Here is a 110,813-nt window from a genome sequence, read left to right on the forward strand (position 1 = left end):
TGCGCAGCCCATGAATACCGCACCTTTGCCGGCGGGCATGTGCATTACCTGATGTACAACAAGCTGATGCCTTGGGACCATCTGGCCGGAACGCTGATCAGCCAGGAGGCCGGCGGCTATGCAGCCCGCTTCGACGGCTCGGCCTATCTGCCGCATCATGTCACCGGCGGACTGCTGATCACGCCCGACAAGGAAAGCTGGGACATCCTGCGCCGTGAGGTCGTCACCGTCTGAGCCGTCAGGCGAGAATCTGCTTCAGCGCGTCCAGAAGCTTGTTGCATTCGGCGTCAGTGCCGATGGTGATGCGCAGGAAATTCTCGGTGCGCTCCCCGCGGAAATGCCGCACGAGGATCGCGCGTTTGCGCAGCTCGGCGGCAAGCTCCACAGCACCGCGTTCGCCATGCTCGGCGAAGACGAAATTGGCGGAGGAGGGCAGGACCTCGAAGCCGAGTTCCCTAAGAGCGGCAATCAGGCGCTCGCGGCTTGCGACGATCAAGTCGCAATGTTTCCGGAACCAGTCCTGATCCTCCCAGGCAGCGACGGCGCCGGCTTGAGTCAGTCTGTCCAGCGGGTAGGAATTGAAGCTGTCCTTGACCCTTTCCAGTGCGTCGATCAGCGGCCGCTGACCGACGGCGAAACCGACACGCAGACCGGCAAGGCCGCGCGATTTCGAGAAAGTCTGGACGACCAGCAGGTTCGGATACTTCTGCACCAACGGGATGGCGCTCTCGCCGCCGAAATCTACATAGGCTTCATCGATGACGACAACCTGATCCGGATGCTCTTGTAACAGCGCCTCGATTGCCGCTAAAGGCAAAGCGGAGCCGGTCGGCGCATTCGGGTTGGGCAGGATAATCGCGCCGCAGGGCTGCCGGTAGTCTTCGATCCTGACCTGCATCTTCTCGTCCAGAAGTACCTCGCGGAAATCGATGCCGTAGAGGCCGCAATAGGTCGGATAGAAGCTGTAGGTGATATCAGGGAAGAGCAGGGGCAGCTCGTGCTTCAGCAGCGCCTGGAAGGTGTGAGCCAGGACCTCGTCCGAGCCATTGCCGACGAAGACTTCGCCGGGATCGAGATCGTGGCTTGCGGCAATCGCCTCGCGCAGCTTCAGGCCCGTTGGCTCGGGATAGAGCCGCAGCGTGTCGTTGACGGCTTCCGAGATCGCGGCCAGCGCACGGGGCGATGGGCCGTAGGGGTTCTCATTGGTGTTCAGCTTGACCAGGCCGTCAATGACGGGCTGTTCGCCCGCCACATAGGGCGTCAAGGATTGGACAACGGGGCTCCAGAAACGGCTCACGGCGATCTTCCAGTTTATGCCAGCAGCAGCATTACATGTGAACGGCGCCGGGGTCGATCTGCAGGCTGTCGCCGGGATGGGTGAAAAGCTTGCCCTTTTCCGCCCAGAGGACCATGAGAACGGTCACGGCGCCGAAGACCGCGAAGCCGCCGAAGAGCGGCTGGACGGTGCCGTTGAAGAGCTGCCCGACGCCGCCGCCGAGGAGGGCGCCGAACGTCGTGGATACGAAACCGGTGATGGCGGTTGCCGTGCCGGCAAGATTGCCCATCGGCTCAAGGCTGATCGCCGTGAAGTTGGTGGCGATGACGGCAAACATAATCAGGAGGATCGAGAAGAGCGCATAGGAGAAGGCGAAGGACGGCGTGCCCCCGAGCGCCGCTACGAAGCCGATCGCAGAGATGATGGTGAAGAGCAGCATGGCGGCATGCGAGATGCGGCGCATGCCGAAAGTGCGCACCAGCATACCATTGGCGAAGTTGGCGACGGCGATGCCGCCCGCCGTCGCCGCAAAGGCTATCGGCAGCCAGTCACCGAGCCCGTAGACCTCCCCGAAAACCTGCTGCACCGAGATCACATAGGCACTGATGACGCCGGTGAACATGGTGAGCCCGATCATATAGCCGCAGGTGATGCGGTTGGTGAGAACCGTCTTGAAGCCGTCAGCGACGGCGCCGAAGGACAGTGGAATGCGCTCTTCCGGCGGCAGCGATTCCTTCAAGCGCAGCAGCGCCCAGACGAAGAGAATCGAAGCGATGATGCCGAGCAGGATGAAAATCCAGTGCCAGTTGGCGTAGGTGATGATGAACTGACCGACCGAAGGTGCGACGATCGGCACGATCATGAAGACGATCATGACATAGGACATGACGCGCGCCATCTCGCGGCCGCCGAAGCAATCGCGGACGATCGCCATTGTGGTGATGCGAACAGCTGCACCGCCGATACCTTGAACGAAACGCATGATCAGCAGCATTTCGAAGCTGCCGGTGGCCGCGGCGGCAAACATGCCGAACACATAGCAGACCAAGCCGCCGAGTAGGATGTTGCGGCGGCCGAAGGCGTCCGACAGGCTGCCGAAGATGATCTGCGAGGCGCCGAACCCTAAGAAAAAGACGCCGATGACGAGCTGCGCGTCATTGTTGCTGGTTACCGCCAACGAATGGCCGATATTGGGCAGCGCCGGCAGCATGCTGTCGATCGCCATGGCGATGCTGGCTGTCATGATGGCGATGGTCACCACGAACTCGACAAAACCCATGCCGATGCGAGCCGAACCCTGGTTTTCCGTGTGTGGTTTGTGTGTCGGAGTCATTCGAATCCCCCTGAATGACAGAAGAGCAGCCGCAAACGCAGCCGCATTTGATGTGGAAGGGCGGCGGAGTCCCTACCATGGTGTCCCCGCCACTCGATGTGTCTGAAAGCTTCAGTGCCCGGTATCGGTGAAGTCCGAAATTGATGCGTCCTTCGAGAGCGGTGCGTGCTGCGGCCTGAACAGCCGCCCCTTTTCGGCGATCAGCACGAAAACGATCCCAACAAGCGAAACAATGAAGTAACCCGCAATCATCGGCGTTGCCGTCCCGTCGAAGGCCTGTCCGATGATGGCACCGATCGATGCGCCGCCGATCGTGCTCATGAAGCCGATCACTGAGGAGGCTGTGCCGGCAAGATGGCCGAGCGGCTCCATGGCAAGCGAGTTGAAGTTGGAGCCGATCCAGCCGAACTGGAACATGACCAGCGCGAAGAAGATGATGAAGATCACGAAGGGCATCGGCTGCGGCCCCGATATCTGCACCATCAGCCAAATGAAGCTCAATGCGCAGAAACCGAGGATCGACGCATGCGACAGGCGACGCATGCCGAAGCGGCCAACCAGCTGCGAATTGATGAAGGACGAGAAGGCCATGAACAGCGCCACAGCGGCAAAGGCGACCGGCATATAGACGCCGAGCCCGTAGATGCCGACATAGATCTGCTGGGCGGAGTTGATGAAGCCGAACAACGCGCCAAAGAGGATCGTGCTGGCAATGGTGTAACAGAGGGCGCTGCGGTTGGAAAAGAAGATCGCAAAACCTTGTGCCACCGAGCGGACCGTGAACGGACGGACATTGGCGGGGTCGAGTGTTTCCGGCAGGCGCAGATACATCCACGTGCCGACGGCCGTCCCCATGGCGCCGATGAAGACGAAGATCATATGCCAGGTGCTGATGAGCATGATGATCTGACCGCTCCCGGGCGCAATGACCGGCACGATCATGAAGACCATCATGATCAGAGACATGACCTCCGCCATCTGCCGGCCGCCGTAGACGTCGCGGACGATGGAAATCGTAATGACACGGGTGGCGGCGGAGCCCAGCCCCTGGACGAAGCGCAACGCCAGAAGCCCGGCAAAGGTCGGCACGACGGCGATGCCGAAGGCAGAAACGACATAGATGGCAAGGCCGATCAGCAGTGGAACGCGGCGACCGAAGCGATCGGAAAGCGGCCCGTAGAAAAGCTGGGCGAGGCCGAAACCGAAAAGATAGGCGGAAACGACATACTGCCGATGATTCTCGTTCTCGACACCGAGGCTGGAGCCAATCTGCTGCAATGCGGGCAGCATTATATCGATTGCCAGCGAGTTGACGGCCATCAGGAGAGCCGCAAGCGCGATAAATTCCAGCTTGCCCATGGGCAGCCGACCCGCGGACATGGCTTGTGATGAATCGGTCACGATGAAATTCCCATAAACAGGTCAAGGCGCTGCTTGGCGCAGCGCCTCAAACTCAAAATACGGATTTGGAAACCGGACGGACGCCCGGTGACCGATCAGGCGACGGCGGTCTTAATGGTGACGCCGTTTTCCTGGAGATGCTGCTGGAGCTCACCTGCCTGGAACATTTCCCGGACGATGTCGCAGCCGCCGATGAACTCGCCCTTGACGTAGAGCTGGGGAATCGTCGGCCAATTGGAGTAATCCTTGATGCCCTGGCGGATTTCCGAATCGGCGAGCACGTTGATGCCCTTATAGTCGACACCGATGTAATCGAGGATCTGCACGACCTGGCCGGAGAAACCGCACTGCGGAAACTGCGGCGTGCCCTTCATAAAAAGGACGACGTCGTTGCTCTTGATCTCGTTTTCGATGAATTCGTTGATACCGCTCATGGGACCTAATCCTTTCAACAGGCGGGGTAAAGGCCCGCCGTTTCAATCGTTTTCTTTAGATAGCATGTGAAAGCCGGAATTCCAGCCGGCAAAACCAAAAAAGAACAATCCGGGAGATTTCGCGACGCGCATTGTTGCTTATGCGTTACGGCTCCCTCGGCGAGGCGGACACGGAGAAGCTCTAAGCGCGGCGCTGCCTGCTGCGGCCTGCTGCCGTGCGGCGCTTGCTGACCTGCTTGCGGGCGGGCTTGCGACTCGTCGATGTTGCCTTGCGGGTGGTGCGACTCGCCGTTGCAGACGCGGCCTTGCGGCGCTTGCGCTTGGTGGTGGTACGGCCCGTGGTCTTCTTCAGGATTTCCTTCAGCACGCTACTGACGACGCCTGACACCAGTTCATTCACGAGATTGGACACAAAATTCCCCTTAATCCTATCGAAACGCACCTTACCCCATTGAATTCCGGGAGAGTTCGCTTAGCAAGACCGCTCAAAGGTTTTATCCGGTTTTTCGCCGTATTTTCAGGCGAACCCGTCAGTCGAGCAACGGCGATTGCAACACGCCGGAAAGAAGAAAAAGACTTATGAAACTCGTCGAGAAGCGGGCCGTTCTGCATTTCCCGGGATTTGAGCCGTTGGACGGAAAAGCGCATCGGGCGCGGTATGAGCGTACCGCCAGGCAGAGTGCATCCGTGTGGGGATACCAGGTTTCAACGGGCACGGCTAGCGAGGGGGATCATGTTTCCTTCGATGTCGGCACCGGCGCCGACGGCTGGCAGACGCAGACGCGTATGCATATCTTCGACCATAACGATCTGGTGCAGCAGCTGCGCAAGGGCAATACGGCAAGCCGGATCGCCTTGGGCTTCAAGAGCTTCTGCGAGGTGGTGCGCGAGGGCGGCATGGCCGGCTATTTCCGCCATGCCTGGCGTTTTGGCCTCTTCTTCATCTTTCCCTTCCTCCTGACGGCACTCGCAATCGTCATCACGCTGCAGATCCTGACGCTGCATTACTGGCTGGGGCTTCCCGGCTGGCACGTCGGCTGGAGTGCGCCGCTGGCGGCCATCTTCTTCATCTTCGGTTTCCTGCCGTTCTCGGAGCGCTTCCACACGCTGCATCTTTTTGCCGACTGGGAAATGGCCGTGGCGCTGGCCCGCATGGACAGGCCTGTTTTCAACGACTGGCTGGACCAATGCGCGACATCGATGCGCGCGGCGCTCAACGAGGAGGTCGACGAGTATGTCATCTCTTCGCACAGCATGGGCTCCAGCGTCGCGGCGCATGTCGTCGGCATTCTGTTGGAGCGGGAGCCGGATGTCTTCAAGGGCAAGCGCGTGGTCTTTGCGACGCTCGGCTGTGCAATCCTGCAATGCGCGCTTATGTCGTCTGCGACGCTCCTGCGCTCGCGCGTCGGGCTGATTGCCCGCTGTCCTGACATTTTCTGGCTCGACGTGCAGTGCCTGACGGACTCGATCAACTTCTACAAAGTGCCCGTCGTCAAGGTTTCCGGCCATCCGGATGCGCCGCAGGCCAGCATGATCCATATCCGCGTGCGGCATATGCTGACGCCTAAACATTACAAGAAGATCCGTGGGGATCAGTTGCGTGTGCACCGCCAATATGTGCTGGGGCCGGACCTGAAATCAGCCTTCGATTTTACGCTGCTGACGGCTGGCCCGATGCCGGCATCGGTCTTTGCCGATCCCGAGCAGGACAAGCTGCCGGCCTGAGAGCTCGGCAGTAATGATACGAGGTAGCGTCGATCGCTTCCGTTTCAAAACAAAAGACCCGGCGGAAGAAGCCTTCCAGCCGGGCCTGTTCAGATCTTCAGTCGGCTGAAGCCAGCATTTCAATCCGGCGCCGAGGTCTGCAGGGCAAGCGCGTGCAGGATGCCACCCATATTGCCCTTCAGCGCCTCATAGACCATCTGGTGCTGCTGCACGCGGCTCTTGCCGCGGAAGGCTTCCGCGACGACTTCGGCGGCGTAGTGATCGCCGTCGCCTGCCAGATCGCGGATCGTTACCTTGGCACCGGGAATCCCGGCCTTGATCATGTCTTCGATATCGCCGGGTTTCATTGCCATGATCGTTACTCCTTGCGCATCATTCCGCAGCGACAAGCTCGCCGCTGTTATCCATGAAATCAGGGAACCACGATTCATGGGCATCGCGCAATTGCTGAATCGGCAGCGCAATCAGATCGTCGATGACGAGGGCATCGCCCTTCGTAGTGCCGAGACGGCGGAAGGGCACGCCTGCGCCTTCTGCGTTGGCGCAGACGAAATCGGCGACGTCAGCAGGAACCGTCAGCACGTAGCGCGCCTGATCTTCGCCGAAGAGCTGGGCATGGGCCGCACCCTTGCCTTCGCTGAGGCTGATGTCGAGGCCCTTGCCTGATGCCATCGCCATTTCGGCAAGCGCCAGCACGAGGCCGCCGGAGGAAATGTCGTGGCAGGCGGTCGCCTGGCCGTTGCGGATAACCGAACGGACGAAATCGCCGTTGCGACGCTCAGCGAAAAGATCGACCTGCGGAGCCGGACCTTCGGTGCTGCCGACGATGTCGCGCAGGTAGACGGACTGGCCGAGATGGCTGCCGTCAGTGCCAATGAGCAGAACCTTGTCGCCTTCGGCAGCGCCGCCGATGCGGGCCATCTTGCGCCAGTCGGGCATCAGGCCGACGCCGGCAATGGTGGGCGTCGGCAGAATCGCGACGCCATTGGTCTCGTTATAGAGCGAAACGTTGCCGGAGACGATCGGGAAGTCGAGCGCGCGGCAGGCTTCTCCGATGCCCTTCACGGCCTCGACGAACTGCCCCATGATTTCAGGCTTTTCCGGATTGCCGAAGTTCAGGTTGTCGGTTGCGGCCAGCGGCTCCGCACCGGTCGCGGTAATGTTGCGCCAGCATTCGGCCACGGCTTGCTTGCCGCCTTCGAAAGGATCGGCCTCGACATAACGCGGGGTGACGTCGGAGGAGAAGGCAAGCGCCTTCAGCGGATGGCCCTCGACGCGCACGACGCCGGCGTCACCGCCTGGCAACTGCAGGGAATTGCCCTGGATCAGCGTGTCATACTGTTCGTAAACCCAGCGGCGGCTCGACTGGTTGGCGGAGCCGACGAGCTTGAGCAGCGCTTCGTTGTAATCTTCCGGTGCCGCAACGAGGTTGGCGGGCAGGGGTGCGCGCTTGTCGGATTCGCGCCAGGGGCGGTCATATTCCGGCGCCTGGTCGCCGAGATCCTTGATCGGGAGGTTCGCAACTTCCTCGCCCTGGTGCATGACCCGGAAGCGAAGGTCGTCGGTGGTCTTGCCGACGATGGCGAAATCGAGGCCCCACTTGACGAAGATCGCCTTGGCTTCCTCTTCCTTTTCCGGCTGCAGCACCATGAGCATGCGCTCCTGGCTTTCCGACAGCATCATCTCGTAGGCCGTCATCTGCTCTTCGCGCACCGGCACCTTGTCGAGTTCCAACAGGATACCCAGGTCGCCCTTGGCGCCCATCTCGACGGCCGAGCAGGTGAGGCCGGCCGCACCCATATCCTGGATGGCGATGACCGCACCGGTCTGCATCAGTTCCAGACAGGCTTCCAGCAGGCATTTTTCGGTGAAGGGGTCACCGACCTGAACCGTCGGGCGCTTTTCCTCGATCGACTCGTCGAATTCGGCCGATGCCATGGTGGCGCCACCGACACCGTCGCGGCCAGTCTTGGCGCCGAGATAGACGACCGGGAGGCCGACACCCTTGGCTTCCGACAGGAAGATGGCATTCGACTTGGCGAGGCCGGCCGCAAAGGCGTTGACGAGGATGTTGCCGTTATAGCGGGCGTCGAATTCCACTTCGCCGCCGACGGTCGGCACGCCGAACGAGTTGCCGTAACCGCCCACACCGGCGACGACGCCGGCAACGAGGTGACGGGTATTCGGATGATCCGGCTCGCCGAAGCGCAGCGCGTTCATGGCAGCGATCGGGCGCGCGCCCATGGTGAAAACGTCGCGCAGGATGCCGCCGACACCGGTCGCCGCACCCTGATAAGGCTCGATATAGGAGGGATGGTTGTGGCTCTCCATCTTGAAGACGACGCAGTCGCCATCATCGATATCGACCACGCCAGCATTTTCGCCCGGTCCCTGAATGACGCGCGGCCCCTTGGTCGGCAGCGTGCGCAGCCACTTCTTAGAAGATTTGTATGAGCAGTGCTCGTTCCACATCGCCGAGAAGATGCCGAGTTCGGTAAAGGTCGGTTCGCGGCCGATCAGATCCAGAATGCGCTGGTATTCATCCGGCTTGAGGCCGTGTGAGGCGATGAGTTCCGGCGTGATCTTGATAGTGTTGGGAATGGTCATGAGCTCTCGAAAATCCCTGCCTAGGCGCGTTTGCCGTGTCTTTAGCCTATGTAAGAACTGCGCGCGACAGGAAAATGCCTGCCGTCAACAGAGGGCAGGCATCATAGGTTCCGTACGGGTAACTTGGAGGTCGCAGATCGAGAGACTCTGCTACCGGACATTGGCTGAGACCCTGCCAGCCCCCTCGACGTCGACCGACCTTTGAACTCGCTGGTATCCGAGCTTCTCCGAAATCTCATTGGCCGCACCAACCAAGCTCTCCAGATACTTCGTCCTATTCCGTACGCCGTCCTCGCGTGGAGTTACGAGACACAGGGTGGCGATGCAGGCACCATCGGCCTGATAAACCGGTACGGCGAAACAATGCGTGAAATTCTCCACCTCGCTATTGAAGGTGAAAAACCCGTCGCGAGCCGCCTGTCGCACCTGGGCGATAAATTCGGCCGGCTTCATCTGCCGGCCGTTCGGGAGAACGAAGTCCTCCGGCGGAATCAGATCGACAATCTCCTGATCGCTCAGATGCGAAACCAGCAAACGGCCCGACGCCGTCCAGGGGATGGAAACGAGCTCTCCGACATTCGAGGATATCCGGAACGGCCGGATGCCCTCGCGCATCATGGCGACGGTGTATTTGCGTCCTTCGAGCAGGCACATCTGTGCCGTCTCGCGGGTTTCTTCGGCCAGCCGCACCAGCATGCGGTCGCACTCCCGCATCAGGTCGAACTGTTCGGCGTAGGCCGTTCCAAGGAAATAGAGGCGACGACCGAGATTAACGCGGCCATCTCCTCCATGGTAGTCAAGCATGCCGTGGCTGAGCAGGAGATTGACCAGCTCGTAGACCGAAGATCGAGGCGCGCCAATTTCGGCCGCGATCTCGTTCGGCCGCATCGGCTGTCGCTTCACTCGAAGGAACTCGAGGATCTCGAAGGCACGATCCAGTCCTCGGGTGCGCCGCGATACTGTGTCGATACCAGCTTCAGCCATGACTTTCTCCAATATCAGGTGCGATCCGCGCGGTATGCCACGCAGTCGACTTCGACCTTGCAGTCGACCATCATGCTGGATTGGACACAAGCGCGGGCCGGAGCGTTCTCTCCGAAATATTCAGCATACACGCCGTTAAAGCTCCAGAAATCGCGCGGATCGTCAAGCCACACACCCACACGCACGACGTCTTCAAGGCTGTAGCCCGCCTCATTGAGAATGGCAATTAGGTTTTCGATCGCCTTTCGGCTCTGGGCAACGATTCCGCCAGCAACGATTTCGCCGTTTTCCATAGGCACCTGGCCGGAAACATAGAGCCAGCCGCCTGCTTCGGTGGCTCGTGCGAAGGGAAGCGGTTGCCCGCCTGCGCCTGTCTCGCCAGCCCCATAACGCTTGATAGTCATTCTTGTCATTTTCCTTTTTAGTTGAAGCTGGATGTCTTCAGGAATTCAGCCAGGCGCTCGGTCCTCGGATTCACGAACATTTCCTTTGGATTGCCTTCCTCGCAGATCACCCCCTGATTCATGAAGATGACCCGTGATGACACTTCGTAGGCAAAGCGCATCTCGTGGGTGACCAGCAGCATGGTCATGCCATCCGCCGCAAGCCCCTTGATGACCTGCAGCACTTCACCCACCAGTTCGGGATCGAGAGCCGAGGTCACTTCATCAAACAGCATAAGACGCGGCGACATCGCGATCGCACGGGCGATCGCCACACGCTGCTGCTGACCGCCGGAAAGCTGGCCTGGGTAATGATCGGCCCGTGCCGACAGCCCGACACGGTCGAGCCAACGCTCCGCGATCGATCGCGCTTCGCTTTTCGGCATCTTCTTGACCTTGATGAGGCCGAGCATGACATTCTGGGCTGCGGTCATGTGCGGGAACAGGTTGAACTGCTGAAAAGCCATCCCTGTGAGCGCGCGCTGACGGGCGATCTCCTTCTCGCTCTTGCGCCGACGCGTCGAACCCTCAACGTGGTAGCCGATCTCTTCCCCATCCAGGCTGATCGTGCCGCCCTGGAATTCCTCCAGCATGTTCACACAGCGCAGCATCGTGGTCTTGCCCGAGCCGGACGAGCCGATAATCGAAATAACCTCGCCTTCCTGGACGGAGCAGTCGACCCCTTTGAGCACTTCCTGCTGGCCGTAGCTTTTGCGTAGGCTCTTGATTTCAAGCATTGTTTTGGCCATCGATCGGCCTCCTCAGGATGGAAGGGCAGTCTTGCGCTCGATGAATCTGCCGAAGCGCTCGATGCCGAAGTTGACGACGAAATAGAGAGCCCCGGCCAGGAAATAGAATTGCAGGCTCATGAAGTTGCGGGAGATGATCTCCTGCGTGCGCAGCAGCAGTTCCGCCACCCCGATCACCGACAGCAGCGTCGACGCTTTCACCATTTCCGCCGCCGTATTGACCCAGGCCGGCAGGCACTGGCGCAGCGCCTGCGGCCAGAGGACGGAGGTGAATGTCTGCGTGAAAGTCAGGCCGATCGCTTTTGCGGCCTCGGTTTGCCCCTTCGGGATGGCTTGAAGAGCGCCGCGAACGATCTCACCGACGTGGGACGAACAAAATACCGCCAGCGCCAGAACACCCGCCGCGAATGCTCCCAATTCCAGGCCCACGGCACTGGAGACGTAGTAGCTCGCGAGGACGAGCACTAAAACTGGCGTACCTCGGATCACATCCGTATAGGCCCGCACGATCAGGCGCAGCACACTGTTTCCGTAGACCAGCGCCAGGCCTGCGAAGAGGCCGAGCACGGAGCCTGCGAGAATGGCCAGAAGGGAGATCGATACGGTCATGGCCATGCCATTCAGAATGACATGACGGGCGATCCAAAGTTGATCGAGAAAGGTCTGAGACATCGGCTTACCTCGGCAATGCCAGACGCCGCTCGATGAAGCGCATCAGAGCGGCAATGAGGAAACAGGTGGCGACATAAAGAGCCGACGTCACGATCCAGGTCTCCACGATACGGAAGCTCTCGACATTGATCTTGCGTGCTGCAAACGTCAGTTCGGGCACGGCGATCGTTGCCGCAAGCGATGTGTCCTTGAAGAGAGAGATGATCGTCGAGGACAGCGAAGGTAAAACGTTGCGGAACATCAGCGGCGCTATGATCGACGTGCGTATCTGCATCGACGTCAAGCCAATCGCCATTCCGGCCTCGGTCAATCCCTTCGGAATAGAGAGAAGTCCGGCGCGGAAAACTTCCGCGAGGTATGCTCCCGAGTAGAGCGAGAGAACCAAGACGAAGCTTTTGATCTTGTCCAGCCGGAAGCCCATCTGAGGCAGCGCGAAGAACGCGAACAGGACGAGCACGAGGATAGGAAGATTTCGAATAACGGTGACGTAGGTTCTTGCCGGCGCAACCACTGCACGGCTCTTCGAGAGCAGCGCGAATGCGACGAACAGACCGATGACGGCCCCGATCAAGATCGAAACGACCGCCAAGCCAAGGCTCAACATCAAGCCGCTAAGAAGAAAATCGAAGTTGCGCCAGACAGCGGCAAAATTCAGCGTATAACCCATGGCAGACCGCCCTTTTAGGGGAGGGAGCGGAAAGGACCCGCTCCCTCGGGCCAGTTACTTGTATTCGACCGGGAAGCCGATTTGCGGAGGCGTCAGTTCCTTGCCGAACCATGTCTTGTACGACTTGGCGTAAGCATCGAACTCAACGCCGGTCATGGCCTCGTGGAGTGCGGTGTTGACGAAGTTCAACCAATCCTGATCGCCGCGCTTGACGCCGCAGGCGTAAGTCTGCGGATTCCAGCCGTAACCGGCATCCCGATATTTTCCGGGGTTCTGGGCCATGTACCAGGCGAGTGACGACTGGTCGGTTGCGACCGCGTCCGCGCGACCGGATTCCAGCGCCTGGTAGATGAGATCGACGGAGTCGTACTGGTCGACGGTAGCTTCCGGCAGCGCCGCGTGAACCATCGACTCCGCGTAGACGTTCTGCAGGACCGAAATTGTGACAGATGAGCCGGCAGCTTTGAGCGCTGCGTAGTCGGCATATTTGCCATCGGCCTTCAGCATCAGGCCGACGCCTTCCCGATAATAGGGGATCGTGAAGGCGATCTGCTGGGCGCGCTCGCCGGTGACCGTCATGAACTGGCAGGTGATGTCGACCTTGTCCGTCGTGATGTTCGGAATACGAGCGTCGGACGACTGGTTGACATATTCGATCTTGTCAGGATCGCCAAAGAGAGCCTTGGCGATGATATGGCCCATATCGACATCGAAACCCTGAAGTTTGTCGTCGGCGCTCTTGAAGTGCCAGGGCGCATTCGTGCTGCCGGTGCCCATAACGAGATGGCCCCGAGCAAGAACCTCATCGAGCTTACTTCCGGCGGCGAAAACCGGGCTTGAAAGAACTGCAGTTGCGGCCAGCGCAATCAGGCCGGCGCGGAAGGATATGGTCATGATTGTTCCCCTGAGAACGGTGCGTTTCTGATTAATCCAATATAGCGGACAGGTGTCCATATTATCGGATTGACATATCAAGTCCCCTGGTTGATGAATTGTCAATAGCGATGGTTCATATTTGATGCGGCGCCAAAGAGCGGCACATTTGTCCGCACCGCAGGTTCGTTCCATGCGAGGTTTGCCATGACTTTTTCGCCCGCGGATATCGCAGCCATTCAAACTCCTGCCGTTCTGATCGATCTCGATATCGCCATCGCCAATATCGGCCGTTTTCAACGTTACGCGGATGCTCACGGCTTGCGTGTTCGCCCGCACGTCAAGACGCACAAGCTGCCGGAGATCGTCAATTTGCAGATTGCGGCCGGCGCGGTCGGTATCACCTGTCAGAAGGTGTCGGAGGCCGAAGCGATGGTTGCTGCCGACAGTGCAGTCACCGATGTGCTGATTACCTACAACATCGTCGGTGCCGAGAAGCTTGAACGTCTGAAGGCGCTGGCGAAGAAGGTGAAATTGTCGGTCGTTGCCGATAGTGCGGCTATCGTGAAGGGCCTCTCGGACGCCTTTCGAAATGAAGTTCAGCCGCTGACGGTCCTGGTGGAATGCGACACCGGCGCCAACCGTTGCGGTGTACTCACTCCCGAAGCGGCAGAGGCTCTCGCGGTCCTTATCCACACGCTGCCTGGTGTCGTTTTCGGTGGTCTTATGACCTATCCTCCTGCTGGCGGGGAGGCTGCCGTCGAGGCTTTCATGATGACGGCCAAGACTCGCATCGAAGCGCTCGGCATCGCGGTGCCCGTCATCACGTCAGGCGGAACGCCCTCGATGATGCACGCAGCAGACGCGCCGGTTACGACTGAATATCGGCCCGGAACCTACGTCTACAACGACCGGTCTCTCGTATCGCGCGGCGCCTGCGGCTGGGAGGATTGCGCACTCAGAGTGCTGACAACCGTCGTCTCTGTGCCCGCTGCCAACCGCGCGATCGTCGACGCAGGCTCCAAAATCCTGACATCGGATCTTTTGGGCCTCACGGGTTACGGCCATGTGCGCGGGCGCGACGATATCGTCATCGACCAACTATCCGAGGAGCATGGCCGGCTGATCAGCAGCGGGCCGATAGGGCTCTCGGTGGGAGATAAACTGCAGATCGTGCCGAACCACGCGTGCGTGGTCACCAACATGGTCGACGCGGTTTACGTTGCAGGAAACGGTTTGGCGTCAGTCGAGTCTTGGCCGGTCGTGGCCCGCGGAAAGATTGTTTGACATGCCGGCTCGATGCTTTTGCATCGGCAAAGTTCAAGATCGGACTGAACTGGATTGAACAAGTTCCGCTGCGAAAATCCTGAGGGCGACACGTTTCATGCCGCCTCTATGCTGTTTGACACTCGTCTGCGCCGATCCCGTGGCGCGAGGACCGGCTCTGCAAGACTAGAATTTATAGCCGACCATCAGCCCGGCGCGGGTCATGCCGTCGTTCGGACCGTCGCACAGGTTGGCATTCGAGGAATGGGCAAGCTGCGCCATGACATTCCAGTTGCTGTTAAAGCGATAGCCGGCGCCGAGATATTCATGAAACAGCACCCGACAGCCGAGGTCGGGGCCATCATCATTGTCGCGAAGTTCACCGGTGTGGATGACACCGCCGAAACCTGCTTCGGCAAAGATTTTGTCGCTGAGGTCGACCGTCCAGGTGAAACCGGCAAAAAACTGCGTCGCTTCGCCGGCCGTACCGATGGAGGTGCCGACATGAACACGCGGATGCATGAGCTGCTGCTTCCAGTCGGTCGCCTGCTCGAAGCCGAAAGGGTCGAAAAGGGCTGTTATTTCAGGAAAGATGCCGTCTTCGCCCGAATGGCCGCCCTGGATGGACGCGGAGGCGCCAAAGCGCAATTCGTCGAAAATCTTGTCTCCGGCTTGCGCCGCTGATGACATTCCCAGACTGCTGGCAATTACTGCGACCGACGCGATACTCGAGAGGCGCAACAGGAGTGAACGGAAATCGGATTTCATCTGCTGTCCCTTGATTCCCGCCCGACCAGCGGAATGAGAAAGAGGTAACATGCAGGTTTCAGCGGTAAAGCACTTGTATTTCGCTTACGGCCTTTTCCACAATCCTGACGCTATTTTGCAACAGTTCAGATTTCCCCGTCGTAGGCAGACCCGCCATTTTCCAACAGACGTCTCAATATCATAAGGCCTGCAGCCAGCTGGTTCCTATCCTTCGGTGAGGAGAATCCGATGCGCACCCGGTGATAGACTTTCTCGCCACGGGCCGCCTTGAACTCATCCTCGTCGTCCACCAGCACGCCATCCCTGTAGGCGGCATTCTTGAAAGTGCCTGACATCCAGGGTTCCGGCAGTTTCAGCCACAGGAAGGGCGCGTGCAGGTGGGACTCGAATTCGAAGCCCTGCAACCGCTCGCGGGCAAGCCTGACACGGGCCGACAATTCCACCACGCTTGCATCGCGGATCTCGTGCGCCTTGCCGCTCTGGACCAGCCGCGCACAGGTTTCGGCCAGGATGAAGGGCAGCCCCCCCGTGACCATCTTGTGCGTGACCCTGATGCGCTGGGCGAAATGCGGCGGGCAGGCGACCCAGCCGCCGCGCACGCCGGCGGCAACCGATTTCGACAGCCCGTTTACCAGGAAGGTGCGATCGGGTGCGATCGAGGCGAGCAGCGGCGTTGCGTCGTTCGCCATGCCGCCATAGAGATCGTCCTCGATGATCCACACACCATGCCGTCTGGCAATGTCGGCAATTGCGACGCGACGCTCATAAGGCATGATTGTCAATGTAGGATTGTGGACAGTCGGCATCAGGAAGATCAACTTCGGATGCTGCTGCTGGCAGAGCCGCTCGAAATCTTCGGGAATGACGCCGTTCTCATCCGACTCGACCGTCAGCGTGCGCCGGCCAAGCAACCGGACGCTGCGGCTGACCTGTGTATAGGTGAGGTTTTCGAAGACGATCTTGTCACCGGGCGCCGACACGGCGGTAATGACGGCAATTGCCGCAGCATGTGCACCGAGCGTCGGAACGACATTTTCGACTTCCGGCGACCAGCCGTTGCGCGCCAGCCAGAGACGGCCTGCCTCGAACCAGCTCAACGGAAAACTACGCGAATATGACGAGATTTCGGCCAGATGCTGCTCGCCAATCTCAGCCATGATGCCGGCGATGATCTTGCCTTGACCGAGATCAGGGGCGGCGGTCGTGTCGAAACGAAGCTTGTTTGCCGGGGCGTCTGCAACGCGGGTGCCGCTCAGCGAAAGGGTGATGGGATCTGTCTGGTCGCTCGGGGCCGTATCGGCACGGTCGAGTACATAGGTACCGCGACCGACTTCGCCCGCGACGAGACCGCGCTCATGCACGAGTGCGTAGGCGCGACCGATTGTTCCGATTGTCACCCCAATGTCATAGGCGAGATTTCGTTGCGGCGGCAGCTTTGTGCCGGCCGGCAAAGCACCGGAAGCAATGGCGGATTCGATATTATCCGCAAGCCGCATATAGACAGGGCCGGAGCCCTGCGAGAGATCGGGGAGCCAATTTGTCATGGTGACAATGAATAGATTGTCACCCTAATGCTGTCAAGACTATGAGACAATCCCGTTAGCGGAAACTACAGGAGTCGAATATGTCCGCTGTACCTCACATCAAAGGTCAGATTGTATCGATTGTCTCTATTGATGGGCCGCATGAGATTGTCATGCCGACGCAGTCACCGGCAACAACCCGGCTCGGACGGCTATGGGCAGCCTTCCTTCTGTGGCAACAGAAGCGGGAAGGACGCCAGGCGCTGCGCGGACTGACCGCAGATCAACTCAAGGATATCGGCCTGTCGCAGTCCGATGCCGCACGCGAAGTCAGCAAGTCGTTTTTCTGGGATTGAGACTGAGACTAGCTGCAGGCGCGATTGCCGCCCGACCAGCGGGTGACATCTGCGGCGATGCGGCCGGCAACCGGCTCGGACATCATCGGACCGAAAGCCTGCATCTTCGCCGGGCTGCCTTCGGCCTGCACCACGAGCAGCGGGCGGGCTTCCGGGCTTGCCTTGTGGACGACGAGAATGCGCGGTCGGCCGGAGAAGGAATTGAGTTCCGGCGCGAGCCTGTAGGCGGCGAAAGCCGGATCGCCCGACTTGAACCAGCAGCTATTGGCGCCGAGGGCTACGCGTTCCATCGTCGACAGCGCACTGCGGTCCGGCCCCTTTGCGGGTGCCGGGGACTGGCAGGCGGCGACGAGCGCGGCAAGGCCGGCAACGGCAGCAGCGTTAGCGAAGGCGACAAAAAGGCGAGGGGGCATCTATCGTGCTCTTCTGCCAGAATCAGGCGGCGATGACGTCGAGTGCCGAGGCGAAGAGGCCGCGGCCATCCGAACCGCCGTGGGCGGCTTCGATCAGGTTTTCCGGATGCGGCATCATGCCGAGAACGTTGCCCTTGGCGTTCATGACGCCGGCAATGTCGTTGACCGAGCCGTTGGGATTGGTGCCTTCGGCATAGCGGAAGACGACCTGGCCGTTGCCTTCGATGGCAGCCAGCGTTTCCGTGTCGGCAAAATAGTTGCCATCGTGATGGGCGACCGGGCAGCGGATGATCTGGCCTTTTGCATAGGCGCGCGAGAAATCCGTTTCGGCATTGACGACTTCGAGCTTGATCTCACGGCAGACGAATTTCAACGAGGCATTGCGCATCAGCGCGCCCGGCAGCAGGCCGGCTTCGACGAGGATCTGGAAGCCGTTGCAGACGCCGAGGACCTTCACGCCCTTGTTCGCCTTCTCGATGATTGCCTGCATGACCGGCATGCGGGCAGCAATTGCGCCGCAACGCAGATAATCACCGTAGGAGAAGCCGCCGGGAATGACGATCAGGTCGACGTCAGGGATTTCCGTCTCCGTCTGCCAGATCGTCACCGGCTGATGACCGGAGATCTTGGTGAGAGCGGCGATCATGTCGCGATCGCGGTTGAGGCCTGGAAGTTGAACGACGGCTGATTTCATGGGTTCGGTTCAAACCTTGCTTGTGCTTCTGCCAATTCTCGAAGTTCGAGACGATTTTCAATACGATCGAGGCGCTGCTCATGACGCGACAGGACACCATAGATATTATGGATGTCTTGCTGCATCGAAATCATTGTGCCGCGCATTGCGTTGAGTTCGGCTTTGATCTCGTTCCGGCCATCTTTAATGCCCGAAATATCCGTATGCATGCGCTTCAGCAACTCATGCATCAGCTCTTGGGGTATCTCAGTCATCGGTCACTGGCCACAACCGCTAGTCGAGAGAAATAGTATAATTCTCGATGACCGTATTGGCGAGCAGCTTTTCGCACATGGCCTTGAGATCGGCCTCGGCCTTGGCCTTATCGGTGCCGTCGAGCTCCAGGTCGAAGACCTTGCCCTGGCGGACATGGCCGACGCCGCCGAAGCCGAGGGCGCCGAGCGCGCCTTCGATGGCCTTTCCCTGAGGATCGAGAACGCCGTTTTTCAGCGTGACGGTGACGCGAGCCTTGATCACTTGTTTTTCCCTGCTTTTACTTGACCAGAACGGGACCCGTACCGCGCACGGGCTCGTTTTCATTGATGATGCCGAGACGGCGCGCAACTTCGGAATAGGCTTCCAGCAGACCGCCCATGTCGCGGCGGAAGAGGTCCTTGTCCATCTTCTTGTGGGTCTCGATATCCCAGAGGCGGCAGCTGTCCGGCGAAATTTCGTCAGCCAGGATGATGCGCATCATGTCGCCTTCGAAGAGACGGCCGCATTCGATCTTGAAATCGACAAGCTGTATGCCGACGCCGAGGAAGAGGCCGGTCATGAAGTCGTTGACGCGGATGGCAAGCGCCATGATGTCGTCGAGCTCAGCCGGATTGGCCCAGCCGAAAGCGGTGATGTGCTCTTCGGAGACCATCGGGTCTTCGAGCGCGTCTGACTTGTAATAGAATTCGATGATCGAACGCGGCAGAACCACGCCTTCCTCGATACCGAGGCGCTTGGCGAGCGAGCCGGCGGCGACGTTGCGCACCACGATCTCGAGCGGGATCATCTCCACTTCCTTGATCAGCTGCTCACGCATGTTGAGCCGGCGGATGAAGTGGGTGGGAATGCCGATCTTATTCAGATGGCTGAAGATGTATTCAGAAATACGGTTGTTGAGGACGCCCTTGCCATCAATGACTTCGTGTTTCTTCTTGTTGAAAGCAGTGGCATCGTCCTTGAAGAACTGGATCAGTGTGCCCGGTTCAGGTCCTTCATACAGAATCTTTGCCTTGCCCTCGTAGATACGGCGGCGACGGTTCATTGTGGTTATTCTCTAGTTGTTGGCGCCCTTGGGATGGCGCGCGTGGATCGATCTCGTGGCGTCCCCTTAAAGGAAAAGAGAGAGTTTCACAATCCGCCTGTCACTCCTTCCCCGGTTTCCGGCCTTGGGCGGGAAAACCGCAAAGAGAATCGGAATCTTGCCAAGAGAAGACTACCGCCTTTTTCTTTAGGGTGGAATGAAGGCAAAATCTCGGAAGGGTTATGCAGGTCCTTACCCGGAGGCTGTTTGGAGACCGGATGGCCCATCGAGCGGCGCATATTCGCCTGCAGCGCGCGCGCCTCGCCCTCCGGCTGCCCCCAGCTTTCGCCACGGATGATAGCCGGGAGCTGCAAGGCCGGACATCGGCCGGGCGAGCGCATAGCCCTGCTGCATGTCAAAGCCGAGCTCCTGCAGGATGCCGACGCGATCGGCCGTCTCGGCACCTTCTGCGGTAACGAGAATGCTCAACGAGCGGCCGATCTCGATGATGGAGCGCACGAGCTTGCGCTGCTCGGCCGACTGCGGCAGGTGCCTGATGAGCTCGCGATCGATCCTCAGCGTCTTCGGGCTCAGCTGCAGCAGGCTGACGATCGAAGCATGACCGGTGCCAAAATCCTCGATCTCAGTATCGATGCCAAGCTTCTTCAGCTTCTTGAGATTGGCGGTGGGTTTGCTTCACAGGGCGCGCGCGCTTTTCTGGCGTCAGCGGATTCCGCGGTCTTTCCATTAAGAAATGCTTAGAAAGCGATCGCTTAATCCACTGGAAATGCCGGATTTTTTGGCTTCCTCAACCGGGGAGACGGCTGAGAAACTGGGCAAAGACCATCGTTCCTTCAGGCCAGGGGCCATGACCGGATTCGGCATTGATGTGACCGGACTCGCCGGCATCCACGAGAAAGGAGCCCCAGCTGCTGGCAATGTCGTCGGCATGCTCATAAGTCCCGAAGGGATCGTTACGGCTGGCGACCGTAATCGACGGGAAGGGCAGGGGATCGCGCGGGTAGGGGCCGAAAGTCATGAGATGTTTCGGGCGGATATCCGGATTGGCAACATCGGGCGGCGCCACGAAGAAGGCGCCGGCAACGCGCTTTTGAAACAGCGGGATTGCATGGATTACCGAAGGCACCCCTAGGGAATGGGCGATGAGCACGACGGGGCGCGTGGAGGCGTTTACCGCTTCGGCGATGCGGGCGGTCCAATCCTCGCGCACAGGCTTGGACCATTCCGCCTGCTCGACGCGGCGCGCAGTGCTGAGTTTTGCTTCCCAACGGCTCTGCCAATGGTCGGGACCGGAATTGGTATAGCCGGGAATGATAAGGATATCTGCGTCTGAAGCTTTCATGGTGCCGCCGATGTGAGAAAGCTTGACCGTGATGTCAAGGGAAAGAGCGACTTAGCCCGAAAAATTTGCTAGAGTGGCGTTATGCCGGTTGCGTTCTCGTGTCGGCCCCTTGTTGCCGACACATTCGCCTCCGGCTCATCTTGGCTGAGGAGGAGAAAGCCATGACGACATTTCATGTCATGACGGGCGCAGGCGAGAGCTTCGCACGGCCCGTGGTCAACAGGATCAGCATAGCCGACGTCTTCGACGCGCTCAGGCTCGGTTTCGAGGATTTCCGCGAGAAGCCTTCGCATTACGTCTTCCTGTGTCTCATGTATCCGATCGCCGGCATCTTCCTGACAATGCTGACCTCGGGCGCCAATCTCGCACCGATGGTCTTTCCGCTGATGTCGGGTTTCGTGCTGATCGGCCCGATCGCCGCGATCGGTCTTTATGAAATCAGCCGCCGGCGCGAGGCCGGGCTCGATACCTCCTGGAAACATGCGCTCGACGTTCGCCACTCGCCGGCTTTGCCGTCGATCATCGCCGTCGGCCTCCTGCTGTTCGGGATCTTCACCGTCTGGCTGGTCACGGCGCAGACCATCTATACGAATATTCTCGGCGAAGTTTTCCCGCGCTCCACGTCGCTCTTTCTGCAGCAAGTGTTTGGCACGGCCGAAGGCATGCAGCTCATCCTTTGGGGCAATCTGGTCGGCCTCGGCTTTGCGCTCGTCGTTCTCGCGATCACTGTGGTAACCTTCCCGATACTCCTTGACAGGGATTGCGGGGCGGTGGCCGCGATGGTGGCCTCGATCCGGGCGACCTTCGTAAATCCAGTGCCGGTGCTGCTCTGGGGCCTGATCGTTGCCGCGTTACTCGTCATCGGCACAGTCCCGCTCTTTATCGGCCTTGCGCTCGTCATCCCGATCCTCGGCCATGCGACATGGCATCTTTACCGGAAGCTGATTTCTCGCGAGGCCATATGACGGCGGCGTTCCCGGTATCGCAAATTCCCGCGATACCGGGAATTTCAACAGAGACTGGAACCTCTGAACTGTCCGCGGAGTTTGTCTTAAGCGGATTTCGAAGGAGGAATTCCAGGTGAAGATACGTCACGTGTTTGCCCGCTTCGCAACGAAGATATCGGAGTGGGCGGGCAAGCCCGTGACATTCATTCTGGCGCTTATCATTGTGATCATCTGGGCTGCTCTGGGGCCCGTCTTCGATTACTCGGAAACGTGGCAGCTTATAATCAACACCGGCACGACGATCATCACCTTCCTGATGGTCTTCGTGCTGCAGAATGCGCAGACACGGGATACACGAGCCATCCAGGCGAAGCTCAACGAAATCATCCTGACGAGCCATGCCGAGAACCGCTTCATCGGGATCGAAAACCTCGACGAGGAAGAACTGAAGCACCTCGACCGCCTAGTGGCCAAGGCGGCAAAAGGCCGGGGTGAGACCGAGGCCTGCAGGATAGCGGACGAGAGTGCCGAAAAATCGCCTACAAAACCCGAACCGAGAAAACGCAAGGCACGTGTCGGTTCCGCATCGCGCAAGCAGAAATGAAAACGGCGCCTCCCGGGCGCCGTTTCGTGACATGTTTCGTGCCGATCAAGCTTCGCCGAAGACGCGGCGGAAGATCGTGTCGACGTGCTTCGTATGATAACCGAGATCGAATTTTTCGCGGAGATCCGCCTCCGACAGTGCAGCACGCACTTCGGCGTCGGCCAGCAGCTCTTCGAGAAAGTCCTTGCCCTGTTCCCAGACCTTCATGGCGTTGCGCTGCACGAGGCGATAGGCATCCTCGCGGGAGGTGCCTGCCTGCGTCAGCGCCAGAAGAACGCGCTGCGAATGGACAAGGCCGCGGAACTTGTCGAGGTTCTTCATCATGTTCTCGGGGTAGACCACAAGCTTTTCGATGACGCCGGCCAGACGGTTCAGCGCGAAGTCGAGCGTGATGGTCGTATCCGGGCCGATGGCCCGCTCGACACTCGAATGGCTGATGTCGCGCTCATGCCAGAGCGCCACGTTTTCCATGGCAGGGGTGACCGACATGCGCACGAGACGCGCAAGGCCGGTCAGGTTTTCGGTCAGGACCGGGTTGCGCTTGTGCGGCATCGCGGATGAGCCCTTCTGACCCGGCGAGAAGAATTCTTCCGCCTCCAGCACTTCGGTGCGCTGCATGTGGCGGATTTCGATGGCGACGTTTTCGATCGACGAGCCGATGACGCCGAGCGTGGCGAAGAACATGGCATGGCGGTCGCGCGGGATGACCTGTGTGGAGACGGGCTCGGGAACGAGACCGAGTGCTGCGCAGACGTGTTCTTCAACAACAGGATCGATATTGGCGAAGGTACCGACAGCGCCGGAAATGGCGCCCGTTGCGATTTCGGCGCGAGCGGCAACGAGGCGGGCGCGGTTGCGGCTCATCTCGGCATAGAAGCGGGCGAAGGTCAGGCCCATCGTCGTCGGCTCGGCATGGATGCCGTGGCTGCGGCCGATGCGGATCGTATCCTTGTGCTCGAAGGCCCGCGTCTTCAGTGCTGTCAGAACACGGTCGATGTCGGCAAGCAGGATATCGGCGGCGCGCACGAGTTGGATGTTGAAGGTGGTGTCGAGCACGTCGGAGGAGGTCATGCCCTGATGGACGAAGCGGGCATCGGGGCCGACGATTTCGGCAAGATGCGTCAGGAAGGCTATGACGTCATGCTTGGTGACGGCCTCGATTTCGTCGATGCGGGCAACATCGAAAGTCGCTTTGCCGCCCTTTTCCCAAATAGTGGCGGCCGCCGACTTCGGGATCACGCCGAGGTCTGCCAGCGCGTCGCAGGCATGGGCCTCGATCTCGAACCAGATGCGGAACTTGGTTTCGGGAGACCAGATGGCGACCATCTCGGGCCGGGAATAACGAGGGATCATGGGCGAGCGCCTTCATTTCGTGACAGTAGCTGCGGCCCCTGTAGCAAAGACGGCCGGCAATCTCAACGCATGCGTTTGGCAAGAGCCAGGCTGGTGGCAAAAAGACAGACCAGTCCGAGAGGTAAAAACAGCCCCAAGCCAAGGACGAGGAACTGATAAATGGCGCTGGCGCCGGTAAAGGCAAACTGGAACATCCAGATGACCGAGCCGAACGGCGAATGCCAGCGGGAATAGAAAATCCGGTAGTCCATGGCGAAGAGAAAGGCCGTCATTAAGACCGTGCCTGTCGTCAACACCAGGAAGAATGCGGCAAAACGCGCCTCTACCTGATGGCCGAACGCGAGATAGCGCCCGGCAAGCAAGTTGAAGGGCCAGGAGAGCAGTCCGCCGCTGAAATAGAGGATAGCGAGATCGAGCACATGGCTCGTCTCCCATCCGTTGCGCAGATAGAGGCCCACGATGGCCGAGAGCAGCATCTGGACGCCCCAGAGCGGGGCGCCGATGAAAAGCTCTGATAAGGACGGCCATGCCGCCCGAAGACGGTTCATTCTCAGGGGTGAACCGGAACGGCGATCCAGCGGCCGTTGCGACCGTCCGGAGAGGCGCTCAACGCCAGGATGAGGGCGATATGGACAGGCTTGCCGGATTCCGGCTGATAGACGAGGGCGCCGCCCATACGATATTCTACCGGACATCCGCGGTCATCAGGGATTGTCTTGTCTTCGTGGACGAGCTGGCGGTTCGGTGCACCGTCCTTCTCGATGAGCTGCAGCGTAAAGCCAACAACGTGGTTCAGGCCCTTGCAGGCATCTGGCGTCGCGACCGGGGCATCGCCCAGCAGCAGCGTGTAGGCTCCGCGCGCCGGCCCGTCGGTTGCAAGCGTCGTATAGCGGATCGTTTTCATCGGTGAGCCGAGCTCGGTCGGCGGGTTGAAGGCGGCGATAAGGCCGGGATTGGTCAAAAGGTTGTACTTGTCCATCTGCTGGCGGGCTGCCGTCAGATTCTGGCGGCGTGCCTTGGACAGATCGGCATCCTTGTCGGTCAATTCCAGATGAAAGGGCGTGCCCTCGAGGTCGGCGCCGGTGTCGGTATCGATGAAATAGGTATCCGAATAGGGGACCTTGCCATCCTTCATGCCGAATTCCTGGAAGGCAAAGACCTTGCCGTCGGCGGAAAAGCCGACAGGCTGCATATTGGCGATATCGCCGGCAAAGGCCGTGGCGGCCATGCCGGTCAGCAAGGCAGCGAAAAACCCGCCTATGAACATGCGCTTCGTCATCAGCGCGCTCCCTCAGCCGCGTTGCGAAGGGCTGATATCGCCTGGCGATAGGCCTCGGCCGAGCCGCCCTTGAAAATTGCCGATCCGGCGACGAGCACATTGCCGCCGCCCTTAGCCACGGCAGGCGCGGTATCGACCGTCACGCCGCCGTCCACTTCAAGCTCGATCGGGCGGTCACCGATCAGTGACTTTGCCGCTGCGATCTTGTCTACCATTGCCGGAATGAATTTCTGGCCGCCGAAACCGGGGTTGACTGACATAATGAGAATGAGGTCGACATCGTCAAGCACGTTCTCGACGGCCGAGAGCGGCGTTGCCGGATTTAAGGTGACGCCGACCTTCTTGCCGAGATGGCGGATCGTCTGCAGCGAACGGTGCAGGTGCGGTCCGGCCTCTGCATGCACGGTGATGCGGTCACAGCCAGCCTTCGCAAAAGCCTCGAGATAGGGATCGGCAGGCGAGATCATCAGGTGGCAGTCGAAGGTCGCGTCCGTATAGGAGCGCAGCGACTTGATGACATCGGGGCCGAACGAAATGTTCGGCACGAAATGGCCGTCCATCACGTCAAGATGGATCCAGTCAGCGCCGGCCTCGGTGACGTTGCGCACTTCCTCGCCGAGCTTTGCAAAATCTGCCGCCAGGATCGATGGGGCGATGCGAATGGGCAGTGTCGTCATGATCTCCGTCTCCATCTCAACCGGAAGCGGCGGACGCCTCGCGGCAAATTTCAATAGGTCAGTCTGTCCCATCGGCCGGCGGGACGAATGCATCGCCGCGCCATTCGAGAAGACGGTAGGGATTTTGCGACAGTTCATGGGCCGGCGCGAAGGTGACTGGGCCGATCGGCGTATTGAACTGCGTTCCGATGAGCTTTTCTGCCACTGGCTTGCCTTCGGCCAGCGCCGCCTGCACGGCCTGATTGGCAATCAGCGCGGCCGCGGCTGCCGGCAGGACATAACCTTCCGGCTCGGCTCCGGCTCCGCGCAGGGCCTCGACGGTCGCAGCCGCATCCGGCAGAAGCGCATATTCGGGAATGGCAACGGCGCGTACGCCATCCGCCAGCGCGAGCGGCTGGTTTGCAGCGCGCATCGCATCGCCGCTCAGAATGCTGAGCGGAATGTTTTCCGCCTTGGCGTCACGGGCGATGATGGCGACATCGTTCCTGTCGCCGCCGATGAAGACCTTGGCGGCACCAGCCCGCTTCAGGCGGCGTACGAGGCCGACCTGCTGTTCCTGTCCCGGCCGGTAGGTGTCGGTGAAAACGGGCTTCAAGCCATTTTCTTCCAACGCGTTGCGCACGGCTTCCGTCAGTTCGCGGCCGTGGATTGTGCCGTCCTCGATGAGAGCGATCGGAGACCCCGTCCATTGCTGCAGAATGATACTGATGATCTTTGCGGCTTCATCACCATCTTTCGGGCCGAGGCGAAAGAGGGGCCAGCCGTTCTTCAGCGAATCTTCCATGAGGATGCGTGAGCGCACCGACACGGTAACGACGGGAATATTGGCGTCCTTCAGCTTCGGCAGGGCACCCTCCAGCGTCTCGCTGCAGAGGAATCCGATGGCGATCTGGACCTTGGCAGCGATCAGCGCATCGGCGATCACCTGGCCGCTATTGTCCTGGCAGGTCTCATTGACAGGAACGACCGTATCGCCCGCCTGCTTGATCTCAAAATTTGCGCCGGCGAAGATTTGAGCGCCGAGCGAGGCGAAACTGCCCTCCTGCGGCGCTACGACGCCGATCGTCACGCCTGCCGCGCGGCTCTCGACCGTCAACGCCATGAGCGACAGAAGGGCGGCTATGACACGCAGGGTCATCATGAAAGGTGCAGGTCTCTCGTCTTGTCCATGCCCTTTTATCCGCAAGGCGGCAATCGTCAAAGAAAAACAAGCGTGTTCTGCAGCTTTTAGCGGGTGCCATTGTAGAAAAGGTAACCGATGCCCGCCATATTGGTGAAATAACAAAAACAAGACACCGATTGCGGAGAAGCATGTGTTGAACAGGCAGCATATCGATCCCGGCCTCTATCGCGATGCCATGAGCCGCTACGCCGGCCATGTGCAACTCGTGACGACGGCGCTTGGTGAAGCCCGCCGTGGCGTCACCATCACGGCTGCCTGCTCGGTATCCGACAATCCGGCTTCCGTTCTCTTCTGCCTCAACAACACCAACGAGAAGAACGAGATCTTCTGGCGCAGCGGCATCTTCGCGCTGAACTCGCTCGGCGCCCACCATCAGGGCGTTGCCGATGCCTTTTCGGGCCGCACGCATCTGGAAAACGAGGAGCGTTTTTCGAGCGCCCGTTTCGAAACATTGGCGACGGGCGCACCGGTCCTTGCAGATGCGCTTGCCGTTTTCGACTGCCGAGTGACCGATATCAAGGAAATGCCGACCCATAACGTCATTTTCGGCGAGGTCGCTGCCGTTCGTTTCACCGAGATCCACCCGGCGCTTCTCTATCTGAACCGCGGCTATCACACGATATAGGCCCAGCAACATGGACAATGCCGGCATCGAGGAAATGTTTCAGTCGCTTGGCCCCGTCACCATCAAGCGCATGTTCGGCGGCAAGGGCATCTACCATCTCGGCCGTATCCTGGCACTCGAAGTGCGCGACGAAATCCTGCTGAAGGCCGATGAGGAGAGCGCGCCGGAATTTGCCGCGGCAGGCGCCAGCCAATGGTTCTACGAGGGCAAAAAGGGCGCTCCGGTGAAGATGCCCTACTGGAGCATTCCCGACGAAGCCTATGACGACCCCGATGTCATGGCGCGCTGGGTGCGGCTTGCCTACGAAGCCGCACTGCGGGCTGAATAATCAGCGCAACTCGCCGACCGGAAGAGACGATATCGCCACCTTGGTGAAAGCCGACAGCGGCTTCGGCAGATCGGCAAGACCGAACCAGCCGAAATCAGAGAGCTTGTCCGGTTCCGTCAGTTGCGGCTCACCCGTGACTTCACGGGCGACAAAGAGAAAAGAAATCCAGTGCTGGCGGTCGGCTTCGATGATCTGCTCGGTAGAGCCGATGCGTTCGATGCGGCCGATGGTCAGGCCCGTTTCTTCTTCGGCTTCGCGGCGCGCGGCCTCCTCGGCCGGCTCCATATGGTCGACCTTGCCGCCGACGATATTCCAATAGCCGGCTTCTGGCGGACGCATGCGCTTGTAGAGAAGGATCTTGCCGTCGCGCAAAATCACCAGGCCTACACCGAGGCCTGGGAAATCAATGCCGGGCTTGCCCATTGAGGGTCTCAGATCTTGGCGTTGGCCGCGATCAGCATGAAGGCAGGGATATCGTCGCCGAATCCGACCGGTGTCGGGCCATCGTCGTGATCACGGTGACGGCGACGCTCGCGATTGTCGTCGTTTGCCGGATAGGGCCGATTGCCGCGCGCATTGTTCTGCGGCTTCTGTTCTGCTTTGCGCTCGTTCTTCACGCTGTCGGCCTTTGCTGCTGCTTCCACGACTTCGCCACCATTATCTTCGGCGTTGATATCAGATTTATGACTCGAAGACCGGCGGTCGCGGCCACGATCCTTATCCCGCTCACGACCCTTTCCGCGGCGGGGAGACCGCTCGCTGTCGCGGCTTTCTTCAGCCGGCGGCAGGGCGGAGAGATCGCCGTTCAGCCATTCGACCTTTTCGCCGATCAGCTTTTCGATCGCGTCGGCATGTTTCTGGTCGTGGCGGGTGACGATGGTGAAGGAAGCGCCGGAACGACCGGCGCGGCCAGTACGGCCGATGCGGTGAACATAGTCTTCCGAATGGATTGGCACGTCGAAATTGAAGACGTGGCTGACATCGGGAATATCGAGGCCGCGAGCGGCGACGTCGGAGGCGACGAGCAGCTTGATGTTGCCGTCCTTGAAATTGGCAAGCATGGTCATGCGCGAGCGCTGGTCCATGTCGCCGTGGAGCGCGCCGACCGAGAAGCCGTGGCGGTCGAGCGAACGGAAGAGATCGGCGACATCCTTCTTGCGATTGCAGAAGATGATCGCGTTCTTGAGGTCTTCCTGGGCGCGGATGAGATCGCGCAGGACAGCGCGCTTCTCGTAATCCTTGCCATGCGAGGCGACGAAACGCTGCGTGATGGTCTTGGAAGCCGATGCGGGCTTGGCAACTTCGATACGCTCAGGGTTCTGCAGGAAACGATCCGCGAGCTTCTGGATTTCCGGCGGCATGGTGGCCGAGAAGAACAGCGTCTGACGGGTGAAGGGGATCAGCTTGGCGATGCGTTCGATATCGGGGATGAAGCCCATGTCGAGCATGCGGTCGGCTTCGTCGATAACGAGGATTTCGACACCGCTCATCAGGAGCTTGCCACGCTCGAAATGATCGAGAAGGCGGCCGGGCGTGCAGATCAGCACGTCTGCGCCACGCTCAAGCTTGCGGTCCTGATCTTCAAAGGAAACGCCGCCGATGAGGAGGGCGACGTTGAGGCGATGGTTCTTACCGTATTTTTCGAAGTTTTCGGCGACCTGGGCGGCCAGTTCCCGGGTCGGCTCCAGGATCAGCGTGCGGGGCATGCGGGCGCGGGCGCGGCCCTTTTCCAGAAGCGACAGCATGGGAAGAACGAAGGATGCCGTCTTGCCGGTGCCGGTCTGCGCGATGCCGCAGATGTCGCGGCGCTCAAGCGCGAAGGGAATTGCCCCAGCCTGAATGGGAGTAGGGATCGTGTAGCCCGCATCGGTAACAGCGGAGAGCACTTTGGGGCTCAAACCAAGTTCAGCAAATGTCGTCAAAGGGAAAACTGTTTCCGTTTCGTTCGGCCGGTCTCTGGCGAGTCGGCAGGATTGCATGCCGCAATGGTGGGCGACATATTCCGAAACGGCCGGCAAGTCAAGGAATAGCGTCTCCACCCCAGGTAGCGAGGTGAAGCGTTCGTTACCGCGACCGGCTATTTTATATAAGTGGCAAGTTTAAGGCCGGCATTCATGAAATAGATCGGATCGACCGCATGTCCATCCTGCCGCACCTCATAATGCAGGTGCGTGCCCGTTGACCGACCTGTGCTGCCGGCAAGCCCGATGACATCGTTGCGGCCAATCGTATCGCCGACTTTGACCAGAATTTCTGACATATGGCCGTAGCGGGTCGAAATGCCGTTGCCATGATCGACTTCGACCATGTTGCCGTAGCCGCCGGTCCAACCGGCCGCAATCACCTTGCCGGGGGCGGTGGGCCGGATCCTCTCGCCGGACGAGAAACGGAAGTCGATGCCGGAATGCAGAGCAAGCCGGCCGAGGAAGGGATCGCGCCGGTTGCCGAAGGGGCTGGTGACTTCCTTACCGATGGCCGGATTGCGGAAGGGCAGGGATTCAGCGGTGCTGCGCACCGCTTCCAGACGCGTCAGCGCACCATCGAGCTGGACGAGCGAATTGTTGAAATCGTCGTCGCTTTCTGGCTCCACGTAAGGACCGCCGACGGCACTGTCCTCTTTTTCCTTTGCGGCGATCGTCTCAGCCGGAACAGCGATGTCGAAGCGGTGGAGCACGCCCTCGATCGTATCGGCGGCGTCGCCGGCGTCGCTCGTGAGCTGATCGATGCGGTTCTTCTGGTCCTGCTCGACGGTCTTCAGCGAGAGCGTAACCTTGGAAAAAATGCGGTCGGCACGGTCGCCGACGGTTTCCTCTGATGGAATATAGGCGAGCGTGGAGTTGTCGGGGGCGACAGCATCGGCCGGCTCGTTATCGGCTAACATCAGCTTTTCGATCGCCTGCGCACCACCGGAAAGCGATGCGCGCTTGTCCTTGATGTCAGGCGCATAAGCTTGCGCCGGTACATCGGTTACAGGAGCATCCTTGCCTGTCAGGCCAGAGCTTTCGGCGCGGTTGAGGAGGTTGTCGAGCTTTCCGTGGCGCGAGGTCAGCGCCATCTGCTGCTCCATCAGCTTGTCGACCTTGTCCTCGACCACCTGCTGATCGAGAAGCTGGCGGGAGGTGATGCGATCGACCTGGGCACGCAGTGCCGCGATGCGATCCTCATAGTCATGCTGCATACGGGCCTGACGGGCCATGGTCGCGCCGATCAGGTCATCGCGCAGCACGAGGTATGAGGTGGCGAGCAGATAGCCGATGGAAAAGACACCGACGAAGCAGAAGGCCACCGCCGCCATCCAAGGCTTCACCGTCATGTGACGCACCTTGTCGCCACTGGCAAGAATGAGGACGTGTTCCTGTGCCCTCTTGCCGAATACCCGACTGTGATGTCCGTTCGTCACCCGAGGGTCCCCCGAAGATTCGCGCTTAGCGCCTGCCCCATTGGGAGATGATTACATACTTTTATGGTTAACGGCCGGTTTACATCAGCAAGCCAGAGCTCACCAATCAGCTCTGGCTGGTCGAGGTCAACGCCCTGTAGAAGGAGGGCGTCAGTCCGGCTTCGGCGCGGGCCACATCATTGAACGGTGCCTTTAGCGGACCGCGGAAATTGGCCCGCACCAATTCCTGGAATGTCCTTGCCGGATCGCGCTTTTCACGGGCGCAAAGGAAGCGGAACCATTTGGCGCCGACGGCGACATGGCCCTTCTCGTCATTGTAGATGACGTCGAGAACGGCAGCACTTTCGAGGTCGCCGGTTTCGCGCATCTTGGCCTGCAGGGCAGGCGTAACATCCAGTCCGCGCGCTTCGAGAATGAGCGGCACGACGGCGAGGCGGGCCGTGAGATCGTTGCGGGTCGAGTGCGCAGCCTGCCAGAGGCCATCGTGGGCGGGCAGGTCGCCATAGTCGGCGCCGAGATCGTTGAGGCGCTTGCGCACCATGCGGAAGTGCTTGGCCTCTTCGAAGGCCACCTGCATCCAGCCGTCAAAGAAGGAATTCGGCACATGCGCCGAGGCAAATCGGGCCACAATGTCGAGCGCCAGATCGACAGCGTTGAGCTCGATATGGGCAATCGCATGCAGCAGCGCGATGCGGCCCGGCACGGTATGCAGCGAGCGCTTCTCCACCTGGGTCGGCGGCACCAACAGAGGCTTTTCCGGTCTCCCGGGACGCTCGGGCAGCGGCGCGTCGAGCGGCGAGCGCAGCGAGATGCGACGTGCGAACCACCTGGTAGCGCTTTCCTGCGCGAGCTCCGTCTTGCGGTCAAGATCTGCCGAACGGATTGCATCGATCGCGCCGCCGCGCAGCGAAGTGATCGCCGTCACGCGGCAAGATTCCGGACGGCTTCGAGCACCGTTGCGGCATGCCCCGGCACCCTGACCTTCTGCCATATGGTGGCGATAGTGCCGTCCTTGCGGATCAGGAAGGTGGTGCGCTCGACGCCCATGAAGGTACGGCCATACATCCTCTTTTCCTTCCACACGCCGTAGGCCTGCAGCACCGTCTTCTCCTCGTCCGAGGCGAGTGCCACCGTCAGCTTGTGCTTCTTGATGAAGCGGTCATGGCAGGCAGCCGAATCGGGTGACATGCCGACGATGGCGGCGCCGGCGGCTGCGAACTCATCGGCAAGTGCGGTAAAATCCAGAGATTCGGTCGTGCAGCCCGTCGTGTCATCCTTGGGATAGAAGAACAGAACCACCGGCTTGCCGTGATAATCAGACAGCGAAATACGCCCGCCGCCGTCGCGCGGGAGGCTGAAATCAGGAGCACGGGAGCCAATACCGGGTGCAGACATCTCAAAACTTTCTTTTGCCGGGTTTAGGAGAGATACTATATCAGGCAGGTTATATAGTGGATGAAACGGCGTCCCGCCCAGAGCCATTCAAATCAGATTCAGGAGTTTCCCAAGGCGCATGTCAGCCATTCGCGGCGAAAAGGTCACGTTCCGCAAGAAGGACATCGTCGCCTTGCACAACCTGCCTTCAGCGCAGGTGGAGGACCCGCTTATCGTGCATTGCCCGCCGCCGCGCTCCCGCGTGCGCGGCACGGCTAAGGTCACGGGCGGATTCTGCGCAGTCATCCTGTTCATCTTGGCGGCAATCGTCTTCACCATCGAAAGCGGGGTCGTTGACGCGCCGCTATCGCAGCAGGCGCAGTCGGCGTTGAACATCGCACTCGGGCCGCGCTACCGTGCCGAAGTCGGTTCCACCGTCATCCGCTTCACATCCGGCCTGCGGCTGGCGCTCGAAGCGCGTGACGTCAACATGATCGACCAGCAGAGCGGCCAGCATCTCTCTACCACATCCTCCATGCGGATGGCGCTCGATCCGCTTCAGCTCTTTCGCGGCCGCATCGCCATATCATCGGTCGAAGCCGACGATATCGCCCTCGACACGGCGCTGCTTCCATCAACCGCACCCATCAAGCTTGACGATCTGCGCGTCGATGCCATTCCGGCGGCAATGGAGACGATCTTCTCGCATCTCGACTTGTTCGAAACCTTCGTCGAACGCGGCGGTACCGGCTCCGTGCGCATCTCCGGCATCGACATCAAGCTCGCAGATACGGCAAATGGGCCTCTTTCCCTCGTCGTCGACAATCTCGCCTTCGAACATGCCGGGCCAAACTCGCTGCGGCTCAGCGGCCAGATTTCCATCAACGGTGAAGCGGCAGACCTCAATGTGATCACCGAGCAAGCGGGCGGGCGGGCAACCCGAATGGTCGCCACACTGTCGCACGCCGACCTGACTCCCTTTGCGCTGAAGCGCAACGAACAGGGCGAGATCCGCCAGGGCCTCAAGACCTTTGGCGATCTCACCATTTCCGCGGTCAGGGCAGCCAACGGCGTCAAGCCGTCGCTCAATGCGGCTCTCAAACTCGATCCGGGCCTTATCTATGTCGACGGCGATTCTCAGGAACTGACGAACGGGCAACTCAATCTGGCCTATGATTTCGATAAGCAGACGCTGGAGATTTCCAGATCGCAGCTGCATCTCGGCGCGACCATTCTGCCGTTCAACGGCGCGGTCATCGATCTCGATAAGCTCGATCCGAGTGCGGGTAAGGGGTTCGGCATCGACGCGCTGATCAGCGGCGGCACCGCGGCACCCAATTCCGGCGAGCAGCCGCTATCTTTCGATCTGCAGGCGACCGGACGCTACCTCGTCGCCGGACGTGAATTCCAGTTTCCGAATATGGTGGCTTCCTCGCCGCTCGGCTCCCTCTATGGGGCGCTGCACGTTCGGCTGAACGACAAATCACCGGAGATCAGTTTTGCCGGCCAGTCGCAGCAGATGCAGACGACGGCAGTTAAGCAGCTATGGCCTTTCTGGATGGCGTCCAAAGCGCGGGTCTGGGTGCTGGCAAACCTCTTCGGCGGCGTGGTGACCGATGCGTCCATTTCCGTCTACATCCCGCCAGGGCGTCTGGATGAGGCAGCGGGAGGACGCGGTCTGCGGCTCGATGAAAACCAGCTCCGCATCTCCTTCGACATCGACGGGACGCGCCTGAATGTCGCCGGCGATATCCCGCCGGTGCGCGATACGGCAGCGCATTTCGACCTGACGGGCGGAAGGGCGACGATCTCACTCAAGAGCGGCACCTCCTATTTCCCCTCCGGGCGTTCAGTAGCGGTGCAGCCGGGCACCTTCGTGATGCCGGCAGTTTATGACAGGCCACTGATGGCCGATGCCGACATTTCCGTTTCGGGCGCAGCCGATGCGGTGGGCGAGCTTCTGACCTACAAGCCGATCAAGGTGCTGCAGCGCGCAGGCTTCGTGCCAGACGACCTCAAGGGCACTATCGACGCGCATGTGCAGGCGCATTTCGGACTTCTGTCCTCGCAGAACCCGCCGTCACCCGAATGGGAGGCGCAGATGAAGCTTACCGATGTTGCGCTTGCCAAGCCGTTCTCAGGGCGCGTCATCACCAATCTCGACGGCATGCTCGATGCCGATCCGCAGCAGGTGAAAGTCAAGGGCAAGGCCGACATCGACGGCGTCTCCGCCGATATCGATATGCTGGAACCCGTCGACAAATCTTCCGGGATCGAGCCACAGCGTGTGATCACGGCAACGTTGAACGGCGATCAGCGCGATAAGTTGCTGCCCGGCCTGTCCGGCATCCTCGGCGGCAGCGTCAAGCTGGTGCTGACGCGTATCGACGAAGACCGGCAGGGCGTTCAGCTCGACCTCGGCAAGGCATCGCTCGATCTGCCTTGGATCGGCTGGTCGAAGGGTGTCGGAATTCCCGCCAATGCCGAATTCGAGGTTTCCGGCCCGCCTGACAATACCCAGGTCAAGAATTTCCGTCTGAAGGGGGATGGCTTCGGGGCGACCGGGGCGCTCGTGATCGGCAAGAGCGGATTGATATCGGCGGATTTCGATAGCGTGAAGCTGTCTTCCGTCGACGATTTCGGGCTGTCGCTGAAGCGCAGCAAGGGCGGCTTCGATATTTCCGTATCGGGCGCCAGCGCCGATGCGCGGCCGATCATCGCCCGCCTGAAATCGGATTCGGACAGCGATGGCGATGGCAGTGACAACAGCAGCGTAAGCGTGCGGGCGAAGCTGCAGAACATTATCGGCTTCAATGACGAGAAGATCGGGAATTTCCAGGCGCAGATCGCCATGAGCGGCAGCCGGCTGCAATCGCTGAATTTCTCCGGCATCACCGATAGCGGCGAGGCGATCGTCAGCCAGATGCAGAGCGGCGGCGTCATCAACATCACCAGCGGCGATGCCGGCTCCGTCTCACGCTTTGCCGATCTCTACCAGCATATGCAGGGCGGGCTTCTCAATCTGGCTATCCGTCTCAATGCGGGCGGCGGCTGGGATGGCTCGCTCGACGTGCGCCGCTTCTCGATCGTCAACGAGCAACGTCTGCGCTCGATCGTCTCCACGCCCGTCGGATCGGACCAGCGTACGCTGAACGAAGCCGTCAAACGCGATATCGATACTTCCTCGCAGCGTTTCCAGCGCGGCTTTGCCCGTATCGTTTCGCGCGGCGGTGCGGTCTCCATCGAAAATGGCGTGCTGCGCGGCGATCAGATCGGCGCGACGTTCCAGGGCATCGTGCGCGACAGGAAAGGCAATATGGACATGACCGGCACCTTCATGCCGGCCTATGGCCTCAATCGGCTGTTTGCCGAACTCCCGCTGATCGGCGTCATCCTCGGCAACGGCTCGGACCGCGGCCTCATCGGCATCACCTTCAAGCTGACAGGCAAGTTCGACCAGCCGAACCTGCAGATCAATCCGCTTTCGGTCATCGCTCCCGGCGTGTTCCGCCAGATCTTCGAATTCCAGTGATCGCTGGGAGTTGTCGGTGAAGAATTCCATTCTGATCCGGCCTTATACGCCTGATGATAGCGATGCGACCATCGAGATCTTCCTCCGTGCTATCCGTGAAGTCTCGTCGCGCGATTATTCGCCTGCGCAGATCAATGCCTGGGCGCAGGTGGAAGACCCTGCCAAGTGGGCCGAACGCCGGATAAGCCGCCCGGCTTGGATCGCTGACATTGACGGCAAGCCGGCCGGCTTCTCCGATCTAGTCGCCGATGGCTGCCTGGACATGATGTTCGTGCATCCCGAATTTCAGGGGTTCGGTGTGGCGAGCCGGCTGCTGGCGCGCGTCGAACTGGAAGCACTGGCATCAGGCATGGATCGGATCTACACGCATGCGAGCCTGACGGCGCGACCAATCTTCGAGCGCAAGGGGTTCGTTGTGGTCATGCGACAGACCGTCGAAAAGCGCGGGCAGAAGCTCGACAATTTCGTGATGAAAAAGCGTTACCGGCCGCTATCCTGAGCCTTCAGCTCAACGCAAAAAGCCGGCGCGACGGCCGGCTTTTCTTTTGGTGCGTCCGTTGCGCGGCTTACGCTGCGCGGCGGATCAGGATGTGCTTCTTCTTGCCGAGCGATAGCTTGATGACGCCATCGGCGGTAATTTCACCGCTGCCGATCATCTTGCGCTCGTCGCTGACGGCCTTGTCGTTGATGCGCACGGCGCCGCCCTGGACGTGACGGCGGGCTTCGCCGTTCGAGGCGGCAAGTCCGGCGCGCACGATCAGCGACAGAAGGCCGATGCCGGCGTCGAGTTCGGAGGCGGGAACGTCAACGGAGGGCAGGTTCTCAGAGAGGCCGCCTTCTTCAAAGGTCTTGCGGGCCGTCTCGGCTGCCTGTTCAGCGGCCTCGCGGCCGTGCAGGATCGCAGTGACCTCGGTCGCGAGAATCTTCTTGACCTCGTTGATCTCGGAACCCGCGAGCGCGGAGAGGCGGGCGATCTCGTCCATCGGCAGCGTGGTGTAGAGCTTCAGGAAGCGCGAGACGTCGGCATCCTCGGTATTGCGCCAGTACTGCCAGAAATCATAGGCCGAGAGCATGTCCGCGTTCAGCCATACCGCACCGGTCGCGGACTTGCCCATCTTGGCGCCGGACGAAGTCGTCAGCAGTGGTGAGGTCAGCGCGTAGAGCTGCTTGGTCCCCATGCGGTGACCGAGGTCGATGCCATTGACGATATTGCCCCACTGGTCCGAACCGCCCATCTGCAACCGGCAGTCGTAGCGCTTGGCGAGCTCGACGAAGTCATAGGCCTGGAGGATCATGTAGTTGAATTCCAGGAAGGACAGCGACTGTTCGCGATCGAGGCGCGTCTTGACGCTGTCGAAGGACAGCATGCGGTTGACCGAGAAATGCTTGCCGACATCGCGCAGGAACTCAAGGTAGTTCAGCGAGCGCAGCCATTCGGCATTGTTGATCATCAGCGCGTCCTTCGGACCGTCGCCATAGTTCAGGTAGTTCGAGAAGACGCGCTTGATCGAGGCAATGTTGCCTTCGATCGTATCGACGGTCATCAACTGGCGGGCTTCTTCCTTGAAGGAGGGGTCGCCGACCATGCCGGTGCCGCCGCCCATCAGCGAGATGGCGCGATGGCCGGTCTTCTGCATCCAGTGCAGCATCATGATCTGGATCAGCGATCCGGCATGCAGGCTGGGTGCGGTCGGATCGAAGCCGATGTAGGCCGTCACGGTTTCCTTGGCGAAGAGATCGTCGAGGCCGCTTTCATCGGAAATCTGATGAATGAAGCCGCGCTCTTGCAGCGTGCGGAGGAAATCGGACTTGAACTCGGGCATGGGTTTCGTCTCTTGAACGTCGACAGGATTTGGGATTGACGCTTGTTGAACCGTCGCGGCGCGTTTAGCACTGTTTTTCCAAAAGTGCATCCGGGAATCGCATGAAAGGCTCGCGGCGCAATGGATATCGTCAGGACTGCGATCGGTTTGATGAGCGGCACCTCGATGGACGGCATCGATGTGGCGCTTCTCAGGACAGACGGGCGAGGCTTCATCGAGCGCGGACCGTTCCTGGGCATTGCCTATGATGGCGGCTTTCGGGAGCGGCTGAAGCGTGCGCTGGATCTGGCCCGGCCGTTGACGGATCGTGCTGCGCGGCCGGATGAACTTAGGCAAATTGAGATCGAGCTTACCCAACGTCATGCAGATGCCGTTACGGCATTTCTCGAAAAATTCGGACTCAGAAGCGGCGACGTCGATGTGCTCGGTTTTCACGGCCAGACCGTATTGCACCGGCCTGACGATGGGCTGACGATCCAAATCGGCGACGGCGCGCTCCTTGCAGAACGATCCGGCATTCCGGTTGTCTATGACATGCGTGCCAATGACATGGCGCACGGCGGGCAGGGTGCGCCGCTGGTGCCGGCCTACCACGCAGCGCTTGCCGGCCGCTTCCAGAAGGACGGGCAACGTGTCTGCTTCGTCAACATCGGGGGTATTTCGAACCTTACCTATATCGGCGCGGAAGGGCGCATCGCCGCCTTCGACAGCGGCCCCGGCAACACGCTGATCGACCAGTGGGTGGAGATGCAAACCGGCAAGACCTACGATCCCGGCGGCGAGATCGCCGGGCGTGGGCAGGTGGTGGCCGAAATTGCCGCCCGCTATCTCGGCAGCCCGTTCTTCCAGGGCAATATCCGGCGCTCGCTCGACCGTGGCGATTTCAAACCGCTGGCAGATGGTGAGGCGAGCCTGGAGGATGGTGCGCGCACGCTTGCGCATGTGGCTGCTGCTTCGATCGTCAAATCGGCCTCCTATCTGCCGGAAAGGCCCTCCGTCTTCATCGTCTGCGGCGGCGGACGGCTGAATGGTACGATCATGGCTGAGTTTGCCGATATGGCCGGGAAGAACGGTTCTCGTGTGATGAGCGCCGAAGAAGCCGGTTTCGACGGGGATGCGATGGAGGCGGAAGCCTGGGCCTATCTGGCCGTACGCTCGCTGGAGGGACTGCCGCTCACCTATCCCGGCACGACGGGCGTCAGCCAGCCGGTAAGCGGTGGCGTGCTGGTGGAGCCAGCCAAATGAGCGGGGAAGTCATTTTCGAAACGCCGCGCCTCGTCGCTCTGATGTGGGAAGACGGCGATGCCGACCTGATCCAAGATCTGCATTCGACGATCGAGACGACACGCTACATGTCTGGCGGAGCGCCCTGGTCACGCGAAAAATGCGAAGAGCGACTGCGAACATATTTTGCCGAGCAGGCGCGGGACCGCACGACGAAATACAAGATCGTTGGCCGCGAGGACGCCCGCTTCATCGGACGTGCCGGAATCTCGCTCTTTCATGCCGGCGAGTATGAGATGGGCTATGCTTTCTACGCCCGGGAATGGGGCAAAGGCTATGCAACGGAAATCGCGGCAAGCTTTACCGACTGGTTCTTCGCGAGAGACTTTGCGCCGCATTTCATCGCCTTCGCGCACCCGGACAATCTGGCCTCGCAGCACGTAATGAAAAAGATCGGCATGCGGGAGCGCGGGCCGATCTTTATCGAAGGTATCAAGGGCGTAGAATTCGAGATGACCGCCGCTATGCGGCAGGCCGTCACCTGATCCGCTTGGCTGCAGGTTCCGGCACGAGTTCGCCGTTGAGGCGGCGGTCGAGGTAATCCTCGCATTCGGCCATCAGCGTGTCTACCTGGCCGTTGAAGAAATGGTTGGCGCCAGGTACTGTGCGGTGGGTGATGAGAATGCCCTTCTGGGTCTTCAGCTTCTCGACGAGGCCGTTAATGTCCTTTTCGGGTGCCACCTTATCCGCCTCGCCATTGATGATCAGGCCGGAGGAGGGGCATGGCGCCAGGAACGAGAAGTCATAGGTATTCGGTTGCGGCGCAATCGACATGAAACCTTCGATTTCCGGACGGCGCATGAGAAGCTGCATGCCGATCCAGGCGCCGAAGGAATAGCCGGCAACCCAACAGGTTTTCGAATCAGGATGCAGGCTCTGCACCCAGTCGAGGGCGGAGGCGGCATCCGAAAGCTCACCCGCGCCGTGGTCGAAGTCGCCCTGGCTGCGGCCGATGCCCCGGAAATTGAAGCGCAATGTCGTAAAACCGCGCTTCTGGAACATGTAGAAGAGCTGGTAGACGATCTGGTTGTTCATCGTGCCACCAAACTGCGGATGCGGGTGCAGGATGACGGCGATCGGTGCGCTTTTTTCCTTGGAGGGCTGGTAGCGGCCTTCAAGACGGCCGGCTGGGCCGTTGAAAATAACTTCGGGCATCGGTACTCCGGGTTTTATTTCGCGTCCACGCTACGTTTGGGCGACAACATGACTTGACGACGGTTGTCAGCTTTTCTAAAACGCAGTTTAGAACAATTCGAAACTTGCATGGCGATCCACGCAGCGTGGAACGTGTCATACGGCAAGCCCGGCGGAAATTTCAAGAAAAATGCACCGCCGCGCTCAAGCAAGCTCGTCAAGCGCAGGACCGAAGACAATGGCGCCGCCACGCCTTTATCTCGATTGGAACGCAACATCGCCGCTGCACCCTGCGGCGCGTGAAGCGATCATGCGCGCCGTGGACATCTTCGGCAATCCCAACTCCGTGCATGGCGAGGGTCGCGCTGCGCGCGCCGCCATCGAAGGCGCGCGCCGCAAAGTGGCATCGCTGGCGGGCGCCGACCCCGCCAACGTGGTCTTCACCAGTGGAGCCACGGAAGCGGCCAATATGGTACTGACGCCTGATTTCAGCATGGGCCGCACGCCGCTGAAGCTCGGCCGCCTCTATCATTCCGCCGTCGAGCATCTGGCAGTCCGCGAAGGCGGCCGTTTCCCGAAGGACAAGACGACCGAGATCCCGGTCACCGATGCCGGCGTTGTCGATCTGACGGCGCTCTCCGCGCTTCTCGACTCCCATGACAAGTCAACGGGCTTGCCGATGGTGGCGATCATGTTCGTCAACAACGAGACGGGCATCGTCCAGCCGGTTGAAGAGGCGGGCAGGATCGTGCGTGCTCATGGCGGGCTTTTCGTGGTCGATGCCGTGCAGGCGGCCGGCCGGCTGCCAATCGAGATCGGGCGGATCGGCGCGGATTTCATGATCATTTCCTCCCATAAGATTGGCGGCCCGAAGGGCGCCGGCGCGCTGATAGCCCGCGGCGAAGCGCTGATGCCGAAGGCGCTGATCCGCGGTGGCGGACAGGAAAAGGGTCATCGCTCGGGGACACAGAATTCTCTTGCACTGATCGGCTTTGGGGCGGCGGCAGAAGCCGTGCTGCAGAACCTTGAAGAGCGCAACGCCGCGATTGCCGCACTCCGCGACCGGCTTGAAGCCGGCATGCGCGCTGCAGCACCCGATGTCATCATTCACGGCGCCGGCGGCCCGCGCGTTGCCAATACCATCTTCTTCACACTTTCCTGCCTGAAGGCGGAGACCGGGCAGATCGCCTTCGATCTCGAAGGCGTGGCGCTTTCGGCAGGTTCGGCCTGCTCCTCCGGCAGGGTCGGAGAAAGCCATGTGCTGACGGCGATGGGCCGCGATCCGAAGCTCGGGGCCTTGCGCATGTCGCTTGGCTTTTCGACGACGGAAGAAGACGTTGACCGCGCAATTGCCGCCTTTGCGAAAATTGCCTCCCGGCGAAAGCTGGCGGAAGAGGCGGCCTGATCGCCTCACAAACTTGCGGAAACGCAATTTTCTGCTTGCCATCAGGGCTGAAAAGTCCCTTTTGGCCACTTATATCTGGGGCAAGTCAATTGCCCCACTGACAAGCTGCCGGACCTTTTCTCCGGCGAGATTGGAGAGTGACATGCCTGCTGTCCAGGAAACGGTCGATCGCGTCCGTCAGATCGACGTGGACCAGTATAAATACGGCTTTGAAACCGTCATCGAAATGGACAAGGCGCCCAGGGGCCTTTCCGAAGACATCATCCGCCTGATCTCCTCCAAGAAACAGGAGCCGGAATGGATGCTCGAATGGCGCCTGGAAGCCTACAAGCGCTGGCTGACGATGGAAGAGCCCACCTGGGCGCGCGTCGACTATCCGAAGATCGATTTCAACGCGATCCATTATTACGCAGCGCCGAAGAGCACGCCGGGTCCGAAGTCACTTGATGAGGTCGACCCCGAAATCCTCAAGGTCTACGAGAAGCTCGGCATTCCGCTGAAGGAACAGGAGATTCTCGCCGGCGTGGAGAAGCCGAAGATCGCCGTCGATGCAGTGTTCGATTCGGTTTCCGTCGTGACGACCTTCAAGGAAGAGCTGAAGAAGGCCGGCGTGATTTTCATGTCGATCTCGGAAGCCATCCGCGAACATCCTGAACTCGTCCAGAAGTATCTCGGCTCCGTCGTTCCGACGACCGACAACTATTATGCGACGCTGAACTCGGCGGTCTTCACCGACGGCTCCTTCGTCTTCGTGCCGAAGGGCGTGCGTTGCCCGATGGAGCTTTCCACCTACTTCCGCATCAACGAGAAGAACACCGGTCAGTTCGAGCGCACGCTGATCATCGCGGAGGAAGGCGCTTATGTGTCTTACCTCGAGGGTTGCACGGCACCGCAGCGCGATGAAAACCAGCTGCATGCCGCCGTGGTCGAACTCGTCGCCCTCGATGATGCCGAGATCAAGTATTCGACGGTCCAGAACTGGTATCCGGGCGACAAGGACGGCAAGGGCGGCATCTACAACTTCGTCACCAAGCGTGGCGATTGCCGCGGCGATCGTTCAAAGATTTCCTGGACGCAGGTCGAAACCGGTTCGGCGATCACCTGGAAATATCCGTCCTGCATTCTGCGCGGCGATGACTCCAGAGGCGAGTTCTACTCGATCGCTGTTTCCAACGGCCATCAGCAGATCGACAGCGGCACCAAGATGATTCATCTCGGCAAGAACACGTCGAGCCGCATCATCTCCAAGGGTATCGCCGCCGGCGTGTCGCAGAATACCTATCGCGGCCAGGTCTCGGCCCACCGCAAGGCGACCAACGCCCGCAACTTCACGCAGTGCGACTCGCTGCTGATCGGCGACAAGTGCGGCGCCCATACGGTGCCCTACATTGAGGCGAAGAATTCGACGGCACAGTTCGAGCACGAGGCGACCACCTCGAAGATCTCTGAAGATCAGCTGTTCTACTGCCTGCAGCGCGGCATTCCCGAGGAAGCGGCGATCGCGTTGATCGTCAACGGCTTCGTCAAGGAAGTGCTCCAGGAACTGCCGATGGAATTCGCCGTCGAGGCTCAGAAGCTGATCAGCATCTCGCTGGAAGGCTCTGTCGGCTGATTACGGCTCCGTCATCCTCGGGCCTGTCCCGAGGATTTGCGCACCTGCGCGGAAAGTCGCATCGGTGCAGCAGGACGATTACATTTTAAGGCTTAGATCCTCGGGACAAGCTCGAGGATGACGATCGAGACCGGTGCGACGGTCAATTGGGTGGGTCTTTGAAACCTGCCGGATAACAGGAAAGAACACAGATGCTTGAAATCAAGAACCTTCATGCCCGCATCGCCGAAGACGGCACCGAGATCATCCGTGGCCTGAACCTGACCGTGAAGGCCGGCGAAGTTGCCGCCATCATGGGGCCGAACGGCTCCGGCAAGTCGACGCTCTCTTACATCCTTTCCGGCCGCGAAGATTACGAAGTGACCGAGGGCGATATCCTCTATAACGGCGAGAGCATTCTCGAACTCGACGCTGCCGAGCGCGCCGCCAAGGGCATCTTCCTTGCCTTCCAGTATCCGGTCGAAATTCCGGGCGTTGCCACCATGCAGTTCCTGAAGGTTGCCATGAACGAGCAGCGCAAGGCGCGCGGCGAAGACGAGCTGACGACGCCGGATTTCATGCGCCGGGTCAAGGATGCAGCGGCCAAGCTGCAGATCAATACCGACATGCTGAAGCGCCCGCTGAACGTCGGCTTCTCCGGCGGTGAGAAGAAGCGCGCCGAGATCCTGCAGATGGCGCTGCTTGAGCCGAAGCTTTGCGTGCTCGACGAAACCGACTCCGGCCTCGATATCGATGCGCTGAAGATCGTTGCCGATGGCGTCAATGCGCTACGTTCGCCTGACCGTGCCGTCGTCGTCATCACCCATTACCAGCGCCTGCTCGACTACATCGTGCCGGATACCGTCCATGTTCTCTACAAGGGCCAGGTCATCAAGTCCGGCGACAAGACGCTGGCTCATGAGCTGGAAGCCAACGGTTACGCCGACATCATCGGCGCCGCGGCCTGAGCATGGCGGAAAGGACGACGTCCATGAATATGCAAACGACGAGCCGCCTGACCGCGGCAGAATCGGCGCTGGTCGAAGCCTTCAACGAAAAGCTCGGCGAATTGCCGGGCAACGGCGCGGTCACTGCACTGCGCGACCGGCTGCTCGATGACCTGAAGAAGCAGGGTTTTCCCACCCGCCGTATCGAGGCCTGGCACTATACGGACCTCAAGAACCTCTTGCGCAATGTTCCGGTCCAGGCGGGTGACGCCGGTTCGGAAGCGCTGGCGCCGCTGGTCGAAGGATCCCCGGTTCTGTCCGTCATCCAGGGCAAGGCCGCCAACAAGGCTTTGGCTGGCGATCTCCAGGTTTCTCCCTATTCCGAAAAACTGATCGACGGTTCTGCCGCTGCCGGCCTCGACGCGCTTGGCAATGACGATGCCGTCGGCCGTATCAATGGCAGCTTCGTCAGGGACGGCTATGCGATTGAAGTACCTGATGGTACCGAGCTGGAAAAGCCGCTGGAAATCCAGTTCATCCATGCGGGCGGTGACATCCATGCCCGGCTGCCGGTCGCCTTCGGCGCCAATGTGAAGGGTGTCGCCATCGAGCGTCACCAGTCGGTGACCGACAATGCCGCGCTCGTGTCGCATGTCAGCGAGATCACGGTCGGGCAGGGCACGGAGCTGACCTGGATCATTCTGCAGCAGCAGGGTGCCGAGGATACACATCTTGGCCAGATCCGCGTCGATCTTGGTGCCAACGCCAGGCTGAAGCTCTTCGTCATCAATGCCGGCGGCAAGCTGGTCCGCCAGGAGCTGAATATCAAAGTGACGGGCGAGGGCGCCGATCTTACGCTGCGCGGCATCAATCTGCTTGGCGGCGACACGCACACAGACGTGACAATGGTCCTCGGCCACAACGTGCCGCATACCAGCTCGACGGAAGTCATCCGCAATGTCGTCTTCGACCGCGCCAAGGGTGTCTTCCAGGGCATGATCCGGGTTGCACCCGATGCCCAGAAGACCGACGCCAAGATGGCCTGCAACACGCTGCTAATGTCCGACGATGCCGAGTTTTCGGTTAAGCCCGAGCTCGAAATCTTCGCCGACGACGTGCAGTGCGGCCATGGTGCGACGGTTGCCGATATCGACGACAACCATCTTTACTACCTGATGGCTCGCGGCATTCCGGAGAACAAGGCGCGCGCCATGCTCGTCAACGCCTTCGTTGCCGAGATCGTCGAGGAACTGGAAGACGAAGCCCTGGTCGAGGCGCTGGAAGGCGTCATCTCGGCCTGGCTGGAAAAGCACGCCTGATCGGATAGCGCCATGGACAAGATCGTACCGGCAACCGCCTATGATGTCGAAGCCATCCGCAGGGATTTTCCGATCCTTGCGGAGAAGGTGCATGGCAAGCCGCTGGTCTATCTGGACAATGGCGCTTCCGCCCAGAAGCCGCAGGCGGTGATCGATGCGATCTCGCATGCTTACAGCCACGAATATGCCAACGTGCATCGCGGCCTGCATTACCTCTCCAATGCGGCAACGGAAGCCTATGAGGCGTCGCGCGAAAAGGTTCGCCGCTTCCTGAACGCGCCTTCGGTAAACGATATCGTCTTCACCAAGAACTCGACCGAGGCAATCAATACCGTCGCCTACGGCTGGGGCATGCCCAAGATCGGCGAGGGTGACGAGATCGTGCTGACGATCATGGAGCACCACTCCAATATCGTGCCGTGGCATTTCATACGTGAGAGGCAGGGCGCCAAGCTCGTCTGGGTACCTGTCGACGATGAAGGCGCCTTCCATATCGAAGAGTTCGAAAAGAGCCTGACCGACAGGACCAAGCTCGTCGCGATCACCCATATGTCGAATGCGCTCGGCACCATCGTTCCGGTCAAGGAAGTCTGCCGCATCGCCCATGAGCGTGGCGTTCCGGTGCTGATCGACGGCTCACAGGGTGCCGTGCATCTGCCGGTCGACGTGCAGGATATCGATTGCGACTGGTATGTCATGACCGGCCACAAGCTCTATGGCCCCTCCGGCATTGGCGTGCTCTACGGCAAGAAGGACCGGCTGAAGGAGATGCGGCCGTTCCAGGGTGGTGGCGAGATGATCTTCGAGGTGAGCGAGGACGTCGTTTCCTATAATGATCCGCCGCACCGTTTCGAAGCCGGCACGCCGCCGATCGTGCAAGCGATCGGGCTCGGCTATGCGCTCGACTATATGGACAAGATCGGCCGCGGGAATATCGCAGCCCATGAGGCCAATTTGACGGCCTATGCGGAAGAACGGTTGAAAGCGGTCAATTCACTGCGTGTCTTTGGCAATGCGCCGGGCAAGGGCGCGATCTTCTCCTTCGAGCTTGCGGGCATCCACGCCCATGACGTCTCGATGGTGATCGACCGCCAGGGTGTCGCTGTCCGCGCCGGCACGCATTGCGCCATGCCGCTCTTGAAACGCTTCGGCGTCACCTCCACATGCCGGGCATCCTTCGGCATGTATAATACCCGCGCCGAGGTGGATGCGCTGGCCGATGCGCTCGACTATGCGCGCAAGTTCTTTGCTTGAGGAAGAAGCCATGAGCCTGGATGAAGAAAAGATCGACGTGCGCGAAGGCATCGTGCACTCCAGCATACCTGAGGCGGAACTGGCGCGACTTAGCGACGACGTGATCGGCGCTCTCAAGACCGTCTACGACCCGGAAATTCCGGCCGATATCTTCGAACTCGGCCTCGTCTACAAGATCGATATCGAAGACGACCGCATGGTCAAGATCGTTATGACGCTGACGGCTCCGGGCTGCCCGGTTGCCGGCGAAATGCCGGGCTGGGTGGAAAATGCTGTCGGCGCCGTCGAAGGGGTTTCGGGCGTCGAAGTCGAAATGACCTTCGATCCGCCGTGGACACCGGACCGCATGTCCGAAGAGGCGCAGGTCGCGGTTGGCTGGTACTGATACAGTACCGTGGTATTGATCGGTTAAGGTCATAGCCTTACATTTGAATCACGAAGCACCGGATCTTGAACCCGGTTGTGGAAGGAGAAAGGGCCCATGGGCTTTGCAGTGATGAGCATGACGGAAGCCGCCGCAGAGCGCGTGAAGGCGATCGTCGAAAATGGCGGACCGGATGCCAAGGGCATTCGCGTCGGCATCAAGAAGGGTGGCTGCGCCGGGATGGAATATACCATCGACATGGTGACGGAACCCAATGCCAAGGACGACCTGATCGAGCGCGACGGCGCGAAAGTCTGGATCGAGCCGTCGGCCGTTCTCTATCTGCTCGGTACCGAACTCGGCTTCGAAACCACCACGTTGCGCTCCGGCTTTACCTTCACCAATCCGAACCAGACATCGGCTTGCGGCTGCGGCGAATCCGTCGAACTGAAGCCGGCTGACCTTGCAGCGCTTGCCGCACGTGGCGAGGCAGTGGTTCCTGCGCAGCATTAAGCATTTTCTCGTTGAATTTGCCTGATGGCCGCCATAATTGGCGGCCTTTTGATTTCGACGAGCCTGTCCGAAAACCGACAAGCGACAATGAAGAAAAGCGGACAATGCTCTTTCTATTCCTGAAAGGAGCCCTGCTGGGTGTCATCATCACAGCGCCGCTCGGACCGATTGGAACGCTCTGCATCAATCGCAGTCTCGAGAAGGGATTCTGGTTCGGCTTTTCCGGCGGGCTCGGAACGGCCCTGGGTGACGCGAGCTACGCGCTGGTCGCAGTGGCCGGCCTTGCCGTCTTCTCCGAAACGATCTCGATGGCCACTATTCCGCTGGCGCTCGGAGGCGGGCTGATGCTGCTCTGGCTCGGCTGGCGAGGACTGAAGAACAAGGGAAAGATAAAGGCGGCGAAGATCGATGCGGCCGACTTCCTGCATACGACCATCTCGACCTTCCTGCTGACCATTTCTAACCCGGCGACAATCCTCTCCTTCGGGGCGCTGTTTGCCGGGCTGGGCCTCACCGAGGAGACACGGCGCTTCAGCTCGGCTGCCATCGTGTCAGGCGTTTTTATGGGATCGCTGCTCTGGTGGTTCTGCTTGAGCGGTGCCGTCAGCCTTGCAAGAGACCGGCTCTCTGCCGATTTCACGGCCAAGGTCGGCCGAGCGACGAGTTATATGCTGATCGCCTTCGGCGCCGTAGCGCTCGGTTCGGTGGCTTATTCGATCGTCTGAAGAAGAGCTTAATCGCGCTTGATGCTCATCAGCACGTCCCAGAGGTCGGCGCCGGTCTCGAAGACAGAAGCATTCGCCTTGTAACTTAGTTCAGTATCGATGAGCTCGGTGAGCTCAGCCGCAAAATCCACGCTCTGATCCGTCTCCCCGACGCTTGTCTGGACGCCCGAAGGTTCCACGGACCGAAAGCTGGTTTTCAGCCGGCCATAACCTGGCGTGCCTGCATTGGCGACATTATTGGCGATCGCGCCTGCCCGCGCCGACTGTGCCAGCATTCCCGAAAGAGCCGTATGCGTGATTGCAGAAATGCTCATCGACCGTTTCCCTGGTTTCGGACATTAGCGTTGTACCGGCAAGGGTTTAGGGAAAGCTGAATGGCTTCGGTTAGCGAAAGGCGAGGGGATCTGCGACGTTTGTGCCGAAATAGCACGCGAGCTTCAGCGGCCGGCTCTCCTAGCCGTAATCAGGAACGCATAGCCGCGCACCAGCACCTTGCCAACGGCCGCCGTTCACGCCTTGATATCGAGGCCCGCTTCGACTGCGGCGGCGATGAATGCCTTGCGCGCATCTTCACCGGTACGCTTGCCCTTGATAACATCGGCGCAGACCAGCAGCGCCTGGTCGAGAGCGGCGCCATCTTCCGTCGGCCAGTCTTCGATCATCGCCCAGGAAGCCGCCTGGGTGTTGTCGATGGTCTCATACTGGCCGGGCTCTTCGAGAGCGACAAGCACGGGCTTCGTCCACGGCGCCTGCATTCTTGCTTCGCTTTGATCCTGAGACATGGTGTGATCTTCCTTCGCGCATTCCATCAGAATTAGGAAAGCCCCTCCCGTGAAGGAAGGGGCTTTGATTGTCCGGCTCTTGCTTTCGCGTCGGGCGTTGGGCTTGAACTTTACTCAGCGGCTTCTGCGTAAGCCTCGACGGGCGGGCAGGTGCAGATCAGGTTGCGGTCGCCGTAGACGTTGTCGACGCGGTTGACAGGGGACCAGTACTTGTCCACGCGGAAGGCGCCGGGCGGGAAGCAGGCCTGTTCGCGCGAATAGGGGCGATCCCATTCGCCGACCAGATCTTCGACCGTATGCGGGGCGTTCTTCAGCGGGTTGTTCAGCTTGTCCGAACGGCCTTCCTCGATATCGCGGGCCTCCTGACGGATCGCCAGCATGGCTTCGCAGAAGCGGTCGAGTTCGGCTTTGGTTTCGGATTCGGTCGGCTCGATCATCAGCGTGCCGGCAACCGGCCAACTCATGGTCGGCGCATGGAATCCGCAGTCGATCAGTCGCTTGGCGACGTCATCGACGGTGACGCCGGCGCTGTCGACGAGCGGACGGGTGTCGATGATGCATTCATGCGCCACACGGCCGGCAGCCGACTTGTAAAGCACATCATAGGCGCCCTTGAGGCGGGCAGCGATGTAGTTGGCGTTGAGGATCGCCACCTTCGTCGCCTGCGTCAGGCCTTCGCCGCCCATCATCAGGCAGTAGCTCCAGGAGATCGGCAGGATGGAGGCCGAGCCGAAGGCTGCTGCAGAGACCGCACCCGAACGACCGTCCGTTTCCGGATGACCGGGCAGGTAGGGAGCCAGATGCGACTTGACGCCGATCGGGCCCATGCCCGGGCCGCCGCCGCCATGCGGGATGCAGAAGGTCTTGTGCAGATTAAGGTGCGAGACATCAGAGCCGATGTCACCGGGGCGCGCGAGGCCGACCATGGCGTTCATATTGGCGCCGTCGAGATAGACCTGGCCGCCATGCTTGTGCACGAGGTCGCAGATTTCCCTGACAGTTTCCTCGAAGACGCCGTGCGTCGACGGATAGGTGATCATGCAGCAGGAGAGGTTGTCCGCATGTTGCTCCGCCTTGGCACGGAAATCGTCGAGGTCGATATCGCCGTTTTCACGGACCTTGACGACCACGACCTTCATGCCAACCATCTGGGCTGAAGCCGGGTTGGTGCCGTGCGCCGAGGTCGGGATGAGGCAGACGTCGCGGTGACCCTGGCCGTTGGCAATGTGGTAATTGCGGATGGTCAGAAGGCCCGCATATTCGCCCTGCGCGCCGGAATTCGGCTGCATGGAGAAAGCATCGTAGCCGGTGACGGCGCAAAGCTTTTCCGTGAGGTCATCGATCATTTCGCGGTAGCCGAGCGCCTGGTCGGCCGGCACGAAGGGATGGATGTCGGAAAACTCCGGCCAGGTGATCGGCAACATTTCGGCCGTCGCGTTCAGCTTCATCGTGCAGGAGCCGAGCGGGATCATGGAGCGGTCAAGCGCCAGATCCCGGTCGGAAAGCCGGCGGATGTAGCGGGTCATTTCGCTTTCGGCGCGGTTCATGTGGAAGATCGGATGCGTCAGGTAGTCGCTGGTGCGCAAGAGATCTTTCGGCAGGCGATAGGAGGGTTCGAAATCGGCGATGTGGAAATTGCCACCGAAGGCACGCCAGACAGCTTCGAGCGTTGCCGGCCGCGTACGCTCGTCGAGCGACATACCGATCTTTGTTTCGCCCACCTTGCGCAGATTGACGCCCTCGGCGACGGCCGCGCGCAGGATGAGGCCCTGCATGTGGCCGACATCGACGGTGATCGTGTCGAAGAAGGTTTCCGGCTCGACCTTGTAGCCAAGCTTTTCCAGGCCCTTGGCCATCAGCACGGCCTTCTGGTGAACCTGCTGGGCAATCGCCTTGATGCCCTTGGGACCGTGGAAGACGGCGTACATGGAGGCCATGACGGCGAGCAGGACCTGCGCGGTGCAGATGTTCGAAGTCGCCTTTTCGCGGCGGATATGCTGTTCGCGCGTCTGCAGCGACAGGCGGTAGGCGCGGTTGCCGCGGGCATCGACGGAAACGCCGACAAGGCGACCAGGCATGGAGCGCTTGATGGCATCCTTGACCGACATGTAGGCAGCATGCGGACCGCCATAACCGACAGGAACGCCAAAACGCTGCGAGGAACCGACGGCGATATCGGCACCCATTTCGCCCGGCGACTTCAGAAGCGTCAGCGACAGGATATCGGCAGCAACGACGGCGATCGCGCCCGTCTGGTGCAGGCGGGAGATTAGGCCGGTATAGTCATGCACATGGCCGTGCGTGCCCGGATACTGGAAGATCGCGCCGAAGACGTCCACCGGATCGAGATCGGTGAAGGGGTTGCCGACGATGACGGTCCAGCCGAGCGGCTCGGCGCGGGTGCGGATCAGCGCAATCGTCTGCGGGTGGCAATCGGCATCGACGAAGAAAGCCTTGGCCTTCGATTTGGCGACGCGCTCTGCCATGGCCATGGCTTCAGCAGCAGCCGTCGCCTCATCGAGCAGCGAGGCATTGGCGACATCGAGGCCGGTAAGGTCGCAGATCATCGTCTGATAGTTCAGGAGCGCTTCGAGGCGGCCCTGCGAGATTTCCGGCTGGTAAGGCGTATAGGCCGTGTACCAGGCCGGGTTTTCCAGGATATTGCGCTGGATGACCGGCGGCGTGATCGTGCCGTAATAGCCCTGGCCGATCAGCGAGGTCAGAACCTTGTTCTTGTTGGCTGTCTCGCGCAGCTTGTCGAGCGCCTCGCGTTCCGTCATCGGCGCGCCCCAGAGGAGCGGCGCCTTCTGGCGGATGGCGGGCGGCACGGTCGCGTCGATCAGCGCATCGAGGCTCTTGTAGCCGATGACGCCGAGCATGTCCGACATTTCCGACGGGGAGGGGCCGATATGACGACGATTGGCGAAGTCATAAGGCTGATAGTCGGTGAACTGGAATTCGGTAGGCGTCGTCATTACGCAGTCAGCTCCTTATAGGCCGCTTCGTCGAGCAGGCCGTCGACATCGCCAAGATTCTTGAGCTTGAGCTTGAAGAACCAGCCGGCGCCCTGAGGATCCGAATTGACGAGCGAGGGATCGGCGACGATAGCCGGATTGACTTCGACGATCTCGCCATCGAGCGGGCAGTAGACTTCCGAGGCGGCCTTGACGGATTCGACGGTGGCCGCATCGTCATTCTTGGAGAAGGTGGCGCCGACTTCAGGCAGTTCCACGAAAACGAGGTCGCCGAGCTGCTCGACAGCGTAAGTGGTGATGCCAACGGTCGCGACATCGCCTTCGAGCTTCAGCCATTCATGTTCCTGGGTAAATTTCAGCATGGAAAAATCCTCTCGCAATGGGGGTCAGCGTTTGTAGGTCGGCGTGATGAAGGGAAGGGCGGAAACGGTGACAGGCAGGTACTTGCCGCGCACTTCCGCGTAAATCTGCGTACCCGGTGCCGCGTGAGAAACCGGCACATAGCCCATGGCGACGGGGCCCTCGACGGAAGGGCCGAAACCGCCCGAGGTGACTTCGCCGATCTCGGCCTTCCCCTCGGCATCGGCATAAAGCTTGGCATGACCGCGCACAGGCGCCTTGCCTTCCGGCTTCAGGCCGACGCGCTTGCGGGAAACACCCTTATCGAGTTCGCCGAGAATGCGCGCGGCACCCGGGAAACCGCCAGCGCGGGCGCCACCGGTGCGGCGGGCCTTCTGTATGCCCCATTCGATAGCGGCTTCGACCGGCGAGGTCGTCGTGTCGATATCGTTGCCATAGAGGCAGAGGCCAGCTTCGAGGCGCAGCGAGTCACGGGCGCCGAGGCCGATCGGCTCGACATCGGGATGCTCCAGCAACCGGTTGGTGACATCCACGGCCTTGTCGGCGGGAATGGAGATTTCAAAACCGTCTTCGCCGGAATAGCCCGAGCGGGAAACGAGACAGGAAACGTCGTGCAGGCGGCAATGGCGCACGTCCATGAACTTCATGGCAGCAACATCGGCCCAGAGCTCGGCGAGCACATCGACGGCACGCGGGCCCTGAAGCGCGATCAGCGCGCGATCGAGGACGGTGATCTGACAGGTGTCGGAAAGATGCTTCTGCAGGTGAGCAACGTCCTGCTCCTTGCAGGCGGCGTTGACGACGACGAAAAGATGATCGTCGAGATGGGTGATCATCAGGTCGTCGAGGATACCGCCATTCTCGTCGGTGAAGAAACCGTAGCGCTGGCGCCCTTCGGCAAGCCCGAGGATATCGACCGGCACGAGGCTTTCGAGCGCGAGCGCCGCATCCTCATACTTGCCAGACTTCGCCTTGATGATGACCTGGCCCATATGGGAGACATCGAAGAGGCCGGCTGCAGCGCGGGTCTGCAGATGCTCCTTCATGACTCCGGCCGGATATTGCACCGGCATGTCGTAGCCTGCAAAGGGCACCATGCGGGCGCCGAGCGACAGGTGAAGCGCGTGAAGCGGGGTTTTCTTGAGGGCAGCAGTATCGTCCAAACGACGCCTCCGGTGTTTGCGCCTGATATCCGGGCGCGGGCTCAAAACTGAAGGCGCGGCTGCGCCTTATCTCCTTGAGCCCCCTCTGTCCCTGCGCCTGAGATTGTTATCCCTTCGGCGGGCGTTTCGAGAACGCCTCTCTCCAGAGTTCCGTCTGCCCCTTGTGGTCCTTTTGCCTGAGAGTTTCCGGGGCGGTTGCTCCTTCGGCACCGGCATCGTGTGCCGGATTCTCCCAACAAGGTTGCCGCAATTATCCGGGGGCTGCAGGCCTTGGCAAGCAAAATGTCGCGAGCGCACTAATTTTTGTCGCGGCTCCCAAAACCCGGTTGCGGTCCGCGGCAAATGGGTTTTTGCATTTGCGGGCGATATTGGCTAACGCGATGCAAAGTGGAGATACTCGATGAAGATTGTCAGGACGTTTGGTTTTACAATTCTCCTTTGCGCTTGCGGCTTTGCCGGATCCGCTATCGGCCAGGACCATCAGCACATGCAGGGCATGGATATGGGCAGCATGGGCTCCATGAGCATGGCCGCTGACGGCAACGCGGTAAAAGTCGGCGACCTGGAAATCTCCGGCGGCTTCGCTAAAGCGATGCTGCCCGGCCAGCCCGTCGGCGGCGGCTTCTTCACAGTGAAGAACAACGGCTCGACGGATGACCGCCTGGTCTTGGTCACGTCGCCCAATGCCGGCGCTGTGCAGCTTCACGAGATGGCCATGAAGGACAATGTCATGAAGATGCGCGAGCTGAAGGATGGTATTACGGTTGCCGCGGGCCAGACCGTGGAGCTCTCGCCCGGCAACCTGCATCTGATGTTCCAGAAGGTGAAGAAGCCCTTCAAGGAGGGCGACAAGATACCCGTTACGCTGACCTTCGAAAAGGCCGGAAAGGTTGATCTGATGCTGAGCGTGCTGTCGGCGCAGGGCAAATAGCGCTGAAAAACAAAGGCCCGCGACCAAGGTCGCGGGCCTTGCGCCTCCCAGAAATATTTTAAATCTCAGACATCCTCATAAGATTGCAGGGCCTGCTGCAGGCCCGCCTGCGGCTGACGATAACCCTTGGTCATCAGATCGAGCGCGACTTCTGTATTCTGGATGATGTTGGTCGTTTCCTCGATATCTTCGCCGCTCTGATTGAGCTGGCGTTCCGCAATCTTGCGAGCCTCGCGCGCGGCCGTGCCCGTCGCGACGCGCTGCGGGATGCGCAGGGACTCGAAAGCAAGGGCAGCGGTGTTCGCGGATATGGAAACGAGCTGTGTCATTAGCCCGTCATACCGGCAGGATCTTCGCGTTCGGCTTAAGAAAATCATTCGCATTTTACCGGATGGTAAGAATTCTGCAGATGCGATTGGAATCAGGGCAGAATCGCAATAAACCGGAATCATGTTCCAGGCTCTGCTCGTCGCGGTCGGCGGCGCAATCGGTTCGCTTCTGAGATATTATGTCGGCCTGGGCTCTCTGCGGCTCATGGGGCCTGGCTTTCCCTGGGGAACGCTCATCGTCAATGTCGTCGGCAGCTTCATCATCGGTGTCTTTGCCGAGATGATCATGCGCCGCTTCAATGCATCGGCGGAGCTTCGGCTGCTGCTGATTACAGGTTTTCTCGGCGGCTTCACCACCTTCTCCGCCTTCTCTCTGGACACGATATTGCTGTTCGAGCGTGGCGAGATTTTTGCCGGCGGCATCTATATCGCTGCAAGCGTCGGGCTTTCGATGCTGGCCGCCATGGCCGGCCTCGGCCTGATGCGCGTGCTGATCTGATTTCGATTCCGATTTCCGTTTTAAGAAAAATGCTCTAAAGGCAGCGGCAAGAGAGGCGCCGCCTTTGATCGCGCCAGTATTTTCCGAAAGAACTCCATGGCAGGCATAGAACACATCAAGGTGGAGCCCGATGAAGCGGGCATGCGGCTCGACCGCTGGTTCAAGATCCATTATCCGGGGCTGGGCTTCGGTCCGTTGCAGAAGCTCTTGCGCTCCGGCCAGGTCCGCGTCGATGGCGGCCGTGTCAAATCGGATGCGCGCGTGCAGCCGGGCCAGATGGTGCGCGTGCCACCGCTCGATGTCGATGCCAAGGTCAAGTCCGGGCCGATCGCCGGCAAGGATCTGAAGCATTCCGGTGACTTCGAACTCCTGTCGCGCATGGTGCTGCATGAGGACGAGAAGGTGATCGTGCTCAACAAGCCGGCCGGCCTTGCCGTGCAGGGCGGCTCCGGTGTGGCGCGCCATATCGACCAGATGCTCGAAGCCTGGACGAGCCCGAAAGGCGAGAAACCCCGCCTTGTCCACCGCCTCGACCGCGATACGTCTGGTGTGCTCGTCATTGCCCGCACGCGCGGCGCCGCACAGAAGCTGACGGCCGCTTTCCGCGAGCGCGACACCAAGAAGACCTACTGGTCGCTGGTCAAGGGCGTGCCGCGCAAGCGCGAAGACAAGATCTCGACCTGGCTCGTCAAAGAACAGACCATCGATGGCGACCGCATGCGGATTGCCAAACACGGCGAGGATGGCGCCGATCATGCGGTGTCTTATTACCGCATCGTCGAGACGACAGCGCAGCGTCTCGCCTGGCTGGAGATGGAGCCCTATACGGGGCGCACGCACCAGCTTCGTGTCCACGCGCTCCATATCGGCCATCCGATCATCGGCGATCCCAAATATTTCGATGACGATCCGAACTGGGATTTCCCCGGCGGTATCCAGAAGCGGCTGCATCTGCATGCCCGCCATATTGATATTCCGCACCCCTCCGGCGGGCGCCTGCGCGTAACAGCCCCTCTGCCGCCGCACATGGTGCAAAGCTGGAACCTGCTCGGTTTCGACGAGAACTCAGCCCCGATCCTGGATGACAAAGAATGAAGCTTGCGCTTTTTGATTGCGACGGCACGCTGGTCGACAGCGCCGGGCTGATCCACGAAACCATGCGCCGGACCTTCGAAAAGTTTGGCAAGCCGGAACCTCGGTTCGATGACACAAAGGCAATCATTGGCCTGTCGCTCGATATCGCCATTGCCCGCATGCAGGGCAAGCCGCATGTCGAGCAGGAGGATATCGACATGACCGCGCATTACAAATCGCTGTTTTCGGTCGTGCGTCAGGATCTCGATTATCGTGAGCCGCTCTTTCCCGGCATTCGGGAGATGATCGATGCGCTCACTGGGCGTGAGGATCTGATGATCGGTGCGGTGACCGGCAAGTCGCGGCGCGGGCTGAAGCTGGTGATGGAGACGCACGGCTTCGACAGACATTTCGTCGTCGCACGTACCGCGGATGATTGTCCCTCCAAGCCGCATCCGGCCATGGTGAGCGAATGCTGCGACGAAACCGGCATGAATGCGGCCGATGCCATTGTCATCGGTGACGCGATTTACGATATGCAGATGGCAAAGGCCGCCGGCGCCAAGGCGATCGGCGTTGCCTGGGGATATGCCAGCGTGGATGAGCTGATCGCCAACGGCGCCGATGCGATCGCCTATCATCCTGACGAGATATTGCGCCATTTTTCCTGAGGTGAGCCATGCGCGACCTGCTGAACGACCTTTCCGAAGGCCTGAGCCATCCCGATCCGATCCGCCGCGCGCAGATCCAGATGAAGAAGCCGCTGCCGAAACGCTTCTATAAGGCGGTTGCCGTTGCCCCCCACGAGGATCGTTTTGCGATCGAACTCGACGGCAAAATGATGCGCACGCCGGCACGTCAGATCCTGGCAGTCCCGAGCGAGGCGCTGGCAAAGCTCGTTGCCGCGGAATGGGATGCGCAGGCCGAGGTGATCGATCCGTCGCTGATGCCGGTGACGCGCCTCGTCAACACGGCAATCGATGGTGTCGCGACGGACACGCAGGCCGTCTTCGAGGATATCCTGCGCTTCTCATCGAGCGATCTGCTCTGCTACCGCGCCGATGGCCCGGAAAAGCTGGTCGAGCGACAGACGGAGCGCTGGGATCCGGTGCTCGACTGGGCGGCCGCCGATCTCGGCGCGCGTTTCATCCTGGTCGAAGGCGTGATGCACCACGAGCAGCCGCGCGAGGCGATCGCCGCCTTCGGCTCGGCACTGCGTCGGCACGACAGCGCGCTCGAGCTTGCAGCTCTCCATACGGTGACGACGATCACCGGTTCGGCGCTGCTCGCGCTTGCCATTGCCGAAGGCGAGATCACGCCTGACGAAGCCTGGTCGCTTGCCCATCTCGACGAGGACTGGACCATTGAACATTGGGGAAGCGACGAAGAAGCCGAGCTGCGCCGGGCCAAGCGTTTTGAGGATTTCAAAGCCGCAACGGATGTTTTTTTCGCGCTAAGGGCCTGAATCATATTGCCTTGATGGGCTTTATGACCAAATCTGCGAATCCAGACGGGGATATGCGGGACTTTGGAATGCACTGGCTGAGGTCGAAATCTTGCCTGATAGCGCTTGTGTGCATGGCGCTGACGGCCTGCGCCAGCCTCATGCCGAAGAAGCAGGAAAAGCCCGTTTATGACGTGCGTAGCGCCGTCGTGCTCTCAAGCGCGACCATGTCTGCAGAGCTGCTGTCCGGTATCAGCGATCGCGTCAACGCCGCCATCCGGGCGACAGTCCGCACGAGCGAACTGCCGCGTGTGGTGCTGACGATCCGGATCGTTTCCGTCACGAAGGGCCTTGGCTTCCAAAAAGACCGCAACGTCGCGAAGGTCAGCATCGATGCCGCCTCCGTCGAGGATGGATCTGTCATCGCCGTGACCTCCTTCGAAGTCACAAGCTTGACCGCCGACCCTGACCTGGCCGACGACATTCTGGCAGAAGATATCGCCGCGCGTGTGCGCTCCGCCTTCGCACTCAGCGGACGCTAGAGTATTTCCGCTTTCGCGAGAGTGCTCTATCTCATTGTTTTCATGCAATTCCAGCAAAGCCGCTGCACGCTTTTGCTGAAATTGCTCTAGCTGTAAAATCGGCCGTCAGTGGCGGTGAGGGGAGATCATGAAGGATATTCTGGAAGAGCTCGAACGTCGCCGCGAAATTGCCCGTCTCGGCGGCGGACAGGCGCGCATCGACGCGCAGCACCAGCGCGGCAAGCTGACGGCGCGCGAACGCATCGATCTCTTTCTCGACGAAGGTTCCTTCGAAGAGTTCGACATGTTCGTCGAGCACCGCTCCACCGATTTCGGCATGGATAAGAGCCGCATTGCCGGCGACGGCGTGGTGACCGGCTGGGGCACGGTCAACGGCCGCGCCGTCTTCGTCTTCGCCAAAGACTTCACCGTCTTCGGCGGCTCGTTGTCAGAGGCCCATGCGGAGAAGATCATCAAGGTGCAGGATATGGCGCTGAAGAACCGCGCGCCGATCATCGGCATTTATGATGCGGGCGGCGCGCGCATTCAGGAAGGTGTGGCGGCCCTTGGCGGTTATGCCGAAGTCTTCCAGCGCAATGTGCTGGCCTCCGGCGTCATTCCGCAAATCTCCATCATCATGGGACCGTGTGCGGGCGGCGACGTCTATTCGCCTGCTATGACCGATTTCATCTTCATGGTGCGCGATACGTCCTACATGTTCGTGACGGGCCCCGATGTGGTCAAGACCGTTACAAACGAGACGGTGACATCGGAGGAGCTCGGCGGCGCGACCGTGCATACGACGCGCTCCTCGATTGCCGATGGCGCCTATGACAATGATGTCGATACGCTCCTGCAGGTGCGCCGGCTGATCGATTTCCTACCGCAATCGAACACGTCGCCGGTGCCGGAGATCGAATGTTACCAGTCGGTGACCGATGCCGACAACTCTCTGGATACGATGATCCCCGCCAATGCCAACAAACCCTACGACATCAAGGAGTTGATCCAGAAAGTGGCGGACGAAGGAGATTTCTTCGAGATCCAGGCGAGCTTCGCGAAGAACATCGTCTGCGGTTTCGGGCGCATCGAGGGTGCGACTGTCGGCTTCGTCGCCAACCAGCCGATGGTGCTTGCCGGCGTGCTCGACAGCGACGCCTCGCGCAAGGCGGCGCGCTTCGTGCGTTTCTGCGACTGCTTCAATATTCCGATCGTTACCTTCGTCGATGTGCCGGGCTTCCTGCCGGGCACGGCACAGGAATATGGCGGGCTCATCAAGCACGGCGCCAAGCTGCTTTTCGCCTATGCGGAAGCGACGGTGCCGAAGCTGACAGTCATTACCCGCAAGGCCTTCGGCGGCGCTTATGACGTGATGGCGTCGAAGCATCTGCGGGGCGATCTCAATTATGCCTGGCCGACGGCGCAGATTGCCGTCATGGGCGCCAAGGGCGCCGTCGAGATCATCTTCCGCAAGGATATCGCCGATCCCGAAAAGATCGCTGCACATACGAAGATGTATGAGGATCGCTTCCTGTCACCCTTTGTGGCGGCTGAACGTGGCTATGTCGATGAGGTGATCATGCCGCATTCGACGCGGCGCCGGCTGGCGCGGGGGCTGAAGATGCTGAGGAACAAGGATCTCAGCAATCCCTGGAAGAAGCACGACAACATTCCGCTATGATCGAATAAGGGAGCCTCTTCAGGTGTTTATCCACTATCGAAGTTGTGAACGCCTGTCAGCAAACTGTGTCTTCAATCCCGGTTAGAGACGCGGTAACGCTCGGCAGCACATCCTTAGGAGAGTCTGTATGTCAACTTTCGAGCGTCTATCCGCCTACCGCCCCTATGGTCTGGCCGCTCTCAGAATCATGACCGCGCTTCTGTTCATCGAGCACGGCACGATGAAGCTTTTCGGCTTCCCGGCCGCGCAGGGCGACGGCCCGCTTTCCACACTGTTCCTGATTGCGGGATTGCTGGAGCTCGTCGGCGGAATCCTGGTGCTGATCGGTTTCGCGACGCGGCCGGTGGCCTTCGTGCTGGCCGGTGAAATGGCGATTGCCTATTTCATGGCGCATATACCGCACAGCTTCTTCCCGGCTCTCAACCAGGGCGATGCCGCCATCCTGTTCTGCTTCGTCTTCCTCTACCTGTTCTTTGCCGGCGCAGGCGCGTGGTCCGTCGATAGCCGGAACGCGACAGCCTAGAGCATTCCAGACGCAAGAGGCTGCGGGTTTGACGCCGCAGCCTCTTCTTCATTTCGATATTTCCTTCTCAGGCCGTCAGTTTGAGGCCGGCAATACCGGCAACGATCAGCATAATGCAGATCAGGCGAGATGCGTTTGCCGCATCCCCCAGAAACCAGACGCCGAGCAGCACCGTCCCAACCGTACCGATACCGGTCCAGATCGCATAAGCGGTGCCGATCGGCAAGGTTTTAACGGCCAGGCCAAGCAGCACAACGCTCACCACCATGGAAATGACCGTGAGGACCGTCGGTATCGGACGGGTGAAACCATCGGTATATTTCAGACCGATTGCCCAACCGCATTCAAAAAGGCCAGCAAGAAAAAGCAGGAACCAGGCCATCATACTCTCCTTGTTAAGAGCGAGGCCGTCCCCGCGACTTTTGCGACCCGGACAAGCCCGAGCGCCGCAGTCGTCTGCGTCACAGCTCATATGGACGAGGGAACGGCTCACTTCAAGCTAGGAATTGGTATGGCTGCCATGCCACCCGATTCCCGCTTGAGGCTCAGGCGTTTTTCGCCCTGCGGCAGAGACGATCGAAGGTTTCGAGAAAACGCGAGCGATCCTTCGGGCTAAAGGCGGCATTGTAGCCCTTGCTTTCACCGGTTTCGCGCAGATGCGCGCCGAGATCGCGCATGGCACTTGCCATGCCGATATTGGTCTCATCAAAGACGCGGCCCGTCGGGCCTGTGACAAAGGAGCCTTTAGCGACGCAACGGACAGCAAGCGGTACGTCGGCGGTGACGACCACGTCTGTCGGGCCGGTATGTTCGGCAATCCAGTTGTCGGCAGCGTCGAAAGCGTTGGAGACGATGACGTTGCGCACCATCGGATCACGCGAGGGGCGGAGGCCCGAATTGGCGACGAAGGTCACTTCCATGCCGAGGCGTTCGGCCACTTTCAGGATTTCGGGTTTGACGGGGCAGGCGTCCGCATCGACATAGATCATGGCGATATCCTTACGCCGGCTGGGCGGCCGGTTGGCGGACCATGTCGAGATGGGGAATGCCGTCTTCAAGATATTCCTCCGAGGTTTCTACGAAACCGAAGGATTCGTAGAAACGGCGCAGATGCGCCTGTGCCGAAAGGGCAATGGGATTGGCTGGAAAGAGTTTTTCGCAAGCTGCGATCGATTCCTTCATCAGTGCATCGCCGAGCCGCTTGCCGCGATGGGCGGGCGAGACGACGACGCGGCCGATCTTCACCGGATCATGCGCGCTTTGCGGCTTCAGGAGCCGTGTCGAGGCTATGAGTTCCCCGCCATCCAGCAGCCGCAGATGCAGGGCGTCGATGTCCTTGCCATCGAGTTCCGGATAAGGGCAGTTCTGCTCGACGACGAAGACGTCGACGCGCATCCTCAGGAGATCATAGAGCTCCCGCGCGGGGAGCTCGTCGAGACCCTTGAGGTCAACCTTATAGGCAACAGCAGCCATCAATAGAGAACCACGCTGCGGATGCTCTTGCCGGAATGCATGAGCTCGAAGCCTTCGTTGATCTTCTCGAGCGGCATGGTGTGGGTGATCATCGGATCGATCTGGATCTTGCCTTCCATGTACCAGTCGACGATCTTCGGCACATCCGTGCGGCCACGGGCGCCGCCGAAGGCCGTGCCCATCCAGGAACGGCCGGTGACGAGCTGGAACGGACGGGTTGAGATTTCCTGACCGGCGCCGGCTACGCCGATGACGACGGACTTGCCCCAGCCGCGGTGGCTGGCTTCCAGTGCCTGGCGCATGACCTTGGTATTGCCCGTGCAGTCGAACGTATAATCGGCGCCACCGATCTGGTCTGCGCCGCGCTTGGTCATGTTGACGAGATAGGGCACGATGTCGGCGCCGACTTCAGACGGATTGACGAAATGCGTCATGCCGAAGCGTTCGCCCCAAGCCTTCTTGTCGTTGTTGAGATCGACGCCGATGATCATATCCGCACCGGCGAGCTTAAGGCCCTGAATGACGTTGAGGCCGATGCCGCCGAGACCAAAGACGATTGCCGTCGCGCCCATCTCGACCTTGGCCGTGTTGATGACGGCACCGATGCCGGTCGTAACTCCGCAGCCGATGTAGCAGATCTTGTCGAAGGGGGCGTCCGGATTGACCTTGGCGACGGCAATCTCGGGCAGGACCGTGTAATTGGCGAAGGTTGAGCAGCCCATATAGTGATGGATCTTGTCCTTGCCGATCGAGAAACGCGAGGTGCCGTCGGGCATCACGCCCTGACCTTGGGTCGAGCGGATGGCCGTGCAGAGATTGGTCTTGCGCGACAGGCAGGAGGGGCATTCGCGGCACTCAGGCGTATAGAGCGGAATGACATGGTCGCCCTTCTTGACTGAGGTGACGCCCGGACCGACATCGACGACGATGCCTGCACCTTCGTGACCGAGAATAGCCGGAAATAGGCCTTCCGGGTCTGCGCCGGAGAGGGTGAAATCATCGGTGTGGCAGATGCCGGTCGCCTTGACCTCGATCAGCACTTCGCCGGCCTTCGGACCTTCCAACTGAACAGTCATGACCTCGAGCGGTTTTCCTGCCTGAACGGCAACGGCGGCGCGAACATCCATCTTCGATCTCCTCGTGATTTGCGTGGCGGACTCTTGCACGCTCCGCGACGACGGCTCAAGCGGAAAAAGGGGTTAGAGCATCGCCCCAAAATCGGTTCCGGTTCCCCGCCGATGCCTCAGACGAATTCCATGATGACGGCATCGACCGCGAGACTCTCGCCGGGAGCGGCTTTGATCTTGCCGACGACGAGGTCACGCTCGGCACGCAGCACGTTTTCCATCTTCATGGCTTCGACGACGGCAAGCGTTTCACCCGCCTTGATCTCCTGGCCCTCGGAGACGGCAATGGAAACGACGAGGCCGGGCATGGGGCAAAGCAGCAGCCTGGACGTATCGGGTGGCAGCTTGACGGGCATCAGGCGGTCAAGCTCGGCATGGCGGGGTGTAAAGACGCGCGCCTTGACCGACAGGCCCTGCCAGTCGATGCGCAGGCCGTTGAGAACGGGGCGGATCTGCGCCGTCACTTGGCGGCTGGCGATCCTGCCGTGCCAAACCGGATCGCCGGGTCTCCAATCGGTGATAACTGTTTCTGCGCGGCCGCCGACTTCCATTTCCATTTCGAAGGGGATGGTGACGAGGCCATCGACCAATCTGACCGGCACATAATTGCCGCCGAGCTTGACGACCCATTCTTCGCGCAGCGGGCCGCTCGGGTGGCGCAGGCGGTCGGCGAAGCCTTCGCGCCTGAGGGAATCGATCAGGGAAGCCGAAAGCGCAATGGCAGCAAGAGCTGCCTCCTCGGAGGCATCCGGCGCCATTGGCGCAAAGCCCTCGGGATATTCCTCCGATATGAAGCCGGTGGAGAGACGACCTTCGCGCCAGCGCGGATGCTTCATCAGCGCCGAGAGGAAGGGAACGTTGTGCTCGATACCATCGACCACGAAGGCGTCGAGCGCCTGTCCCATGGCCTCCACCGCCTGCAGGCGGCTTGGCGCCCAGGTGCAGAGCTTAGCAATCATCGGGTCGTAATACATGGAGATCTCGGCGCCTTCGAAGACACCGGTATCATTGCGGATGATCACATCGCCGTTGCGGCCTTCCGCCGGTGGGCGGTAGCGCGTCAGGCGGCCGATCGAGGGCAGGAAGTTGCGGTAGGGATCTTCGGCATAGAGGCGGCTTTCGACCGCCCAGCCGTTCAGCTTGATGTCCTTCTGGGCGAAGGGCAGCTTCTCGCCGGCGGCAACGCGGATCATCTGTTCGACGAGATCGATGCCGGTCACGAGTTCCGTCACCGGATGCTCGACCTGCAGGCGAGTGTTCATCTCGAGGAAATAGAAATTGCGGTCGCGGTCGACGATGAACTCCACAGTGCCGGCGCTCTGATAATCGACGGCCTTTGCGAGCGCCACCGACTGCACGCCCATGGCGGACCGCGTCTTCTCATCAAGGAAGGGCGAGGGCGCCTCTTCGGCAACCTTCTGGTTCCGGCGCTGGATAGAGCACTCGCGTTCGCCGAGATAGACGACGTTGCCGTACGCATCCGCCAGAACCTGGATTTCGATATGGCGCGGATCGACGACGTATTTCTCGATGAAGAGGCGGTCGTCGCCGAAAGAGCTTTTGGCTTCGGACCGGGCGCGGTCGAATCCGTCGCGCACTTCCGCTTCGTTCCAGGCAATGCGCATGCCCTTGCCGCCGCCGCCGGCCGACGCCTTGATCATCACGGGATAACCGATCTCGGCCGCGATTTTTTCAGCGTGGGATGCATCCTCGATGACGCCGAGATAGCCGGGCACAGTCGAGACCTTTGCGGCATTGGCGAATTTCTTCGATTCGATCTTGTCACCCATTGCCATGATGGCTTTGGGCTTCGGGCCGATGAAGATGATGCCTTGTTTCTCCAGCGCTTCGCAGAAGGAGGCGCGTTCCGACAGGAAACCGTAGCCAGGATGCACGGCTTCGGCACCCGTTTCCTTGCAGGCGGCGATGATCTTGTCAGCGACGAGATAGCTTTCGGCTGCCGGGGCAGGGCCGATATGAACAGCCTCATCCGCCATCTCGACATGCAGGGCATCCCGATCCGCATCCGAATAGACCGCAACAGTGGTGATGCCCATGCGGCGAGCGGTTTTGATCACGCGGCAGGCAATCTCGCCGCGATTCGCGATCAGGATTTTCTTGAACATCGAGACTCCACCCAGGAAATGCGTTCCGGAGTTTTACGCATAAAAAGCCGGAACGCACAATTGGGCTGAAGAATCAGAGGCAGTCTGAGGACTTGGCAGATCAAGCAACCGCGGCAGCGACGACCGGCTCTTCGTCGATGATGCGCAGCCAGCGGCTGCGTCTCGGCTGGGCATAATCCCTGAGTTCGATCGAAGCCATGATCTCGCCCCAGCGCTGATGATTGGCGCCGGGCTGGGTTACTGCATCAATGCGCTGCAGCACCCCATATTCGATCGGCGATACCCCGATGACGCCGCCCTCGCTGACGCTTCTCAAAACGCGCATCAGGTAATCCACATCCTGCCGCGTGATGCTTTTGCGGTCGGTGGCACGTGTCAGCTTGTAACCGCCGACATCCTCGCCGAGCGCCAGGCGGAGCTGGTCGAGCGCCAGCGCCCGCAGCTCATCGGGCACGTGGGCGCTGAGTTCCATGACGTGCAAGATAAGCTCGAGCTCGAGCGCCGAGTTCACGACGCCGTCGGTCGTGAACATGCGCATGATCCATGCGACGTTGATCTCGTCCAGCGAGCCCTGCGGATAGGTATAATCGACGATGAAGCCTGCCAGCTGTTCAACGAAGAAGGTGTTCCATTCAGCGCATTTTTCCGGGCAGGAATTATTGAGCGCCAACATCACCACGACATGATCGGATGTCCGGATGCCCTCCGGAAAGGTGTGTTTACGCAAAAGCGCAATGTCTTCGGCCGTCAGCCGGTGCTTACCGACGATGACACACGCCGGAAAAGCGAGACGGGACTCACTCATGTTTTATCTCCAGGCTTCATCATGAAACCGGAAGTGATTTTATCGCCGCCGCATTGAAGATCCCTCAAGAAGGAGAGTTAACCGCAGATGCGGCATTTCATGCGGATTTTAGCGATCGGGCCTGCAGGCGCTCGCGCCAGATGATAAAAAGCCCCGATGCAACGATGATGGCAATACCGATCCATTTGGAAACATTCGGAAAATCGCCGAAGAGGGCGTAGCCGAGGACGGTCGCTGAAATGATCTCGAAATATTGGAACGGAGCGAGCAGCGAGAGCGGCGCCAGGCGGAAAGCCTTAACGACCAGCATGTGCGCATAGCCCGAGATCGTGCCGAGGATCAGCAGCAGGACAAGGCCGAGCCAGGAGGTTGGCAGGGAGGGCGTGAAGTCGGCACTACCGAGGCGGCTTCCGACAAACATTGCGCCCGCCATGAAGATCGTGCCGCCAATGCCGGACATGGTCTGCATCGTCAGCGGCGAATCCGCCTCGCCGATGGCGCGGTTGAGGAAGAGATAGAGCGAGAAAAGGAAGGCGCAGAAGACCGGCAGCAGCGCCTTCAGTCCGAAAATCTCATAGCTCGGCTGGATGACGATCATCGCGCCGCCGAAACCGACGACGATCGCCATCCAGCGCCGCCAGCCGACCTTGTCGCCGAGGAACAGCGCCGAGAGTGCAGTCAGCATGAAGGGCTCGACGAAATAGATGGCGAAGACATCGGCGAGCGGCATGTATTTGACGGCGACGAAGAAGAGCAGGCTTGCCGCACCGTGCAGCGCGCCGCGAAGCAGGTTCATCCACGGGCGCTTGGCCGACAAAGCCTGTGTGCCGAACACGGCAAAAAGGATCGGCAGGGTACAGACGAGCTGGAAGAAGAAGCGGTAGAAGGTTACTTGCCCGGGCGACATACCCTCGAAGGTCGCCATATATTTGGCGATCGCATCCATCGTCGGCAGGATGGCCATGGCGCCGGCCATGATGGCCATGCCCTGGAAGGGATTCTGGGTGGAGGGAGATTCGGACATGACGGCTGCTTCTTGCGGATGACGTCATCAACCACAGGAAGCCCGGGTAATCAAGGACGGCAATCAGGGACAGAGTGCTGTATCGTTGACGGTTTCACCGAAGATCTCTTCGAAGGCGGCGCGCAGGCGGACATCGGCATCGACCATCGTCACGAGCAGGCCGAGATCGACGAGGCTGGTGACGCCATAGGCTGAGATGCCGCAGGGCACGATGCCGGCGAAATGATCGAGGTCGGGATCGACGTTCAGCGACAGGCCGTGGAAGGTCACCCATTTGCGCAGGCGGATACCGAGTGCTGCGATCTTGTCTTCCGCCATGGTGCCGTCAGGCAGCAAGGGTCTCTCCGGCCGGCGGACCCAGACGCCGACACGATCCTCGCGGCGCTCACCGCGCACATTCATCGAATCGAGCGTGCGGATGATGACCTCTTCGAGTGCTGCCACGAAGGCGCGCACATCCTGCCTGCGCCGCTTCAGGTCGAGCATGACATAGGCGACACGCTGGCCGGGGCCGTGATAGGTGTATTCGCCGCCGCGGCCGGTGGCGAAGACCGGGAAACGATCCGGCTGGACGAGATCCTTCGCGTCGGCGCTGGTGCCGGCGGTATAAAGCGGCGGATGTTCCAGCAGCCAGACGAGCTCGTCGCCGCCTTCGGAAATCGCTGCGACTTCCCGCTCCATTGTTTCCACCGCCTCCGCATAGGGAACGAGCCCATCGGAAATGCGCCAGCGCACGGGGCGCGAACCAAGTTTCGGGAGCATGGAAAAATCGAGATCGGTACGTAGCATGGCAGTCCTTGGCGCTATCCGCAAAAGGAGAGGGCGGGCGCGGGCTTCTATATGGACTTGGGCGAAGAGCGATTCAATCGCTCTTTGCGGCGATCAGCCATCCTGGAGATGCAGCCCCGCGCAATCAATCCATAATAAAATGCGGGACGAAGCGGGAGAGGTTCTGGGTAATTGGCGATTTGTCTTCGCGGATGCAGATGCCGCAGGCTTCGCCGGCGACGACCCACGAGCCGATCACAGCATAGTCATCGCCGAATTGCGGGAGCAGGCAGGTCTCCTGCACGATGTAGCCCTCTTCGCCATATTCGCCGTCCACTGCGATTGTCGTTTCCCCCGAAGTCAGCGTGACGTTTGCGCCTTCGCGCGACAGCAGCGGTTTTCTGACGGCATTTTCCAGACGCAGCGCCTGCGGATCGTCGGCGAAATAGGCGGGCAGCAGGTTCGGATGGTTGGGCGCCATTTCCCAGAGGACGGGGAGGAGGCCCTTGTTCGATAGCGTCATCTTCCACAGCGGCTCGTGGATCTTTGTGGGCGTGGAGATGAGATGAGAGCCAAAATCCTCGTGCACCATGAATTCCAGCGGGTAGAGCTTGAAGAGATTCTCCATCCGGCGGTCCTCCAGATCGGTGAACCAGTTCTCGGGATCGATACCGATCTCCTCCATGTCGAGCAGCACCACTTCGAAGCCCGCCTGGAAGGCAACATCGGCAAGATATTTGGTCGTCAGATAGTCTTCCTCATTGTCGGAAATACAGCCGAAATGGAAAACGCCGCTGTCGCTGGCATTCTTGAAATACTGGAAAGCGCCGATCAGCTTCTCATGGATCGAATTAAACTGGTCGGCAGTTGCATTCAGCCGGCCAGATTGCTTCATATCCTGGAGCCATTCCCACTGAAGGACGGCGCTTTCGAAAAGCGAAGTCGGCGTATCGGCATTGAATTCGAAGAGCTTAGCCGGGCTCTTGCCGTCGTAGCGCAAATCGAAGCGGCCGTAGATATCGCGATCGGACCATTTCCAGGATTTACTGACAGCGTCGTGGAACTCGGCTGGGATCGCCATGCGCGTCATCAACGCGGGATCGGCGCAAATGCGGTCAACCGCCTTGTAGCAGAGTTGGAGGATCTCATTTGTCGGGTCTTCCAGATCGTCTTCGATCTGTGAGAGTGTGAACTGGTAGGCGTTGCGCTCATCCCAATAGAGCTCGCCATACATGTGGTGGATGGTGAAATCGAGCGCCTCAAGTTTCTGAGCCCAGTCCAGCCTTTCGCCTGTCGCGATACGCTTCATCTCGGCGCCTCAAGATGCGGAAAAGTGACGGGCGCCAAAACCGGAGCGGGCAAGCGTCGTCGTGGGGGCGGGGGGCTTATAGTGAGCGGCGGATTGATAGGCCATCTTGAAGCCCCCGGCCTTGTTGGTGACCAGAATGCCCCGAGCATCCACGAAACCAGGAACGTGACGGCTCTCGTACAGCGCCGATGCGGGTACAGCCGGATAGTAGACGCCATTCACCGTCTTGTCGGGCTGACCAATCAGATAACCCCCAAAATAAGGGCTGAAATGTCCTCCCCCGGTCGCATGGACTGAAGAGGTCTGCTCACAACGGCCGTCGCCAAATTCCTCCTCGCAATCCTCACGTTTATCGTAGGAGGGGGAGCTTTTCAAATGTTCGGCGCTGGCGGTTTCGAAGCTGCTTTTGCAGTCGTCAGCACCAAATTTGTTATCCTTTAGGCAGTCATCAACTGTCTTGTAGGCGGCCGTTTCGGTGTCGCCATGAGATAATGAGTCGACATAGGCGGAGAGGAAAGCCGTGCCGAGAATCGCGAGCACTACGCCTCCCTTGATGTATTCGTAGCGATCTTCCGGCGTCATGCGATCCCCAATCATTGGATGCCAGGCAGTAGCGCAGGCAGGCGCCAAACGGAAAAGTCTCCGGCCTGCGTCGAATGTGTGTGAAAGACTGGATTGCCGGCGAACGTGCGCTACCTCGCGCGTGAACCCGGCATCGGCGGACGCTAGTCCTTTAGCGACACGTCAAAAATTGATGATCAAAATGATTTTCATGAAATGAACACCCCTAAAACCCCGTTCCATTTATGTTCTCAATTCAGGATGGAAGTCAAGCGGCGAGTTGCGCATCAAAATTGCAGCCGGCGCCAGCAGCTTTGTTCTGATACTCCGAGAGCCATATCGACGGGGAGGAGCTTGCGATTGGGGGCAAGGACCTATTTGTTAGAGGATTAACCCCTTGGCCAAAAAAAGAAAAAACCCGCCGAAGCGGGTTTCTTTGGTGCGGTCGAGAAGACTCGAACTTCCACGGGTTGCCCCACAGCGACCTCAACGCTGCGCGTCTACCAATTCCGCCACGACCGCATCGTGGTAGGCCGATTTGCGTCGGCGAGGCAGCATGTAGCAAAAGCCTCTGACGGACACAAGCGCGATGTGACAGTTTTTTTTAAAAGCTTGCGAGAGATGTGGATTACGCCGCGTTGGTCGTTGAATTTACAAGAGAAAAGGGCCGAGAACCGGCCCTTTCTCACATCATGTCAATGCGTTGCGCGGCATGCTTCTGTGCGGCTTGCACCGCTATCTGCACCTTTCTGGTGCGAGCCCTTTGGGCCGATCATGCTGTGGCAATCCGGAAGCGGCTTGATACTGGCGGTCGCGGTGTTATCGACTTTCGCGGGCTTGCCCATCGCGACCGGTGCGAAGCCGTCGCTGTCATTGGTATAGTCGCTGGAATAGGCCGGGGGGGAAACATGCGTCGGATAATGGACGGGCTTTGCCGGCGCGACTGGCGTCGGGTAGAGGCCGTCACCATCGTTCGAATAATCGTCCATGTATTTCGGCTGTGCAAAAGCGGCACTTGCCATGCTGACAGCAAACAGGGTGGCGGCGACGGCGAATTTCATGCGCATGGGTCTATCTCCTCAATCTGTTATTGAATTCAATAACGCAAACCAACCCTCGGCGAGATCGAGTCCGCTCCCCAATTCGGGCAATTTTGTGAGAAAGATGACAGCCATCTTGCGACGTTTTGTCCAAACGAAATCACATATTTGTCAATTCTCTAAAGGCCATGTTACCTTAGCCGGCGCAGGTAATCGTCTGAGATGTCAGCGCCTTCGCCAACATGACAATATTGCAATCTTTGATTGATTAACTATTTTTAATTTTAGAGACAGCAAAGCCGGAAAGCAGGGCGCTTTCCGGTTTTCAAATGTGGCGACTTTGTGTTTTTCGCCTCAATCCTCGTTCGGAATATGGGCGTCGACACCGGTCGTCTGCAGGTGGTTGCGGACATGGTGGACACCGTCTACCGACAGGGCGCCAAGTTCGACCTTGCGGGCAATGCCAATCGTTTCGACCGAACCCTCCAGCGTCACGGTATGGCCGTCGGCGTGAACGTCCACACTGTCGATATCCACGTCGGGGATATTCTCCAGGTTCTCGGTCACGCGGGCTTCAAGGTCGTCGCTTTCGTCACGGTCGATCGTATGAGGCTCGAGCGAATCCTTCAAGCGATTTTCATTGCCATCGTCGTCCGTGCCGTCGATGCGGAAACCGCTGTTGCGGTCGCGGTCGAAATTGGCCGAGGTTTCGCCATAAGCACGGTTTTCACTGCCGTCAGCCTTGGCGCCGCTGCCGTCGGCATAGGGCCAGCCGTCGTCGAGATTGCGCTCTTCGAAGTCGCGGTAATCCTCTTCGCGGGAAAGCGAGGTCTTGTCATTGATCTTTGGCATTTCCGTCTCCTTCCGGTTTCACTGCAAGGCAAACGTCGGAAGTGGGCCATTGGTTCGCCCGATAGTGGCGCGAGCCTCAGCTTTTCGTCTTTTCCCATTTCCTGATCAGCCGGTCACGCTTCAGCCGCGACAGGCGCTGCAGCCAGAAAATGCCGTCGAGTTGATCGACTTCGTGCTGGATACAGATGGCGAGGAAGCCGGTGGCCTCTTCTTCATGCTGATGGCCATGCAAATCCTGATAGCGAAAACGAACCGCCCTCGGCCGGATGACCTCATCCGTTGCACCCGGCATCGAGACACTGCCTTCCAGATGAACCATCGTCTCATCCGAAAACCACGTGATCTCCGGATTGGCGTAGATGCGCACGCCGTCCGCCTTGTCGAGCTCCAGTACCGTGAGGCGCCGGAAGACGCCGACATGGGCAGCGGTGATGCCGACGCCGGGTGCCGCGCGCATCGTCTGCAGCAGATCGTCAGCAAACTCAGACAGGGCAGAATCGAACGAGCTCACCGGCGCGCAGACCGTCTTCAGGCCGGGATGCGGATAGCGGAGAATCGGGCGGATCGGCACAGCTAAGCTTCCTTTCGACAGATGGCAGCGGAAACTATAGCCGACCACAGGCATTGTCATCAGAAAGCAAGGGTTTGCGCTTTACGGCAGAAGGGCTTTCGGTTAGCTGGTCAATGAGGATTCCGGCGGCTGCGAGGGCAGGGCGGAATTCGCTTATCCGCTTGTTGACAATGCATTTTCAGCCGACATTCTCGAACGCGGCTCGATAGTGTTTGAAATCAAATAAGGATGCGAGGGCGGCCTATGACGACGACCGACACGGAAGACCGCAATCGCAAACGTCCAGCAGACGAAGACGTCGATATCTATAACGAAGACGGCAACGTGCGCAGCGATTTCCTGACGCGCCTGGGTGCTGCCATCGCCGATCGCGACACGCTGTTTCTGCGCCAGAACGTCGCGCGCCTGCACGAATCGGAAATAGGCGACCTCCTGGAATCGATCCAGCCTGATCAGCGCCTGGCGCTGGTGCGCCTGCTCGGCGACGATTTCGATATGACGGCGCTGACCGAGGTGGACGAGACGATCCGCCGCGAGATCGTCGATCAGCTGCCGAACGAGCAGATTGCGGCTGCCATCGGCGAACTGGATTCGGACGATGCCGTCTACATTCTCGAAGACCTCGACCAGGAAGACCGGGAAGAAATTCTGGCACAACTGCCGTTCACGGAGCGAGTGCGCCTTCGCCGTGCCCTCGATTACCCCGAAAGCTCTGCCGGCCGCCGCATGCAGACGGAATTCGTGGCCGTGCCACCATTCTGGACGGTGGGGCAGACGATCGACTATATGCGCGACGAAGAGGATCTGCCCTATTCCTTCTCGCAGATCTTCGTGATCGATCCGACCTTCAAGCTGCTCGGCGCCGTCGATCTCGACCAGATCCTGCGCACCAAGCGACAGATGAAGATCGAAACCATCATGCGGGAAACGAACCATCCGATACCCGCCGAGATGGACCAGGAAGAGGCGGCCCAGCTCTTCGAACAGTACGACCTTCTTTCGGCTGCCGTCGTCGACGAGAACGAACGCCTCGTCGGCGTGCTTACCATCGACGACGTCGTCGACGTGATCCATGAAGAAGCGGACGAAGACATCAAGCGTCTCGGCGGTGTCGGCGACGAAGAACTCTCCGACAATGTGATCTCGACCGTGCGCTCGCGCTTCCTGTGGCTCTTGATCAATCTCGGCACGGCAATGCTGTCCGCCAGCGTCATCGGTCTGTTCGATGGTTCAATCGAGAAGATGATCGCGCTGGCCGTGCTGATGCCGATCGTCGCCTCCATGGGCGGCAATGCCGGTACGCAAACGATGACCGTCACCGTGCGTGCGCTCGCGACCCGCGATCTCGATATCTATAATGCCGGTCGCATCATCCGCAGAGAGGCGGGTGTCGGCATTTTAAACGGAATGCTCTTCGCCTTGCTGCTGGGCGTGATCGCCGGCACCTGGTTCCACAACTACCAGCTTGGCGCCGTCATCGGCGCGGCAATGATCATCAACCTGATCGCGGCGGCGCTTGCCGGCATCCTGCTGCCGCTGCTGCTCGACAAGATGGGCGCGGATCCGGCGATCGCCTCATCCGTCTTCGTCACCACCGTGACCGACTGCACCGGCTTCTTCGCCTTCCTCGGCATCGCGACATGGTGGTTCGGCATCTGAACAGATGCCGAAATTGACTATTACGTAAAAGTCAATATTATGCCGGGTCAATGACCGGGGATGAGATGCTAGTGAACAAGTATTATACCATAACGGAGCTGACGCGCGAATTCGGAGTTTCGACGCGCACGCTTCGCTTCTATGAAGACGAGGGTTTGATCCATCCGGAGCGCCGCGGTCGCACCCGGCTTTTCCGGCCCGCCGACCGGCGCCTCATTCAGGAAATCCTGCGCGGCCGGCGCATCGGCTTCACCATTGCCGAAATCCGCGAAATCATTCAGGTCTACAAGGAGCCGCCGGGCGAGCTCGGCCAGCTCAAGCTTCTCATGAAGCGCGTCGACGAGAAGCGCGAAGACCTGCGCCAGAAGCGCAAGGATATCGATGAGACGATCACCGAGCTCGACAATATCGAGGAGGCCTGCCTCGGCCGCCTCGCCGAAATCGGCGTCACCACCTGATTATTGCTGCGGCACGGGCTCTGACTGCGGCGCTGGCTCTATTTCCGCGCTGCACTGGCTGGCAAGAACAATAATCCGCTCATCATCCGCCTTGACCTCGCCAGCTTGGAACGGCATGAAGAGTTGCTGAGCCTGCAGCTTATCGAGCGTGCACTGGCAGAAGCTGCGGCAGAGCGCTTCGCCCTGCTCGACCGTGCAGGAGGTATTGCACTGGCGCAGATAGGTCGCCGCCGGATCGGGCTTTGGCGGCGCCACGATGAAGGTCAGGCCATAGGCGATGGCGATCAGCACCGGTTGGTGGATGAGGTAAAAGGCAAGGCTGTGGCGGCCGAGGCGCGCAAACCATGTTCGATCCGTGCCTAACGCGGCCAGCCGCAGGGGCAGGTTCGTTCGGAAGGCGATGCGCGCCACGCCCATCCCGAGGAGGAATGGGATCGCCCAGGGAAAGAGCGGCACAAAATCGTTCGACCGGTCGGGTGTCGCCGCAAAGCCGAGCCAGGCCAGATATTTCGGGTCGAACAGGTGCCAATCCAGCACGCCGGGCATCACGAAAGCATCGGCGATCCAGGCGACAAACAGCGTAAGCGTGGCGAGCAGCGTCACCGGCAAGGGCAGGCGCAGGAAGACCACGCCGATGAGGCTCAGAACCGCGATGGAATGCAGGATGCCGAAATAGATCCATTCGCCGGGCACGAAGTAGGCGGTCGCAGCCGATATGACCACGGCCGCACCGGCGATCATGCCAAAACGCTTCCAGAAGGCAGGCCAGCGCATTTCCGGCCGGCTGGCAAGCACTAGGCTGACGCCGACGATGAAGAGGAAGGTGGTGGCAATCGCCCGGGCATAGATCTTCAGCCAGCCGGTCTCGGCGGTTCCGACCTGCAGATAGCCCATGAATTCCAGGTCCCAGCTGAAATGATAGGTTGCCATGGCAATAAGCGCGGCACCCCGCGCCGTATCCACGAGGCCGATACGCGGCGTTTTTGCACCAGCCGCCGCTTCCTTTGCCGACCGTATCATTCACAATCCCCCGGACAGTTCGTCACCGTCGCTCGCCGACGGCTTGTCGCGCTGAACAGCAGAAAGGTGGAGATTTGGTGGCGGATTGGCGTCCATGATGGCGAGGCGCGCTTCCGAAAAGAATTGCCGGCGGGTCAGGACCACAATGACCATCGCCGTCGTCCCCATAAAAACATAGGGGTTGATGAACCAGCCGAGATAACCGATGGACAGGAAAATCGCCCGAAGACCCTCGTTGAAATGGCCGCCTGCGATGACATTCATACGAATGACACGCTCTGCTGCGCGCTCGGCGGAGATCACGTCCTTTTCCGTATCGTGCACCATCGGAATGCCGCCGAAGAGAATGGTGCAATAGTTGAAGAGCCGGTACGACCAGCCGAACTTGAAGAAGGCATAGCCGAAGAGGGCAGCAAGGCCGCCGACCTTCATCTCAAAGACCGCATGGCCGCTGTGGAAGACGAAAGGCAGATCGGCGAAGACCGCATCCACCTTTTCCGTCGCACCGAGCAGGGCGAAACAGCTTCCTACCGCGAAGATGGACGTAGAGGCGAAAAAAGCCGTGCCGTTCTGCAGCCCGGCCATGATCTGGGTGTCGATCATCTTCAAATCGCGGCGCAAAGAATTATATATCCATTCGCGCCTTCGCTCCGCCATGGCATGGGTCAGGCTCGTGCGCCCGAAGAAAGTCTGGCCGTGCAGCAGCCAGGAATAGCCCATCCAGATAAAGATAAAGAAGGCAAGCGCGATATAATCCGCCGTCGTCATCATCAGCGAGTCAGTCCCGTATAAATGCGGCCACTCTACAGATGCATTCGAATGCTGCAATGACCGGCAAGATGAGAATCACTGGCAAGACGGGCTGCTTCCAATTAGTGTCCGGCCGAATGTCGCACCGGTTCAAGGCGATGTCGGTCCGCCACGCGGATGCGGAACCGGGCTCGCATAGTCTGCATCCTGAAATTTAAAAGGCGCTTCCATGTTTCTTTCGGTATTCGATGTGTTCAAGATCGGTGTCGGGCCGTCGAGTTCGCACACGATGGGGCCGATGACGGCTGCCAACCGATTCCTTGAGCTCATCCTGTCCAACGAATGGCCGCGTCCTTCCACCGGCGCGCAGGTGGCAGCCATCAAGGTCAGCCTGCACGGCTCGCTCGCCCATACGGGAATAGGCCATGGAACGGGCAGGGCCGTCATTCTCGGACTGATGGGCGAGGCGCCCGACAAGGTCGATCCGGATCGCATGGATGCGATCATCGACGAGGTAGAAAAGAGCGGCCGGATCGCGCCCGAGGGGCATCCAGCCTACCAGTTCCGGCCGAAAACGGACCTGATCTTCGACAAGAAGCAGCCGCTGCCGGGTCACGCCAACGGCATGAGCTTCTCCGCCTATGACAAAGACGGTCGGCTTCTTGTCAAGCGCATCTATTATTCCGTCGGGGGCGGCTTCGTCGTCACCGATACCGAATTGGAGCAGATGCGGGCGCGCAAAAAGGCATCCCAAGGCAGTTACAAAGTGCCCTATCCCTTCGCCAGCGCCAAACAGATGCTGGAAATGGCCGAACGGTCCGGTCTGACCATCGCGCAGATGAAGCGCGCCAATGAGGAAGGCCAACGCAGCCGCGAAGAACTGAATGCCGGTCTCGACCGCATCTGGGAAGCGATGCGTGCCTGCATTGAGCGTGGACTGAAGGTCGAGGGTGTCATGCCTGGCGGCCTCAACGTCAGACGCCGCGCCAAGCATATTCACGACAAGCTGCAGGAGGAGTGGCGCAGTAACCGCGTCAACCCGCTGCTCGCCAACGACTGGTTGAGCGTCTACGCGATGGCGGTTAACGAGGAGAATGCCGCGGGCGGACGCGTCGTGACAGCACCGACCAATGGGGCGGCGGGCGTCATCCCGGCGACGATCCGCTACTACGAGCATTTCCATGAGGACTGGGACCAGAAGGGCATCCACGACTATCTGCTGACGGCAGCGGCGATCGGCGGCATCATCAAGCACAATGCGTCGATCTCGGGCGCAGAAGTCGGCTGTCAGGGCGAGGTCGGTTCAGCCGCCGCCATGGCAGCCGCAGGACTCGCAGCAGTCATGGGCGGCACGCCGGCCCAGATCGAAAATGCCGCGGAAATCGCGCTCGAACACCATCTCGGCATGACCTGCGATCCGATCGCCGGCCTGGTGCAGGTTCCCTGTATCGAGCGCAATGCGCTGGGTGCGGTGAAGGCGGTCACGGCCGCATCCCTCGCAGTGAAGGGCGACGGTCAGCATTTCGTGCCGCTCGACGCCTGCATCGAGACGATGCGCCAGACGGGCTACGACATGAGCGAAAAGTACAAAGAAACCTCGACCGGAGGCCTTGCTGTCAACGTCGTCGAATGCTGAGTTTACGGCTCAGTTTCAAGCATGTCGTTGACGCAAAACCGCCGTACACTTTTGCGCGACATGCTTTAGCCGCTTGACGCTGCCGGTCAAAAGGATTTCAACGGCAGCATGGCACTAAATCTCATCAAGCTCTGCGTCGGCTGCGACTCGATCGAAGACCTGCGCGAATGGGTGGCCGAGCGCTCGCTGCGGGCCATTGCCGCCGGAATGGAGCCACACTCGGTCCATACGACCCGCATGGTACCGAAGCGCGTGGAAGAGCTGCTCGACGGCGGTTCGCTCTATTGGGTGATCAAGGGGCAGGTTCAGGCCCGGCAAAAGATCCTCGACATCAAGACATTTACAGATGGAGAGGGGATCGGCCGCTGCCATCTGGTACTCGGTCCGGAGGTGATCGAAACCTCGGTCCAGCCAAAGCGCGCCTTCCAGGGCTGGCGTTATTATCCCGATGAGGACGTGCCGCGCGATCTCCACAGTCTTGGCGCAGGCATTGCGGAAATGCCCGCGGATCTTCGCCGCGAGCTTTCTGAACTGGGGTTGCTATAGAGCCTTTCCTGCACCTTATCGCAGTCGCAGAATGACGGGCGAAATTCCACCGGGCGACGTGATGTGCAAATGGATATGCGCTTCCGGCTGCGAATAGCGCCACGCGCGGGCACCGTGGCACAGCAGCAGGTTGATGAGATCACGGGTCTTCGGCGATCTTGCCTTAGGGCGCTGCAGGCCGATTTCGGCAAGACGCAGCGCTGCTTCGTGCAGCGGATGCAAACCAGAGCGGCCCTTGTTGACCGCTCGGCGCCCGCCAGGCGCATTTGGAATATTCTCGTTGATCGACATCATCTTCCTCGTACGCAATACAAATCGAACTAGGATCGACTGCCGGCGGCGCGAACACCGCAGCCGGCAGACTGGGGCGCTGCCAAGTCAGTCATAGGCAGCGCCGGATATTTCATTGGGCAGCTGCCCAGCACTTGACGCCGGCCTTTTTCAAGGCCTTGCAGGCGTTGACCGCGTCGCGCTGCTCATCGAAGCCGCCGAAGCGGGCGCGGTAGATCTGGTCGCCTCCACTGCCGTAGGCGACGGCAAAAGGCTTGGCGGAACTCAGCGCTTTGCCGCCTTTGGCCTTGGCGTTTGCCAGAAGGTCCATCGCCGTTTCACGGCTCGAGGAGACGCCGATCTGGACGACCCAGCCAGATGGCTGCGGCATTTCCCGCGCGGCAACTTCCTTTGCAGGAGCGGCCTTGGTGGAGGCCGTCGTCAGCTCGTCGACGGAGGTATCGCCCTGTTCCGGCGGCATATAGGCGGGTGCCGGCGTCGGCACGGCGACGGAAGCCTGTTCCTGCTGCTGCTTGATCGCGACCGTCTTAACCTTGGTCGGAGACGGCATCGGCTGCGTCAGCAAAGGATTGTCCGTTTTGCGTGCGGCGGTTTCCGCATAGGCAACTTCCGTGCGTGCCGTCTGATAACGGCTGTCCGGAAGCGGACCCTTAGGCGGCAGGCCGAGATCGGCAGCGGCTGCCGTGACCGGCGACTGGTTGGCGGCGATCGTTTTCTTTTCCGACTGGGCGACCTTGGCGGGAGAAACCGGCGCAGGCGTTTCGATCATCTCAGGCACTGGCTTCGACTGGGCGATGAGCGTCCCACCACTGGCGGAGGCCTTCGGCAGATAGGTGGCGAGCAGCGTGCGCATCTGCGAATCGCGGGCAGGGGTGGAGGCACCGCCGAGAACCACGCCGACGATCGACTTGCCATCGACCTGCAGGGAGCTGACCAGATTGAAGCCGGCAGCGCGGGTGTAGCCGGTCTTGATGCCATCGACGCCGCGGACGGAACCCACCAGGCGATTATGGCTGCGGATCACGCGATTGCCGAACTTGAAGGCACGCGCGGAGAAATAACCGTAATATTGCGGAAAATGCTGACGAAGGGCGATGCCGAGGCGAGCCTGATCGCGAGCCGTCGTCATCTGCGCGGTGTTCGGCAGGCCGTTGGCATTGCGATAGGTGGTGCGCGTCATGCCGAGCGCATGCGCTTTGGCCGTCATCATCTGCGCGAAGCGATCTTCCGAACCGCCGAGCATTTCACCGAGCGCGGTCGCAGCATCATTAGCAGACAGCGTCACAAGGCCCAGGATACCCTGTTCGACGGTGATCGTGCCGCCGGCACGCACGCCGAGCTTGGTCGGCGCCTGGGCAGCGGCGTGAGCGGAGAAGGGAACGGGCGTGTCGAGACGGATGCGCCCCTGCTCGAGCGCCTCGAAAGTCATGTAGAGCGTCATCATCTTCGTGAGCGACGCCGGATACTGCAGACGGTCGGCATTCTCGCTGTAGAGAACATTTCCCGTCCGGGCGTCGACGACGATACCGGCATATTTCGGATTTGCAGCTTCCGCTTCGGCACTGACCGAGTCGACCGCGACGACCGCGATAGCCATCGAAAGGATCGTCAGCACCTTTGCGAGGAAACCGGCAGACCACGGCGATGATACGGAGGAAATTGACCTTGACACTATTCCACTCTTCGCTTGCATTTTTGATGTTCGGCGGGCCACGCACCCCCTGCTGCGTAACCGGCTGTCTTAGAAAACTACCGGTTCAGCGTTACCAATCCGTTTATGATGAATCGTTTCTTCAGACATTTGCGGGGATTTTAGCGAGGTGTTGCAGACCGGCTCACAAGGCGGGTTTCCACAAAGGTCCTAATCGCGGCATCAATATGGTCCCAATCTGCCAAATGACGGCTGGAGAACCGGTAGAGCACACTGAGATCCTTGCCGACCTTGATATCGCGCTGGCAATCGCCGCTGGTCGCCGTTCCCGCAGACGAGGGCAGGACGCAGCGCACCACATAATCGACGCTTCCTTCGCGCCTTGCGGTCAGCAGCACTTCACCACTGTAACCGGCATCCGCACGAAGGCGGTGCAGCGTCAGGCCATGCGCAAAGGGTTCGGAGGCACCATCCATCAGATGCGAATAGATCGGCTCCAGCCGACCCGACATGTCACGCGACATCGTGCCTTGGGTGATCTGCAGGAAAATCAGGCCTGACGACTGGGCAATGTCGTCGAAGCGCTGGCGCGTTTGCTTGCTGTAGCCCTGCATTTCCGGCCAGGTGAGATAGAGATCGACCCGTTCGGCGGCACCGTCATGACGTTCGCTGGGGAAGCGAATCGTGTTGGCGGGGAGGGCAATGGTGTCGCGGCCGATGGTGAGCGTGATTCCGGCATTGCTTTCCGTATTGCCAGCCAGCGAAATGTGACGGCCCAACCAGCGGCCGGCGATGCTGATCGTCACCGTCAGCAGCGCCAAGACCGCGATCGTGGCCGTGACGCGGATCAGAAAGCGTGTCGATATAAGAGGCTGCTCGCCAGGATGGCCCGCGGCGGAATGGCTCATCGTCGTTCTCGGATGTCGGGCCGCCGTAAGAGAACACGAGTCGTCGGTGCCGGTGATGAATCTCAAGGAGATGATGGGACAGCGGAGGTTAACGAGCCGTTAACTCAGCCAGGCATCGGCCCGATGTGCGGCTTCGTAGAGTTAGAGCGCGTGCGTCCGGATGGAGGCAGGCGCTCCAAAAGGAAGCGCCAAAAACGAAGCGAGCCGTTCCCGGGACAGCGGGAACGGCTCTGGGCGCCGGTCGGGACGGGGATGCGGGGACTGACCGGGCCGGTATGCCTGTTACTTCACGCTACCCACAGCGACGGCGCGGCCGTCCTGCAGCTTCGTCCAGCGAGCCGGATCGTCAGCGGACTGGCGCTTGAGGTAGGTATATTCGGTATCCGACCACAGCAGCACCTTGTTGCGCATGTTGTCGAGAATGAAGTCGCCATGGTCGGTGCGCACCGTCAGCACGGCGTGGCCTTCGCCATTCGGCTGCAGCACGACCGTTATCAGCGTATCGGACGGTGAGAGGCCGGCATCGATCAGCATCTTGCGCTTCAGGAGAGCAAAATCCTCACAGTCGCCGACGGTGCGCGGATAGGCCCAGCGCTCCTCGACACCGTAGATCTCCTTGTCCGTCATAGGTTGGATGGTGGAGTTGACGGTGTAGTTGATTTTGAGAATTTCCTTCCAGCGATCCTCGGTCAGGATTGCGGGACCGGCGTCGCCGCCGGCATAGGCACATTCGCTCGGGTTGGCCTGGCAGAATTCATAGTGCCCGATCGGCGGGCTCGCGTTGCCTGCAAGCGTCATGCTGGCGGAGGCTGCCTGTCCTGCGCCCGCCATTGCCACTGTCATGCCAACAGCCAGAAGGCCGCCTTTCAGTAGATTTCGAATTGACATTATCGTCTCCCCGTTATGAGGACGACAATGACACGGACATTTTTATCTCACGCAAAATTACGTAATCAAATTAGAGGCTTAATTGATTCAAATACGCAGAGAACTTGACTCAAATGCATCTCGAATACGACTAAAATTAAAATCGCTTTCGTCGCAAATTCGATTAAAATTGGAGGATTGGGAAAAAGGCTTTCGGGCCGGAAATGCCCGAAAAACGGACAGGCTGTTAACGGTTTTCGGTAAGCCGAATAAAATTCTGCGGCCGCCTGTGGTGAGAATGGCAATTGGCGCAAGTCGGAATGCGGCCCGTCAAGGACGGGAATCGCTTCTCCAAAACCCGATTATGGCTCAGGTCCGATTTTCGGCCGAAAAAATAATATCGTCAGAGATCGCGAAATCTGTTCGTTGCTGCGACGATCGCGGCGGCGATATCGGTATTTGCAGTGGAATGGGCCGCCTTCGGCAGCACCACAAGTTCGACACCGGGCCATGCGCGGGCAAGTTCCCAGGCGGTGACAAGCGGTGCTTCCATATCGAAACGTCCATGGATGAGGATTCCCGGAATGCCAGCGAGGCTAGGGGCATTTTTCAGGAGGATGCCGTCTTCCAGCCACGCACCCTCACGAAAATAATGGGGGATGATACGCGCGCGCGTCAGAAGGTACAGCGGATCGGACCAGCTGCGCGGCAGGCCGGCTGGATCGGCAAGCAGAATCGTGGCCGCTTCCCATTCATGCCAGTCCTGCGCTGCCTGCAGCCGCACCTGCTCTTCGGGATCGTTGAGCAGGTGATGATAGGCGCTAACGCGGTCCATATTGCGAATCTCCGGCGGCAGCGCCTCGCCGAACCGGTGCCATTCCTCGGGAAAAAGCGGCGCTAGGCCGCGATAGAGCCAGTCGATTTCCGAGCGGCGCGTCGTCGTAACGCCTGCAATGACGATGCCGTTAACATGGCCGGGGTGGGTTTGCGTATAGGCAAGCGCCAGCGTCGAGCCCCAGGAATTACCGAAGATCGTCCAGTTTTCCGCACCGAAGAGAATGCGCAGCTTCTCTATGTCCTCGATGAGATGGGCAGTCGTGTTGCGGGAGAGGTCGGTCGCGGCGTCGGCGGCATTCGGCAGGCTGCGTCCGCAATTGCGCTGATCGACGAGGATGATGCGGTAGACCGAAGGATCGAAATATCGCCGTGCCGTTGTCGAGCAGCCGGACCCCGGTCCGCCATGCAGGACGAGCGCAGGCTTGCCCGCAGGATTGCCGCAAGCTTCCCAGTAGACGAGGTTGCCATCGCCCGTGTCGAGCAAGCCATGTTCGTAAGGTTCAATTTCCGGAAACAGGACTGACATGACGGTGCCCTTTGGTGAAGCGCGCTGTATCCTTCAAGTCTGTAACGGACAGATGATGGACGTGGAATTCCACTGCATCCGTGCCGCATAGGATGACAGATCCGAAAACCGGACGCAGAACTGCGGCGCATTTTTGCTGGAATTGCTTTTTGCTTTACGCAATTCCGGACGCAAAACCGCTGCACACTTTTGTTGGAATTGCCTCAGAGAAATTCGCGGAGTGTCTCGCGCGACTGGACCGACAGGAATTCGATCGCAACGCCCTCCGAGAAATGGCGGACGACGCGACCGCGCATGTTGCCGAGACGGACGGGCGTACCAAGCGGCGGGCGAACTTCGCAATCGACGGCGGCACCCGAGAGCGAAAGGTCCATGATACGGCAGATGTAGCGCGTGCCATCGTCCAGCGTGAGTTCGGTCTTGGTCTCGCGCGGGGTCAGACGATCATGACGGCGATCTTCCGGCAGGCCGAGCTCGTGTTTGTTGGCAAGCCAGGTGAGCTGGGCCGCGAGCTTCTCGCGCTTGCGCTCGGTGGCGTTGATCGACATGGTGAAGCCACGCATATCGACGGTCTGTACATGGCCCTCGACGCGCCCGAGATGGTCGATATAGGCGACAATGCGTTCATTGGCGCGCGGGCGGCCAGCGCAGGTGACATACATGTCGCCGGGCGACATATCGATCACCATGCACTCGAATTCTTCGTAATTCGCGAGCATCAGCCGACCCTGCATGTTGATAGGCACGCGCTGGAACACTCCCTGTTCTGGGCGCGGCGCAGGTCGGTGCGTCTGAGCGGGCTGGAACGAGTGCATCAAAGGGCTTCTTCATAAAATCTCTAAGCCCAATCCTTACCCGCAATCCCTTAACAGAAGGTTGTGGAACGAGCTGCCGCATAACCCTAAAGTACTATGGGCGGCGACCCAAAATGCGACGGTCAGCGGGCGGCTGCCCCATGCAGGAAATGCGACATGGCGCGCAACATGGACCGGCCGAAGGTGGCCTGTTTTTCAGCGGCGACCTCGGCGGGACGACGCGGTTCGACCTGGGCCGCACGGCCGAACCTGTCATGCAGCAGCCGGCTGCGGTCGAGGGCGAGAAGCTCCAGCGGCACGATCTCCAGCCAGCTTGCAGCAGCGGCAGGCGCGATGGCGCCAAGCAGCCGGTCGCAGCCGCCTTCCGGCGAACGGAGCGGCATCATGATGATCTCGAAGACCGCATCATGGCCGGCGATGCTGTAGCCAGTCGCGTTGAAAAGCGTCGGGATCGCATGAACCATGACGCCCTCTGCCGTCTTTTCGATATCTTCGTGCTGACCATTGGCCCAGAGGGCGGAAAAGCGTTCGCCGCGCAGATCGCGGCCGAAGAGATCGCAGATCTTGGTGCCGGCGAGACGGAAGCGGATATGCCGGTCTTCACCGGTCTCCAGTATGAAGAGACTCGCCAGGAGGTGAGGGATCGCGCCGGGCTCGATTTGCGATTTCAGCGGCGCATCCCGCCCGCCGCGCAGAGCATTCCAGTAGTCGAATATGTCGATCGTGATCTGAAGGCGCATGGCAGTGTCTCATTTCGGTTCATTAGGGTGCGGTTTTCGCCCCTTTACCTTCTACCTTGCGGATTTCATGCCAAATCCGGCGAGTTAAGGTTAAGAAAGGGTTTCGCTTGAGCGCCGGGGCCGAGCATGAGACCGTCTCTCCATCACTTCGAACAGTGAAGTTCTGCACAAAGACTGCCAGGGGAGGGGTCATCCTTCGGGGAGCCCTGGCAAGCCGTCCGGCCAGTTCCGGACGGCTTTTTTTTTGAAGGCGGCTCCTGTATGGCTGAGGCCTCAAAACGAGGCGAGGAGAGCATGAACGAACAGACGTCCGGGCCTGACCAGGCATTCCAGCCTTCGCAGCCCGAACCGCCGGCCCGGCCGCCGCGCCAGCCGGTCTTCAATCTTCCGCCAACGCTGCTTGCCACGCTGCTGCTGCTGATCCTGATCTTCGTCGTGCAATCGGCACTGCAGGACGTTTGGCTCGATTGGTTCCTGTTCAACTTCGGCTTCATTCCGCTGCGTTATGCCGTTTCACTCGCAGAGCAGGGGCCGCAGCTCTACTGGACGCCCGTCACCTACTCACTGCTGCACGGAAGCATCGAGCACATCGTCTTCAACGGACTGTGGCTGATGGCCTTCGGCGCGCCGGTCGTGCGCCGCATCGGCACCTTCCGCTTCATCGTGTTCTGGATTCTTTCTGCTGTCGCCTCGGCGGCGCTGCACGCGGCTCTGAACTGGGAGAGCCGGGGGCTGCTCATCGGCGCATCGGGCGTGGTCTCCGGCCTCATGGGCGCTGCCTGCCGCTTTGCCTTCCCTTCCGGGCGGCACGTCGCCAGCTCGGCGCATCTCAATCCGCGAGTGTCGGTGCTGCAGGCGATGCAGAACCGCACGGTGATCATCTTCACGCTGCTCTGGCTGGTCGGCAATGCGCTGATCGCCTTCGGCATCCCGCTTGTCGGCGACGGCAGCCAGGAGATTGCCTGGGATGCGCATATCGGCGGTTTCGTCTTCGGCTTCTTCCTTTTTGCGCTCTTCGACCGGAAGCCGCCTGAGGAATATTTCGAAGAACCTTTGCCCGACGACGAGTTGCAATCATGATCCAACAAGTGCACCATTGACCTCCGCGATGGGAGGAGAGACCGCCGCGGAGCCTGTGTTTCCGAGAAGTGTTTCACTTTCGCCATAGGAGGTCCATATGGCCAGTTCCGTCAAAGCAATACTCGATCTGAAAGGTCGTGACGTCGTCACCGCAGGGCCGAATACTACGGTTTGGGAAGCGGCTGCGATTCTCAGCAAAAAGAAGATCGGCGCGATCGTCGTCGTCGGCATGGAAAACAAGATTTCCGGCATGTTCACCGAGCGTGATCTCGTACATGTCATCGCCAAGGCCGGCAAGGATGGGCTCGATCAGACGCTTTCTTCCGTCATGACCTCGAAGGTCCTGCGCTGCAACGAGCAGACCTCGGTCAACGAGCTCATGGAGCTGATGACCAGCAAACGTTTCCGCCACGTTCCCGTGGAAACCAACGGCAAGCTTGCCGGCATTATTTCGATCGGCGACGTCGTAAAATCGCGCATTGCCGAAGTCGAGCGCGAGGCCGAAGAGATTAAGGCCTATATTGCGAGCTGAGTGACCCTTGTTCTACCAATTCCGGACGCTGCTGCGACCTGGAATTGCTTAGGCGTCAGGAATGCCTGGCGTAGAGTTCCTGCATACGCTGCAGCTCGGGCAGTCTCGCCCGGGCTTCCTCATAGCCACGTTCGATGGCTTCCCCCGCACGATGAAACTCCGACAGGCCGATATCCGACAGGCGCGGCTGCAGCGAAATGTCCGGCGGGTCGCCGGCAAGGCGGGCTCGGGCGATGCGATCCTGAATGATGTTGAAGGCCTGCACCATGACGCCGGTCATGCCCATCCTGGCGGCATAGGGCGCCTCCCTCTGCTGCTGCACTTCGGCCGGCGAGAGGCTGGCATTGTGGCGGACGACGGCGGAGCGGCCGTAGAGGTCATAGTTGAGGTTGACGGCGACGACGAGCGGTTGCTCGTAGCTTCGGCAGACGGAAACCGGCACGGGATTGACGAGCGCGCCGTCGACCAATGTGCGGTTATTGCTGCGGACCGGCTCGAAGATCCCGGGCAGGGCGTAAGAGGCACGAATTGCCGTGATCAGCGAACCGTTGGCGATCCAGACTTCGTGCCCGGTGTTGACCTCGGCCGCGACGGCGACGAAAGGCCGGTCGAGATCTTCGATCGTCAGTCCTTCCAGATGTTCCTGCATGCGTTTGGTGAGCCGCATGCCGCCGAAGAGGCCGGAGCCGCCGATCGTCAGGTCGAGAAGGCTCGCGATGCGGCGCATGGTGAGCGACCGGGCGAAATTTTCCAGCTCGTCGAGTTTACCGGCGAGATAGCAGCCGCCGACGAGCGCGCCGATCGAGGTGCCTGCGATCATGCCGATCTCGATGCTTGCTTCGTCGAGCGCACGCAGCACGCCGATATGCGCCCAGCCGCGGGCGGCGCCGCCGCCAAGCGCCAGGGCCAGCTTAGCTTTCTTTTCGGGAACGGAGAGTACAGGAGAAATGGGCTTGTCGTCACGCACTGCCGAGCCAGAACCGCCCCCGTCTGAGCTTTGACGATTCATACTCCAGCCCAACATGGGATTCCCTCCTCCCGGCAGAACATCTGGGTTCTCATTAACCGCCCCGAACCCTTTCCAAATTGTATATAGAGGGGTCCGGCGTCGCAATAAGGGGCAGGCGGACGAGATTTGGCCTATTTTCCGTAAACGTCCTTGGGATCGAAATGCAGGTCGTCATCGACGATGGTCAGCATGGGCTTGCCATCTTCAAGGGTGATGGTGCGATAGAAACAGGAGCGACGACCGGTATGACAGGTCGCGTCATGGCCGGCAACCTCGACCTTCAGCCAGATGGCGTCCTGGTCGCAATCGGTGCGGATTTCCTTGACGGTCTGCAGGTTGCCCGAAGTTTCGCCCTTCTTCCAGATCTTGCCGCGCGAGCGGCTGAAATAGTGGGCGATGCCGGTCTGGATGGTCAATGCCAGAGCTTGGGCGTTCATGTGGGCGACCATCAGCAATTCGCCGTCGCCGGCATCGGTGACGATGGCTGTGATCAGGCCGCGATCATCGAAATGCGGCGTGAAATCGCCGGCATCCTCCAGTTGGGATTTATCGTCCGACGGCTGATTGAAAATCAGTTCACTCATCGCGGCCTTCCTGAGGGAGCCGGTATCAACGACCCCGTACCATCGTCATGAATCGCACCTGATCGGCCGGTTCGGTCTTGAACGTCCCTGTAAAGGTTGTCGTCAATGTGGTCGAGCCCTGCTTCTGAACGCCGCGCATGGCCATGCACATATGCTCGGCCTCGATCATGACGGCGACACCGCGTGGGCGCAGCGTTTCGTCGATGGCATTGGCGATCTGCGAAGTCATCGTTTCCTGCGTCTGCAGGCGGCGGCCGTAAATCTCGACGACGCGGGCGATCTTGGAAAGGCCGAGAACGCGTCCATCAGGCATATAGGCGACATGGGCCTTGCCGATAATCGGCACCATGTGGTGTTCGCAATGCGAGAAGAACGGAATATCCTTCACCAGCACCATGTCGTCGTAACCGGCAACCTCCTCGAAGGTGCGGCCGAGTACGTCTTCCGGGCTCATCTCATAACCGGCGAAGAGCTCGCGATAGGACTTCGCGACACGGGCAGGCGTATCCAGCAGGCCCTCGCGCGACGGATCGTCGCCGGCCCAGCGCAACAGGACGCGAACGGCGTCCTCTGCCTCCTGCTGGGAGGGGCGATCGGATTCACGAACGGTCTGCGGAAAATTCTTGACGATGGCGTCCATATTCAATGGTCTCCTGGTCCGCAATGCGGACCTTTTCGGACTAGCCACTGGTACCCCAAGCGGGAATTCTTGCACCTTTGGCAGGCTCCGGGGCTTTCCAGGCTCGCTTTCTCGAACCCTTCCGGCACGGTTTCCCAATCAAACTCAATCGGCAAACTTTTTGGCTTCCCAATCAAAGTTATCCGGGGCCATTGCATTTCAACGACCCTCGAACGACATACATATAGGAAGACGACCCTGGTATGTAAGTATGCTGTCGTTTGACTGTGTGTTTTTTGTTTACACGACGATCACATAGGAATTAGCGTCTCTTTTAGGCGTTTTTGGAGCCAGATCCGTCATGGACGACATCTATAACAGCAAAATCCTCGAATTTGCCGGCAATATCCCTTTGACTGGCAGGCTTGACGACGCGGATGCGAGCGCCCAGGCACATTCCAGGCTCTGCGGTTCGAAAGTGCGCATCTGGCTGAAAATGGAGGGCGATAGGATCAGCGCCTTTTCGCATGACGTGAAAGCCTGTGCCCTCGGTCAGGCGTCCTCCTCGATCATGGCCCGTCATGTCGTCGGCGCGACATCTGGCGAAGTGCGCCAGGCACGCGAGGATATGCTCGCCATGCTGAAAGCGGATGGCGAGGGGCCGGATGGACGGTTCGCCGACATGCGCTATCTCCTTCCCGTGCGCGATTACAAGGCCCGCCACGCCTCCACCATGCTGACCTTCGACGCCGTCGTCGACGCCATCAGCCAGGTCGAAGCAAAACGCGCTGAAGCCGTCGAGGCATGAACGATGTGCGAATTCTGTCTGCTGCGTGAGGAAGAGGAAGATGAGGGCGGTGCCGCCGCGCCGAAGCCCCGCACCCAGCGGCAGCAGAAATTTTCCCGCAACTACACCGGTCCGTTCAGCAAGACGCCTGACCGCCTTTTCGGTATGGGGCTGATCCGGCTCTATCAGCTGACGCTTTCCGGCTTTATCGGCAATTCCTGCCGGCATATCCCGACCTGTTCCGAATACGGCTATGAGGCCATCGCCCGCCACGGGCTCTGGGCCGGCGGCTGGATGACGCTTTTTCGCGTCGGCCGGTGCGGTCCGGGCGGCACGAGCGGACTCGACCGCGTACCCGACGAGCTAGAATCCCGTTTCCACTGGTTTACGCCCTGGCGCTATTTCGCACTCGGACGGAAGGAGGCATGAGGTGTGTACCTTTATCGCACTCCTGCATAGCATCGTCCTGACCTCCGAACGGCGCGTGATCATGGAGGATTTGCGGAAGCTTGCAGAAGAGCTCGGCTTTCGCAAACCGCGCACGCTGGTCTCGACCGGCAATCTCGTCTTCGAGGCAGACGAGATGCGGCCGCACGAAGTCGAAGAGAAGCTGGAAGAGGCCTTTGAGGAAAAGTTCGGTAAGCATGTCGATATCATCGTGCGCAGCGACTGCACCTGGATGGCGCTCTGCAGCGCCAATCCCTTCAAGGACGGCGTTGGCGACCAGGTGATCGTGCGCGTCAACCGGCTGCCGATCGATCCGGACAAGGTGGAAGCGCTGAAGCCGCTCCTTGCCGAAGGGCAGCGGATGAAGCTCGTCGGCTGCGATCTCTGGATCGATTTCCACGGTAAGCCGAGCCAATCCAAGTTGCTTTCGGCGCTTACGACCAAGCGCATGGGCGTGGGTACGCTGCGCAACTGGAACACTGTGCGCGGCCTTTTTGAAATGGTCCTGTAGACAGGCTTTTCCTTTACTCAGACCCCAAATATCAGTATCAGGCGGCAGCGCATCCTGACGGGGTGACGCTTCCGTTTCAACCACCCGCATTCGTTGGCGGGACTGGACAAGGAGAATTTCGATGTCCCAATCCGTTTCCCTGACATTTCCTGATGGTTCGGTGCGCAGCTTCGCAGCTGGCGCGACCGGCAAGGATGTCGCCGAATCCATTTCCAAGTCGCTTGCCAAGAGCGCCGTCGCCATTGCGATCGACGGCACCGTGCGCGATCTTTCCGATGCCGTCACCGACGGCAAGATCGAGATCATCACGCGCAAGGATCCGCGCGCGCTGGAGCTCATCCGGCATGACGCGGCACACGTGATGGCCGAAGCCGTGCAGGAACTGTGGCCCGGCACACAGGTGACGATCGGCCCTGTTATCGAGAACGGCTTCTATTACGACTTTGCCAAGAACGAGCCCTTCACGCTCGACGATCTGCCGAAGATCGAAAAGAAGATGAAGGAGATCATCGCCCGCAACGCGCCCTTCACCAAGGAAGTATGGTCGCGCGAGAAGGCAAAGGAAGTTTTTGCCGCCAAGGGCGAACAGTACAAGGTCGAGCTCGTCGATGCTATCCCCGAAGGGCAGGATCTGAAGATCTATCGTCAGGGCGACTGGTTCGATCTCTGCCGCGGCCCGCACATGGCCTCCACCGGCCAGATCGGCACCGCCTTCAAACTTATGAAGGTTGCCGGCGCCTATTGGCGCGGCGACAGCAATAACGCCATGCTGTCGCGTATCTACGGCACCGCATGGGCCGAGCAGGCCGATCTCGACAACTATCTCCACATGCTGGCGGAAGCCGAGAAGCGCGACCATCGCAAGCTTGGCCGCGAAATGGACCTGTTCCACTTCCAGGAAGAAGGTCCGGGCGTCGTTTTCTGGCATGGCAAGGGCTGGCGCATCTTCCAGTCACTCGTCGCCTATATGCGCCGCCGTCTCGCCGTCGACTATCAGGAAGTCAATGCGCCGCAAGTGCTCGACACCGCGCTCTGGGAAACCTCGGGGCACTGGGGCTGGTATCAGGAAAACATGTTCGCCGTGAAATCGGCCCATGCCATGACGCACCCCGAAGACAAGGAAGCGGACAACCGCGTCTTTGCGCTGAAGCCGATGAACTGCCCCGGCCACGTGCAGATCTTCAAGCATGGCCTGAAATCCTACCGCGAGCTGCCGATCCGTCTTGCGGAATTCGGCCTGGTGCATCGCTATGAGCCTTCGGGCGCGCTGCACGGGCTGATGCGCGTGCGCGGCTTCACTCAGGACGACGCGCACATCTTCTGCACCGATGAGCAGATGGCCGCCGAATGCCTGAAGATCAACGACCTGATCCTTTCGGTCTATGAAGATTTCGGTTTCAAGGAAATCGTCGTCAAGCTCTCCACCCGTCCGGACAAGCGCGTCGGCACCGATGCGCTGTGGGACCGGGCGGAAGCCGTCATGACCGATGTCCTGAAGACGATCGAGGCACAGTCCGAGGGACGCATCAAGACCGGCATTCTGCCGGGCGAGGGCGCTTTTTATGGGCCGAAGTTCGAATATACGCTGAAGGACGCGATCGGCCGCGATTGGCAGTGCGGCACGACGCAGGTGGATTTCAACCTGCCGGAGCGCTTCGGCGCCTTCTATATCGACAGCAATTCGGAAAAGACGCAGCCGGTGATGATCCATCGCGCCATTTGCGGCTCGATGGAACGCTTCCTCGGCATCCTGATCGAGAACTTCGCCGGCCATTTGCCGCTGTGGGTCTCGCCGCTGCAGGTCGTCGTTGCGACGATTACTTCCGAAGCCGATGGCTACGGCCGGGAAGTGGCGGATGCGCTGCGCGAAGCCGGACTGCATGTCGAGACCGACTTCCGTAACGAGAAGATCAATTACAAGATCCGCGAACATTCCGTTACGAAAGTTCCCGTCATCATCGTCTGCGGCAAGAAGGAAGCGGAAGAGCGCACGGTCAATATCCGCCGCCTCGGCAGCCAGGAGCAGACCTCTATGTCGCTCGATTCGGCGGTCGAAGGTCTTGTCATGGAGGCAACGCCGCCCGATATCCGTCGCAAGCTCGAGGCAAAGAAGGCCAAGGCAGCCTGAAGATTGCTTTTTGGACAATGACAGCGCCCGGCGTCGATCTGCCCGGCGCTGTCAGAAATCTGACATGCAACAATAATATAGCCGCCACAAATAGGGACGGGTTTTCATCCCGACAGGCATTCGAGTGCGCTTCAGAGAGCTTTCCTACGCGAACGAACGGGATCCACGCCTCAAGCGCTGGCTCATCCGATCCATCGAGGGTCTTTCCGGCCGTGACCGCTATGTGCGGCTCTACGATATCTGGCGCAGCGATATCGTCGGCAAGAGCGACCGCGTCTTCGGCAAGATGCTCGACCTCATCAATGTCGAGGTCGATGTGAAGGGCAACTGGCCGCTCGCGCCCTTGCCGGAAGAACCGATCGTCATCGTCGCCAATCACCCTTTCGGCATCGGCGACGGCATTGCGGTTCTGGCGCTTGCCGAACAGCTCGGCCGTCCGTTCCGAGTGCTGATCCATAACGATCTCCTGAAGGTGCCGGAGATGGCGCCTTACTCGCTGCCGATCTCCTTCGAGGAAACCAAGGAAGCGATGGCGATGAACATGAAGAGCCGTCACGAGGCCGTTCGCCTGCTGAAGGAAGGGACGACGATCGTGGTTTTTCCGGCGGGTGGTGTGGCCACCGCCAAGAAGGGCTTCGGTCGCGCCGAAGATCTGCCATGGAAGATGTTCCCGGCCAAGCTCATCCAGGCGGCGCGCGCCAGCGTGCTGCCGATCTATTTCGAAGGCCAGAACGGCCGGCTCTTCCATCTCGCCAGCCGGGTTTCGATGACGCTGCGCCTGTCGCTGCTGATCCGTGAGTTCCGCCGTCTCTCAGGCAGCACGATTATCGCGCATGTGGGAAGGGTATTGTCCTGGGAGGAATTGAGCAGCGGCAGCGACCGAAAAGATCTGCTCGCACGCCTCTTTGAGGCCGTCTTCTCGATGGCGCCGAAGAAGAAGGCCTTCATCAAGCGCGCAAGCTGAAAACTTCCCGAATGTCCGAATCCGGCATCAGTCGAGGCTGGCGCCGTCGCCGTTTTGAAGATCTTCGTAGGACGGCAAGGGCGGCTGCGGCGGGATTTCACCACCCGGCTGGGGCACGCCCTTCGGCCCGGCCGCGGCCTGTCCCGGCGGCAGGGCCGTGGCGGCTGGAGCAATTGGCTGCTGGGCCTGCTGGTCCTTCATCAGCACTTCGACATCGGTATTGACGCCGGCAGCGACAGTGAAATCACGCTGATAGATCTTGTCCTTGTTGCGGGCGACCGCTGTGTATTCACCTTCCGCCAGCACCATGGTCGGAAAGGCGCTGACACTTTCGCCAACGCTGTCGCCGGCCGCCGTCAGGATCGACCAGGCGGTATCGGCGATCGCTTCGCCGCCGGTTTCTGAAACCAGCTTGAAATTGATCTGAGCGGCCCTGTGCTGGATCGTCGCTTCGGTGAGCTTGCCGGCTTCGACCTGAATATCGGCGCGGATCGTGGCGTTGACGTTGCCGTATTCGGAAACGACGTGATAGGTGCCGGCATTGAGGCGTACGACCGTATTTGGCGGTACATCGGCCATCACAAGGCCGCGCTCGCCGTCGTCGCGGACTTCGGCGGAATAGATCGAGAAGCTCAGCTGGTTAGGTCGAATACGGACATCGGAGCCGGAGACGGCATTGAGCAACAGGCCGCCGGCATCGAGAATCATGACTTGCTTGTCGACTTCGCTTGCATCCGGCACCGTCAGCTTCTTGGTAACGCCGGCGCGGCCGAAGGAGACATTGACGAAATAATCGCCGGCAGCGAGCTGGAAGGCTGCCGTGCCTCCGCGGGAACTGGCGATGAGCGGCAACTTGCCATCGGCTCCGGCAACCGGGCTGAAGACATACCAGGAAAGCCCGTCTTCGACAGGCGCGCCATCGGCCGTCAACTTCGCCTCCAGCGAAACGTCACGCAGGCGCACGCCTTGTGCCGCTCCCGGCGCGACGAATGCGTTGAGCTTCGGCATTTTCGGCGTCGATTCGAGCTGCTTGAATTCCTTGAAGGCGTCCTGGCCTGCAGCGCCGAATGGCGTCAGCAACATCAGGGTAATAGCAAGGCCAATTCGTGCAAAAGGCAAAATGCCAAACATCCTGTTCGTGAACCGATTGACTTCTGAAATCGCAGAGTCCACTTCAAGACCAATGCCATGGCAAATTCAAGACCTGTGGCCAGCCTTCGCCTATAAATGAGAGTTTCCCCCGCATGAAATCCGACATCAAGCTGATCGATTATCTCGCCGTGCGCCGTTCAATCCCTGCATTCCAGATGTGCGAACCGGGACCGGCAAAGGAAGAGATAGAGGAAATTCTACGCCTTGCATCGCGCGTTCCCGATCACGGCAAGCTCGCCCCCTGGCGCTTCATCGTCTATCGCGGCGAAGAGCGTGTAAGGCTCGGCGAAGAGCTGCTGAAACTGGCTCTCGAAGCCAAGCCCGACCTTTCCGAGGAAATGATCCAGGTGGAGCGCACGCGCTTTACGCGCGCACCCGTCGTCGTCGGCATCGTCAGCAAGGCCGGACCGCATATCAAGATCCCCGAATGGGAGCAGATCATGTCGGCCGGCGCGCTCTGCCTCAACGTGATCCTGGCCGCCAATGCGCATGGCTACGTTGCAAACTGGCTGACGGAATGGTTTGCCTACGACGAGCGAGCCTATCCGCTGCTCGGCGTCCACCCAGGTGAAAAGGTCGCCGGCTTCATCCATATCGGCTCCAGCACGTTCCCACCCGTCGAGCGTCCGCGTCCCGAACTAACCGAGACGGTCACCTGGGTCGGCGGCGAAGTGTGATGTTCTATACGACAGATACCAACCGGCACGGACTGGCGCACGATCCTTTTAAGGCGATCGTCGCGCCGCGCCCGATCGGCTGGATCGGCAGCAAGGGCAGGGAGGGGTCGATCAATCTGGCGCCCTATTCCTTCTTCAACGCAGTCGCCGACAAGCCGAAGCTTGTGATGTTTTCGTCGAGCGGGCATAAGCATAGCCAGCAAAACGCCAGGGAGACCGGCGTATTCACCTGCAATTTCGTCAGCCGCAATTTGGCGGAGCAGATGAACCTGACCTCTGCTGCCTTACCTCACGGCACCAACGAGTTCGAATTCGCAGGGCTGACTCCAAAACAGGCGGAACTCATCGATGCGCCCTATGTGGCTGAGGCTTTCGCCGTATTGGAATGCAAGGTGACCGAGATCATCGAGCCGAAGACACTGTCCGGCCAAGCATCCGAGAATGTCTTCGTCTTTGGGGAAGTTGTCGGCATTCATATCGATGAGACCATCATCAACAACGGGCGCTTCGATGTGGCGTTGGCGCGGCCGATCGCGCGCATGGGCTATATGGATTATTGCGAGGGCAGCGAGGTCTTCGAAATGTTCAGGCCGAAAGTCTGACCACGACGCAAGGCTTGAGCAAAGGCTAATAAACATGGTGAACCAATAATAAACTTTTTTCGGCTACCGTCCTTTTATTGAATAAGACGCGACCGAATCGCGTCCAGTACCCGGGGCGTGGTCGTGATCATTGAGGCATTTCTTCGTTGGGCCGAAACGGCCAAGGCCGCTGACAGGGCGGCCGCTGCGAGTGCTCTCGGACGCGTCTATCTCAAATCGGAAATGTCCGGCGAGCGGCGCGATGCTGCCGAAAAGGCGATGACCTATCTGCTCGACGATCCGTCGCCGCGTGTGCGGCTTGCGCTCGCCGAGGCGATAGCCTGGGCACCGCATGCGCCGCGCAACATCGTTCTCTCGCTCGCCGGCGACCAACCGGAGATCGCCTGCCATGCGGTGACCTGCTCGCCGGTGTTGACCGACGCCGATCTCGTCGATCTCGCGGCACGCGGCAATGGCGCGACACGGATGCTGATCGCGGCACGCGCCCAGGTGACGCGTCCGGTTTCCGCGGCACTTGCCGAGGTTGGCGATGAGGAGGAGGTTCTCTGCCTCCTGGAAAACGATGGCGCCGCGATTTCCGCCCAGTCCCTGAAACGGATTGCCGAACGGCTCGGCGACGTCAGCGACATTAGAAACCTGCTACTCGACCGCAGCGACCTGCCGGCCGATGCCCGGCAGATTCTGACACAGCATGTCAGCAATGCGCTGGTCGGTCTGCCGTTGGCGCAGGCGGCAATCGGCCTCCAGAGGCTGCAGCGCATCAGCCGCGAGGCGACGGAAGCAGCGATCGTTTCCATTGCCGGCGACATCTCACCGATCGAAGTCCCTGATCTTGTCGAGCATCTTCGCCTGAACGACCGGCTGACGCCGTCCTTCCTCATGCATGCGCTCTGCTGCGGCAAGGTGGAGTTCTTCGCCTGCGCCATCGTCAATCTATCCGGCTGCAACGATCGGCGCGTGCGGGCAATCCTTGCCACGGGCCGCATGCATGCCGTGCGCGCGCTCTATGAATCGGCCGGCCTGCCGCGCGATATCAGCATCATCTTCGTGGAGGCGACGTTCATGTGGCGCGAGGCTTCGCGCAAGACGTCAGCCTCGCTTCTCGGCAGCGTCTGCGGGCGCCTGCTCCAGAAATTCCACAACCGGGTCGGGCAGCACGACGCCGTCGGCGAGTTGCTCGATATGGTCGAAAAGCTGCATGTTGCCGAGCAGCGCCGGTCGGCCCGTGTTTATGCCTCGCTTGCGGCTGCCTAGTCGTTAAACCGGGCCGCGGCCCAGGAATAGCTTGCAGAAACGAAGTGCAGCGGTTTCGCCAGGGTGTTTTTTACGTCCCGGCCGGAAGGCAGATTGGCGCGCACACGCCCGGCAATAGTATCCACGAAACCGCCAAGGCCATCCCGTTGTTCGGCTACCTCGGGCGCTGCCGGTGCAGCGGGCGCGGGCTTGGCCGGTTCGGCAGCGGCAAGCGACTTCGGCGCCTCGCAGACGGCGATGACGGTCGGATAGCTCGCATTGGCATAGGCCTTCATCCGCTGTTCGGCCTCGGCATCACAGGCGACGACGGTTTCCCAGTGTTTGTCGACCGTGGCAACGTAATTGCACCGGCTGACGGAATCGTCGCAACCGAGGATCGTCATGGCGATGAGGACGGCTTGCATATTTTGCCTCCATGGCTATTGAGCATGTCACCACCTTCGAAAGCACAATTCCAACGGAATGAGGGCAGCGGCGTGAAGTCCTCGTCATCTAGGGAAAAATCGCTCGTTTCATCGGAAGAGGAGAGAAAATGTCGGTCACCATCGCTCTGGAATCGCCGCGTCAGAATGGCGTGATCCGGCTCCTCGACCTCTCGGATGCCTATGCACAATCGCTCTATCCACCCGAGAGCAACCACCTTGTCGATATTTCGACGCTGGAAAAGCCGTCCGTCAGCTTCCTTGTGGCGCGCAACGGCAGCGAGATCGTCGGCTGTTGCGCACTGGTGGAGGCAGGCGACGGAACGGCAGAAATCAAGCGCATGTTCGTTGATCCCGAGGTGCGAGGCCTGAAGGTAGCAAGCCGGCTGATGGACCGGCTGGAGGAAATCGGCCGGGAGAAAGGTCTTGAGGCCATTCGTCTGGAGACCGGCATCTACCAGCCAGAGGCGATCGGTCTCTACAGGAAATACGGATATATCGAGATCGAGCCCTTCGGCTCCTATCTACTTGACCCGCTCAGCCTCTTTATGGAAAAGCGCCTCACCGCTTAACCTGCTTCGACGATCTGAAGATCATTCGGCAGCGCGCTGCACCGGCGGCGCCTGCTCATCAAGGACGATCTGCGGTCCGGCATCGGCGGTACGAACTTCATGTATCCATTCGCGCCAGATCGCGACCAGCAGCGCCATCAGCACCGGGCCGATAAAGAGGCCGAGGAAGCCCATCGTCTTCACGCCGCCGACGAGGCCGAAGAAGGTCGGCAGGAACGGCAGCTTGATCGGTCCGCCGACGAGCTTGGGGCGCAGCGTCTTGTCGACGATGAAGAGTTCGACCGTGCCCCAGACGAAGAGGCCGATACCGGCGACATGCGAGCCGCTGGCCAACAGATAAACGGATACCAGCGTGAAGGACAGCGGTGCACCGCCTGGGATCAGCGCCATGACGCCGGTCAGCACGCCGAGGGTGACGGGCGAGGGCACGCCGGCGATCCAGTAGGCAACGCCGAGCACGATGCCTTCGCCGATAGCAATCAGCGTCATGCCCATGACGGTCGAACTGATGGTGGCAGGCACGACGCGGGAAATACGCTCCCAGCGGTTCGGCAGGATGCGTTCGCCGAGCATGTCGATCTGCTTGGAGAAGGAGAAGCCGTCGCGATAGACAAAGAAGAGCGCGATCAGCATGAAGAGCAGCGTAAGGAGCAGGTGGAAGGCACCGCCGCCGGCCGCCAGAACCGCGCGGTAGATGTTGCCGATATGGGCGCCGCTAACTGCCTGGATGAGTTCACCCATGGCGCCGGGGCTGCCGACATATTTCGTCCAAAGCTCGTCGAGGTAGGAACCAGCCAGAGGCAAGGCGACGATCCATTGCGGTGTTTCCGCGCCGAAGCGGTTGGCGTGGATCGCCCATGCGACCCAAGTGCGCACTTCACCGGTCGTATAGGCAACCGCAAGGCTGATCGGAATGACGAGGAAGGTGACGATGAGGACGATCGCGATGGTTGCGGCGATCGTTGTATTGCCGCCGACGCGGGCAACCAGCTTGCGGTAAAGCGGCCAACTTGCAAAACCGATGACGAGGGCTGCGAGCACAGGCACCACGAAGCCGTAGAAGAAATAGACGCCGGCTGCGGCAACAAGCACGAGCAGCCAGCGGGCAGCCGAAATGGAGGGGATCAGCGGCGTACGGATCGTCGCCGAAGGCCCCAGCCATCGCGGCTCCGTATTGGTTTTCTGACGATTAAACACACCCACGCGCGCCTCTTTTTATTGTTGTCCTAGTTTATGGGCTATGAACCGGGCGGTTTCAAGGTCCGCCCGGATAAAGCGTATACAAAGCGTGCTTGTTTGAGCTTCCGAACGCCTCGATATTATTGAGGGCGGCGGTTGATCTTGAAGGCGTAGAACTGACTCTTCTGGCCAGTCGAGAAATTATTGTCCGAACCGAGGATCAGGACATCAGTGCCGTCCTTCGCCTTGCCGATTGCCATGGCCTCGATATTATCCGGCGTCAGGCCGATGGCGCGCAGATCCAGCACCTGGCTTTTGCGGGCAGGGACGACGCGCTGGTCGTTCTTGGCAAGCGAGGCGATGGCGGAGACATCGGTCGCCCCGTCGAGGTCCATCATGAAAAGCTTGACATTGTTGCCGAAGCCCTGGGCATAGCTGCGCTCGACGGCAAGCAGGCGGTGATCGTCAAGGGCAATCATTTCCGACATGCCGTTGTCGTTGCCGCCTCCGGCCCTCGTGGCGGCCTGAGGGATCGGCGAGACCGGATAGACATACTGAGCCTTCGGCTCTCCGGTTGCGCCGTCATAGCGAACGATGCGCGACAGGCTGCCTGTCGTCAGGCTGGGGTTCGGACCGTCCTGATAGAGGGCTGCCTCAACGCCGACGAGGACATCACCGGATGGAGACACTGCGATATCCTCGAAAGCGAGATTGTCGCGGATGCCTGTCGTCTTGTCGGCGGTCGGTGCAAAACCGTCGGGCAGCTTGAACTCGCGTACGAAGGCGCCATCAGGAGAGGTGACGCGCACGAAGGGGGCGATCAGCGCCTTCGCATCACCTTCGCTACCCCAGTAAATGCCGTCCTTGCCGAAGCGGATGGATTCAGGATCGACGGTGCGCGAGGCGAAAGGCTGGCCGTTCTTGTCTTGCAGGGTGACGTGCTTGACGACGGTCACCCCCTTCAGGCCGGCGGCGCCCACATCGATATCCAGATCGTAGAGGCGAGCCGGGGCCTTTTCGGAGCGGTCGTCACTGATCGCCATATAGTGGCCGGTGGCGGCATCGAAATCGAGGCCGGAAATGCCGCCGAATTCAACGCCGTTTTCCATCTGACCGGTCGGGATGACGAATTCACCGAGATAGGAAAGGGAGATCGCAGCGGCGCAATCGCCGAAGGGGCAGGCGGTCTCGACGGTCGCGCCGATATCGGTGGCGAAAACGGAGGCGGTGCTGGACAGGAGAACGAAAGCGGCAGTCGCGAGAAAACGCTTGGTCATGGCAAATATCCGGCAAAGGGTTGAAACAAAACGGCCGGCGCAGCAGGGACCTTGCGGGAGGACAGAGCGCCGGCCGTTCTATTGCGCCGGTATTTTGACGGAAGCGTAACGGTTCTTCGTCAGTTCGATGAATTCGCTGCGGCTTAAATATCCAAATCTTCAGCGAAGGCCGCACGCTCCTGAATGAAGCGGAAACGGGCTTCGGCCTTGGTTCCCATCAGGTCGTCGACGGCATTGCGCGTTCCCTCGAAATCCACCTCGTCGATCAGCACCCGCAGCAGTGTGCGCTTGGACGGATCCATCGTGGTTTCCTTGAGCTGGGCGGGCAGCATTTCGCCGAGACCTTTGAAGCGGCTGATCTCGATCTTCGCCTTGCCCTTGAATTCCGTCTCCATTAGCTCGGCGCGATGCTCATCATCCCGGGCATACGCAGACTTTGCGCCCTGCGTGATCTTGTAGAGCGGCGGCACAGCGAGGAAGAGGTGGCCGCCCCGGACCAGCTCGGGCATTTCCTGATAGAAGAAGGTGATGAGCAGCGAGGCAATATGCGCGCCGTCCACGTCGGCATCGGTCATGACGATGATGCGTTCGTAGCGCAGATCCTCTTCGCGGTATTTCGAGCGCGTGCCGCAACCGAGCGCCTGGATGAGATCGGAGATCTGCTGGTTGGCCGACAGCTTCTCGCGACCGGCGCTGGCGACGTTGAGGATCTTGCCGCGCAGCGGCAGGATCGCCTGATTGGCGCGGTTGCGCGCCTGCTTGGCGGAGCCACCTGCCGAGTCACCCTCGACCAGGAAAAGTTCGGCGCCTTCGGCAGTGTTCTGCGAGCAATCGGCTAGCTTGCCGGGCAGGCGCAGCTTGCGCACCGCGGTCTTGCGGTTGACTTCCTTCTCCTTGCGGCGGCGCAGGCGTTCTTCGGCTCGCTCGATCACCCAGTCGAGAAGCTTCTCGGCTTCACCCGGATTGTCGGCGAGAAAGTGGTCGAACGGGTCGCGAAGCGCATTTTCGACGAGACGCTGGGCTTCGACCGTTGCCAGTCGATCCTTGGTCTGGCCAACGAATTCCGGCTCGCGGATAAAGACAGAGAGCATGCCGACGGCAGAGATCATCACGTCGTCGGTGGTGATCTGTGCAGCGCGCTTGTTCTGCGTCAGTTCGGCGTAGCTCTTCAGGCCCTTTGTCAGCGCGATGCGCAGACCGGCCTCGTGCGTGCCGCCTTCGGGTGTCGGAATGGTATTGCAATAGGAATGAACCTGCGGATCGCCGCCATACCAGGTGATCGCCCATTCCAGCGCACCGTGGCCGGCGACCTTTTCGCTCTTGCCGGCGAAGATTTCGCGGGTGACGGTGAATTCCTTGCCCATCGTCGCCTGCAGGTAATCCTTCAGGCCGCCGGGGAAGTGGAAGACAGCCTTGTCAGGCACGTCCGAGCCTTCGGGCAGCACGCCCGGATCGCAACTCCAGCGGATTTCGACGCCGCCGAAGAGATAGGCTTTTGAGCGAGCCATGCGGAACACGCGGCCCGCATCGAACTTCGCGTGGTCGCCGAAGATCTGTGGATCTGGATGGAAGCGAACCTTGGTGCCGCGGCGATTGTGCACATCGCCGAGCTCTTCGATCCCGCCCTGCGGCACGCCGCGCGAGAAGCGCTGGCGGTAGAGCTTGCGGTTACGAGCGACCTCGACTTCGAGAGAATCCGACAGCGCATTGACGACCGAGACGCCGACGCCGTGCAGACCGCCCGAAGTCTCGTAAGCCTTGCCGTCGAATTTACCGCCGGCATGCAGCTTGGTCATGATGACTTCGAGAGTCGACTTGCCGGGAACCTGCGGATGGTTTTCGACCGGAATGCCGCGGCCGTTATCGGTGACCGTGAGGTAGCCCTGAATATCGAGATGCACATCGATGAAATCGGCATGGCCGGCCACCGCTTCGTCCATCGAGTTGTCGATGACCTCGGCAAAAAGGTGGTGCAGCGCCTTTTCGTCGGTGCCGCCGATATACATGCCCGGGCGCATACGCACCGGTTCCAGACCTTCCAGCACGCGGATCGAAGAGGCGCCGTAATCGTCACCGTTCGACGTCGTCGGGGCAGGGCGTGCGGCAGCGGGTGCAGCCGCGGCGGGCCGTTCTGCAGGTGCCGCAGGCTTTGCAGCCTCCTCCTGCTTTTGCGTCAGGGGCATTCCGGAAAAGAGGTCGTTGCTGTCTTCCATGGAACCGTTCAGATCTTCATTCTCGTGAAGGGCCGCCGCTGGCCCACAATAGTCGCGGTCCGTATCGCGTTTGCGAATCAGGGGAATTCTGACAGAAAGCGCCCCGATAGGCGACGCGCCCCGGATTTGCGGAGCTTTTCAAGATGTGATTTGCGTTGCCGGGCGCCGAATGGCAAGTCGCGGCAGCTCTCTGGGAACCATCTCAATGCCGATGTCCACAAGTCATTGCACCATAATCACTGCAATTGCGGCCTTTTTCCTGTCCGCGGCCGTCACGACCGCCGCTGCCGAGACGTTGCCGCCCTACAAGGACGATCTGTTTTCGGCGCAGACAGTGCTGCAGACGGGCGATGACGGCGCATCGGAAGTGATCGATTACGACGAGATGCGCGACATCAACGGGCGCGACCAGATCCCGCAAAAGCGGGTGCAGCAGAAATATGTCTCGCTCAGCGTCAAGAAACTGCAGGCGGATGAAACGCTCTCGCTCGACGGCATCAGGCTCGATGTCACCAGGGTGGGACAAGCTGAGAACGCCGCCTTCACGGTCATCTTCATCCACGGCCGCGACGGCGACCGGCGCCTTGGCGCCAACGACTATTCCTTCGGCGGCAATTTCAATCGGCTGAAGAACCTTACGGCCGGCAATGGTGGCGTCTACTATTCGCCGACGGTCAAGACCTTCGACGCCAATGGCGTTGCCGCCATTGGCGGACTGGTCCGCTATGCAAGCGCGCAGGCTCCCGGCCGCCCGGTCATCCTCAGCTGCGCCTCGATGGGCAGTCAGATCTGCTGGGGCATCACCCGCGACGCCGGGAGCGTCAAGCGGCTGAAGGGCATGCTGATCATGAGCGGTGTCTCGGATCCCGATTTCGTGAAAAGCCCGTTCTACAAGGCCAAGCTGCCGCTCTGGTTTGCCCACGGCAGCCGTGACCCTGTCTATGCCGCCTCCGACCAGCAGGCGCTGTACGAAAAGCTCCACAAGGCGAAGTACCCGACGCATTTCACGCTCTTCCAGAACGGCAATCATGGAACGCCGATCCGCATGATCGACTGGCGCAAGGTGCTGAACTGGGTTTTGGCGTCCTGAGCGGGCAGATTCCAGGTCATATATAGGGCTTTCAGGCCGTCATATTTCGCCGGGGCCATCCCGGGCGCTTTCCTTTGAGCCATGCTTTTGCTAAGGCCGCCGGATATGCGGATTTTGGGAGAGCAGCATGACACCTGACGTACGCCCGCTCGTAGCGGGGAACTGGAAGATGAACGGCACGCGCGATTCATTAGACCAGATCAAGGCGATTGCCCAAGGCGTCATGGTTCCCTTGTCGGAGAAAGTCGAAACGCTGATCTGCCCGCCGGCGACACTGCTTTACGTCTCGACCGCGCTTGCGACCGACAGCCCGCTTGCGATCGGCGGACAGGATTGCCATCAGGCCCGGTCCGGTGCGCATACTGGCGATATTTCGGCTGACATGATCGCCGATTGCTTCGGCACCTATGTGATCGTCGGCCATTCGGAACGGCGCATCGACCATGCCGAAACCGACCAAATGATCCGCGCCAAGGCGCAAGCCGCCTATCAGGCGGGCCTGACGGCGATCGTCTGCGTCGGCGAGACCGGCGAAGAGCGCGACGCCTATCAGACGCTCGACATTCTCAAGCGCCAGCTTTTCGGCTCGTTGCCTGAAGAGGCAACGGCTGAGAATACGGTCATTGCCTACGAACCCGTATGGGCGATCGGCACCGGACTCACACCGACTGCAAAGGATGTGGAAATCGTCCACGCCTTCATCCGTGACGAACTCATCCTGCGCTTCGCCGACGAGGGGAAGGGGATGCGCATTCTCTATGGCGGCTCGGTCAAGCCCGGCAATGCCCGCGAACTGCTCGCCGTCGACAATGTCGATGGCGCGCTGATCGGCGGGGCGAGCTTGAAAGCCACCGACTTCCTCGCCATCTACGGCACATACGAAGCGCTGCTCGCCTGAAGCGATTGCATATTCCTGGCCGAAGGGCTTGGAATAGCTGATGACCTCATGTAAAGAGCCGCCAGATTTTTACTTTATGTCCGTCCTCAGACGGGCAGGACTGGACCCATGCAGACCGTATTGATTGTCATCCATCTCATGATCGTGCTCGCGCTCGTCGGCGTCGTGCTCATCCAGCGCTCCGAAGGCGGCGGCCTCGGTATCGGCGGCGGATCGGGCTTCATGTCGGCTCGCGGCACCGCCAATGCGCTGACGCGCACGACGGCGATCCTGGCGACGCTGTTCTTCATCACCTCGCTTGGCTTGGGCATCCTCACCCGTTACGAAAGCCGACCGACCGATATTCTCAATCGCATTCCGGCAACGAGCGGGCAGGGCAACGGCATTCTCGATTCGCTCGGCGGCGGCAGCACGCCGGCTCCGGCCAAGCCTGCCGATAACAGCGGTATTCCGAATGGCGGCGCTGCGGCACCGGCTGCCCCGGCAACCCAAGCTCCTGCGGCGCAGGCGCCAGCAACTCAGGCACCCGCTGCAAGCGCCCCTGCTGCGACTGCTCCGGCTGCTCCGACGACGACTCCGGCTCAGCCTGAGGCTCCGGCCGCTACCGCGCCGGCACAGCCTTCCGGCGTCCCCACGGGACAATAAGCCGGTTCAGAAAATAAACCGCCGGCAGGCCCTCGGGTCTGCCGGTTTTCTTTTGTTCAGATTCCTGCGCCATGCACCAAAAGTTCCGGAAAAGAATTTTTGGGCTGGTGGAATCGTTTTTGAAAAGGTATCCGGTGACTCCCATGGCGCGATACGTATTCATCACTGGCGGCGTGGTTTCTTCCCTCGGAAAAGGAATTGCGGCCGCGGCTCTCGGAGCGTTGTTGCAGGCCCGTGGTTATCGGGTCCGGCTTCGCAAACTCGACCCCTATCTGAACGTGGATCCGGGCACTATGAGCCCGACCCAGCACGGCGAAGTCTTCGTCACCGACGACGGCGCGGAAACTGACCTCGATCTTGGCCACTACGAGCGCTTTACCGGGCGCTCGGCGACCAAGACCGACAACATCACCACCGGCCGCATCTACAAGAACATCATCGACAAGGAACGCCGCGGCGACTATCTCGGCGCGACCGTTCAGGTCATTCCGCACGTCACCAACGAGATCAAGGATTTCGTCATCGAGGGTAATGACGACTACGATTTCGTCATCTGCGAGATCGGCGGCACGGTCGGCGATATCGAGGCGATGCCCTTCATGGAAGCGATCCGCCAGCTCGGCAACGACCTGCCGCGCGGCACGGCGATCTACGTCCACCTGACGCTGATGCCGTACATTCCGGCAGCGGGCGAATTGAAGACCAAGCCGACGCAGCATTCCGTCAAGGAACTGCAGGCGCTCGGCATCCATCCCGATATCCTGCTGGTGCGCGCCGACCGGGAAATCCCGGAAGCGGAACGCCGCAAGCTGTCGTTGTTCTGCAATGTGCGTCCGTCCGCCGTCATCCAGGCGCTCGACGTTGCGAATATCTACGACGTGCCGATGGCTTACCACAAGGAAGGCCTCGACGACGAAGTGCTGGCAGCCTTCGGCATCGAGCCGGCTCCGAAGCCGCGTCTCGACCAGTGGGAGGAGGTCTGCAACCGTATCCGTACGCCGGAAGGCGAGGTCACGATTGCGATCGTCGGCAAATACACCGGCCTCAAGGACGCCTATAAATCGCTGATCGAAGCGCTGCATCACGGCGGTATCGCCAACCGCGTCAAGGTCAAGCTCGAATGGATCGAGTCCGAAGTCTTCGAAAAGGAAGATCCGGCACCGTACCTTGAGAAGGTGCATGGCATTCTGGTGCCGGGCGGCTTCGGCGAGCGTGGTTCGGAAGGCAAGATCCATGCGGCGCGTTTTGCCCGCGAGCGCAAGGTGCCGTATTTCGGCATCTGCTTCGGTATGCAGATGGCTGTCATCGAAGCTGCCCGCAACCTCGCCGACGTGCAGAACGCCTCCTCGACCGAGTTCGGCCCGACGCCGGAGCCGGTTGTCGGTCTGATGACGGAATGGGTGAAGGGTAACGAGCTGCAGAAGCGCACCGCATCGGGCGATCTCGGCGGTACGATGCGTCTCGGCGCCTACAAGGCGTCCCTTAAGAAGGGCACGAAGATCTCGGATATCTACGGGTCGACCGACATTTCCGAGCGTCACCGCCACCGCTACGAAGTCAATATCGACTACAAGGACCGGCTGGAAGATTGCGGCCTTGTCTTCTCCGGCATGTCGCCGGATGGCGTTCTGCCGGAGACGATCGAGTATCCTGATCATCCGTGGTTCATCGGCGTTCAGTACCATCCGGAACTAAAGTCCCGCCCACTCGACCCGCATCCGCTCTTTGCAAGCTTCATCGAAGCGGCGACGGAACAGAGCCGGTTGGTTTAACTATTCGCTGTTACACAATTCCAGCCGCTCCCTTGGAAACGAGGGAGCGGCTTTTTTAATTCCGTCATGCCGCTTCCGGCAGTGGTCCCACATAGACCGAGCGTGGACGGATGAGGCGGCCTTCCAAAGCCTGCTCGCGGGCATGCGCAATCCAGCCGACGGTGCGGCCGATGGCAAAGACGCCTGTGAAGGTTTCGCGCGGGAAGCCGAGGCTTTCCAAGAGCAACGCGGTATAGAATTCCACATTCACATCCAGCGGCCGATCCGGCTTGCGTTCCCTGAGAAGCGCAAGCGCCGCCTCTTCCACCGCCTCGGCAAGCGCGATTCTGGCGGCATTGACCTGGCTGGCGGCAACAAGCGGCTTCAGCGCGTTTTTCAGCGCATCGGCACGTGGGTCGCGCACGCGATAGACGCGGTGGCCGAAGCCCATCAGCCGCTCACCGCGATCGAGCGCGGAACGCAGCCAGGGGCCGGCATTGGCCTCGCTTCCGATCCCATCGAGCATATCGAGTACCGGTCCGGGCGCGCCGCCATGCAGCGGTCCCTTGAGCGCGCTGATGGCCGCCAGAACAGAGGAGGTGAGGCCGGCGCGGGTGGAGGCAATGACACGTGATGCGAAGGTCGAAGCGTTCAGGCCGTGATCCGAGATCGTCACGAGATAGGTGTCGAGGGCTGCGGTCTGCTCGGCACTCGGCATCGCGCCTGAAAGCATGCGCAGGATGTCCGTCGACTGTGAGAGGCCTGCCTCGGGCTCTAGCGGCTTTTCGCCTCGCTGCAGGCGCAGAACCGCCGGCAGGAAGACGGCGGGTGCGGCAAGCAGACGGAGCACGGTATCTATGTCCTCGCCGTCAGGTAGGCGGGCAACAAGAGCACGTATAGCATCGACCGGCGGCAGCTTGAGCAGGAGAGTATCGGCAGCTTTGACTTCCGCGAAAACTTCCATTCGCGCCTGGCCAAGCCGGCGGCGCAACTCGCTTGCGTCGAGATGCGGCTCGATCAACCCGTCCAGCAGCAGGGCGGCAACATCTTCATAGGTACTGCGCCCGGCCAGACGATCCAGGGATACGCCGCGAATGATCAGCCGGCCGGCTTCACCGTCGACATCCGAAAGCTGGGTTTCAGCGGCAATGACATCTTCCAAACCATTTTTCATGGGTCTTTCTCCTTTACCGGAGGAAAGATCGAACCTAGTTTGGTTGACGTCAATCTTGATGTAATTGATCAATATGAGGTTGCGATGACCTGGGTGACAGCAGAGGAAGCGTTGGCGGAACTCGGCACCAAGCCGCAGACGCTTTATGCCAATGTCAGCCGGGGCCGTATCCGCGCCAAGGCCGACCCGGCCGACCCGCGCCGCAGCCTCTACCAGCAAAGCGACGTCAAACGGCTCGCCGAGCGGCATGCCGGCCGACGCAAGAGCGAGACGGTCGCTGCCGAGGCGATCAGCTGGGGCGATCCCGTGCTGACATCCGCGATCTCAACCATTGCCGCTGGACGATTGCTGTATCGGGGGCAGGATGCGGCGGAGCTTTCGGCTCATGCAACGCTGGAGGAGACGGCGCTGCTGCTATGGAATGCCGAGAGTTTCACCTGCGTACCGTCACGCGCCCCGGAGCCGGCATCGCCTTCCATTCAGGCGGCACTTCTGGCACTGGCTGGCCGCGTGAGCGCCGACCTGCCGTCCCTCGGACGCGCACGCCCGGCCTTGCAGATGGAAGCATGCAGCGTGCTTTCAACAGTTGCCGATGCGCTGGCGCCAGGCCCTGCGGGTCGTCCTTTGCATCATCGTCTCGCTTCGTGCTGGGGCAGGCCCGAGGCTGCCGACTGCCTTCGGCGGGCGCTTGTCGTGCTTGCCGATCACGAGCTCAACGCCTCCACCTTTGCCGTCCGTGTAACGGTTTCGACGGGGGCGGCACTTTCTGCTGCTGTGCTTTCAGGCCTCGCGACGCTGACCGGCCCGCTGCATGGTTCGGCGTGGCGCAGCGTCGATGCTCTTGCCGAGGCCGCATCAAATGCCGGAGCGGAGCAGGCGATCCGCCGTCTGCTGCTGGGGGGAGGAAAGCCTGTGGCCTTCGGGCATCCTCTTTATCCCGATGGCGACGTGCGGGCGAATGTGCTGCTCTCCTCTTTCGAGATACCGCCCGTCTTCCGTGATGTGCAGCAGGCCGGCGAAGAGATGGTGGGGGATCCGGTCAATGTCGATTTCGCGCTTGCCGCCATGACGGCGGCCTTCGACCTGCCGGAGGAGGCACCGATCATCATCTTCGCGCTGGCGCGCACGGCCGGCTGGCTGGCGCATGCGATGGAGCAGATCGAAAGCGGCCATCTGATCCGCCCCCGCGCCCGCTACATCGGGCCATCACCGGGCGAACCCTGAATGTTTCCGAATGGCTTGCGCAGCTTCCGATTTTTGCATAGGGAAACCGGCGAATTCAGCTAGTATGGGTCGGCCGTTATCTTCGAAGATGTACCGGCGCGTCATGAGAGGCGGATCATGAAAGCCATCCCAGCAATCTCCTTCAGCCTGTTTTCCGCTGCCCTGACCATCGGGCTCCTGCCTCAGGGAGCAGCCTATGCCCAGTCTGCCAGTTGCGCGATTTCGCGTGCGGCAAACGGCAACCAGATTTTCCGCTGCCCTGGCGGCGTCAATATCACCGCCGAACGCGGAGCTTCCTTCGCACTCATCGATCGCAATCGTGACGGTAGCCCGGATTCGCTGTCATTGCGCAGCAAGGCTGCGCTTGTCGACGTGGACAGCAGCCAGCATCGCGGCGGTTTCCAGGTGGTGACGCCGCAGGCGATCGCGGCCGTCCGCGGCACCCAATGGGCCGTCGATGTCAAAGGCGGCACGACTTCCGTGCTGGTCACCCGCGGCCGCGTCGGCGTACGCCGTGCGGCAGGGGCAGCCGTCGTGCTTGGACCAGGCGAGGGTGTTGACGTGATGCGCGGAACGGCTGCGCTCACCGTTCGCACCTGGCCGGCGCCTCGCGTCGCGGCTCTTCTTTCACGCCTCGGTCAATAAGCGGTCTCATGAGCCACCGGCTTCCGACAGTGATTGCACTGCTGCTCGCCGGTCTATGGGGCGCGGGCCTCGGCTATTTCCATCTGCAGCAGCAGTCGAACTCCGGCCTGATCGAGCGTGTGGAAGCCACGCTTGTCGATCTGCGCAGCATGATCGTCGGTATCCGATCTCCGCCCGATATCGTTTCCATTATCGCGATCGATGACCGCACCGCCGCAGCACATGGCTATCCGCTCAAGCGGGAGACGCTT

At 60.3% G+C, this 110,813-nt stretch carries 121 protein-coding genes, 1 tRNA gene, 2 pseudogenes and 1 riboswitch (2 of these 125 cut by a window edge); of the genes and pseudogenes, 52 read left to right on the forward strand and 72 right to left on the reverse strand.

Annotated elements, in window-relative coordinates; all coding sequences use genetic code 11:
• A protein-coding gene (locus JNB85_RS25245; RefSeq protein WP_220337096.1) for an inositol monophosphatase family protein crosses the window boundary here: on the forward strand, positions 1-234 show its 3' portion. 591 nt of this gene lie to the left of the window's left edge; 234 of the gene's 825 nt are visible here — the last part of the coding sequence; its start codon lies beyond the left edge, outside the window; it ends in the stop codon at positions 232-234.
• 4 nt (positions 235-238) lie between these two features.
• Here JNB85_RS25245 and hisC read toward each other — a convergent pair whose 3' ends face one another.
• The 5 genes from hisC to JNB85_RS25270 form a co-directional block, all read right to left on the reverse strand.
• A complete protein-coding gene (hisC, locus tag JNB85_RS25250) occupies positions 239-1,297 on the reverse strand; it encodes a histidinol-phosphate transaminase (RefSeq protein ID WP_220337098.1) in 1,059 nt (352 codons plus the stop codon).
• Between the two features lie 31 nt (positions 1,298-1,328).
• On the reverse strand, positions 1,329-2,609 hold the full coding sequence (locus tag JNB85_RS25255; RefSeq protein ID WP_220337101.1) for a multidrug effflux MFS transporter: 1,281 nt from the start codon (positions 2,607-2,609) through the stop codon (positions 1,329-1,331).
• A 111-nt stretch (positions 2,610-2,720) separates the two neighbouring features.
• Positions 2,721-3,968 (reverse strand): multidrug effflux MFS transporter, encoded by a 1,248-nt coding sequence (locus tag JNB85_RS25260; RefSeq protein ID WP_220337293.1) that lies wholly within the window; start codon positions 3,966-3,968, stop codon positions 2,721-2,723.
• A 137-nt stretch (positions 3,969-4,105) separates the two neighbouring features.
• The gene (gene grxD / locus JNB85_RS25265; RefSeq protein WP_007826252.1) at positions 4,106-4,444 is read right to left on the reverse strand and encodes a Grx4 family monothiol glutaredoxin; all 339 of its coding nucleotides are present in this window, start codon (positions 4,442-4,444) and stop codon (positions 4,106-4,108) included.
• Positions 4,445-4,625: 181 nt separating this feature from the next.
• On the reverse strand, positions 4,626-4,856 hold the full coding sequence (locus tag JNB85_RS25270) for a hypothetical protein (protein WP_220337103.1): 231 nt from the start codon (positions 4,854-4,856) through the stop codon (positions 4,626-4,628).
• Between the two features lie 167 nt (positions 4,857-5,023).
• Here JNB85_RS25270 and JNB85_RS25275 point away from each other — a divergent pair, with 167 nt between their 5' ends.
• A complete protein-coding gene (locus tag JNB85_RS25275) occupies positions 5,024-6,169 on the forward strand; it encodes a hypothetical protein (RefSeq protein WP_220337105.1) in 1,146 nt (381 codons plus the stop codon).
• 119 nt (positions 6,170-6,288) lie between these two features.
• Here JNB85_RS25275 and JNB85_RS25280 read toward each other — a convergent pair whose 3' ends face one another.
• From JNB85_RS25280 to JNB85_RS25315, 8 genes are all read right to left on the reverse strand, one after another.
• Positions 6,289-6,522 (reverse strand): BolA/IbaG family iron-sulfur metabolism protein, encoded by a 234-nt coding sequence (locus tag JNB85_RS25280; protein WP_007826248.1) that lies wholly within the window; start codon positions 6,520-6,522, stop codon positions 6,289-6,291.
• Between the two features lie 19 nt (positions 6,523-6,541).
• Positions 6,542-8,776 carry a phosphoribosylformylglycinamidine synthase subunit PurL gene (gene purL / locus JNB85_RS25285; protein WP_220337107.1) on the reverse strand — a complete coding sequence of 745 codons (2,235 nt, stop codon included), beginning with the start codon at positions 8,774-8,776 and terminating at the stop codon, positions 6,542-6,544.
• 150 nt (positions 8,777-8,926) lie between these two features.
• Entirely contained in the window at positions 8,927-9,760 is an 834-nt protein-coding gene (locus tag JNB85_RS25290; RefSeq protein ID WP_220337109.1) for an IclR family transcriptional regulator, read from the reverse strand.
• 14 nt (positions 9,761-9,774) lie between these two features.
• Complete coding sequence (locus tag JNB85_RS25295; RefSeq protein WP_220337112.1) at positions 9,775-10,164, reverse strand: RidA family protein; 390 nt, start codon at positions 10,162-10,164, stop codon at positions 9,775-9,777.
• A 17-nt stretch (positions 10,165-10,181) separates the two neighbouring features.
• Positions 10,182-10,952: an amino acid ABC transporter ATP-binding protein gene (locus tag JNB85_RS25300; RefSeq protein ID WP_275957766.1), complete on the reverse strand. Its 771-nt coding sequence runs from the start codon at positions 10,950-10,952 to the stop codon at positions 10,182-10,184.
• 12 nt (positions 10,953-10,964) lie between these two features.
• A complete protein-coding gene (locus JNB85_RS25305) occupies positions 10,965-11,624 on the reverse strand; it encodes an amino acid ABC transporter permease (RefSeq protein WP_220337114.1) in 660 nt (219 codons plus the stop codon).
• Between the two features lie 4 nt (positions 11,625-11,628).
• A complete protein-coding gene (locus JNB85_RS25310; protein ID WP_220337115.1) occupies positions 11,629-12,291 on the reverse strand; it encodes an amino acid ABC transporter permease in 663 nt (220 codons plus the stop codon).
• A 54-nt stretch (positions 12,292-12,345) separates the two neighbouring features.
• A complete protein-coding gene (locus JNB85_RS25315; RefSeq protein WP_183734945.1) occupies positions 12,346-13,185 on the reverse strand; it encodes a transporter substrate-binding domain-containing protein in 840 nt (279 codons plus the stop codon).
• A 186-nt stretch (positions 13,186-13,371) separates the two neighbouring features.
• On the opposite strand from JNB85_RS25315, the gene JNB85_RS25320 reads away from it, so the two are divergent.
• The gene (locus tag JNB85_RS25320; protein ID WP_220337117.1) at positions 13,372-14,451 is read left to right on the forward strand and encodes a D-TA family PLP-dependent enzyme; all 1,080 of its coding nucleotides are present in this window, start codon (positions 13,372-13,374) and stop codon (positions 14,449-14,451) included.
• Between the two features lie 165 nt (positions 14,452-14,616).
• Here the strand turns inward: JNB85_RS25320 and JNB85_RS25325 are convergent, their stop codons facing one another.
• Positions 14,617-15,198 (reverse strand): acyloxyacyl hydrolase, encoded by a 582-nt coding sequence (locus JNB85_RS25325; RefSeq protein ID WP_220337118.1) that lies wholly within the window; start codon positions 15,196-15,198, stop codon positions 14,617-14,619.
• Positions 15,199-15,323: 125 nt separating this feature from the next.
• Complete coding sequence (locus JNB85_RS25330) at positions 15,324-16,742, reverse strand: aminotransferase-like domain-containing protein (RefSeq protein ID WP_220337120.1); 1,419 nt, start codon at positions 16,740-16,742, stop codon at positions 15,324-15,326.
• An 80-nt stretch (positions 16,743-16,822) separates the two neighbouring features.
• On the opposite strand from JNB85_RS25330, the gene JNB85_RS25335 reads away from it, so the two are divergent.
• Positions 16,823-17,077: a DUF1127 domain-containing protein gene (locus tag JNB85_RS25335; RefSeq protein WP_220337122.1), complete on the forward strand. Its 255-nt coding sequence runs from the start codon at positions 16,823-16,825 to the stop codon at positions 17,075-17,077.
• Between the two features lie 8 nt (positions 17,078-17,085).
• On the opposite strand, the gene JNB85_RS25340 is transcribed toward JNB85_RS25335, so the two are convergent.
• The 6 genes and pseudogenes from JNB85_RS25340 to JNB85_RS25365 all read right to left on the reverse strand — a co-directional run.
• Positions 17,086-17,490 carry a hypothetical protein gene (locus JNB85_RS25340; protein WP_220337124.1) on the reverse strand — a complete coding sequence of 135 codons (405 nt, stop codon included), beginning with the start codon at positions 17,488-17,490 and terminating at the stop codon, positions 17,086-17,088.
• Positions 17,491-17,512: 22 nt separating this feature from the next.
• A complete protein-coding gene (gene purQ, locus JNB85_RS25345) occupies positions 17,513-18,184 on the reverse strand; it encodes a phosphoribosylformylglycinamidine synthase subunit PurQ (RefSeq protein WP_113202573.1) in 672 nt (223 codons plus the stop codon).
• Positions 18,181-18,438, reverse strand: coding sequence for a hypothetical protein (locus JNB85_RS25350; protein ID WP_220337125.1), 258 nt, complete (start codon positions 18,436-18,438; stop codon positions 18,181-18,183). The genes purQ and JNB85_RS25350 overlap by 4 nt, the downstream gene beginning before the upstream one ends.
• 19 nt (positions 18,439-18,457) lie before the next feature.
• Positions 18,458-18,700, reverse strand: coding sequence for a phosphoribosylformylglycinamidine synthase subunit PurS (gene purS, locus JNB85_RS25355; RefSeq protein ID WP_220337127.1), 243 nt, complete (start codon positions 18,698-18,700; stop codon positions 18,458-18,460).
• A gap of 16 nt (positions 18,701-18,716) precedes the next feature.
• A complete protein-coding gene (purC, locus tag JNB85_RS25360) occupies positions 18,717-19,481 on the reverse strand; it encodes a phosphoribosylaminoimidazolesuccinocarboxamide synthase (protein WP_007826228.1) in 765 nt (254 codons plus the stop codon).
• A 245-nt stretch (positions 19,482-19,726) separates the two neighbouring features.
• Positions 19,727-20,144: pseudogene (locus tag JNB85_RS25365) on the reverse strand (EAL domain-containing protein); the annotation flags it as partial.
• Between JNB85_RS25365 and JNB85_RS25370 the strand changes: the two are divergent.
• Positions 20,079-20,222, forward strand: coding sequence for a hypothetical protein (locus tag JNB85_RS25370; RefSeq protein ID WP_220337298.1), 144 nt, complete (start codon positions 20,079-20,081; stop codon positions 20,220-20,222). The pseudogene JNB85_RS25365 and the gene JNB85_RS25370 overlap by 66 nt on opposite strands.
• Before the next feature lie 46 nt (positions 20,223-20,268).
• Here JNB85_RS25370 and JNB85_RS25375 read toward each other — a convergent pair whose 3' ends face one another.
• Positions 20,269-20,823, reverse strand: a complete 555-nt coding sequence (locus JNB85_RS25375; RefSeq protein WP_220337130.1) for an RBBP9/YdeN family alpha/beta hydrolase — start codon at positions 20,821-20,823, stop codon at positions 20,269-20,271.
• 161 nt (positions 20,824-20,984) lie between these two features.
• Here JNB85_RS25375 and JNB85_RS25380 point away from each other — a divergent pair, with 161 nt between their 5' ends.
• Complete coding sequence (locus tag JNB85_RS25380) at positions 20,985-21,788, forward strand: DUF2189 domain-containing protein (protein WP_220337133.1); 804 nt, start codon at positions 20,985-20,987, stop codon at positions 21,786-21,788.
• Positions 21,789-21,909: 121 nt separating this feature from the next.
• A complete protein-coding gene (locus JNB85_RS25385; RefSeq protein WP_220337295.1) occupies positions 21,910-22,374 on the forward strand; it encodes a low affinity iron permease family protein in 465 nt (154 codons plus the stop codon).
• 45 nt (positions 22,375-22,419) lie between these two features.
• Here JNB85_RS25385 and purB read toward each other — a convergent pair whose 3' ends face one another.
• The 5 genes from purB to JNB85_RS25410 all read right to left on the reverse strand — a co-directional run bounded on the left by purB (position 22,420) and on the right by JNB85_RS25410 (position 26,824).
• Positions 22,420-23,727, reverse strand: a complete 1,308-nt coding sequence (gene purB, locus JNB85_RS25390; protein WP_220337135.1) for an adenylosuccinate lyase — start codon at positions 23,725-23,727, stop codon at positions 22,420-22,422.
• Between the two features lie 62 nt (positions 23,728-23,789).
• The gene (locus JNB85_RS25395; RefSeq protein WP_220337137.1) at positions 23,790-24,275 is read right to left on the reverse strand and encodes a hypothetical protein; all 486 of its coding nucleotides are present in this window, start codon (positions 24,273-24,275) and stop codon (positions 23,790-23,792) included.
• Between the two features lie 2 nt (positions 24,276-24,277).
• Positions 24,278-25,006: a DUF2259 domain-containing protein gene (locus tag JNB85_RS25400; protein ID WP_220337139.1), complete on the reverse strand. Its 729-nt coding sequence runs from the start codon at positions 25,004-25,006 to the stop codon at positions 24,278-24,280.
• Entirely contained in the window at positions 25,006-25,683 is a 678-nt protein-coding gene (rpe, locus tag JNB85_RS25405; protein ID WP_220337140.1) for a ribulose-phosphate 3-epimerase, read from the reverse strand. Before rpe ends, JNB85_RS25400 begins: the two co-directional genes overlap by 1 nt.
• A 58-nt stretch (positions 25,684-25,741) precedes the next feature.
• The gene (locus JNB85_RS25410; RefSeq protein ID WP_220337143.1) at positions 25,742-26,824 is read right to left on the reverse strand and encodes a branched-chain amino acid ABC transporter substrate-binding protein; all 1,083 of its coding nucleotides are present in this window, start codon (positions 26,822-26,824) and stop codon (positions 25,742-25,744) included.
• A gap of 172 nt (positions 26,825-26,996) precedes the next feature.
• On the opposite strand from JNB85_RS25410, the gene JNB85_RS25415 reads away from it, so the two are divergent.
• Both JNB85_RS25415 and JNB85_RS25420 read left to right on the forward strand, forming a co-directional pair.
• On the forward strand, positions 26,997-27,491 hold the full coding sequence (locus JNB85_RS25415; RefSeq protein WP_220337146.1) for a flavin reductase: 495 nt from the start codon (positions 26,997-26,999) through the stop codon (positions 27,489-27,491).
• 10 nt (positions 27,492-27,501) lie between these two features.
• Entirely contained in the window at positions 27,502-27,819 is a 318-nt protein-coding gene (locus JNB85_RS25420; RefSeq protein ID WP_112547728.1) for a TfoX/Sxy family protein, read from the forward strand.
• Here the strand turns inward: JNB85_RS25420 and JNB85_RS25425 are convergent, their stop codons facing one another.
• The 5 genes from JNB85_RS25425 to JNB85_RS25445 all read right to left on the reverse strand — a co-directional run bounded on the left by JNB85_RS25425 (position 27,820) and on the right by JNB85_RS25445 (position 32,614).
• Positions 27,820-28,242, reverse strand: a complete 423-nt coding sequence (locus JNB85_RS25425) for an NUDIX domain-containing protein (protein ID WP_220337147.1) — start codon at positions 28,240-28,242, stop codon at positions 27,820-27,822.
• A gap of 8 nt (positions 28,243-28,250) precedes the next feature.
• A complete protein-coding gene (locus JNB85_RS25430) occupies positions 28,251-29,741 on the reverse strand; it encodes a DEAD/DEAH box helicase (RefSeq protein WP_220337150.1) in 1,491 nt (496 codons plus the stop codon).
• A gap of 155 nt (positions 29,742-29,896) precedes the next feature.
• Positions 29,897-31,219, reverse strand: coding sequence for a peptidoglycan DD-metalloendopeptidase family protein (locus tag JNB85_RS25435; protein WP_220337152.1), 1,323 nt, complete (start codon positions 31,217-31,219; stop codon positions 29,897-29,899).
• A 106-nt stretch (positions 31,220-31,325) separates the two neighbouring features.
• Positions 31,326-32,144 (reverse strand): ferritin-like domain-containing protein, encoded by an 819-nt coding sequence (locus JNB85_RS25440; protein ID WP_220337154.1) that lies wholly within the window; start codon positions 32,142-32,144, stop codon positions 31,326-31,328.
• Positions 32,141-32,614 carry a peroxiredoxin gene (locus JNB85_RS25445; RefSeq protein ID WP_220337156.1) on the reverse strand — a complete coding sequence of 158 codons (474 nt, stop codon included), beginning with the start codon at positions 32,612-32,614 and terminating at the stop codon, positions 32,141-32,143. The genes JNB85_RS25440 and JNB85_RS25445 overlap by 4 nt, the downstream gene beginning before the upstream one ends.
• Positions 32,615-32,732: 118 nt before the next feature.
• On the opposite strand from JNB85_RS25445, the gene JNB85_RS25450 reads away from it, so the two are divergent.
• Together JNB85_RS25450 and JNB85_RS25455 are read left to right on the forward strand one after the other, a co-directional pair.
• The gene (locus JNB85_RS25450) at positions 32,733-36,125 is read left to right on the forward strand and encodes a DUF3971 domain-containing protein (RefSeq protein ID WP_220337158.1); all 3,393 of its coding nucleotides are present in this window, start codon (positions 32,733-32,735) and stop codon (positions 36,123-36,125) included.
• 16 nt (positions 36,126-36,141) lie between these two features.
• The gene (locus JNB85_RS25455; RefSeq protein ID WP_220337160.1) at positions 36,142-36,624 is read left to right on the forward strand and encodes a GNAT family N-acetyltransferase; all 483 of its coding nucleotides are present in this window, start codon (positions 36,142-36,144) and stop codon (positions 36,622-36,624) included.
• 67 nt (positions 36,625-36,691) lie between these two features.
• On the opposite strand, the gene tyrS is transcribed toward JNB85_RS25455, so the two are convergent.
• Entirely contained in the window at positions 36,692-37,948 is a 1,257-nt protein-coding gene (gene tyrS, locus JNB85_RS25460) for a tyrosine--tRNA ligase (RefSeq protein WP_220337163.1), read from the reverse strand.
• 120 nt (positions 37,949-38,068) lie between these two features.
• Here tyrS and JNB85_RS25465 point away from each other — a divergent pair, with 120 nt between their 5' ends.
• Positions 38,069-39,193: an anhydro-N-acetylmuramic acid kinase gene (locus JNB85_RS25465; RefSeq protein ID WP_220337164.1), complete on the forward strand. Its 1,125-nt coding sequence runs from the start codon at positions 38,069-38,071 to the stop codon at positions 39,191-39,193.
• Entirely contained in the window at positions 39,190-39,717 is a 528-nt protein-coding gene (locus tag JNB85_RS25470) for a GNAT family N-acetyltransferase (RefSeq protein ID WP_220337165.1), read from the forward strand. Before JNB85_RS25465 ends, JNB85_RS25470 begins: the two co-directional genes overlap by 4 nt.
• Here JNB85_RS25470 and JNB85_RS25475 read toward each other — a convergent pair.
• The gene (locus JNB85_RS25475) at positions 39,710-40,387 is read right to left on the reverse strand and encodes an alpha/beta hydrolase (protein ID WP_220337166.1); all 678 of its coding nucleotides are present in this window, start codon (positions 40,385-40,387) and stop codon (positions 39,710-39,712) included. The two genes, JNB85_RS25470 and JNB85_RS25475, sit on opposite strands and share 8 nt — an antisense overlap.
• 108 nt (positions 40,388-40,495) lie before the next feature.
• On the opposite strand from JNB85_RS25475, the gene JNB85_RS25480 reads away from it, so the two are divergent.
• The 9 genes from JNB85_RS25480 (at position 40,496) to JNB85_RS25520 (ending at position 48,484) form a co-directional block, all read left to right on the forward strand.
• Positions 40,496-40,669, forward strand: coding sequence for a hypothetical protein (locus JNB85_RS25480; RefSeq protein WP_220337299.1), 174 nt, complete (start codon positions 40,496-40,498; stop codon positions 40,667-40,669).
• A complete protein-coding gene (locus JNB85_RS25485; RefSeq protein WP_220337168.1) occupies positions 40,605-41,771 on the forward strand; it encodes a cysteine desulfurase family protein in 1,167 nt (388 codons plus the stop codon). The genes JNB85_RS25480 and JNB85_RS25485 overlap by 65 nt, the downstream gene beginning before the upstream one ends.
• A gap of 142 nt (positions 41,772-41,913) precedes the next feature.
• The gene (gene sufB, locus JNB85_RS25490; RefSeq protein WP_220337169.1) at positions 41,914-43,383 is read left to right on the forward strand and encodes a Fe-S cluster assembly protein SufB; all 1,470 of its coding nucleotides are present in this window, start codon (positions 41,914-41,916) and stop codon (positions 43,381-43,383) included.
• A 191-nt stretch (positions 43,384-43,574) separates the two neighbouring features.
• Positions 43,575-44,330: a Fe-S cluster assembly ATPase SufC gene (gene sufC, locus JNB85_RS25495; protein WP_220337171.1), complete on the forward strand. Its 756-nt coding sequence runs from the start codon at positions 43,575-43,577 to the stop codon at positions 44,328-44,330.
• Between the two features lie 23 nt (positions 44,331-44,353).
• Positions 44,354-45,628, forward strand: coding sequence for a Fe-S cluster assembly protein SufD (gene sufD, locus JNB85_RS25500; RefSeq protein WP_220337173.1), 1,275 nt, complete (start codon positions 44,354-44,356; stop codon positions 45,626-45,628).
• A gap of 12 nt (positions 45,629-45,640) precedes the next feature.
• Entirely contained in the window at positions 45,641-46,882 is a 1,242-nt protein-coding gene (locus tag JNB85_RS25505; protein WP_220337175.1) for a cysteine desulfurase, read from the forward strand.
• Positions 46,883-46,892: 10 nt separating this feature from the next.
• Positions 46,893-47,267 (forward strand): SUF system Fe-S cluster assembly protein, encoded by a 375-nt coding sequence (locus tag JNB85_RS25510; RefSeq protein WP_220337177.1) that lies wholly within the window; start codon positions 46,893-46,895, stop codon positions 47,265-47,267.
• A gap of 96 nt (positions 47,268-47,363) precedes the next feature.
• Positions 47,364-47,759 carry a Fe-S cluster assembly scaffold SufA gene (sufA, locus tag JNB85_RS25515; RefSeq protein WP_220337179.1) on the forward strand — a complete coding sequence of 132 codons (396 nt, stop codon included), beginning with the start codon at positions 47,364-47,366 and terminating at the stop codon, positions 47,757-47,759.
• Positions 47,760-47,863: 104 nt separating this feature from the next.
• Entirely contained in the window at positions 47,864-48,484 is a 621-nt protein-coding gene (locus JNB85_RS25520; RefSeq protein WP_220337181.1) for a LysE family translocator, read from the forward strand.
• Between the two features lie 8 nt (positions 48,485-48,492).
• Here the strand turns inward: JNB85_RS25520 and JNB85_RS25525 are convergent, their stop codons facing one another.
• The 5 genes from JNB85_RS25525 to gcvT form a co-directional block, all read right to left on the reverse strand.
• Complete coding sequence (locus JNB85_RS25525; RefSeq protein ID WP_220337183.1) at positions 48,493-48,798, reverse strand: flagellar basal body protein; 306 nt, start codon at positions 48,796-48,798, stop codon at positions 48,493-48,495.
• Between the two features lie 195 nt (positions 48,799-48,993).
• Entirely contained in the window at positions 48,994-49,239 is a 246-nt protein-coding gene (locus tag JNB85_RS25530; RefSeq protein WP_220337296.1) for a DUF982 domain-containing protein, read from the reverse strand.
• A 137-nt stretch (positions 49,240-49,376) separates the two neighbouring features.
• The gene (gene gcvP / locus JNB85_RS25535; RefSeq protein ID WP_220337185.1) at positions 49,377-52,241 is read right to left on the reverse strand and encodes an aminomethyl-transferring glycine dehydrogenase; all 2,865 of its coding nucleotides are present in this window, start codon (positions 52,239-52,241) and stop codon (positions 49,377-49,379) included.
• Entirely contained in the window at positions 52,241-52,603 is a 363-nt protein-coding gene (gene gcvH / locus JNB85_RS25540) for a glycine cleavage system protein GcvH (protein WP_112567686.1), read from the reverse strand. The genes gcvP and gcvH overlap by 1 nt, the downstream gene beginning before the upstream one ends.
• A 24-nt stretch (positions 52,604-52,627) precedes the next feature.
• Positions 52,628-53,764, reverse strand: coding sequence for a glycine cleavage system aminomethyltransferase GcvT (gene gcvT, locus JNB85_RS25545; RefSeq protein WP_220337186.1), 1,137 nt, complete (start codon positions 53,762-53,764; stop codon positions 52,628-52,630).
• A 154-nt stretch (positions 53,765-53,918) separates the two neighbouring features.
• Positions 53,919-54,010: riboswitch (glycine riboswitch) on the reverse strand.
• A 208-nt stretch (positions 54,011-54,218) separates the two neighbouring features.
• On the opposite strand from gcvT, the pseudogene JNB85_RS25550 reads away from it, so the two are divergent.
• Positions 54,219-54,695 (forward strand): annotated as a pseudogene (locus JNB85_RS25550) (copper chaperone PCu(A)C); the annotation flags it as partial.
• 65 nt (positions 54,696-54,760) lie between these two features.
• On the opposite strand, the gene JNB85_RS25555 reads toward JNB85_RS25550, so the two are convergent.
• Positions 54,761-55,024: a hypothetical protein gene (locus tag JNB85_RS25555; RefSeq protein ID WP_220337189.1), complete on the reverse strand. Its 264-nt coding sequence runs from the start codon at positions 55,022-55,024 to the stop codon at positions 54,761-54,763.
• 121 nt (positions 55,025-55,145) lie between these two features.
• Between JNB85_RS25555 and crcB the strand changes: the two genes are divergently transcribed.
• The 7 genes from crcB to JNB85_RS25590 all read left to right on the forward strand — a co-directional run bounded on the left by crcB (position 55,146) and on the right by JNB85_RS25590 (position 60,766).
• Positions 55,146-55,523 carry a fluoride efflux transporter CrcB gene (gene crcB / locus JNB85_RS25560; RefSeq protein WP_220337190.1) on the forward strand — a complete coding sequence of 126 codons (378 nt, stop codon included), beginning with the start codon at positions 55,146-55,148 and terminating at the stop codon, positions 55,521-55,523.
• Positions 55,524-55,619: 96 nt separating this feature from the next.
• Complete coding sequence (locus tag JNB85_RS25565) at positions 55,620-56,618, forward strand: RluA family pseudouridine synthase (protein WP_220337192.1); 999 nt, start codon at positions 55,620-55,622, stop codon at positions 56,616-56,618.
• Positions 56,615-57,268, forward strand: a complete 654-nt coding sequence (locus JNB85_RS25570; RefSeq protein WP_220337193.1) for an HAD-IA family hydrolase — start codon at positions 56,615-56,617, stop codon at positions 57,266-57,268. Before JNB85_RS25565 ends, JNB85_RS25570 begins: the two co-directional genes overlap by 4 nt.
• A gap of 8 nt (positions 57,269-57,276) precedes the next feature.
• Positions 57,277-58,062 (forward strand): ATP12 family chaperone protein, encoded by a 786-nt coding sequence (locus JNB85_RS25575; RefSeq protein ID WP_220337194.1) that lies wholly within the window; start codon positions 57,277-57,279, stop codon positions 58,060-58,062.
• Between the two features lie 68 nt (positions 58,063-58,130).
• The gene (locus JNB85_RS25580) at positions 58,131-58,583 is read left to right on the forward strand and encodes a calponin homology domain-containing protein (RefSeq protein WP_220337195.1); all 453 of its coding nucleotides are present in this window, start codon (positions 58,131-58,133) and stop codon (positions 58,581-58,583) included.
• Positions 58,584-58,710: 127 nt separating this feature from the next.
• Positions 58,711-60,243 carry an acyl-CoA carboxylase subunit beta gene (locus JNB85_RS25585; RefSeq protein WP_220337196.1) on the forward strand — a complete coding sequence of 511 codons (1,533 nt, stop codon included), beginning with the start codon at positions 58,711-58,713 and terminating at the stop codon, positions 60,241-60,243.
• 127 nt (positions 60,244-60,370) lie between these two features.
• The gene (locus tag JNB85_RS25590; RefSeq protein WP_220337197.1) at positions 60,371-60,766 is read left to right on the forward strand and encodes a DoxX family protein; all 396 of its coding nucleotides are present in this window, start codon (positions 60,371-60,373) and stop codon (positions 60,764-60,766) included.
• A 67-nt stretch (positions 60,767-60,833) separates the two neighbouring features.
• On the opposite strand, the gene sugE is transcribed toward JNB85_RS25590, so the two are convergent.
• From sugE to JNB85_RS25660, 14 genes are all read right to left on the reverse strand, one after another.
• A complete protein-coding gene (gene sugE, locus JNB85_RS25595; RefSeq protein ID WP_220337198.1) occupies positions 60,834-61,148 on the reverse strand; it encodes a quaternary ammonium compound efflux SMR transporter SugE in 315 nt (104 codons plus the stop codon).
• A 163-nt stretch (positions 61,149-61,311) separates the two neighbouring features.
• On the reverse strand, positions 61,312-61,755 hold the full coding sequence (locus tag JNB85_RS25600) for a YaiI/YqxD family protein (protein WP_220337199.1): 444 nt from the start codon (positions 61,753-61,755) through the stop codon (positions 61,312-61,314).
• Between the two features lie 10 nt (positions 61,756-61,765).
• The gene (locus JNB85_RS25605) at positions 61,766-62,239 is read right to left on the reverse strand and encodes a GNAT family N-acetyltransferase (RefSeq protein WP_220337200.1); all 474 of its coding nucleotides are present in this window, start codon (positions 62,237-62,239) and stop codon (positions 61,766-61,768) included.
• Positions 62,239-63,366 (reverse strand): S-(hydroxymethyl)glutathione dehydrogenase/class III alcohol dehydrogenase, encoded by a 1,128-nt coding sequence (locus JNB85_RS25610; protein ID WP_220337201.1) that lies wholly within the window; start codon positions 63,364-63,366, stop codon positions 62,239-62,241. Before JNB85_RS25610 ends, JNB85_RS25605 begins: the two co-directional genes overlap by 1 nt.
• Before the next feature lie 116 nt (positions 63,367-63,482).
• Positions 63,483-65,492 carry an acetyl-CoA carboxylase biotin carboxylase subunit gene (locus tag JNB85_RS25615; protein ID WP_220337203.1) on the reverse strand — a complete coding sequence of 670 codons (2,010 nt, stop codon included), beginning with the start codon at positions 65,490-65,492 and terminating at the stop codon, positions 63,483-63,485.
• A gap of 100 nt (positions 65,493-65,592) precedes the next feature.
• Complete coding sequence (locus JNB85_RS25620) at positions 65,593-66,297, reverse strand: hypothetical protein (protein WP_220337205.1); 705 nt, start codon at positions 66,295-66,297, stop codon at positions 65,593-65,595.
• 97 nt (positions 66,298-66,394) lie between these two features.
• Positions 66,395-67,321: a DMT family transporter gene (locus JNB85_RS25625; protein WP_220337206.1), complete on the reverse strand. Its 927-nt coding sequence runs from the start codon at positions 67,319-67,321 to the stop codon at positions 66,395-66,397.
• A 63-nt stretch (positions 67,322-67,384) separates the two neighbouring features.
• A complete protein-coding gene (gene lipB, locus JNB85_RS25630) occupies positions 67,385-68,110 on the reverse strand; it encodes a lipoyl(octanoyl) transferase LipB (protein ID WP_220337208.1) in 726 nt (241 codons plus the stop codon).
• Between the two features lie 124 nt (positions 68,111-68,234).
• Positions 68,235-69,398: a glutathionylspermidine synthase family protein gene (locus JNB85_RS25635; RefSeq protein ID WP_220337219.1), complete on the reverse strand. Its 1,164-nt coding sequence runs from the start codon at positions 69,396-69,398 to the stop codon at positions 68,235-68,237.
• Between the two features lie 9 nt (positions 69,399-69,407).
• Entirely contained in the window at positions 69,408-69,980 is a 573-nt protein-coding gene (locus tag JNB85_RS25640; protein WP_220337220.1) for a DUF1190 domain-containing protein, read from the reverse strand.
• 416 nt (positions 69,981-70,396) lie between these two features.
• A tRNA-Leu gene (locus JNB85_RS25645) sits at positions 70,397-70,481 on the reverse strand.
• Positions 70,482-70,654: 173 nt separating this feature from the next.
• On the reverse strand, positions 70,655-71,026 hold the full coding sequence (locus JNB85_RS25650) for a hypothetical protein (protein ID WP_220337221.1): 372 nt from the start codon (positions 71,024-71,026) through the stop codon (positions 70,655-70,657).
• 327 nt (positions 71,027-71,353) lie between these two features.
• Positions 71,354-71,851 carry a BON domain-containing protein gene (locus JNB85_RS25655; protein WP_220337222.1) on the reverse strand — a complete coding sequence of 166 codons (498 nt, stop codon included), beginning with the start codon at positions 71,849-71,851 and terminating at the stop codon, positions 71,354-71,356.
• A gap of 76 nt (positions 71,852-71,927) precedes the next feature.
• Positions 71,928-72,422, reverse strand: coding sequence for a peptide deformylase (locus JNB85_RS25660; protein WP_220337223.1), 495 nt, complete (start codon positions 72,420-72,422; stop codon positions 71,928-71,930).
• 243 nt (positions 72,423-72,665) lie between these two features.
• Between JNB85_RS25660 and mgtE the strand changes: the two genes are divergently transcribed.
• Together mgtE and JNB85_RS25670 are read left to right on the forward strand one after the other, a co-directional pair.
• Positions 72,666-74,081 (forward strand): magnesium transporter, encoded by a 1,416-nt coding sequence (mgtE, locus tag JNB85_RS25665; RefSeq protein ID WP_220337224.1) that lies wholly within the window; start codon positions 72,666-72,668, stop codon positions 74,079-74,081.
• Between the two features lie 65 nt (positions 74,082-74,146).
• A complete protein-coding gene (locus JNB85_RS25670) occupies positions 74,147-74,539 on the forward strand; it encodes a MerR family transcriptional regulator (protein ID WP_007826104.1) in 393 nt (130 codons plus the stop codon).
• Here the strand turns inward: JNB85_RS25670 and JNB85_RS25675 are convergent, their stop codons facing one another.
• Both JNB85_RS25675 and JNB85_RS25680 read right to left on the reverse strand, forming a co-directional pair.
• Positions 74,540-75,559: a heparan-alpha-glucosaminide N-acetyltransferase gene (locus JNB85_RS25675; RefSeq protein ID WP_220337226.1), complete on the reverse strand. Its 1,020-nt coding sequence runs from the start codon at positions 75,557-75,559 to the stop codon at positions 74,540-74,542.
• Complete coding sequence (locus tag JNB85_RS25680; RefSeq protein WP_220337297.1) at positions 75,560-76,327, reverse strand: DUF599 domain-containing protein; 768 nt, start codon at positions 76,325-76,327, stop codon at positions 75,560-75,562.
• Positions 76,328-76,538: 211 nt separating this feature from the next.
• Between JNB85_RS25680 and JNB85_RS25685 the strand changes: the two genes are divergently transcribed.
• Both JNB85_RS25685 and JNB85_RS25690 read left to right on the forward strand, forming a co-directional pair.
• Complete coding sequence (locus tag JNB85_RS25685) at positions 76,539-77,945, forward strand: L-serine ammonia-lyase (RefSeq protein ID WP_220337228.1); 1,407 nt, start codon at positions 76,539-76,541, stop codon at positions 77,943-77,945.
• 108 nt (positions 77,946-78,053) lie between these two features.
• The gene (locus tag JNB85_RS25690; protein WP_220337230.1) at positions 78,054-78,491 is read left to right on the forward strand and encodes a DUF1489 family protein; all 438 of its coding nucleotides are present in this window, start codon (positions 78,054-78,056) and stop codon (positions 78,489-78,491) included.
• Between the two features lie 15 nt (positions 78,492-78,506).
• On the opposite strand, the gene JNB85_RS25695 is transcribed toward JNB85_RS25690, so the two are convergent.
• From JNB85_RS25695 to JNB85_RS25725, 7 genes are all read right to left on the reverse strand, one after another.
• Complete coding sequence (locus tag JNB85_RS25695) at positions 78,507-78,782, reverse strand: hypothetical protein (protein ID WP_220337231.1); 276 nt, start codon at positions 78,780-78,782, stop codon at positions 78,507-78,509.
• Between the two features lie 112 nt (positions 78,783-78,894).
• Positions 78,895-80,475 carry a D-alanyl-D-alanine carboxypeptidase gene (locus JNB85_RS25700; RefSeq protein ID WP_220337233.1) on the reverse strand — a complete coding sequence of 527 codons (1,581 nt, stop codon included), beginning with the start codon at positions 80,473-80,475 and terminating at the stop codon, positions 78,895-78,897.
• A 119-nt stretch (positions 80,476-80,594) separates the two neighbouring features.
• Positions 80,595-81,341 (reverse strand): hypothetical protein, encoded by a 747-nt coding sequence (locus JNB85_RS25705; protein WP_220337235.1) that lies wholly within the window; start codon positions 81,339-81,341, stop codon positions 80,595-80,597.
• Positions 81,342-81,623: 282 nt separating this feature from the next.
• On the reverse strand, positions 81,624-82,229 hold the full coding sequence (locus tag JNB85_RS25710) for a transglutaminase-like cysteine peptidase (protein ID WP_183830887.1): 606 nt from the start codon (positions 82,227-82,229) through the stop codon (positions 81,624-81,626).
• A 382-nt stretch (positions 82,230-82,611) separates the two neighbouring features.
• The gene (pip, locus tag JNB85_RS25715) at positions 82,612-83,571 is read right to left on the reverse strand and encodes a prolyl aminopeptidase (RefSeq protein ID WP_220337237.1); all 960 of its coding nucleotides are present in this window, start codon (positions 83,569-83,571) and stop codon (positions 82,612-82,614) included.
• 203 nt (positions 83,572-83,774) lie between these two features.
• On the reverse strand, positions 83,775-84,386 hold the full coding sequence (locus JNB85_RS25720) for a PilZ domain-containing protein (RefSeq protein ID WP_220337239.1): 612 nt from the start codon (positions 84,384-84,386) through the stop codon (positions 83,775-83,777).
• A 122-nt stretch (positions 84,387-84,508) separates the two neighbouring features.
• Positions 84,509-85,126, reverse strand: a complete 618-nt coding sequence (locus tag JNB85_RS25725; protein ID WP_220337241.1) for a PAS domain-containing protein — start codon at positions 85,124-85,126, stop codon at positions 84,509-84,511.
• A 294-nt stretch (positions 85,127-85,420) separates the two neighbouring features.
• Here JNB85_RS25725 and JNB85_RS25730 point away from each other — a divergent pair, with 294 nt between their 5' ends.
• Positions 85,421-86,206: a rhomboid family intramembrane serine protease gene (locus tag JNB85_RS25730; RefSeq protein WP_220337243.1), complete on the forward strand. Its 786-nt coding sequence runs from the start codon at positions 85,421-85,423 to the stop codon at positions 86,204-86,206.
• 97 nt (positions 86,207-86,303) lie between these two features.
• The gene (locus JNB85_RS25735; RefSeq protein ID WP_220337244.1) at positions 86,304-86,738 is read left to right on the forward strand and encodes a CBS domain-containing protein; all 435 of its coding nucleotides are present in this window, start codon (positions 86,304-86,306) and stop codon (positions 86,736-86,738) included.
• A gap of 55 nt (positions 86,739-86,793) precedes the next feature.
• Here JNB85_RS25735 and JNB85_RS25740 read toward each other — a convergent pair whose 3' ends face one another.
• The 3 genes from JNB85_RS25740 to folE all read right to left on the reverse strand — a co-directional run bounded on the left by JNB85_RS25740 (position 86,794) and on the right by folE (position 88,971).
• Positions 86,794-87,762, reverse strand: a complete 969-nt coding sequence (locus tag JNB85_RS25740; protein ID WP_220337246.1) for a patatin-like phospholipase family protein — start codon at positions 87,760-87,762, stop codon at positions 86,794-86,796.
• 116 nt (positions 87,763-87,878) lie between these two features.
• Positions 87,879-88,331 (reverse strand): phosphoribosyl-AMP cyclohydrolase, encoded by a 453-nt coding sequence (gene hisI, locus JNB85_RS25745; protein WP_220337248.1) that lies wholly within the window; start codon positions 88,329-88,331, stop codon positions 87,879-87,881.
• Between the two features lie 25 nt (positions 88,332-88,356).
• Positions 88,357-88,971 carry a GTP cyclohydrolase I FolE gene (folE, locus tag JNB85_RS25750; RefSeq protein WP_220337249.1) on the reverse strand — a complete coding sequence of 205 codons (615 nt, stop codon included), beginning with the start codon at positions 88,969-88,971 and terminating at the stop codon, positions 88,357-88,359.
• 340 nt (positions 88,972-89,311) lie between these two features.
• Between folE and JNB85_RS25755 the strand changes: the two genes are divergently transcribed.
• The 5 genes from JNB85_RS25755 to JNB85_RS25775 all read left to right on the forward strand — a co-directional run bounded on the left by JNB85_RS25755 (position 89,312) and on the right by JNB85_RS25775 (position 93,787).
• Entirely contained in the window at positions 89,312-89,758 is a 447-nt protein-coding gene (locus JNB85_RS25755; RefSeq protein WP_220337251.1) for an iron-sulfur cluster assembly scaffold protein, read from the forward strand.
• A gap of 3 nt (positions 89,759-89,761) precedes the next feature.
• Positions 89,762-90,166, forward strand: coding sequence for a membrane protein insertion efficiency factor YidD (yidD, locus tag JNB85_RS25760; RefSeq protein ID WP_220337253.1), 405 nt, complete (start codon positions 89,762-89,764; stop codon positions 90,164-90,166).
• Between the two features lies 1 nt (position 90,167).
• Positions 90,168-90,695, forward strand: a complete 528-nt coding sequence (locus JNB85_RS25765; protein ID WP_220337255.1) for a DUF1697 domain-containing protein — start codon at positions 90,168-90,170, stop codon at positions 90,693-90,695.
• Between the two features lie 121 nt (positions 90,696-90,816).
• The gene (gene thrS / locus JNB85_RS25770) at positions 90,817-92,823 is read left to right on the forward strand and encodes a threonine--tRNA ligase (protein WP_220337256.1); all 2,007 of its coding nucleotides are present in this window, start codon (positions 90,817-90,819) and stop codon (positions 92,821-92,823) included.
• 124 nt (positions 92,824-92,947) lie between these two features.
• Positions 92,948-93,787, forward strand: coding sequence for a lysophospholipid acyltransferase family protein (locus JNB85_RS25775; protein ID WP_220337257.1), 840 nt, complete (start codon positions 92,948-92,950; stop codon positions 93,785-93,787).
• A 27-nt stretch (positions 93,788-93,814) separates the two neighbouring features.
• On the opposite strand, the gene JNB85_RS25780 is transcribed toward JNB85_RS25775, so the two are convergent.
• Positions 93,815-94,918, reverse strand: a complete 1,104-nt coding sequence (locus tag JNB85_RS25780; RefSeq protein ID WP_220337258.1) for a hypothetical protein — start codon at positions 94,916-94,918, stop codon at positions 93,815-93,817.
• Positions 94,919-95,031: 113 nt separating this feature from the next.
• Between JNB85_RS25780 and JNB85_RS25785 the strand changes: the two genes are divergently transcribed.
• From JNB85_RS25785 to JNB85_RS25795, 3 genes are all read left to right on the forward strand, one after another.
• Positions 95,032-95,616 (forward strand): nitroreductase family protein, encoded by a 585-nt coding sequence (locus tag JNB85_RS25785; RefSeq protein ID WP_220337259.1) that lies wholly within the window; start codon positions 95,032-95,034, stop codon positions 95,614-95,616.
• The gene (locus JNB85_RS25790) at positions 95,616-96,218 is read left to right on the forward strand and encodes a flavin reductase family protein (protein WP_220337260.1); all 603 of its coding nucleotides are present in this window, start codon (positions 95,616-95,618) and stop codon (positions 96,216-96,218) included. Before JNB85_RS25785 ends, JNB85_RS25790 begins: the two co-directional genes overlap by 1 nt.
• A 123-nt stretch (positions 96,219-96,341) precedes the next feature.
• Entirely contained in the window at positions 96,342-97,472 is a 1,131-nt protein-coding gene (locus JNB85_RS25795) for a DUF2336 domain-containing protein (protein WP_220337261.1), read from the forward strand.
• Here JNB85_RS25795 and JNB85_RS25800 read toward each other — a convergent pair.
• Positions 97,469-97,876 (reverse strand): hypothetical protein, encoded by a 408-nt coding sequence (locus JNB85_RS25800; protein WP_220337262.1) that lies wholly within the window; start codon positions 97,874-97,876, stop codon positions 97,469-97,471. The two genes, JNB85_RS25795 and JNB85_RS25800, sit on opposite strands and share 4 nt — an antisense overlap.
• 128 nt (positions 97,877-98,004) lie before the next feature.
• Here JNB85_RS25800 and JNB85_RS25805 point away from each other — a divergent pair, with 128 nt between their 5' ends.
• Positions 98,005-98,466: a GNAT family N-acetyltransferase gene (locus tag JNB85_RS25805; RefSeq protein WP_220337263.1), complete on the forward strand. Its 462-nt coding sequence runs from the start codon at positions 98,005-98,007 to the stop codon at positions 98,464-98,466.
• 21 nt (positions 98,467-98,487) lie between these two features.
• Here JNB85_RS25805 and JNB85_RS25810 read toward each other — a convergent pair whose 3' ends face one another.
• The 3 genes from JNB85_RS25810 to parE all read right to left on the reverse strand — a co-directional run bounded on the left by JNB85_RS25810 (position 98,488) and on the right by parE (position 103,135).
• Positions 98,488-99,669, reverse strand: a complete 1,182-nt coding sequence (locus JNB85_RS25810) for an AI-2E family transporter (RefSeq protein ID WP_220337265.1) — start codon at positions 99,667-99,669, stop codon at positions 98,488-98,490.
• Positions 99,670-99,785: 116 nt separating this feature from the next.
• Positions 99,786-100,922 carry an esterase-like activity of phytase family protein gene (locus tag JNB85_RS25815; RefSeq protein ID WP_220337267.1) on the reverse strand — a complete coding sequence of 379 codons (1,137 nt, stop codon included), beginning with the start codon at positions 100,920-100,922 and terminating at the stop codon, positions 99,786-99,788.
• Positions 100,923-101,065: 143 nt separating this feature from the next.
• A complete protein-coding gene (parE, locus tag JNB85_RS25820; protein WP_220337269.1) occupies positions 101,066-103,135 on the reverse strand; it encodes a DNA topoisomerase IV subunit B in 2,070 nt (689 codons plus the stop codon).
• A gap of 205 nt (positions 103,136-103,340) precedes the next feature.
• Here parE and JNB85_RS25825 point away from each other — a divergent pair, with 205 nt between their 5' ends.
• The 4 genes from JNB85_RS25825 to JNB85_RS25840 all read left to right on the forward strand — a co-directional run bounded on the left by JNB85_RS25825 (position 103,341) and on the right by JNB85_RS25840 (position 107,540).
• A complete protein-coding gene (locus JNB85_RS25825) occupies positions 103,341-104,225 on the forward strand; it encodes an alpha/beta hydrolase (RefSeq protein ID WP_220337271.1) in 885 nt (294 codons plus the stop codon).
• A gap of 127 nt (positions 104,226-104,352) precedes the next feature.
• On the forward strand, positions 104,353-105,123 hold the full coding sequence (tpiA, locus tag JNB85_RS25830) for a triose-phosphate isomerase (RefSeq protein ID WP_220337272.1): 771 nt from the start codon (positions 104,353-104,355) through the stop codon (positions 105,121-105,123).
• 108 nt (positions 105,124-105,231) lie between these two features.
• Positions 105,232-105,768 carry a preprotein translocase subunit SecG gene (secG, locus tag JNB85_RS25835; RefSeq protein ID WP_220337275.1) on the forward strand — a complete coding sequence of 179 codons (537 nt, stop codon included), beginning with the start codon at positions 105,232-105,234 and terminating at the stop codon, positions 105,766-105,768.
• Positions 105,769-105,911: 143 nt separating this feature from the next.
• Positions 105,912-107,540, forward strand: coding sequence for a CTP synthase (locus JNB85_RS25840; RefSeq protein WP_192733212.1), 1,629 nt, complete (start codon positions 105,912-105,914; stop codon positions 107,538-107,540).
• A gap of 64 nt (positions 107,541-107,604) precedes the next feature.
• Here the strand turns inward: JNB85_RS25840 and JNB85_RS25845 are convergent, their stop codons facing one another.
• Positions 107,605-108,693, reverse strand: a complete 1,089-nt coding sequence (locus tag JNB85_RS25845) for a citrate synthase/methylcitrate synthase (protein ID WP_220337277.1) — start codon at positions 108,691-108,693, stop codon at positions 107,605-107,607.
• A gap of 84 nt (positions 108,694-108,777) precedes the next feature.
• On the opposite strand from JNB85_RS25845, the gene JNB85_RS25850 reads away from it, so the two are divergent.
• The 3 genes from JNB85_RS25850 to JNB85_RS25860 form a co-directional block, all read left to right on the forward strand.
• Positions 108,778-109,917: a citrate synthase gene (locus JNB85_RS25850; RefSeq protein ID WP_220337279.1), complete on the forward strand. Its 1,140-nt coding sequence runs from the start codon at positions 108,778-108,780 to the stop codon at positions 109,915-109,917.
• A gap of 117 nt (positions 109,918-110,034) precedes the next feature.
• A complete protein-coding gene (locus tag JNB85_RS25855; RefSeq protein WP_220337281.1) occupies positions 110,035-110,562 on the forward strand; it encodes a FecR domain-containing protein in 528 nt (175 codons plus the stop codon).
• Positions 110,563-110,570: 8 nt separating this feature from the next.
• A protein-coding gene (locus JNB85_RS25860; protein WP_220337282.1) for a CHASE2 domain-containing protein crosses the window boundary here: on the forward strand, positions 110,571-110,813 show its 5' portion. Its footprint extends 1,620 nt past the window's final position; the window shows 243 of its 1,863 coding nt (coding positions 1-243); its start codon is at positions 110,571-110,573; the stop codon falls past the right edge of the window.

This window comes from Rhizobium mesosinicum (genome assembly GCF_019511345.1).
Classification (GTDB): Bacteria; Pseudomonadota; Alphaproteobacteria; order Rhizobiales; family Rhizobiaceae; genus Rhizobium; species Rhizobium mesosinicum.

Coding starts and splice junctions, on each gene's coding strand:
- JNB85_RS25255 (WP_220337101.1), bottom strand. CDS start 2,609: ATGACTCCGACACACAAACCACACACGGAAAACCAGGGTTCGGCTCGC.
- JNB85_RS25260 (WP_220337293.1), bottom strand. CDS start 3,968: ATGGGCAAGCTGGAATTTATCGCGCTTGCGGCTCTCCTGATGGCCGTC.
- grxD (WP_007826252.1), bottom strand. CDS start 4,444: ATGAGCGGTATCAACGAATTCATCGAAAACGAGATCAAGAGCAACGAC.
- JNB85_RS25275 (WP_220337105.1), top strand. CDS start 5,024: ATGAAACTCGTCGAGAAGCGGGCCGTTCTGCATTTCCCGGGATTTGAG.
- JNB85_RS25280 (WP_007826248.1), bottom strand. CDS start 6,522: ATGGCAATGAAACCCGGCGATATCGAAGACATGATCAAGGCCGGGATT.
- purL (WP_220337107.1), bottom strand. CDS start 8,776: ATGACCATTCCCAACACTATCAAGATCACGCCGGAACTCATCGCCTCA.
- JNB85_RS25290 (WP_220337109.1), bottom strand. CDS start 9,760: ATGGCTGAAGCTGGTATCGACACAGTATCGCGGCGCACCCGAGGACTG.
- JNB85_RS25295 (WP_220337112.1), bottom strand. CDS start 10,164: ATGACTATCAAGCGTTATGGGGCTGGCGAGACAGGCGCAGGCGGGCAA.
- JNB85_RS25300 (WP_275957766.1), bottom strand. CDS start 10,952: ATGGCCAAAACAATGCTTGAAATCAAGAGCCTACGCAAAAGCTACGGC.
- JNB85_RS25305 (WP_220337114.1), bottom strand. CDS start 11,624: ATGTCTCAGACCTTTCTCGATCAACTTTGGATCGCCCGTCATGTCATT.
- JNB85_RS25310 (WP_220337115.1), bottom strand. CDS start 12,291: ATGGGTTATACGCTGAATTTTGCCGCTGTCTGGCGCAACTTCGATTTT.
- JNB85_RS25315 (WP_183734945.1), bottom strand. CDS start 13,185: ATGACCATATCCTTCCGCGCCGGCCTGATTGCGCTGGCCGCAACTGCA.
- JNB85_RS25320 (WP_220337117.1), top strand. CDS start 13,372: ATGACTTTTTCGCCCGCGGATATCGCAGCCATTCAAACTCCTGCCGTT.
- JNB85_RS25325 (WP_220337118.1), bottom strand. CDS start 15,198: ATGAAATCCGATTTCCGTTCACTCCTGTTGCGCCTCTCGAGTATCGCG.
- JNB85_RS25330 (WP_220337120.1), bottom strand. CDS start 16,742: ATGACAAATTGGCTCCCCGATCTCTCGCAGGGCTCCGGCCCTGTCTAT.
- JNB85_RS25335 (WP_220337122.1), top strand. CDS start 16,823: ATGTCCGCTGTACCTCACATCAAAGGTCAGATTGTATCGATTGTCTCT.
- JNB85_RS25340 (WP_220337124.1), bottom strand. CDS start 17,490: ATGCCCCCTCGCCTTTTTGTCGCCTTCGCTAACGCTGCTGCCGTTGCC.
- purQ (WP_113202573.1), bottom strand. CDS start 18,184: ATGAAATCAGCCGTCGTTCAACTTCCAGGCCTCAACCGCGATCGCGAC.
- JNB85_RS25350 (WP_220337125.1), bottom strand. CDS start 18,438: ATGACTGAGATACCCCAAGAGCTGATGCATGAGTTGCTGAAGCGCATG.
- purC (WP_007826228.1), bottom strand. CDS start 19,481: ATGAACCGTCGCCGCCGTATCTACGAGGGCAAGGCAAAGATTCTGTAT.
- JNB85_RS25370 (WP_220337298.1), top strand. CDS start 20,079: ATGACCGGTGCCAAAATCCTCGATCTCAGTATCGATGCCAAGCTTCTT.
- JNB85_RS25375 (WP_220337130.1), bottom strand. CDS start 20,823: ATGAAAGCTTCAGACGCAGATATCCTTATCATTCCCGGCTATACCAAT.
- JNB85_RS25380 (WP_220337133.1), top strand. CDS start 20,985: ATGACGACATTTCATGTCATGACGGGCGCAGGCGAGAGCTTCGCACGG.
- purB (WP_220337135.1), bottom strand. CDS start 23,727: ATGATCCCTCGTTATTCCCGGCCCGAGATGGTCGCCATCTGGTCTCCC.
- JNB85_RS25395 (WP_220337137.1), bottom strand. CDS start 24,275: ATGAACCGTCTTCGGGCGGCATGGCCGTCCTTATCAGAGCTTTTCATC.
- JNB85_RS25400 (WP_220337139.1), bottom strand. CDS start 25,006: ATGACGAAGCGCATGTTCATAGGCGGGTTTTTCGCTGCCTTGCTGACC.
- rpe (WP_220337140.1), bottom strand. CDS start 25,683: ATGACGACACTGCCCATTCGCATCGCCCCATCGATCCTGGCGGCAGAT.
- JNB85_RS25410 (WP_220337143.1), bottom strand. CDS start 26,824: ATGATGACCCTGCGTGTCATAGCCGCCCTTCTGTCGCTCATGGCGTTG.
- JNB85_RS25420 (WP_112547728.1), top strand. CDS start 27,502: ATGGACAATGCCGGCATCGAGGAAATGTTTCAGTCGCTTGGCCCCGTC.
- JNB85_RS25425 (WP_220337147.1), bottom strand. CDS start 28,242: ATGGGCAAGCCCGGCATTGATTTCCCAGGCCTCGGTGTAGGCCTGGTG.
- JNB85_RS25445 (WP_220337156.1), bottom strand. CDS start 32,614: ATGTCTGCACCCGGTATTGGCTCCCGTGCTCCTGATTTCAGCCTCCCG.
- JNB85_RS25450 (WP_220337158.1), top strand. CDS start 32,733: ATGTCAGCCATTCGCGGCGAAAAGGTCACGTTCCGCAAGAAGGACATC.
- tyrS (WP_220337163.1), bottom strand. CDS start 37,948: ATGCCCGAGTTCAAGTCCGATTTCCTCCGCACGCTGCAAGAGCGCGGC.
- JNB85_RS25465 (WP_220337164.1), top strand. CDS start 38,069: ATGGATATCGTCAGGACTGCGATCGGTTTGATGAGCGGCACCTCGATG.
- JNB85_RS25470 (WP_220337165.1), top strand. CDS start 39,190: ATGAGCGGGGAAGTCATTTTCGAAACGCCGCGCCTCGTCGCTCTGATG.
- JNB85_RS25475 (WP_220337166.1), bottom strand. CDS start 40,387: ATGCCCGAAGTTATTTTCAACGGCCCAGCCGGCCGTCTTGAAGGCCGC.
- JNB85_RS25480 (WP_220337299.1), top strand. CDS start 40,496: ATGGCGATCCACGCAGCGTGGAACGTGTCATACGGCAAGCCCGGCGGA.
- JNB85_RS25485 (WP_220337168.1), top strand. CDS start 40,605: ATGGCGCCGCCACGCCTTTATCTCGATTGGAACGCAACATCGCCGCTG.
- sufB (WP_220337169.1), top strand. CDS start 41,914: ATGCCTGCTGTCCAGGAAACGGTCGATCGCGTCCGTCAGATCGACGTG.
- sufC (WP_220337171.1), top strand. CDS start 43,575: ATGCTTGAAATCAAGAACCTTCATGCCCGCATCGCCGAAGACGGCACC.
- sufD (WP_220337173.1), top strand. CDS start 44,354: ATGAATATGCAAACGACGAGCCGCCTGACCGCGGCAGAATCGGCGCTG.
- JNB85_RS25505 (WP_220337175.1), top strand. CDS start 45,641: ATGGACAAGATCGTACCGGCAACCGCCTATGATGTCGAAGCCATCCGC.
- JNB85_RS25510 (WP_220337177.1), top strand. CDS start 46,893: ATGAGCCTGGATGAAGAAAAGATCGACGTGCGCGAAGGCATCGTGCAC.
- sufA (WP_220337179.1), top strand. CDS start 47,364: ATGGGCTTTGCAGTGATGAGCATGACGGAAGCCGCCGCAGAGCGCGTG.
- JNB85_RS25520 (WP_220337181.1), top strand. CDS start 47,864: ATGCTCTTTCTATTCCTGAAAGGAGCCCTGCTGGGTGTCATCATCACA.
- JNB85_RS25525 (WP_220337183.1), bottom strand. CDS start 48,798: ATGAGCATTTCTGCAATCACGCATACGGCTCTTTCGGGAATGCTGGCA.
- JNB85_RS25530 (WP_220337296.1), bottom strand. CDS start 49,239: ATGCAGGCGCCGTGGACGAAGCCCGTGCTTGTCGCTCTCGAAGAGCCC.
- gcvP (WP_220337185.1), bottom strand. CDS start 52,241: ATGACGACGCCTACCGAATTCCAGTTCACCGACTATCAGCCTTATGAC.
- gcvH (WP_112567686.1), bottom strand. CDS start 52,603: ATGCTGAAATTTACCCAGGAACATGAATGGCTGAAGCTCGAAGGCGAT.
- JNB85_RS25555 (WP_220337189.1), bottom strand. CDS start 55,024: ATGACACAGCTCGTTTCCATATCCGCGAACACCGCTGCCCTTGCTTTC.
- crcB (WP_220337190.1), top strand. CDS start 55,146: ATGTTCCAGGCTCTGCTCGTCGCGGTCGGCGGCGCAATCGGTTCGCTT.
- JNB85_RS25565 (WP_220337192.1), top strand. CDS start 55,620: ATGGCAGGCATAGAACACATCAAGGTGGAGCCCGATGAAGCGGGCATG.
- JNB85_RS25570 (WP_220337193.1), top strand. CDS start 56,615: ATGAAGCTTGCGCTTTTTGATTGCGACGGCACGCTGGTCGACAGCGCC.
- JNB85_RS25575 (WP_220337194.1), top strand. CDS start 57,277: ATGCGCGACCTGCTGAACGACCTTTCCGAAGGCCTGAGCCATCCCGAT.
- JNB85_RS25580 (WP_220337195.1), top strand. CDS start 58,131: ATGCACTGGCTGAGGTCGAAATCTTGCCTGATAGCGCTTGTGTGCATG.
- JNB85_RS25585 (WP_220337196.1), top strand. CDS start 58,711: ATGAAGGATATTCTGGAAGAGCTCGAACGTCGCCGCGAAATTGCCCGT.
- JNB85_RS25590 (WP_220337197.1), top strand. CDS start 60,371: ATGTCAACTTTCGAGCGTCTATCCGCCTACCGCCCCTATGGTCTGGCC.
- sugE (WP_220337198.1), bottom strand. CDS start 61,148: ATGGCCTGGTTCCTGCTTTTTCTTGCTGGCCTTTTTGAATGCGGTTGG.
- JNB85_RS25600 (WP_220337199.1), bottom strand. CDS start 61,755: ATGATCTATGTCGATGCGGACGCCTGCCCCGTCAAACCCGAAATCCTG.
- JNB85_RS25605 (WP_220337200.1), bottom strand. CDS start 62,239: ATGGCTGCTGTTGCCTATAAGGTTGACCTCAAGGGTCTCGACGAGCTC.
- JNB85_RS25610 (WP_220337201.1), bottom strand. CDS start 63,366: ATGGATGTTCGCGCCGCCGTTGCCGTTCAGGCAGGAAAACCGCTCGAG.
- JNB85_RS25615 (WP_220337203.1), bottom strand. CDS start 65,492: ATGTTCAAGAAAATCCTGATCGCGAATCGCGGCGAGATTGCCTGCCGC.
- JNB85_RS25620 (WP_220337205.1), bottom strand. CDS start 66,297: ATGAGTGAGTCCCGTCTCGCTTTTCCGGCGTGTGTCATCGTCGGTAAG.
- JNB85_RS25625 (WP_220337206.1), bottom strand. CDS start 67,321: ATGTCCGAATCTCCCTCCACCCAGAATCCCTTCCAGGGCATGGCCATC.
- lipB (WP_220337208.1), bottom strand. CDS start 68,110: ATGCTACGTACCGATCTCGATTTTTCCATGCTCCCGAAACTTGGTTCG.
- JNB85_RS25635 (WP_220337219.1), bottom strand. CDS start 69,398: ATGAAGCGTATCGCGACAGGCGAAAGGCTGGACTGGGCTCAGAAACTT.
- JNB85_RS25640 (WP_220337220.1), bottom strand. CDS start 69,980: ATGACGCCGGAAGATCGCTACGAATACATCAAGGGAGGCGTAGTGCTC.
- JNB85_RS25650 (WP_220337221.1), bottom strand. CDS start 71,026: ATGCGCATGAAATTCGCCGTCGCCGCCACCCTGTTTGCTGTCAGCATG.
- JNB85_RS25655 (WP_220337222.1), bottom strand. CDS start 71,851: ATGCCAAAGATCAATGACAAGACCTCGCTTTCCCGCGAAGAGGATTAC.
- mgtE (WP_220337224.1), top strand. CDS start 72,666: ATGACGACGACCGACACGGAAGACCGCAATCGCAAACGTCCAGCAGAC.
- JNB85_RS25670 (WP_007826104.1), top strand. CDS start 74,147: ATGCTAGTGAACAAGTATTATACCATAACGGAGCTGACGCGCGAATTC.
- JNB85_RS25675 (WP_220337226.1), bottom strand. CDS start 75,559: ATGATACGGTCGGCAAAGGAAGCGGCGGCTGGTGCAAAAACGCCGCGT.
- JNB85_RS25680 (WP_220337297.1), bottom strand. CDS start 76,327: ATGACGACGGCGGATTATATCGCGCTTGCCTTCTTTATCTTTATCTGG.
- JNB85_RS25685 (WP_220337228.1), top strand. CDS start 76,539: ATGTTTCTTTCGGTATTCGATGTGTTCAAGATCGGTGTCGGGCCGTCG.
- JNB85_RS25690 (WP_220337230.1), top strand. CDS start 78,054: ATGGCACTAAATCTCATCAAGCTCTGCGTCGGCTGCGACTCGATCGAA.
- JNB85_RS25695 (WP_220337231.1), bottom strand. CDS start 78,782: ATGTCGATCAACGAGAATATTCCAAATGCGCCTGGCGGGCGCCGAGCG.
- JNB85_RS25700 (WP_220337233.1), bottom strand. CDS start 80,475: ATGCAAGCGAAGAGTGGAATAGTGTCAAGGTCAATTTCCTCCGTATCA.
- JNB85_RS25705 (WP_220337235.1), bottom strand. CDS start 81,341: ATGAGCCATTCCGCCGCGGGCCATCCTGGCGAGCAGCCTCTTATATCG.
- JNB85_RS25710 (WP_183830887.1), bottom strand. CDS start 82,229: ATGTCAATTCGAAATCTACTGAAAGGCGGCCTTCTGGCTGTTGGCATG.
- pip (WP_220337237.1), bottom strand. CDS start 83,571: ATGTCAGTCCTGTTTCCGGAAATTGAACCTTACGAACATGGCTTGCTC.
- JNB85_RS25720 (WP_220337239.1), bottom strand. CDS start 84,386: ATGCACTCGTTCCAGCCCGCTCAGACGCACCGACCTGCGCCGCGCCCA.
- JNB85_RS25725 (WP_220337241.1), bottom strand. CDS start 85,126: ATGCGCCTTCAGATCACGATCGACATATTCGACTACTGGAATGCTCTG.
- JNB85_RS25730 (WP_220337243.1), top strand. CDS start 85,421: ATGAACGAACAGACGTCCGGGCCTGACCAGGCATTCCAGCCTTCGCAG.
- JNB85_RS25735 (WP_220337244.1), top strand. CDS start 86,304: ATGGCCAGTTCCGTCAAAGCAATACTCGATCTGAAAGGTCGTGACGTC.
- JNB85_RS25740 (WP_220337246.1), bottom strand. CDS start 87,762: ATGTTGGGCTGGAGTATGAATCGTCAAAGCTCAGACGGGGGCGGTTCT.
- hisI (WP_220337248.1), bottom strand. CDS start 88,331: ATGAGTGAACTGATTTTCAATCAGCCGTCGGACGATAAATCCCAACTG.
- folE (WP_220337249.1), bottom strand. CDS start 88,971: ATGGACGCCATCGTCAAGAATTTTCCGCAGACCGTTCGTGAATCCGAT.
- JNB85_RS25755 (WP_220337251.1), top strand. CDS start 89,312: ATGGACGACATCTATAACAGCAAAATCCTCGAATTTGCCGGCAATATC.
- yidD (WP_220337253.1), top strand. CDS start 89,762: ATGTGCGAATTCTGTCTGCTGCGTGAGGAAGAGGAAGATGAGGGCGGT.
- thrS (WP_220337256.1), top strand. CDS start 90,817: ATGTCCCAATCCGTTTCCCTGACATTTCCTGATGGTTCGGTGCGCAGC.
- JNB85_RS25780 (WP_220337258.1), bottom strand. CDS start 94,918: ATGTTTGGCATTTTGCCTTTTGCACGAATTGGCCTTGCTATTACCCTG.
- JNB85_RS25785 (WP_220337259.1), top strand. CDS start 95,032: ATGAAATCCGACATCAAGCTGATCGATTATCTCGCCGTGCGCCGTTCA.
- JNB85_RS25790 (WP_220337260.1), top strand. CDS start 95,616: ATGTTCTATACGACAGATACCAACCGGCACGGACTGGCGCACGATCCT.
- JNB85_RS25800 (WP_220337262.1), bottom strand. CDS start 97,876: ATGCAAGCCGTCCTCATCGCCATGACGATCCTCGGTTGCGACGATTCC.
- JNB85_RS25805 (WP_220337263.1), top strand. CDS start 98,005: ATGTCGGTCACCATCGCTCTGGAATCGCCGCGTCAGAATGGCGTGATC.
- JNB85_RS25815 (WP_220337267.1), bottom strand. CDS start 100,922: ATGACCAAGCGTTTTCTCGCGACTGCCGCTTTCGTTCTCCTGTCCAGC.
- parE (WP_220337269.1), bottom strand. CDS start 103,135: ATGGAAGACAGCAACGACCTCTTTTCCGGAATGCCCCTGACGCAAAAG.
- JNB85_RS25825 (WP_220337271.1), top strand. CDS start 103,341: ATGCCGATGTCCACAAGTCATTGCACCATAATCACTGCAATTGCGGCC.
- tpiA (WP_220337272.1), top strand. CDS start 104,353: ATGACACCTGACGTACGCCCGCTCGTAGCGGGGAACTGGAAGATGAAC.
- secG (WP_220337275.1), top strand. CDS start 105,232: ATGCAGACCGTATTGATTGTCATCCATCTCATGATCGTGCTCGCGCTC.
- JNB85_RS25840 (WP_192733212.1), top strand. CDS start 105,912: ATGGCGCGATACGTATTCATCACTGGCGGCGTGGTTTCTTCCCTCGGA.
- JNB85_RS25845 (WP_220337277.1), bottom strand. CDS start 108,693: ATGAAAAATGGTTTGGAAGATGTCATTGCCGCTGAAACCCAGCTTTCG.
- JNB85_RS25850 (WP_220337279.1), top strand. CDS start 108,778: ATGACCTGGGTGACAGCAGAGGAAGCGTTGGCGGAACTCGGCACCAAG.
- JNB85_RS25855 (WP_220337281.1), top strand. CDS start 110,035: ATGAAAGCCATCCCAGCAATCTCCTTCAGCCTGTTTTCCGCTGCCCTG.